The sequence below is a fragment of the Flintibacter sp. SJQ-8 genome (assembly GCF_054108085.1).
Map to the genome: position 1 here is coordinate 172176 of NZ_JBPJWR010000004.1, position 115343 is coordinate 287518.

Below are 115343 nucleotides of genomic sequence, written 5' to 3' on the forward strand. Positions count from 1 at the left end.
GCTGAACGGCAAGACGGATATCTCCCTGGCCGACTATCAGGACTTCTCCCCCTGGGCCCAAAGGCCCGCCTGGATCATGGACCAGCTGGGCGCTCTGGTGGGCGGCCTCCAGCCCCAGGACCTGGCCACCCGGGAGACTGCCGCCGGGATGCTGTATGCCATGATGGACAGCCTGCACATCCTGTGGCAGTGAGCATCTCTTTTATTTGACCCCTCCGGTCCCCCCGCTGCGGGCGCGGGCCGTGTGATTTCAGAAAGGATATGACAACTATGACCAAGATCGACATTATCTCCGGCTTCTTGGGGGCCGGCAAGACCACCCTCATCAAAAAGCTGCTGGACCAGGCCTTCCGGGGCGAGAAAGTGGTCCTCATCGAGAACGAGTTCGGCGAGATCGGCATCGACGGCGGCTTTTTGAAGGACGCCGGGGTGGAGATCACCGAGATGAACTCCGGCTGCATCTGCTGCTCCCTGGTGGGCGACTTCGGCGCGGCCCTGAAGAAGGTGCTGGACGACTATGCCCCCGACCGCATCATCATCGAGCCCTCCGGCGTGGGCAAGCTGTCTGACGTGATCGCTGCCGTGGAGGGCGTGCAGAAGACCACCCCCGCCCTGCACCTGCACAGCTTTGTCACCGTGGTGGACGCCACCAAGGCCAAGGTGTATATGAAGAACTTCGGCGAGTTCTTCAACAACCAGGTGGAGCACGCCTCCGCCATCCTCCTCTCCCGCACCCAGAACATGGACCAGGCCAAGCTGGACACCGCCGTCCGTCTCCTGCGGGAGAAGAACGCCAAGGCCGCCATTCTCACCACCCCCTGGGACCAGCTGACCGGCGCGCAGATCGTCTCCGCCATGGAGGGCGGCCACTCCCTGGCCGAGGAGCTGATGGAGGAGATCGCCCACGAGCACCACGACCACGAGCATCATCACCACCATCACGATCACGAGCATGACCATGACGAGCACGATCATGACCATGAGCACCACCACGACCACGACGAGCACGAGCATCACCACGACCACGACGAACACGATCATGACCATGACCACGAGCACGAGCATCATCACCACGACCACGGGGATGACTGCACCTGCGACTGCTGCTGCGGCCACGACCATCACCACCACGACCACGACGCCGACGAGGTGTTCACCTCCTGGGGCCGGGAGACCGCCCGCAAGTACAGCCGCGAGGAGCTGCAGGAGGCCCTGTCCGCCCTGGCCATGGGCCAGGACTATGGCTATATCCTCCGGGCCAAGGGCATGGTGCCCTGCGAGGACGGCCAGACCTGGCTGCACTTCGACCTGGTGCCCGAGGAGTTCCAGATCCGGGAGGGCGCTGCCGACTACACCGGCCGCCTGTGCGTCATTGGCTCTGACCTGAAGGAGGACCAGCTGGAGAAGCTGTTCCTGCTGGCCTGAGGTGACGCGCCATGAATAACGATCCCCGTATCCCCCTGTATCTCGATCACCGGGTTTTTGGACAGCGGCAAGACCACCCTGCTCATCGACACCCTGGAGATGGACTATTTCAACGACGGCCAGCGCACCGTGCTGCTCATGTGCGAGGACGGCGAGGTGGAGTATAACGCCCAGTATCTGGCCGAGCGCAACTGCCGCCTGATCCCCATTGAGGACCAGAGCCAGCTGAACACCGCTTTCCTGGAGGAGATCGACCGCCGCTATCAGCCCGAGCGGGTGCTGCTGGAGTATAACGGCATGTGGCCCATCCAGATCCTGCGGGACCTGAAGCTGCCCAAGAACTGGGGCCTGTACCAGGCCATCGACGTCATCGACGGCACCACCTTCGAGATGTACCGCAGCAACATGCAGTCCATGATCATCGACATGGTGACCGAGGCGGACATGGTCCTGTTCAACCGCTGTAAGGAGGACATGCCCCTGTCCGGCTGGAAGCGCTCCATCCGGGCGGTGAACCGCATGTGCCAGATGGCCTTTGAGGACGAGAACGGCGACGAGCTGGAGGTGGAGGACATCCTCCCCTATGACCTGGAAAGTCCCCACATCGACCTGGAGGACCCGGACTATGGCATCTGGTATCTGGACATTCAGGAGCACCCGGACCGCTATGTGGGCAAGACCATCACCTTCACCGCCCAGGCCATGGTGGGCGGGCGTGTGCCCAAGGGCTGCTTCGTCCCCGGGCGCAACGCCATGACCTGCTGCGCCGAGGACATCCGCTTCTTCGGCTTCCTGTGCAAGTATGACAAGGCCAAGAGCCTGAAAAAGGGCGAGTGGGTCAAGGTCACCGCCGAGGTCCGCTGGGAGCAGGCCGCCGTGTACGACGGCGAGGGCGTGGTCCTCTATGCTCAAAGCGTCGAACCCGGTGAGCGCCCCGAGGACCCCTTAGTATATTTCGTGTAACCTTTCCACATTTTTTCGAAATATGTGCAAAAATCCCGCCGGTTCGTTTGAACCGACGGGATTTTTTTGTGCTTCACTTGCGCTGAACTCAGATCAGCCCACAAACTTGTTCCAATAGCCCATCACAAAGAGGTTCTACGTCAATAGTTGGGGTAGAGAAAAAGGAAATCGTCTCAAGCGGTGCCGGGAGTACTCTCGGCACTGCTTTTATGTGTGGCAAAACAGGATACGTCTTCTGAAATTATGGAAATTACGCATGCCGAAGCATACACGTTTCAGGACTTTCGTTTTGTTGTTGCAGCCTTCGATGAAGCCGTTTGACCAGGGTACATCCATAGAGTTCAAAATCTCGCGGAACCAGTTGCGATATGCTTTGATACAATCAGAAAATTCTGGTAGGCCCATTGTCTCAGCAGACCGCAGCCAATCGATCAGTTTCGGTTTTCCTGCCGCAGATGATTTGGCGCGTATCACGTCAAGAAACTCATTTTTTAGTCGATATGCGTCCGCAAGTCTGGGCGCGATCTCAAACATAAGAGCCAGCCGCTCCATTTCTTCGTTCGAGAGTTTTGCCATTGGTTTCATCAGAAGACATCTGGATCTCTTGAAGTATTTTCGGAATCTGGCGGAGGGTTTCTTCTGCTCCTTCTTTCTGACACGTTCCATCGCCCAATAGACCTGGCGGATCACATGATACCTGTCCGCGACAATGGCAGCGCCGGGAAAACAGGTTTTGGATACCGCTCGAAAATGAGGACTCATGTCACAGACAAAGTATTTTACACCGGTTTTGGATGGGAATTGTGAGAAATATTTGATAAGATCGTTCTCAAAGCGATTTGGTAAAATATCGACCACTTTGTGCTTTTCAGCATCCACGATAATGCTGTTGTACTTTTCTCCCCCGGAGTTGCCCTTGAATTCGTCGATGGAGAGCACTTCCGGCAATTGGGTCGGCTTAAAGGCGACGTATTTGAAATATCGCGCTGCGGTCGCCCCAGAGACGTTGTAGCGTGCGCCAATTTCTGAAGCGGGTACCAATTCATGAAACGCACCGATGATCGCAGCGACCAGCCGGCTGGTGACTCGGTGGTATCTTGGGAGAAAGAAATTTTTCTCAAAGAAGCGCTTGCCGCACATGCAGCGATAACGCCGCTTACGCAGGTGCAGCAGCGTTTTTCTGCCAAAGGGAACATCCTTGACCGTCTGCATTCGGTAGTCGTGTACACGGTCAGTGAGCGCGCCGCAGGCTGGGCACGGGTGCTTTGTTCTGGGTAATTCGAGGAAAATGTGTACCTCTCCAGAAATGTTTTCAACATTTGTAATAATCGCGTCTTCCAAGTTCAGCAGTTTTGCGGTATAATCTTTGTTGAGCATAGAGATCTTTCCTTTGTTGTGATTGGTGGTACTTTTATGATAAGGGATTTTTCCTCTATGCTCAACTTTTTTCATAATTAAGGGGTCAGGTTCTTCACCTGACCCCAACATTTATTATAGAACCCACAAAGATGAACAGGACGATCAGGGGCAGGATATAGGTGACGTACAGGCGGACGGCGGTGGGGAACTTCAGGCCGCTGCCGGTGTTGGCCTCGTTTAAGAAGTTCTTCCAGCCCCAGCCCCGCTTGCTCACGCAGAACAGCAGATAGACCAGGGAACCCAGGGGCAGCAGGTTGTTGGAGATGATAAAGTCCTCCAGGTCAGAGATGTTGCTGCCCGGACCCATGGGCTGGAAGCCCGCCCACAGGTTAAAGCCCAGCACACAGGGCATAGACAGCAGGAAGATGGCGATCAGGTTGACCAAAACGGCCTTCTTCCGGCTCCAGCCCCACATATCCATGGCGAAGGAAATGATATTCTCGAACACGGCGATGACGGTGGACAGGGCCGCGAAAGAGAGGAACACAAAGAACAGGGCGCCCCACAGCTGGCCCAGGGGCATCTCGTTGAAGATGTTGGGCAGGGTGATGAAGATCAAAGACGCGCCCTGGTCCGGGGACACCCCAAAGGCGGAGCAGGCGGGGAAGATGATCAGGCCCGCCACAAAGGCCACAAAGGTGTCCAGAATGCCGATGCGCAGGGCCTCGCCCCCCAGGGCATACTGCCGGTCAATATAGCTGCCGAACACAGCGATGGCTCCGATGCCCAGGGACAGGGTGAAGAAGGCCTGGCCCATGGCGGCGAAGACGCTCTCTCCCAGCCGCCACTTGCCGTTGGCGTCGTACATCAGATTCTTGAAGTTGGGCTGAAGATAGAACTTCAGGCCCTCGGCGCCCCCCTCCAGGGTGAGGGAGCGCACGGCCAGCACGGCCATGATGGCCAGCAGGCAGAGCATCATCACCTTGGTGATGCGCTCCACGCCGTTTTGCAGACCCTGGAGGCACACGCCCATGGCGATGAGCACCACAAGGGCCATAAACAGGGTCATGATCCCCGGCTCGCCCATGAGCTGACCGAACTGTCCGGCCACCCCGTCGGCATCCAGGCCCACAAAATCGCCCTTGGCCATTTTCAGGCAGTACAGCAGCAGCCACCCGGCGATGACGGTGTAGAACATCATCAGCAGATAGTTGCCCGCGATGCCAAACCAGCAGTACCAGTGCCACTTGCTTCCATTTGGCTCCAGCACGTGGAAGGAGCGGGCGATGCTCCGCTGGCTCCCCCGGCCCACGGCCAGCTCCATGACCATCACAGGCAGCCCTAAGATCACCAGGAACAGCAGATAGATGAGCACAAAGGCCCCGCCGCCATACTGTCCCGTGATATAGGGGAACCGCCACACATTTCCCAGCCCGATGGCACAGCCTGCCAAGATCAGCAGAAAGCCCAGCCGGGAGGAAAAGGTCTCTCTCTTCTCCATAAAAGCAAAAACATCTCCTCTTCTTGTTCCTGCAGCCAGACCGCTTCTTTCAAACGCTATCCGTGCCGCGATGCCGGTATATTTTACATGAGTTTGACCATTTGGTCAATCTTTTTCTGGATTTTTGTTGGTTCTTCCCTCTATTTTGCGCAAAACAGGGCGCTGTCCCCGGGTTCAGGGGGCAGCGCCCTGTCTGTGCTCTCTCAGGTCTGATCCGGCCCGGCGAACAGGTCGCCGCAGGACTTCAGGTCCACCTCGGGCATCAGCTCCTCCCCCACCACCTGGAGCATCCGATCCAGCTGGCGGGCCTCGTCCGGGGTGAAGCGGTTCTGGATCCGCTTCATCACCTGGCGCATATATTGGCTGCTGATGTTGTAATAGTTCATATACTTCTGGGTGGGCCGCAGGTGATACTCCCGCCGGTCCTGGTCTGAACGGATCTTCTCCACATAGCCCTTTTGGATCAGGCTGTTGACTTTATATGCCGCATTGGGCGAGGAGATGTGGACAAAGGCGGCAAACTCGTTGATGGTCGGCTCCTTCAGCGCCTGAATGATCTCCATGCAAAAGGTCTCCACCGCCGTCAGGCTGGCCTCCCGGTTCTGGAACCGGGAAAATACCTCCTGGTAAAAATGCAGCTTGAATTTCGTGTACACCTCGGAAAAGCTCTCCTCCAACAAATTCCGCACACTCCCCGTATCTTCTTTATTCCGGCTTGTCCGTCAGGGCAAAGGTCAGCTCCGCCTTACAGGCCAGCTTGCCGTCCACCCGGGCCTCTGCGGTACCAAAGCCCACAGGACCCCGCCGGGCCGTCAGCTGGCAGGACAGCTCCAGCACGTCGCCGGGCCGCACCTGCTGCTTGAACCGGGCATTTTTAATGCCGCCGAATAAAGCAAGTTTACCCTGATTTCCCGCTTCCGTCAAGATGGCCACCGCGCCCACCTGGGCCAGAGCCTCGATGATGAGCACGCCGGGCATCACTTTAAAGCCGGGGAAGTGGCCCTGGAAAAAGGGCTCGTTGGCGGTGACGCACTTGCGGCCCACGGCGCTCTGGCCGGGGACACAGTCCACGATCTTGTCCACCAGCAGGAAGGGATAGCGGTGGGGCAGCAGCTTTTCGATCTGGTCGATGTTCAGTTCCATGTTCAGCCCTCCCACTTTTTCAGCACGATGCAGGCGTTGTGTCCGCCAAAACCCAGGGAGTTGGACAGGGCAGCCTTGATGTCCGCCTTCCGCCCCTGATTGGGGACGATGTCCAGATCGCAGGCGGGGTCGGGGACCTGATAGCCGATGGTGGCGGGCAGATAGCCCTCCACCAGGGCCATGGCGGTAAAGATGGCCTCCACCGCCCCGGCAGCCCCCAGCAGGTGGCCGGTCATGGACTTGGTAGAGCTGACGGCCAGACGGGCGGCGTGGTCGCCAAACGTCGTATGGATGGCCGCCGTCTCGCAGGCATCGTTCATGTGGGTGGAGGTGCCGTGGGCATTGATATAGCCCACCTCCTCCGGCTTCATTCTGGCATCGGCCAGGGCCTGGGCCATACAGGCCGCACCGCCGGCTCCCCCGGGGGCGGGGGCGGTGATGTGGTGGGCATCGCAGTTGGCGCCGTAGCCCGCCACCTCGGCATAGATCTTGGCTCCACGGGCCTTTGCGTGCTCATATTCCTCCAGCACCAGCATCCCGGCGCCCTCGCCCATGACAAAGCCGCTGCGCTCCGCGTCAAAGGGGATGGAGGCGCGGGCGGGGTCCGTGCTCTCGCACAGGGCCTTCATGGCGGTGAAGCCGCCCATGGCCAGGGGGGTGATGGCCGCCTCGGCGCCGCCGCACAGCATCACATCGCCATAGCCGTCCCGGATGTGGCGGAAGGCATCGCCCACGGCGTTGGTGCCCCCGGCGCAGGCGGTGACCACACAGGTACACATGCCCTGAAAGCCGAAGCGGATGGCGATCTGACCGGCGGCCATGTTTGAGATGATCATGGGGATCATAAAGGGGGACACGGAGTCATAGCCCCGGCTCTCCCCCCGCAGGAAGGCACCGCCCACCGTCTCAAAGCCGCCGATGCCGCTGGAGCAGATGACGCCGCAGCGGGACAGGTCCTCCCGCTCCCGGTCCAGGCCGCTGTCATCCATGGCCTGCTGGGCGGCGATGAGGGCAAACTGGGTAAAGCGGTCCATCTTCTTGGCCTCCCGCTTGCCCAAAACGCCGTCGATGTCCAGGTCCTTCACCTCTCCGGCCAGCTTTACCCGCATGTCAGAGCAGTCATACCGGGTGATGGGGCCGATGCCGCACTTGCCGTCTTTGGCCGCCTGCCAGCTCTCCGCCACGCTGTTTCCAATGGGGTTCACCGTGCCCATGCCGGTGATCACGACCCTACGTTTTTCCATAGTAACCTCCTAAAACTCACACGGCCATTCCGCCGTCTACGCACAGCACCTGTCCGGTGATATAGGCGCTCTCTGGCCGGGCGAAGAAGGCCGCGGCCCGGGCCACGTCCTCCGGCTGGCCGGGGGCGGCCATGGGGATGGTGGCTAGCATGGCCGTCTTGGCCTTTTCGGGCAGCACGGCGGTCATGTCCGTCTCGATAAAGCCGGGGGCCACGGCGTTCACCGTGATGTTCCGGCTGGCCAGCTCTTTGGCGGCGGCCTTGGTCAGGCCCAGCACGCCCGCCTTGCTGGCGGCATAGCCCGTCTGGCCCGGGTTGCCCCGCAGGCCCACCACGCTGCTCAGGTTGACGATGCGGCCATAGCGCTGGCGCATCATCACTTTGGCGGCGGCCTTCATGCAGAAATAGGCCCCCTTCAGGTTGGTGTCCAGCACCTTGTCAAAGTCCTCCGGCTTTGCGGTCATCAGCAGGCCGTCCCGGGTGACGCCCGCGTTGTTCACCAGGATGTCCAGGCGGCCAAAGCGCTCCTTCACCTGGGCGATGAGACTCTCGCAGGCGGCGGGGTCAGACACGTCGGCCTGAAAGGCCTCCGCCTGAACGCCCAGGGCCCGGCAGGCCTCCACCGTCTCCTGGGCGGCCTGTTCGTTTCCGGCGTAGTTCACGGCCACCGCCGCGCCCTGGCGGGCCAGCTCCAGGCAGATGGCCCGGCCAATGCCCCGGCTGCCGCCGGTGACAAGGGCCACAGATTCGTTCATGGTCATTGGGCTGCTCCTTTCAGCTGCTCCGCCACGGTCTCAAAGTCGGCGGCGGTGTCGATGTGATAGGTCTGGATGCCGGGGGCGGTCTTTTTCACAAAGGAGGTGAGGGTCTTGCCCGGGCCGATCTCCAGAATGGCGTCGATGCCGTCGGCCTCCATGCGCCGGACGGTGTCCTCCCAATAGACGGAGGACTGCACCTGCTTCTCCAGCAGGGCGGGGATGGAATCTCCCGCCTCCATGGGGCCGCCCTTGCAGTTGAAATAGACGGGCAGGGCCATGGGGTGGAATGTAATGGTCTTGAAATAGTCGGCCAGGGCGTCGCCCGCGGGCTTCATCAGCCGGGTGTGGAAGGGGCCGCTGACCCGCAGGGGCATACAGCGCTTGGCACCCAGTTCCTTGGCGAGTTCTCCGGCCCGGTCCACAGCGGCCTTCTCGCCGCTGATGACCAACTGGCCGGGGCAGTTATAATTGCAGATCTGCACCACGCCCAGCTCACTTGCCTGGTCGCAGGCCGCTTGCAGCTTGTCCCGCTCCAGGGAGAGGACGGCGGTCATGCCGCATGCCAGGCCTTCAGCGGCCTGCTCCATGGCACGGCCCCGGAAGGCCAGAGTCTTCAGCACGGTCTCCCGGTCCAGCACCCCGGCGGCATACAGGGCGGAGTACTCCCCCAGGGACAGGCCCGCCGCCGCGCAGGGCTTAATGCCCCTGGCATACAGCAGGTCGGTGACCCCCACGGCAAAGGCCGCCATGCAGGGCTGGGTGTAGCGGGTCTGAGACAGCGTCTCGATAGGCCCTTCAAAGGTGAGGGTCTTCAGGTCAAAGTCCAGCCCGGCGTTGTCCAGCACCGCCCGGTATTCGGGGTACTGGTCATAGAAGTCCCGGCCCATGCCGACTTTCTGGCTTCCCTGACCGGCGTATACAAAGGCTAATTTCATGTTCAAACCTCCTGGGCCAGCCGGGCCACGGTGGCCTGATACTCAGCGTACATCTCTTCAAAAATAGCACGCAGGGGGCGGATCTCGTGGAGCATCCCGGCCACCTGACCGGCCATGAGAGAGCCCGTCTTGGTGTCCCCGTCGAACACCGCCCGGCGGAGGGAGCCCAGGGTATATTTCTCCAGCTCCATCTTGTCCGCCCCGGCCCGCTCCCGGGCCAGGTACTCCCGGGCCATCTGGTTTTTCAGGATGCGCACCGGCGCGCCCACGCTGCGGCCAGTGACAGTGGTGTCGCTGTCCTTGGCCTTCAGCAGGGCCTGCTTATAATTTTCGTGGATGGGGCACTCCTGGCTCACCAGCAGACAGGTGCCGATCTGCGCGCCGCAGGCCCCCAGGGCAAAGGCGGCGGCCAGCTGCCGTCCGCTGGCGATGCCTCCGGCGGCGATGACGGGCAGGTCGGTCATGTCCCGCACCTGGGGCACCAGGGCCATGGTGGTCAGTTCGCCCACGTGGCCGCCGCTCTCGGTGCCCTCAGCGATGAAGCCGTCCACGCCGAGAGGGGCCAGGCGGCGGACCAGGGTGGTGGCGGGGACCACGGGGAAGACCTTGATGCCCGCCTCCTTCCAGGCGGGGATATACTGGCTGGGCACCCCCGCTCCGGTGGTGACCACCTGGACGCCCTCCTCCACCACCACCTTGGCCATTTCGGCGGCGGCGGGGTTCATCAGCATGATGTTCACGCCGAAGGGTTTATTGGTCAGGGCCTTGCACCGGCGGATGTGCTCCCGCAGGGTGTCGGCATTCATGCCCCCCGCGCCGATCAGGCCCAGGGCCCCGGCGTTGGACACGGCGGCGGCGAATTCGCCGGTGGCGATGTTGGCCATGCCGCCCTGGATCAGGGGAAACTCGGTCCCCAGCAGTTCATTCAATTTCATATTCGCTTCTCCTCGCCTTCCGCGCCCTCTTTGCAAGTGCGCCTGTTGCAAATGTGGAATCCCTCAGTCAGCTTCGCTGACAGCCCCCTTTCACAAGGGGGCCATATTACCAGGTAAACAGCGCTCCGGCCCAGGTCAGGCCGCCGCCAAAGCCCACGGTGAGCACCCGCATGCCGGGCTTTAACAGCCCCTTCTCCACCAGCTCGTCCAGGGCCATGGGGATGCTGGCCGCGGAGGTGTTGCCATAGTGCTCCATGTTTTTATAGAACAGGCCCTCCCGGGCCTTCAGCCGCTTGGCCACAAAGTCGATGATCCGGGCGTTGGCCTGGTGGCAGACCACCAGGTCCAGGTCGTTGACCTGGCACCCCTCCGCCGATACCAGCTGGCGGATGGACCCCTCCACCACTTCAGTGGCAAAGCGGAACACCGTCTTGCCCTCCATGTGGACGGCGGACTTCTCCGGCCCGGGGCCCTGGACCCAGATGCTCTTGCTGTCCCCCCGGGAGCCGAACACGGTGTGCCACCGGGCGCTGTCCTCCCGGGCGATCACCGCCGCCCCGGCTCCGTCGCCGAAGAGGACGCAGGTGTTCCGGTCTGTGTGGTCCAGCACCCGGCTGATGACCTCCGCCCCCACCACAATGGCATAGGGCCGGGGGGCGTCGGCCAGCAGGGCGTGAGCCGTCTTGGTCCCATACAAAAAACCGGCGCAGGCGGCGTTTAAGTCAAAGCAGATGGTGTCTTCTTTCAGCCCCAGCCGCTGCTGGAGCATACAGGCCATAGAGGGGCTGGCAAAGTCGGGGGTAAAAGTGGCGACAAGGCACACGCCGATGTCCTCCGGCTTTAAGCCCGAGCGCTCCAGGGCCTGCCGGGCCGCCCCCTCCGCCAGGTCCATGCCGCTCTCTTCCTGGCAGAAGTGCCGGGCGTGGATGCCCGTGCGGCTGAACACCCACTCGTCGTTGGTGTCCACCGTGCGGCTCAGATCGTCGTTGGTGACGACTTTGGCGGGCAGGCAGCGTCCGGTGGCTAAAAATTTCGGTGCGCTCATGGCTCCTCCTCTCTTGCCGGAGGCAGTCCCTGCCCCATGGCGCGAAACATTTCATATCGCTGGCGGGCCAGCGCGGGGCCCTTCAGCTTGTCCAGGGCGGCCAGCTCCTTGCGCAGGGCGGCGTCCATGGTGTGGAAGGTGGCCTCCCAGTCGGTGTGGGCGCCCCCCTCCGGCTCCTTCAGCACCCCCTGGACGATGCCCCCCCGGCGCAGATCCTGGGCGGTGAGCTTCATCACGGCGCAGGCCTCCCCGCTGCGGGAGGCGTCCTTCCACAGGATGGAGGCAAAGCCCTCCGGGGACAGGACGGAGTACACCGCGTGCTCCAGCATGAGCACCCGGTTGGCCACGGCCAGGGCCAAGGCTCCGCCGCTGCCACCCTCCCCGGTGATGACGGAGATGACGGGCACGGTGAGGGAGCTCATCAGGGCCAGGCACTGGGCGATGGCCTCGCCCTGGCCCCGCTCCTCGGCCTCTTTGCCGGGGTAGGCCCCCGGGGTGTCCACAAAGGTGATGATGGGGCGGCCAAATTTCTCCGCCTGGCGCATCAGCCGCTGGGCCTTGCGATAGCCCTCCGGCCCGGGCATCCCGAAGTTGCACTTTAAGTTCTCCTCCAGGTTCTTGCCCTTCCGGTGGCCGATCACCGTTACCGGGCGGCCATGAAAGCGGGCGATGCCGCCCAGAATGCTGCCGTCCTCCCGGCACTGGCGGTCTCCCCGCTGCTCAAAAAAGTCGGTGAACAGGGCGGAGATAAAGTCCGCCGTCCCCGGGCGGCCCGGGTCACGGGCGATCTTCACTTTTTCTTCCGGCGTATAGTGGCTCATGCCCGTCCACCTCCCTCGTGCAGGGCCAGCAGCTGGCCCAGAACGGCCCGCCACTGGTCCCGGGGGACGATGCGGTCCAAAAAGCCGTGGTCCAGCAGATACTCCGCCCGCTGGAAACCCTCGGGCAGCTTCTCCCCGATGGTCTGTTCAATGACCCGGGGACCGGCAAAGCCGATGAGGGCCCCCGGCTCGGCCAGCATGATGTCCCCCAAGGAGGCAAAGCTGGCCGTCACCCCGCCGGTGGTGGGGTGGGTCAGGCAGGAGATATACAGCCCGCCCTTATCTTGATGCCGCTGGATGGCGGCGGCGGTCTTGGCCATCTGCATCAGGGAGAAAATGCCCTCCTGCATCCGGGCCCCGCCGCTGGCGGCGAAGATGATGAGGGGCAGGCGCCGCCGGGTGGCATACTCCGCCGCCCGGGTGACCTTCTCCCCCACGGCGGTGCCCATGCTGCCCATGAAGAAGCGGCTGTCCAGCACCACGCACACGGCCTTGTGTCCCATGATCTTACCCACGGCGGCCACCGCCGCGTCCCGCAGGCCGGTCTCCTCCTCCCGGACGGCCAGCTTGGCCGGATAGCCGGGGAAGTTCAGGGGGTCGGCTGGCTCCAGCTTCTCCTCCAGCTCCTGAAAGGTGCCCGGGTCCAGGATGATGGACAGGCGGTAATAGGCCCCAATGGGCTTGTGAAAGCCGCACCGGGGGCACACCTGGCGGTTGCGGCTCCAGTCCAGGGCGGAGCTGTCCTCTCCGCACCGGGGGCAGGGGATCTTGCGGGCGGAGGGGATCTTGCCCTCCCGCATGGCCTGATAGGTCAGCAGCCGGTCCCGGCGCTGGCGAAAGAAATAATTCACAGCTTCTCCTTTCCCGCCGTATCCAGAAAAAGAGCCGAATGTGCTTCGGCTCTTTGTTCCAGGCCGTTATTCGGCGGTCAGCGTATCACAGGTGCGGGCCAGCTCCAGCAGCCGGGGCAGGTTCCGGTCCAAAAAGCTGGTGTCATACTGGCCCCGGACAAACTCCCCGTCGTGCATGATCAGGTGGGCCAGGGCGGAGTTGGTGGGATAGCCCTCGATGACCAGCTCCTCCAGACTGCGGCGCATCCGGCGGATGGCCTCCAGCCGGGTGGGGGCGTGGACCAGCACCTTGGCCACCAGGGAGTCGTAGAAGGGTGAGACTTCATAGCCCGGATACAGGGCGGTGTCCACCCGTACCCCGGGGCCGCCGGGAAGATGGAGAAACTCCGTCTTGCCCGGGCAGGGCCGGAAGTCGTGCTCCGGGTCCTCGGCGTTGATGCGGCACTCGATGGCGTGGCCGCTGACATGGATGTCCTCCTGGGTGAAGGACAGGGGCAGCCCCGCGGCCACCCGCAGCTGCTCCTTCACCAGGTCCACCCCGGTAACCAGCTCGGTGACAGGGTGCTCCACCTGGATGCGGGTGTTCATCTCGATGAAATAGAACTGCCCCTGGGGGGACAGGACGAACTCCACCGTCCCCGCCCCCACATAGCCCGCGGCTTTGGCGGCGGCCACGGCGGCCCGGCCCATCTCCTCCCGCAGCTGGGGGGTCAGGGCCCGGGAGGGGGACTCCTCGATCAGCTTCTGGCGGCGGCGCTGGATGGAGCAGTCCCGCTCCCCCAGGTGGACCACGTGGCCCTGGCTGTCCGCCATGATCTGAAATTCAATGTGCCGGGGGGAGAGGACCAGCTTCTCCAGATACATCTCCCCGTCGCCAAAGCAGGCGATGGCCTCGGCCTGGGCGGCGTGATAGGCGCTCTCCAGCCCCTCGGGGCCGTCCACCTGGCGCATTCCCCGTCCGCCGCCGCCGGCAGACGCCTTCAGCAGCACGGGATAGCCCACCTGTTCGGCCAGCTCCTTGGCCTGCTCCACGTCCCGCAGGGGGCCGTCGGAGCCGGGGACCACCGGCACCCCCGCCTGCTGGGCCAGGGTGCGGGCGGCGGCCTTGCTGCCCATTTTTCGGATCACGTCGCCGCTGGGGCCGATGTACTTCAGCCCCGCCTCTACGCACCGGTCGGCAAAGTCCGGGTTCTCAGACAGAAAGCCATAGCCGGGGTGGATGGCGTCGCAGCCGGTGGCCAGGGCCGCCGACAGGATGGCGTCCTGGTTCAGATAGCTGTCCGCCGCCCGGGCGGGACCCACGCACAGCGACCGGGTGGCGATCTGGGCGTGGAGGGCGCTCTCGTCGGCGGTGGAATAGACGCCCACCGTCTCGATGTCCAGCTCCCGGCAGGCCCGGATCACCCGCAGGGCGATCTCTCCCCGGTTGGCGATCAACACGCGCTTGAGCATAGCTTTAAACCCTCCGAATGCGCAGCAGCGGCTCCCCAAAGCCCACGGCCTCGCCGTCCCGGGCCAGGACCTCCTCCACCACGCAGTCGGCGGGGGCGGGGATCTCGCTCATCATCTTCATGGCCTCGATGAGACACAGGGTCTCCCCCTTCTTCACCTGCTTGCCGGGGGCGGCAAAGGCCTCCTCTCCCGGGGCGGGGGCGGCGTAGAAGGTGCCCACCAGGGGGGCGTTCACCGTCTCCCCCTGGTCCTGCCCAGCGGCAGGGACAGGGGCGGCGGCTTCCGCCTGGGCCGGGGCCGCCTGAACGGCAGGGGCGGCGGAGGGGGCGCTCACCACCACGGGGGCGGCGGAGCGGCGCAGGGCGATCTTCTCCCCCTCCCGCTCCCACTCCAGGTCGGTGAGCCCGGAGCGGGCAAAGCGCTCCATCAGCGCGTACAGCTCCTCTAATTCCATAGGTAGTCTCCTTACAACCGGAGCTTGACGCTCCAACGAAAAAAATTACTGCTTAAAAATTACTGCTTCTTGCCGGACAGATAGTTCACGATGTCGGCCACGGTCTTCACCTGGGTCATGTCCTCGTCGGCGATGCCCACGCCAAAGGCCTCCTCCAGAGCCATGGACAGCTCCACGGCCTCCAGGGAGTCGGCCTCCAGGTCCTCATACAGGTTGGTCTCGGGGGTGATCTGGTCGGCCTCGCAGCTCAGAGTGTTGACGATGATGTCGCGGACGTTCTCGAAATTGATCTCCATAGTGTTACTTCCTCTCAAACGGTTATAAATTTTTAGTTAAATTTTTTTAGGTAAAATGCTTGAGCCTTATTATAAGAAAAAATCCGCTCTTGTCAAGCGGATTTCTTGGTCGTGTCTATTACTTTGTCTGTTTTCACGAAGCCGCACCCCCTGTATGGGGGCGCTCTGTCAAAATAGCACCGCCGCATCGAGTGATGAGATAGGAGTTAGGAGTGATGAGTTAAGCTCTAACTCCTAACTCATCACTCTATGGGAACTGTGATCTCCGTCACGAACTGGCTGGGGTCGTCGGTGACGCCATAGTCAATCAGGGTGATCTCCCGGGCAAAGCCCGCCGGGCGCAGGCGCTCCCCGGTCAGAAAGTCCATCAGGCGGCGGTATTGGGCCGGGGCCTCCCCATGGCTGCCCCGAAAGCGCACCTGGGCGCATCGGCCCCCGGGCAGGTCCACTGTCTCCCCGGCAAAGCGGTCCGCCCGGTCCAGCACCAGAAAGATGCCGTCATACCGGTCAAACTCCCCCCGCTCCAGGGCCTGGACGGACAGGCCAAGGCCCACCTTGCCCAGAAAGACCACCGCCTCCTCCTCGTCCCGGAACAGGCGGCTCACGGGCAGCTCCATGTCGTGATAGTCCCGGATGGTCAGCGCCCCGCCCACCCACACGATGCGGCAGGGGGTAGCCTCCACCAGGCGGATGTAGTCCAGATCGCAGTGGCAGGCCTCCTCCAGCTGCTCCAGGCGGGCGTCGATCTTCCGCTGCACCCGCTCCAGCTCCGCCCGCTTTCTGGCCACGGTCTCCCGCTGCTGGCGCAGCTTGGCCTGGATATTGTCCAGGTCCCGGTTGTGGACAAAGTCGGATATCTCCTCCAGGGGCATATCCAGGGCCCGGAGATAACGCACAGTGTTCAGCGCCTCGAACTGCCGGGCGCTGTAATAGCGATAGCCCGTGTCCGGGTCCACCCGCTCCGGGGTCACCAGCCCTAAGCGCTCATAGTGGCGCAGGGTGCTCACGCTGAGATGGAACAGCCGGGCCACCTCCCCGATGCGAAACAGTTCTCCCCCGCTCACACCAGCACCCCGCTTTGCTTTTTGTCTCGGCCCATGAGCCAGAAAAAGCAAATCAGACACACGATATCAGACAGCAGAGATCCCCCCGCGCTGGCCAGACCCATGGGGAACAGGGTGTTGGGAAACAGGGTGGAGGCCAGATAGGCCCCGGGCACCCGCACCAGAATGATGGACAGGCAGTTGTGCAGGAAGGACAGGCCCGACTTCCCCCGGGCGCAGAAATAACCGCTGAAGCTGAACTGCACCCCGGCCAGCATACAGTCCAGCACATAGCCCCGGATGTACTGCCCGCCCCGCTGGACCACCAGGGCCCCGTCGGCCCGGGCGCTGTCAGTGAACAGGGCCACCAAAGGCTCTGCCGTCAGCTGCACCGCCGCCACAATGGCCACGCCCAGGGCGGTGGCAATGGCGATGGCATAGCCCAGGGTGGCGATGGCCCGCTTGGGCTTGCCCGCGCCGATGTTCTGGGCCCCCAGGGCGGACACGGTGGACAGCATGGAGGAGGGGACCAGGAACAAAAATCCGATGATCTTCTCCACAATGCCCACCGCCGCCGCGTCGGTCAGGCCCCGGCGGTTGGCGATGATGGTGATGATGATGAACGAGATCTGGATAAAGCCGTCCTGCAAAGTCACGGGAATGCCGATCTTCAGGATCTTTTTCATCACCGCCCCGTCGGGCCGCAGGTCACCTTTCTGGATGCGGACGCCCATGTCCCGGCGGAGGATGACGAAGAGGGACACCGCCACGCTCACCGTCTGGGCCAGGGTGGTGCCCAGGGCCGCCCCGGCGGGGCCTAAGTCCAGGGCCCCCATGAACAGATAGTCCAGAGCGATGTTGGCCGCGCAGGCCACGGCGATGAAATACATGGGACTTTTGCTGTCCCCCAGCCCACGGAAAATAGAACTGATGATGTTATAGGCCGTGATGAAGGGGATGCCCAAAAAGCAGATGGTGAGATAGGCCACCGTGCCCTCCACCGCCTCTGCCGGGGTGGACATGACGGCCACGATGGGCCGGGTGAGGCACAGCAGCACCCCGGTGAGGACCACGGACAGACCCATGAACAGGGTGACCGTGTTGCCGATGCACCGGGAGGCCCGCCTGTGGTCGCCGCCGCCCACCGCCTGGCCGATGCTCACCGTGGCCCCCATGGCCAGGCCCACCAGCATGACGGTGAGCATGTGCATCACCTGGGAGCCAACGGACACCGCCGTAGTGCTCTCCACCCCACGAAACTGGCCGATGATGAACAGGTCGGCCATGCCGTAAAGGGTCTGTAGAAAATAGGACAGCAGATAGGGCAGGGAAAACAGCACCACGTTTTTCAGCACGCTCCCCTGGGTCAGGTCTCTTCTCATGGTCTTGCAGCACTCCTAGTCGCGAACGCGAAGTTTTTTACAGCAACCGCATTATAAACTCTATCATTATTATAGAGTCAAGGTAAAATTTTAAGCCCGGGCCGAAGGGATTCGGCCCGGGCGCGTTTACGCATGCTTACTTTTTCTTTCTCAGATAGCAGAACCACATCAGCAGGGACAGGATTACGCCACCCAGGATGTTGCCGATGGTCACGGGGATCAGGTTCTTCACCACGAAGTTAGACACCGTCAGAGCGGACAGGTCCAGCCCGCTCTCCGCCGCCAGCTGGGCATAGGCGGGGACGGCCTTGGCCATCAGGCCCGCGGGGATGTAGTACATGTTGGCCACGCAGTGCTCAAAGCCGCACAGCACAAAGTAGCACACCGGCAGGAAGGCCGAGATGATGCGCCCGGCGCTGTCCTTGGCGGACATGGCCATCAGCACGCCCAGGCACACCAGGAAATTACACAGGATGCCCAGCACCACCGCGTTCTGGAAGGGCAGGTTGCACTTGCCCAGGGCCACCTTCATGGTGTAAACCGCCAGGGCCCCGCCGGAGTAATTCATCTGGCCGAACCAGGCGCAGCCGGCGGCCACCAGCAGGGAGCCGACCAGATTGGCCAGATAGACGATGACCCAGCTGCGCAGCATCTGGCCCAGGGTGCAGCGGCGGTCCAGCACAGAGATGGTGATGAGACAGTTGCCCGTGAACAGCTCTGCGCCCATGATGACCACCATGCCCAGGCCAAAGGGGAAGAGCAGGCCGCAGATGGTACGGGCGGTCCAGACAGCGTCGATGCCATAGACGGCGGTGTTGGTGGCGGCGCTGCCCAGGGCGATGAGGGCCCCGGCCAGCATGCCCAGAATCACCAAAAGCGCGGTAGACCGCTTGGCCTTTCCTTCACCGGCGGCGGCGTATTTGGCCGCGATCTCCGCGGGGGTCAAACTTTCCATATTGTGGGTCATCCTTTCCTATTTATCCTCTTTTCTCTTTTTCCTCGGGTCTTCTCGGGTCCGCCCGGGGCGGACTAATGCTTGTATTATATCGGATGGAGCCAGAAAGTCAATTCTTTCCCGCCCTCTCCCATAAAAACAACGGAAAAAAAGCAGTCGGGCGGCGGTTTTTTAAGCCGTCCGCCCAACTGCTGCGCGATTTTTGCGTTCCCGTAAAGGGAAGAAATTACATGACTTTTCCGGCCTTGATGACGGTCTTGGCCAGGTTGCTGCCCACGCGGTAGCAGATGTAGTCCAGGTCGGGGGCGTCCCAGATGACCAGGTCGCCCTTCTTCCCGGCCTCCACAGAACCCACCTGGTCGGCCATGTCGATGGCGGCGGCGCCGTTCAGGGTGACGGCGGTGAGGACCTCCTCGGGGGTCAGCTTATACTTCAGGCAGCCCAGGTTGATGACGAACTGCAGGTTCAGGCAGGGGCAGGAGCCGGGGTTGAAGTCGGTGGCCATGGCCACGGCCACACCGGCGTTCACCATGTCCCGGGCGGGGGCGAAGGTGGAGCCCAGGTTGAAGCTGGTGGCGGGCAGCAGGCAGGCGATGGTGCCGCCCTTGGCCATGCTGGCGATGCCCTCGGGGGGGCAGACGATCAGGTGCTCGGCGGAGATGGCGCCGATCTCACCGGCCAGGACGGAGCCGCCGATGGCCTCGATCTCGTCGGCGTGGATCTTGGGCCGCAGGCCATACTTCAGACCGGCCTCCAGCACCTGGCGGGACTCCTCCACGGTGAAGGTGTCGGCCTCGCAGAACACGTCGCAGAACTTGGCGATGCCCTGCTCCTTCACCTTGGGCATCATCTCCTCGCACACCAGACGGATGTACTCGGCGCGGTTGTTCTTATACTCGGCGGGGACCAGGTGGGCGCCCATAAAGGTGGCCACCACGTCCATGGGCATGGTGTCGTTCAGGTCCTTGATGACCCGCAGGGCCTTCAGCTCGTGCTCGGTGGCCAGACCGTAGCCGCTCTTGGCCTCTACGGTGGTCACGCCAAAGCCCATCATCTCCTTCAGGGCCTTGGCAGCCTTCTCGGTCAGCTCCTCCTCGGTGGCCTGGCGGGTGGCGTTGGTGGTGGACTGGATGCCGCCGCCGGCGTTCTGGATCTCCAGATAGGTCTTGCCGTGGAGCTTCATGCCCAGCTCGTTCTGCCGCCAGCCGCCGAAGATCAGGTGGGTGTGGGCGTCCACCAGACCGGGGGTGACCAGGTTGCCCTGGGCGTCAATGACCTCAGCGCCGGGGGCGGCGGGGGCCGCGCCGGTGCCCACAGAGTCGATGACCCCGTCCTTCACCAGGACCCAGGCGTCCTTCAGGATCTGGATCTGGCCCTGCTCGGCGCCCTTCTTGGCGGTCTTGCCCTGGGGGGTGGCCAGCATACCGATGTTCTTTACCAGAATGTTTCCCATCATGAAAACCTCCTAATTACGATCAGTCTCGCAGTCTTGCAGTTTTGGACTATTTTTGATAAGAAAAAGGGGCCCGAAAACGGGCCCCTTTTTGGAGTTTTGCCGTATGCGGCGACAATTACATGTTCAGGGCCTTCATAGCCTCGGCGATGTACTCGTCGTCCTTCTCGTTGATGTAAGGCAGGGTGATGTGATCCTTGCCCTCATACATCTTGTTGTACTCGGCAACGACAGGCATAGCGTTCTCGTTGCGAGCCCAGGCGCGGCGGGAAACACCGATCATGGTATCCCAAGGCATGGACATCTTCAGGATGGTGTCCACGCGCTCGGAGCCGTCCAGCACCATGCCGAAGCCGCCGTTGATGGAGTTGCCGATACCGGTGCCGCCACCATTGTGCAGGGCGATGTAGCTCATGCCGCGGGCGGCGTTGCCGGCGTAGCACTGAGTGGCCATCTCAGCCATGATGTTGGAGCCGTCCTTGATGTTGGAGGTCTCACGGAAGGGGGCGTCGGTTCCGCCGGTGTCGTGGTGGTCACGGCCCAGGATGACGGGGCCGATCTCGCCGTTGCGGACCATCTCGTTGAACTTCAGAGCCAGGTTCATACGGCCCATGGCGTCCTGATACAGGATGCGGCACTGGGTACCGACGACCAGCTTGTTCTTCTCAGCGTCGCGGACCCAGACATAGTTGTCGTAGTCCTGATAGCGGCGGTTGTGAGCCTTGATGTACTCGGCGGCAGCCACGTCGGTCTTGTGCAGATCCTCGGGCTTGCGGCTCAGGCAGCACCAACGGAAGGGACCATAGCCATAGTCGAACAGGCAGGGACCCAGGATGTCCTCGACGTAGGAGGGGAAGACAAAGCCGTCCAGGTCGTTCTCGCCGTTCTTGCAGATGCTCTTCACGCCGGTGTCGTACACGGCCTTCAGGAAGCTGTTGCCGTAATCGAAGAAGTAGGTGCCCTTCTCGTGCAGCTTGCAGATCATCTCATAGTGGTGCTGCAGGGTCTTGTTGACCAGCTTGGCGAACTGCTCGGGGTCCTTATCCAGCATCTCGGTGCGCTCCTCGAAGGTCAGGCCCTGGGGGCAGTAGCCGCCGTCGTAAGGAACGTGGCAGGAAGTCTGGTCAGACAGCAGATCAACGTGGATGTTGTTGTTGTACAGATACTCCAGCAGGTCCACGATGTTGCCGTGATAGGCGACGGCGCAGGGCTGCTTGGAATCCATGTGCTCCTTGGCGATCTTCCAGGCCTCGTCCAGGCTGTCGGTGCGGTGGCTGACCCAGCCCTGGGTGTAACGGGTCTCGATACGGGAGTCATCGACCTCGGCGATGATGGAGGCAGCACCGGCGATCTCAGCGGCCTTGCCCTGAGCGCCAGACATGCCGCCCAGACCGGCGGACACGAACAGACGGCCAGCCAGGTTGCCATCCTGAGGAATGCCCAGCTTCAGACGGCCGGCGTTCAGCAGGGTGTTGAAGGTGCCGTGGACGATGCCCTGGGGCCCGATGTACATCCAGCCGCCGGCGGTCATCTGGCCGTAGTTGGCAACGCCCAGAGCGGCAGCGCGGTTGAAGTTCTTCTGATCGTCGAAGGTGCCGACCATCAGGCCATTGGAGATGATGCAGCGGGGGGCCATCTTGTGGCTGTGGAACAGGCCCAGGGGGTGACCGGACATCACGACCAGAGTCTGCTCGTCGGTCATGACCTCCAGATACTTCTTGATCAGGCGATACTGCATCCAGTTCTGGCAGACCTGACCGGTCTCGCCGTAGGTGACCAGCTCATAGGGATACAGAGCGACGTCGAAGTCCAGGTTGTTGTCGATCATGACCTGGATGGCGCGGCCCTCGATGCAGACGCCCTTGTACTCGTCGATGGGCTTGCCGTACAGCTTGCCCTCGGGACGGAAGCGGTAGCCATAGATACGGCCGTGCTCCTCCAGCTCCTGAGCAAACTCCTTGGCCATCTGCTCGTGATGGTCGGGGTGGATGTAACGCAGAGCGTTCTTAATGGCCAGAGCCTTGTCCGCCTCGGACAGGTGGGACTCACGGCGGGGAGCACGACGGTACTGAGGGTCCATCTTAGGATACTCAGGCAGGTCGTAGTCCAGCTTAATGGTCATGGCATCATTGGCTGTCATAACTTTAAGTTCCTTCTTTCTGTTAAATTCTCGCAGGTGTTTTGCACCTGCGGGGGTCTTTATCCTATGGGCACATTTTAACAGAATTTCGCCCTTTAGAAAAGAACTTGTATTGTATATTTGCTATACCGAATAAGTATGTCAAATTTACTCCGCACAACCTAAGTTATTTTGCCGGATTTTTGACTTAAAAAAGGAAAGACGTCTAGTCCAGACGTCTTTCCTTTCGCTGTTTAAATCGGTCTCTTTCGTCGTTTTATTCAGCCTTGGGACCGGCGTTGACCACGTCCTCGGGCATGTGGGTGTACTTCTTGAAGTTCTCCACGAAGGAGTGGGCCAGCTCCTTGGCCTTCTTCTCATAACCGGCCTGGTCGTCGCCCCACTGCTTGGCGGGGATCATCTGCTCATCGGGCACGCCGGGGCAGGAGGTGGGCACCTGAACGCCGAAATAGGGGTCGGTGACGAACTGGGCCTTCTCCAGCTCGCCGTTCAGGGCGGCGGTGACCATGGCGCGGGTATACTTCAGGTTCATGCGCTTGCCGCTGTTGCCGCACCAGCCGGTGTTGACCAGATAGACGTTGGCGCCGGACTGCTGCACCTTCTTCTCCAGCATCTCCGCATAGACGGAGGGGTCCAGAGGCATGAAGGGCGCGCCGAAGCAGGTGGAGAAGGTGGGCACGGGGGAGGTGATGCCCCGCTCGGTACCGGCCAGCTTAGAGGTGAAGCCGGACACGAAGTAATACTGGGCCTGCTTGGCGTTCAGCTTGGAGATGGGGGGCACGACGCCATAGGCGTCGGCGGTGAGGAAGATCACCGTCTTGGGGGTGCCGCCGATGCCGGGGATGGCGGCGTTGGGGATATAGTCCACGGGATAGCCCACGCGGGTGTTCTCGGTGAGGGAGCCGTCGGCATAGTCGGCCTGGCGGGTCTCCTCGTCGATGATGACGTTCTCCACCAGAGAGCCGAACTTGATGGCCCGATAGATCTCAGGCTCCCGCTCCTCGGTTAGGTCGATGCACTTGGCATAGCAGCCGCCCTCGAAGTTGAAGACGGAGTCGTCGGCCCAGCCGTGCTCGTCATCGCCGATCAGCTTGCGGTCAGGGTCGGCGGACAGGGTGGTCTTGCCGGTGCCGGACAGGCCGAAGAAGATGGCGGAGTCGCCCTTCTCGCCGATGTTGGCCGAGCAGTGCATGGGGAACACACCCTGCTTGGGCATCAGATAGTTCATGACGGAGAAGACGGACTTTTTGATCTCGCCGGAATACTGGCTGCCGGCGATGAGGACCAGCTTCTTCTCATAGTCGATCATGATGGCGGCCTCGGAGTGGGTGTGGTCCCGCTCGGGCACGCACTTAAAGCCGGGGGCGGCGATGATGGTGAAGTCGGGGACATAGCTCTTCAGCTGCTCCTCAGTGGGCCGCAGCAGCAGCTGGTGGATGAACAGGTTCTGAGAGGCCAGCTCGTTGACGATGCGGAAGGCCTTGGTATACTTGGGGTCGGCGCCGGCATAGCCGTCGAAGATGAAGATCTCCCGGTTTTGCAGATAGGCGACCATCTTTTCATACAGGGCGTCGAAGACCTCCTGGGTGGTGGGCACGTTCACCTTGCCCCAGGCGATGTCGTCGTGGACGCCCTTGGAGTCAACAATAAACTTGTCGTCGGGGGAGCGGCCGGTGTACTTTCCGGTGGTCACGCACAGCGCGCCGGTGGCGCTCAGCTTACCCTCGCCGCGGCACAGGGCCTTCTCCACCAGCTTGGCGGGGGTGAGGTTGCGGTAAACAGCGCTGGGATTGATGATCCCGAGAGATTCCAAACCATAAGTTTCCATAACAGTTCCTCCTTGATTTGATATGCGTGGGGCGGCCCGGGTTTTCAGGGGGGAGAGGGCCGCTCAGTGAAGTTTTTCAGCAATTCAGTCTGCAAAAACACTTCTTACTGTGGTTCATTTTACCCTATTTAGTGGAGAAAGGCAAGATTCAGTCCTGTGGAAAAGCGCCGAAAATCAGCCCTGGGTCTGACGGATTTTTCTCGATATTCCTGCAAATTCGGCGATACCCAGCCGCTCCCCCCGCACGTCGGCGGGCAGACCGCAGTCCACAAGGATGTTTGCCAGCTGCTCCTTGGTCAGCTTGTCCCCAAAGGCGGCGTGCAGTCCGTTGACCAGGGTCTTCCGCCGCTGGGCAAAGGCGGCCCGCACCACCCGGAAGAAGTGCTCCGGGTCATCCACCTCCTCCGGCGCGGGGCGGGGGACCATGCGCAGCACAGAGGAGGTGACTTTCGGGGCGGGGATGAAGCACTCTGGGGGCACGTCGAACAGCAACTCCGGCGCGGTGTGATACTGGCAGAAGACGGAGAAGGCCCCATAGTCCCCCGTGCCCGGCTTGGCGCAGATGCGCCGGGCCACCTCCCGCTGGATCATCACCGTGATGGACTGAAAGCAGCCCGCCTCGATCAGGGCGGTGATGGCGGGGGTGGTGATGTTATAGGGCAGGTTGGCGCAGGCCACCGCCTTCAGCCCGGCGAACTTCTCCTCCACCAGGGCGGGGATGTCCGTCTTCAGAATGTCTCCGGGGACGATCTCCGCGTTGGGGCAGTCGGCCAGGGTCTCCTTTAAAATGGGCAGCAGGGACCGGTCCAGCTCCACCGACGCCACCTTGTCCGCCCGGCGGGCCAGCTGGCGGGTGAGGGGGCCGATGCCGGGACCCACCTCCAGCACCCCCGTGCCGGGACCCGCGCCGGAGGCGGCGGCGATGTCCTCGGGCACCCAGGACTGGATGAGGAAGTTCTGGCCCATGGACTTGGAAAAACGAAAGCCGTTTCGGGCCAGCAGCGCCTTGATCTCGTTGATATTGCAAAGATCCATATGAGGCTCCTTTACTTACGATAAAATAAATCAGATTTCCTCATCCATCATAACGAAAAGGCCGCCGTCCGTCAAGGGATAGCCGACGGCGGCGGTCTTCGGGCATGATACGCAATGCTCAGTTTGCCTGGGGCAGGGTGACTTCCGCTTTAAAAAGGTCCCCGTCCACAGTGAGCCGGAACTCGCCCCCCTGCAGCTCGGTGAGGCTGCGGGCGATGGACAGCCCCAGGCCGGAGCCCTCGCTGCTGCGGGACTCCTCCCCCCGGACAAAGCGCTCCATCAGCCGCTCCGCTGGGACGTTCAGCGCCTCCCGGGAGACGTTCTTCACCGACAGGGTCACCTGGCCCTTCCCCCGGGAGAGCTCTACATAGATGCGGGTGCCCTCCATGGCGTATTTGGCGCAGTTGGACAGCAGGTTGTCGATGACCCGCCACAGATGCCGCCCGTCGGCATAGACCCAGGTCTCCCCCTCGGGCACGGTGGTCACCACCGTCAGCTTCCGCTCCTCCAGTTTCTCCGTCCACTCCCCCAGGGCCTGGTCCAGCAGCTGGGACATACCGATCTTCTCCCGGCTGACGCTGAGCACGCCGGTGGATGCCTTGCTGGCCTCCACCAGGTCCTCGGTAAGCTTTTTCAGCCGCTGGGACTTGCGGTCCAGCACCTCGATATACTCCGCCGCCTTGGGGTCGGTCTGCCGGGTGGTCTTCAATAAGTTTACATAATTTATGATGGAGGTGAGGGGGGTCTTCAGGTCGTGGGAGACGTTGGTGATGAGCTCGGCCTTAAAGCGCTCGCTCTTCATCTTCTCGTCCACCGCCCCGGCAAGGCCGATGGAGATGTTGTTCAGGTCCTCGGCATAGGCCCGCAGGTCGGCGGGCATCCGGGCGGTGTCCACCCGATAGTTCAGGTCCCCGGCGGCGATGGCCCGGCTGCCCCGGCGCAGGCGGGCAAAGCTGGTCGTCCACCGGCACAGCAGCACCAGGGCCGCCCCGTTAACCAGGATGACCAGCAGCCCGCCGCCATAGCCCATGGCCGCAGACAGAACATTGGCCAGAAGATAGACGAAAAAGCCCGCGATGGTCCGCCAGGTCAGGGGCAGCTGGCGGACCAGCTCCCCCACGCCCCGATACACTGCGCTCCAGCCCCGGCAGAGCAGACTGGTCCGGCCCAGGGTGCCCGTGCGCAGGCGCACCGCCAGCGTGCGCAGCAGCAGCGCTGTACACAGCATGGCCCCGGCGAAGACGGCAGCTCCCCCTGCGATCACCAGGTCCGCCTGCCACTGCATCTCCGCCCGCTCTGACCATATCTCACCCGCAGCGGCCGCCTGACAGGCCATTCCCGCCGCCGCTGTCAGCAGAACGTCCACGGCCCCTGCCCCCAGCAGATAGACTTCCAGATAGATCTTCTCCTGCCAGGTGGGGACACAGCCCTCCCCCGCCGACAGGCACAGCAGACAGACCAGGCTGGCCAGCGCCGCCAGCAGCAGCGCCGCACCCACCCCCACCCGAAAGGCAAACTGCCCTTGGGCCCGGGTGATCTCCTGCCGCAGCTGATAGAAGCTGTCGTCGATCTGCGGCTCAGCCGCCACGCCATACTCCAGGATATACTGGCCGTCGGCGTCCTCACCGTTTCTCGCCACGTCCTCCAGGGCGGAGACCGTCTCGTCGGTTTTCTCCGTCCAGCCGTAGTACTGGGCGTAATAGACATAGCTGTCCAGCCCCTCGGCGGTGTAGGCCCCGGGGACAAAGCTGGCATAGCCGATGTGATCCACGGCGGTCAGCAGGCTCTCCCCATCCCCCAGGTTGGAGGACAGCTCCTCCCCGCTCCGGTCCAGCAGGCGGAAGCGATAGTTGGTCTCGCTGGCGTCCGCATCCGCCTCAAACTCCGCCATGGTGCCCTCCAGCTGCTGGCGCTCCACATAGCTGATGGTGTCGCTCTTCAGGGCGATGGAGTCGGCCACGGAGGTGGCCACCCGGTCGTTCCAGCTCTGGCACAGCGTTTGAAACTGGCGGCTGTCCTGCCAATAGACCCCCTGCCACTCCAGAGTGGACAGGGCGCTCAGTCCTAAATAGGCCGCCAGCAGGGCGCACACCGCCAGGGCCGCTGCGGCTGCCCATACTCCGCTGTGGCCGACGTGTCTCGTCTCCTTCACCGCACGCCCTCCTCCAGCTTATAGCCCAGGCCCCACACCACCTTTAAATACCGGGGGTCGGCGGGGTCGATCTCGATCTTCTCCCGCAGGTGGCGGATGTGGACGGCCACCGTGTTCTCCGAGCCATAGGCCGGGTCGTTCCACACCTGCTCATAGATCTGGGCGGAGGAGAACACCTGTCCCGGGTGGGACAGCAGCAGCTTGAGCACGTTATACTCGATGGGGGTGAGAGCCACCGGCTCCCCGTCCACCGTCACCCGCTTGGCCCCGTCATCCATGGTGATGGGCCCCACGGTGAGCAGACCGGGTCCCTTGTCCGCGCCCCCCAGGCTGGTATACCGCCGCAGCTGGGACTTCACCCGGGCCATCACCTCCAGGGGGTTGAAGGGCTTGGTGATATAGTCGTCCGCCCCGATGTTCAGGCCCAGGATCTTGTCCGCGTCCTCGCTCTTGGCGGTGAGGAGGATAATGGGCACGTTGCTCCCCTCCCGCAGCTTGGCGGTGGCCCGGATGCCGTCCAGCTCGGGCATCATCACGTCCATCAGGATCAGATGGACCTCGTTCTGCTCCACGGCCTGGATGGCCTCCCGCCCGTTATAGGCCTTCAGGGTGCGATAGCCCTCGCTGGTGAGATAGATATCCAGGGCGGAGACGATGTCCTTGTCGTCGTCACAGATCAAAATGGTATACATACGCCGCTCTCCCTTGCGTCATCAGATTTCTTGTCTTGTGTCTAGCATAACACACCGCCATTAAGTTGCAAGGGCGAATTTTCTTAAGAAATATTAAAGACCGCCGCCAAAGCCCCATTTCAGGACTTCGGCGGCGGCCAATTTCGATCTCTTATATTTCTTCTTATGTCTCCACCGGGACGGCCTCCGGCACAGCTTGGATGTCCTCCGTGGCATAGGTGCTGTTCCACAGCTCCCGCGCGCCGGTGCGCCGGTCCACCCGATAGACGTCCGTCCGGGTCACCTGGGCGGACACGTCCACCCACACCTTATAATAGTTCTCGTCAGCTGGGACGAACACCGGCGTTCCGTTCATGCCGCCCAACTCCCCCAGGGAGATCGACACCGGGACGGCCTTGTCGGGGAACTCCGCCGTCAGCTCCAGCTCGGGGCCGCCCTGGTCCAGCCAGAACAGCAGGCCGCCCCCGGCCCCCATGGCCATGCCGCCGGGATACTGCCGCCCGGCAAATCCGCCGCCCTGGACCTGCACGCAGCCGCCGGGCTGGGTCTCATAGGTATAGCGGCTCTCCCGCACGCCGCTGATGGCCAGCAGCAGGACGGCCGTCACTGCCGCCGCCGGGATCACGATGTTTCGTTTCATGGATCAGGCCCCCTTCCTCCGGTTTTGTAAGCAAATTATATAATATTTGTTTCAGCAGTCAAGATATTATTTGTGAACTTTTGTGTCAAACGCAAAAATTCCGCCGGACCGTGGCTGCGGTCCGGCGGCGGGAGGATACACATGAGTCGGAATTTTCAGCGGCTGCTGGGGGTCTGCCGGCTGTCCTGGGTCTGGGGCTGCTTCTGCGGCTCCTGGGGCTGCCGGGCATCCTGGGTCTGGGTGCGCTGGGTGCGGTCCTTGTGCTTTGCCTGCATGGTCCAAGCCTCCTTTGCATTGGGTCTGGGGATAGTCTGGACCGATTGCTGGAGAACTATACCGAAAGAAGAAATTTTTTATCCCCGGAACCGCCAGAGGCACCAGCCCGCCCCGGCCAGCTGGAGGAGCAGCAGCAGGGGGAAGCCATATTTGAAGTACCAGTGGCGGGTCTTGTGGCGGAACAGGCGCATCCCCGCCACGCCCCCCAGCGCCCCGCCGAAAATCGCCGGGAGGAACAATGTCTTCTCCGGGATGCGCCAGGCGTTCTGCTTGGCCCGGCGCTTGTCGATACCCATCAGGACAAAGGCCAGGACGTTCACGGCGATGAGATAATAGAAGAGGATCTGCCGGAAGAGCTTTGGCATGATAATACACCTCGTTTGATTTGATATTCACTCTTTTTTATTCGGTCAAATTTTTCTCAGTGTACCCCATCCCGGGCAAAAAGGCAAGCCCCGGACTGTTTTCGTATACATAGTAATGTATAAAATCCAGTGATTTTTTGCATAATATTCATTTTTGGTGAAAATATACGGATGGGCCGGGAAAAAATATGGATAACTATGCGAATAGGGGGTTGCAATTCCGCCCTAAGAGTGATAGACTGACAGCACTGAAACAACCGAAAGGCTTTTCTTTCCGCAAAAAGCGCGGAAAATCCCTTTCAAACTGTCTTTATGGAGGAAATACATCATGGCTGAAGTGAAAAAAGTGGTGCTCGCCTATTCCGGCGGTCTGGATACTTCCATCATCATCCCCTGGCTGAAGGAGAACTATAATAACCCCGAGATCATCGCCGTCTCCGCCGACGTGGGCCAGGGCAGCGAGCTGGACGGCCTGGAGGAGAAGGCCATCAAGACCGGTGCCTCCAAGCTGTACATTGAGGACCTGACCGACGAGATGGTGGACGACGTCATCATCCCCTCTATGATGATGGGTGCCAAGTACGAGGACTATCTGCTGGGCACCGCCTTTGCCCGTCCCGTCATCGCCAAGCGTCTGGTGGAGATCGCCAAGAAGGAGGGCGCCGACGCCGTCTGCCACGGCTGCACCGGCAAGGGCAACGACCAGGTCCGGTTCGAGCTGGCCATCAAGCGCTTCGCCCCCGAGATGACCATCATCGCCCCCTGGCGTGAGTGGTCCATCAAGGGCCGTGACGAGGAGATCGACTATGCCGAGGCCCACAACGTGCCCCTGAAGATCTCCCGTGAGACCAACTATTCCAAGGACAAGAACCTGTGGCACCTGAGCCACGAGGGTCTGGACCTGGAGGACCCCGCCAACGAGCCTAAGTATGACGAGCCCGGCTTCCTGGAGATGGGCGTGTCCCCCGCCGTGGCCCCCGACAAGGCCACCTATGTCACCCTGGACTTTGAGAAGGGCTGGCCCGTGGCTGTCGACGGCGAGAAGATGAAGGCCAGCGACATCATCCGCAAGCTGAACAAGCTGGGCGGCGACAACGGCATCGGCCTGCTGGACATCGTAGAGAACCGTCTGGTGGGCATGAAGGACCGCGGCGTATACGAGACCCCCGGCGGCACCATCCTCTACCGCGCCCACGAGGTGCTGGAGATGATCACCATCGACAAGGACACCAAGCACATGAAGCAGAAGCTGGCCGTGGACTTTGCCGACCTGGTCTATAACGGCAAGTGGTTCACTCCCCTGCGGGAGGCCCTGCAGGCCTTCGCCGTGGACACCCAGAAGCACGTCACCGGCACTGTGAAGCTCAAGCTCTATAAGGGCAACATCATCACCGCCTCTGTCACCTCCCCCGAGACCCTGTACTCCGAGGACTTGGTCACCTTTGAGGAGAGCGACTATGACCAGAAGGACTCCCAGGGCTTTATCAACCTGTGGGGCCTGCCCGACACCGTTCAGGCGCTGCGGGACCAGGGCAAGCTGAAGTAAGACGCGAATAGACGCTTTTTGAGAGTGGAGACCCGCGCGTCTCCACTCTCAATTTAATATTGCGTCCCACATACCAGATGTTTGTGGGGACGCCGGAAAGGTAGAAAATACTATGAAGCTTTGGGCTGGACGGTTTCAGAAGGAGACCGACACACTGGTAAACGACTTTAATTCCTCCATCGGCTTTGACGCCCGGCTGTATCAGCAGGACATCCGGGGCTCCATCGCCCACGCCACCATGCTGGGCAAGCAGGGCATCATCGAGGAGCACGAGGCCAAGAAGATCATCGAGGGCCTGAAGGCCATCCTGGCCGACATCGAGGACGGCAAGGTGGAGTTCTCTCTGGACAACGAGGACATCCACATGAACATCGAGGCCATGCTGACCCAGCGCATCGGCGACGCTGGCAAGCGGCTGCACACCGCCCGCTCCCGGAACGACCAGGTGGCCGTGGACACCCGCCTTTATGTGAAAGAAGAGATCCCCGCCATCATCAAGCAGGTCCTGGACCTGGAGCAGGTGCTGGTGAAAAAGGCCAAGGCCAACCTGGACACGGTGATGCCCGGCTATACCCACCTCCAGCGGGCCCAGCCCACCACCTTCGCCCACTATATGATGGCCTATGCCAACATGTTCAAGCGGGACGTGACCCGACTGGAGGACTGCCTGGAGCGGCTGGACGAGTGCCCCCTGGGCGCCGGCGCCCTGGCCACCTCCACCTATCCCGTGGACCGGTTCCAGACCGCCCACGCCCTAGGCTTCAGCAAGCCCACGGACAACTCCATGGACTCGGTCTCTGACCGTGACTATGCCATCGAGCTGATGGCCGACCTGTCCATCCTGATGATGCACCTGTCCCGCTTCTCCGAGGAGATCGTGCTGTGGTGCTCCTGGGAGTTCAAGTATGTGGACCTGGACGACGCCTATTCCACCGGCTCCTCCATCATGCCCCAGAAGAAGAACCCCGACGTGGCCGAGCTGGTCCGGGGCAAGACGGGCCGGGTCTACGGCGCACTGGTCACCCTGCTCACCGTGATGAAGTCCCTGCCCCTGGCCTATAACAAGGACATGCAGGAGGACAAGGAGGCCATCTTCGACGCCATCGACACCGTGGAGCTGTGCCTGCCCGTGTTCGCCGCCATGGTGGACACCCTCACCGTCCGGCCCAAGAACATGGCCAAGGCTGCCGCAGGCGGCTTTATCAACGCCACCGACTGCGCCGACTATCTGACCAAGAAGGGCCTGCCCTTCCGTGAGGCCTATATGATCGTGGGCCGTCTGGTGAACATGTGCATCAAGTCCGGCGACACCCTGGACACCCTGACCCTGAAGGACTTCCGGGCCATCTCCTCCCTGTTCGACGAGGACGTGTACGACGCCCTGGCCCTGAAGACCTGCGTCAACGAGCGCAAGGTCTATGGCGGCCCCGCCAAGGAGAGCGTGCAGAAGCAAATCGACCTCATCGAGCAGTTCGTGGGCGAGCACACCAAGTAAGGCGGCCTTAAAAACGCCTGGTAAACCCGAAAATAATCCACAAAAATGCAGGACATTGTGGAAAACAGTTGCAAAAGGACCACAGACCGGGTATGATTGTGGCGAAAAGCCTTTAGCGGCGGGGGCTTGCCCCCGCCCGCGCATTTTATCCGGGAAGGAAGAGAACCGATGTATCACATAAAAAAGCGGGCCCTGGCCCTGGCGGCGGCGGTGTTGCTGCTGGCCGGATGCGGCAGCCGGGGGGAGAGCCCGCTGGACCAGTCTCAGCCGCCCCAGAGCGCCGTGAGCACCTCGGCGTCAGCCCGAGAGGAACGCCCCGCAGGCACTGACAAGAGCACCCAGTCCCCGGCAGACGGCAGCGGCGACAGCTCCGGCGATCAAGCGCCGGAGGACGACCCCCAGCAGGCTCAGGACCCAGACCTGTCCCAGCAGCCCGACCCGGGCCAGCCCCAGGCGCAGACCCAGCAGCCCCAGGAGGACCTGTTCGCCCAGCTGCCCCAGACCTTTGTCTTCTCCAGCGGCGCGGGGGCCTGGTCCACCCAAATCTCCATCAAGGCGGACGGGACCTTTACCGGCCATTATGAGGACGCCGACGCCGGGGACGCTGGGGACGGCTATGACTCCACCGTGTATCAGTGCGATTTCAGCGGCCGCTTCACCCCGCCGGTGGAGCAGAAGCCCCACATCTACTCCATGGAGCTGGAGTTCATCCATCTGTATGACACCCCGGGCAACGAGGTCATCCGGGACCAGGTGCGCTATGTCAGCGCCGACCCCTATGGCCTGGACAACGCCCAGGAGGTCATGCTCTATTGCCCCGGGGCTAAATTAGCCGACCTGCCGGAATATTTCCTTCTGTGGACCAACCAAGGTCCCAAGGAGGAGGTCGGGCCCGAGGACACCCTGTCCTTCTATGGACTTTATAACGTAAACGAGAGCGAGGGCTTTGCCGGTCACAACGGCTGAGACCCGTTTCAGCGCAAAGCGCATAAGGGAGGATCAAAACATGAATCGACCCAAGGTATACATTGACGGGAAAGAGGGCACCACCGGCCTTCAGATCTATGAGCGCCTGGGCAGCCGGGACGATATCGAACTGCTGCTCATCGACGAGGACAAGCGCAAGGACACGGAGGAGCGCCGAAAGTTTTTAAACGAGGCCGACCTGGTCTTCCTCTGCCTGCCTGACACCGCCGCCAAAGAGGCGGTCACGCTGATCGACAACCCCAAGACCCGGGTCATCGACGCCTCCACCGCCCACCGCACCGCCGAGGGCTGGGTGTACGGCTTTGCCGAACTGCTGCCCGGCCAGCGCCAGCGCATCAAGTTCGCCAGCCGGGTGGCCAACCCCGGCTGCCACGCCACCGGCTTTTTGTCCACCGCCGCCCCCCTGGCCCAGCTGGGGGTACTGCCCCGGGACTATCCCGTCACCTGCTTCTCTCTCACCGGCTACTCCGGCGGGGGCAAGAAGATGATCGCCGAGTACGAGGCCCCTGACCGCAGCCCTCTGCTGGACGCCCCCAGCCTCTATTCCATCGGTCTTGCCCACAAGCACCTGCCCGAGATGCAGAAGCTGGCCGGGCTGGACAGCGCCCCCGTGTTCGTCCCCATCCTGGGGGACATCCGCCAGGGGATGATGACCTCCGTCATGCTGCAAAACAAGCTGCTCAGCGGCACCCCCACCGCCCAGGACATCTGCGAGATGCTCTCCTCCTATTACGAGGGGCAGGAGATGGTGCGGGTGCTGCCCTTCGGCGGCGAGACCCCCCGTCTGGCCACCAGCGCCCTGGCGGGTAAAGATTACCTGACCATCACCGTGTCCGGCCACACCGACCAGACCCTGCTCACCGCCCAGTTCGACAACCTGGGCAAGGGGGCCTCCGGCGCGGCGGTGCAGAACATGAACATCATGCTGGGCTTCCCGGAGAGCACCGGGCTGAACATCGACTGACCGTTCTGTTCAAACAGTCAAAACATCTTCCAGGGGCGCGGCCCCTGTCATCTAAGGAAAGCGAGGAAGATCACTATGCTGAATCAGATTTCCGGCGGCGTGTGTGCCGCCAAGGGATTTACCGCCGCCGGTGTCCACTGCGGCGTGAAGGCGGGCAGCAGCCCGGATAAGAACGACCTGGCCCTGATCCTGTCGGAGAAGGAGTGCGCCGCCGCCGCCACCTATACCATGAACCGGGTGAAGGCCGCCCCCCTGTATGTGACCATGGACCACCTGGAAAACGGTGTGGCCTGGGGCGTGGTGGCCAACAGCGGCAACGCCAACGCCTGCTGCCCCCAGAGCCATGAGAACGCCGAGGCCATGAGCGCTTCCGCCGCCGCCGCCACCGGCCGGGAGCCCGGCGACTTTGTGGTGGCCAGCACCGGCGTCATCGGCCAGACCATCAACATCTCCGCCATCCAGGCCGGACTGCCCCAGGCCGCCGCCGCCCTGTCCGCCGACGGCTCTGACGCCGCCGCCCACGCCATCATGACCACCGACACGGTGAAGAAGGAGATCGCCGTCTCCCTGACCATCGGGGGCAAGGAGGTCCGCCTGGGCGCCATCGCCAAGGGTTCCGGCATGATCCATCCCAACATGGGCACCATGCTGGCCTTCATCACCACCGACTGCGCCATCACCCACGAGATGCTCAGCGACGCCCTCCACGAGGTGGTCGCCCGCACCTTCAACCGGGTCACCGTGGACGGGGACACCTCCACCAACGACATGTGCGTGGTGCTGGCCAACGGCATGGCGGGCAACAGCCTGATTGAATGGAAGGACCAGGACTATGAGACCTTCCTGGCCGCCCTGGAGGAGGTCTGCCGTTATCTGTCCCGGGCCATCGCCGGGGACGGCGAGGGCGCCAGCAAGCTGGTCACCTGCAAGATGCACGGGGCCCGCAGCGAGGAGAGCGCCGAGCGCCTGGCCAAGGCCGTGGTGGGCTCCTCCCTGGTGAAGGCCGCCATGTTCGGCGCCGACGCCAACTGGGGCCGTGTGCTGTGCGCCATGGGCTATTCCAAGGCCCCCTTCCGTCCCGAGCATGTGGATGTGTCCTTCTGCTCCCAGGCCGGGTCTATCCTGGTGTGCAAGCAGGGCGACGGCGTGGACTTTGACGAGGATAAGGCCAAGACCATCCTCACCGAGAAGGAGGTCATCATCGACGTGGACCTGCACGAGGGGGACGAGAGCGCCGAGTGCTGGGGCTGCGACCTGACCTATGACTACGTGAAGATCAACGGCGACTACCGCACCTGATCTATGCCCCGTGGGGCAATGACAAGATATTTTACAAACATACTGAAAAGGGGGCCTTTCCCATGGCTTTTAACGAGGTGGACCGCGCTCAGGTGCTGGCCGAGGCGCTGCCCTATATCCAAAAATATTCCGGAAAGACCATCGTGGTCAAATATGGCGGCAACGCCATGATCTCCGAGGACCTGCGCCGGGCCGTGATCTCTGACATCGTGCTGCTGAACCTGGTGGGTATCCGGGTGGTGGTGGTCCATGGCGGCGGCCCCGAGATCAACGAGATGCTGACCAAAATCGGCAAGGAGTCCAAGTTTGTGGACGGCCTGCGCTATACTGACGAAGAGACCATGGACATCGTGCAGCAGGTGCTGTGCGGCCGGGTGAACAAGAACCTGGTGGCCACTCTGAACCGCATGGGCGGCCGGGCCGTGGGCCTGTGCGGCATGGACGGCGGCATGTTCCAGGCCAAGCAGCTCAGCGAGAAGCTGGGCCTGGTGGGCGAGATCCATCATGTGGACCCCAGCCCCGTCACCGATGCCCTGGACGACGGCTATATCCCCGTGGTGTCCACCGTGGCCCAGGGGACGGATGCCGACTGCGCCTATAACATCAATGCCGACACCGCCGCCGCCAAGCTGGCCGTGGCCCTGAAGGCGGAAAAGCTCATCCTCCTCACCGACGTGCGCGGCCTGCTTCGGGACCCCAAGGACGACTCCACCCTCATCTCCGAACTTCAGCTCTCCTCCGTCCCCGCCCTGGTGCGGGAGGGCGTCATCTCCGGCGGCATGATCCCCAAGGTGGACTGCTGCGTGGAGGCGGTGCGCTCCGGCGTGGACTCCGCCATCATCCTGGATGGCCGGGTGGCCCACTCCATCCTCATCGAGCTGCTGTCCGACGCGGGCATCGGCACCATGCTGGTACACTGAAAGCGGGGGAATTTCTATGACGTTTGAAGAGATCAAAGCCCTGGACGAGCAGTATGTGATGCCCGCCTACAGCCGCTTCCCCGTGGCCGTGGACCACGGCAAGGGGGCCACCGTGTGGGACGTGGCCGGGAAGGAGTACATCGACTTCACCGCCGGCATCGGCGTGTGCTCCCTGGGCTATGACTATCAGCCCTGGGTGGACGCGGTGTCCGCCCAGGCCGCCAAGCTGGCCCACATCTCCAACCTGTACTACGCCGAGCCTTACGCCAAGCTGGCCCAGAAGCTGTGCACCCGTGCGGGTATGTCCAACGTGATGTTCGCCAACTCCGGGGCCGAGGGCAACGAGGCCATGATCAAGCTGGCCCGGAAATACTCCTTTGACAAGTATGGCAAGGGCCGTGGCACCATCATCACCCTGCACAACTCCTTCCATGGCCGCACCCTGGCGACTTTGACCGCCACCGGCCAGGACAAGTTCCACAACTACTTCTTCCCCTTCCCCGATGGCTTCCGCTATGCCGACGCCAACGACCTGGACAGCGTGGAGGCGGTGGCCGGGCACGACGTGTGCGCCGTGATGTTCGAGCTGATCCAGGGCGAGGGCGGCGTGCTGCCCCTGGACCGGGCCTTTGTCTCCGCCGTGGCCGACCTGTGTGAAAAGCGGGACTGGCTGCTGCTCATTGACGAGGTGCAGACCGGCGTGGGCCGCACCGGCTCTCTGTTCGCCTTCCAGCAGTATGGCATTTCCCCCGACGCGGTGTCCTTCGCCAAGGGCATCGCCGGCGGCCTACCCTTCGGCGGCGTGATGGCCAACGAGAAGTGCCGCAATGTGTTCACCGCCGGGACCCACGGCACCACCTTCGGGGGCAACCCCGTGGGGGCCGCCGCCGCCTGCTGCGTGCTGGACACCATCGACCAGTCCTTCCTGGACAAGGTGAAGGAGAAGGGCGACTATCTCCGCGCCCAGATCGAGGCCATGGATCTGCCCTGCCTGGGCAAGACCCGGGGCATGGGCCTGATGATCGGCATCGAGGTCAAGGGCGACCAGACCAACCGGGAGCTGGCCGCCGCGCTGGCGGAGCATGGCCTGCTGTGTCTCACCGCCGGGCCCGGCCTGCGACTGCTGCCCCCTCTGGTCATCTCTCAGGAGGAGATGGACAAGGGGCTGGCCATCCTCAAGAACACCCTGTCCTAAGCTGAAAAAAATCACCGGGAGGCGCTTACAATGCAGAAAGACCTGTTAAAACTGCTGGACCTGACCACCGAGGACATTCTGAACATCCTGAACACGGCGGACCAGCTGAAATATAACCAGAAGCACGGCATCGTCCACGACTATCTCCATGGCAAGACCCTGGCCATGATCTTTGAGAAGAACTCCACCCGCACCCGCGTCTCCTTTGAGACGGGCATGTTCCAGCTGGGCGGCCACGCTCTGTTCCTGTCCGGCAAGGAGAGCCAGATCGGCCGGGGCGAGCCTGTGGAGGACACCGCCCGGGTGCTGGACCGCTACTGCGATGGCATTATGATCCGCACCTTCGCCCAGGAGGAGGTGGAGGAGCTGGCCCGCTTCACCACCATCCCCATCATCAACGGCCTGACCGACTTCTGCCACCCCTGCCAGGTGCTGGCCGACCTGATGACCGTGCGGGAGCACAAGGCCGTTCTGGAGGGCTTAAAAATATGCTACATCGGCGATGGCAACAACATGGCCAACTCCCTCATCGTGGGCGGCCTGAAGTGCGGCATGGAGGTGGCTGTGGCCTGCCCCGAGGGCTATGACCCCGACCAGCAGGTGCTGGACTTTGCCCACAGCGACCCCAGCTTCAAGTTCTCCCTCCACCGCGCCCCCAAGGACGCCGCCGTGGACGCCGACGTGGTGTTCACCGACGTGTGGGCCTCCATGGGCCAGGAGGAGGAGCGTGCCGTCCGGGCCAAGGCCTTTGCGGGCTATCAGATCAACCAGGAACTGATGGCCCTGACCCACCCCGACTGCATGGTGCAGCACTGCCTGCCCGCCCACCGGGGCGAGGAGATCACCGCCGACGTCTTCGAGGCCCACGCCCAGGAGATCTTCGACGAGGCCGAAAACCGCCTCCACGCCCAAAAGGCCGTTATGTACCTGCTGATGAAAAACAAAGAGGACTAACCCCCCATCGTAGCCCCCGTCATTGCGAGGAGGGCAACGCCCGACGTGGCAATCCGTTTCTCCGTCCCCAAAACAACCAACACCCCCTGGCAGCCAACCAGCCGCCAGGGGGTGTTCATGTTATTGCTTGTCCTTACTTCTCCATCAGCCCCACAAACTGCTGGAGCATCACGGCCATTTCGGCACGAGTGGCGCCAGCTGTGGGAGCCAGGGTGTTATTGCCCCGGCCAGACAGAATGCCAGCGTTCACGGCCCAGGTCATGGACTGCCCGGCCCAATCGGAAATGCTGTCGTAGTCGCTGAACTCACGGACAGCCATGCCGCCCTGCGTCGTATCGATACCCTTGAGCTTAGCGTAGCTATAGAGCATGGTCGCCAGCTGCTCCCGGGTGATATTCACCTCGGGCATCGTCCCGTCGGACACGCCGGTCTGCTTGGCCCAATTCATAGCCTTCTCATACCAGGTTGCGCCGCCAGTCACGTCCTGGCCGTCCATGCGGGCCAGGATGGTCATCAGCATGGCGCGGGTCGTGTTCTGGCCTCCGCCGAACAGGTTCTCGCCCACGCCGGACATCAGGCCCCGCTGGGCCACAAAGTCGGCGGCATCGGCATACCAGCTGTTTTCAGGCACGTCCACGAAGGCAGTCTTGCTGGGCTGGTCGGGCTTGACCTCGGATTTCACGAAGGTCGCCTTCACGTCAACCTTGCTGTCGGGCATCACGAAGCTGAACTTGCCGTCGCCCTTGTCGGTCACGGTGATGCTGTTGCCCTTGCTGTCGGTCACAGTCACCTTGTCGATCTCATAACCCTCGTCGGGCTTCACGGTGATGGTCACGGTGTCGCCCTTCTTGGCGGTGCTGCCGTTGTTCACGGTGACGCTGCCGTTATCCGCCTTAGGGGTAGACACGGCGTAGCTGTTGTTGCGGCTACCGCCGCCGCCGGAAGAGCCGCCGGAGCTGTTGGCCGTCCACAGGGCTTTGATGGTCATGTCCCCGGCGGGCATGGTCTCGGGGATTTCCGCATCCCAGCCCGCAAAGGTATAGCCCGTCCTGGTCGGGTCCTCCGGCGCGGTGATGGCCGTGCCATAGTCCTGGGTGATGGGCGCGATCTCACTGCCGCCGTCGGCGTCGAAGGTGATGGTGTATTGGTTGATCGTCCACTGGGCCTTGATGGTCATGTCCCCGGCGGGCATGGTCTCGGGGATTTCCGCATCCCAGCCCGCAAAGGTATAGCCCGTCCTGGTCGGGTCCTCCGGCGCGGTGATGGCCGTGCCATAGTCCTGGGTGATGGCTTCCATTTCACTGCCGCCGTCGGTGTCGAAGGTGATGGTGTACCGGTTGGCCATCCACTTGGCATAGAGGGTCACATCCGCTGTCACGGGGGTATCGAAATCATACGTTTGGGTGCAGTCCTCGTCCGCACACCATGCGAGCGTATACCCCTCCTTGGCAACGTCATTGGGCTCAGCGACCTTCTGTCCCTTTACCACCTTCTGCGCTGCCGCGTCACTGCCGTCCTTTAAATCAAAGGTCACGGTGACGTAAGCGCTGTCGGCGATGGTTCCGTGATTCGTCAGCTCCCCGTTAAATGTACCGCCGCTGATGGTACCATCGTAGACATTCGTCACCGCGCCATCGAAGGTGCCATTCCTGATCGTACCGCGATTTATCACTTCGTCATAAAATGCACCGCCCTCGATGGTGCCGTAATTTGTCACCATGTCGTGGAACTCGCCGCCGCTGACGGTGCCGTCACTTGTCACCGTCCCGTGGAACTCGCCGCCGCTGATGCTGATGGTGGAGTTGACCCGATCTCCAAGATACAGTGCCTCTGATCTCGAATCATCAGCCGTACAATCGACGATGCTGCCGCCATTTATGATAAAAGTACCGTCCTCTGCACACACACCGCCGCCGCTGCTGCCCAAGTGGGCGTCGCCAGTCGCTACGCAGCCCACGATGCTGCCGCCGGTCATGGTGAAGCTATTGTTAGACAAATACAGATTCCCCCTCGATTTCAGCTAACAGTGGACAAACGAGTAAAATATGGTATAATGTTATTTGTCTTTTTGCTGCTGTTTTGGTCAGCTGGGACAAAAGCACCCTGGAAAGTTTCGTTCTTTCCGTTCAATATGACCGTCGAGGGCGGCTTGCCGCACCCGACTGGAGGTAACAACGTGTCAGATCAGTATCATTCCGACCGCTCGCTTTATGAAAACAGCGACTATCCCCCCCGCCGCCATCCCAGCCGGGAGGCGGAGCACACCCACGAAGACCGCCGGGCCGCGCCGCGGCGGAGCCGCTCCCGCCGGCCGCGCCGGGAACACGGACGGCTGTCCTTTATCCTGGGCACTCTGCTGCTGGTATTCCTGTGCACAGGGGCCATTCTGTGCTGCTTTGCCGCCGTATATGTCAAAACGGTGATCTTCCCCATGGCCGACCTGAGCCTGGACGACTTCACCCTGGGGCAGAACAGCGTGATGTATTACACCGACCCGGACACCGGGGAGGACAAGGAGCTGGTCACCCTCCTCAGCGACACCAGCTCCATCTGGGTGGACTATGACGACATCCCCCAGGATCTCATCAACGCCGCCGTGGCCATCGAGGACAAGCGGTTCTGGTCCCACTCCGGCGTGGACTGGAAGCGCACGTCCAAGGCCGTGCTGGACATGTTCACCGGCGGGGACATCTCCGGCGGCTCCACCATCACCCAGCAGCTCATCAAAAACCTCACCGGCTATAACGAGACCACCGTCAAGCGCAAGATCACCGAGATCGTCCGTGCCCTGCGCTTCACCCAGAACAACTCGAAAGAGGACACCATCACCTGGTACCTCAACGTCATTCCCCTGGGCAGCCGGTGCGAGGGGGTGGGTTCCGCCGCCTACACCTATTTCGGCAAGTCCGTGTCCGAGCTGGACCTGGCCGAGTGCGCCAGCCTCATTTCCATCACCAACAACCCCTCCCGCTACGGCCCCTATTCCCTGGCCCGGGTGAAGAACAAGGAGGGCGAAGTGTGGACCGCCAAGCAGTGGAACAAGTGGCGGCAGGAGAACGTGCTGGACCAGATGCTCGCCCAGGGCATGATCACCCAGGAGGAACACGACCAGGCCGTGGCCGAGGAGCTGGTCTTCGTCCGGGGCGGCAACGCCGCCTCCAGCGAGCAGGAGGTCTATTCCTGGTATGAGGAGACCGTCCTGTCCGACGTGAAGCAGGACCTGAAGGAGAAATACGACCTGTCCGACAAGCGGGTGGCCCAGCTGCTCAGCCGGGGCGGTCTGCGCATCTACACCTGCATCGACCCCAAGATCCAGGCCATCGCCGAGGAGGTCTATTCCAACCGGGCCAACCTGAACTATACCTCCGCCCGGGGCAACGACATGCAGTCCTCCATCACCATCATCGACAACTCCACCGGCGACGTGGTGGCCATCGTTGGCCAGTTCGGGGAGAAGACCCAGAACCTGCTGAACAACTACGCCAACACCGCCCAGCGGCAGCCGGGCTCGTCCTTAAAGCCCCTGTCCGTCTACTCCCCGGCCCTGGAGCTGGGCAAGGTCTCCCCCATCACGGTGGTGGACGACTACCCCTATAACGACAGCAACGGCACCGGCTGGCCCATCAACTCCGGCGCGGCCCGGTATAAGGGCTTGACTACCGTCCGCAGCGGCCTGACCCACTCGGTGAACACCATCGCCGTGCGTCTGCTGGCCGACATGGTCACCCCCCAGGAGAGCTTCAACTTCGTCCAGAACCAGTATCACATCGACCTGGTGGACTCCATGATCTCCAAAAACGGCAAGGTGAGCAGCGACATCGACGTGGCCCCCCTGGCCATGGGCGGTCTGACCAAGGGCGTGTGTACCCGTGACATGGCCGAGGCCTATGCCACCTTCCCCAACAAGGGCGTTTACACCTATTCCCGCACCTATACCCGGGTGGAGGACAGCACGGGCAAGGTCCTGCTGGACAACAGCAGCGTGCAGGAGCCCGTCATTAAAGAATCCACCGCCTATTATATGAACTCCATGCTCCGGGACGTGGTCACCAGCGGAACGGGCTATGAGGCCGCCCTGTCCAACATGACCGCCGCCGGTAAGACGGGTACCACCAGCCAGAACTATGACCGCTGGTTCGTGGGCTACACCCCCTATTACACCGCCGCCGTGTGGACCGGCTATGACCAGAACGAGAAGATGCGCACCTCGGGCAACCCCGCCGCCCAGCTGTGGAAAAAGGTGATGAGCCAGGTCCACCAGGGGCTGGACAACAAGTCCTTCTTCTCTGCCAACGGCCTGAAGAGCGTTCAGTACTGTCTGGACAGCGGTATGCTGGCCACTGAATACTGCGCCATGGACCCCCGGGGCAGCCGGGCCGCCAGCGACTCCGTCTTCCAGAGCGACGTGCCTACCGGAGCCTGCACCGTCCACACCGCCAACAGCGTGGTGCGCATGTGCAAGGACTCCCCCATCCTGGACTCCAACGGCAACCCCACCGGGCTCTATCACCTGGCCGGGGAGCACTGCCCGGAGGACAGCATCGTCACCATGTGCCTGCCCGACTATGACCGCAAGCAGATCGGCACCGCCACCGCAAACGACAACATGTACCGCAAGAGCGTGGTGGAAGCCCACGGCAGCTGCGAGGTCCACACCTCCAGCTCTGTGGTCCCCGACCCCGAGCCCGCCGACCCGAGTGACCCGGACAGCTCCGTCACCGATCCCTCCGGCTCCAGCACGGAACCCGTCACGCCCACCGAGCCCGGCGGGAACCACTCCGGCGGAACCACCGGTGGACAGACCCAGCCCACCACGCCGGAACAGCCCCCCTCTCAGGACATTGGGTGAGGCAGACACGTTTTATCATCCACAAAAGGCCCTCCGTTTGGGGAAAACCAGACGGAGGGCTTTAGTTTTGCCCTGCGGGGGTGACCTCTCAGTCACGGCTGCGCCGTGCCAGCTCCCCTTTCAGGGGAGCCAAGCGGCCCAGACGCCGCTCTGCCGCTTGTCGCTTCCACAAAAACAAGTGTTTTCGTGTGGCGTTGTACAATTCGACGGAAGGGGACCAAATTCGGCTGAATTTTTTTACACTCGTTGGGGAAAGTAACCGTTGCGCCCATCCCAGACCTGTGTTACAATAGTCCACATCGGAAAACAAATGCCCGCGCAACACGGACACGCAGGGCGAGTAGACTGGAGGAGAGGCCATGAACACGCCGGCAAAGTATTTCATCGTAGAGGCCGACGCCATGCCCGAAATTTTCCGCAAGGTGGCCGAGGCCAAGCGCCTGCTGGAGACCGGGGAGGAGACCACCGTGAACGGGGCCACCCGGGCCGTGGGCATCAGCCGCAGCGCCTTTTATAAGTATAAGGACTCTGTCCGCCCCTTCAACGACATGCTCCACGGGCGCATCGTCACGTTCCAGATCCTGCTGAAGGATGAGCCGGGTATCTTATCCGGCGTGCTGAACGTGTTCGCCGGGACGGGCGTGAATATCCTCACCATCAACCAGAACATCCCCGCCAACGGCTGCGCCGTGGTCACCATGACGGCGGAAACCTCCACCCTCCGCCGCTCTCTGGAGGAGGTCCTGGGGGACGCCAAGGCCAGCCCCGGGGTGCTCAAGTGCGAGATACTGGCCGGATAACCCCCGGCTTTCCGCGGCAGGCCGGACGGCCTGACCGCAAGACAGAAACTATGAGGTGAATGCAATGGTAAACGTAGCGATTTTGGGTTTTGGCACCGTGGGCTCCGGCGTGGCCGAGGTGCTGACGAAAAACGGCGGTCTCATTGACCAGCGGGTGGACGATCTGCTCCGCCTGAAATACATCCTGGACGTGCGGGACTTCCCTGACAGCCCCTATAAAGACTGCTTTGTGAAGGACTTCTCCGTCATCGAGAACGACCCCGAGGTGGACATCGTGGTGGAGACCATCGGCGGCGCCAAGATCGCCCTGGACTTTACCACCCGGGCCCTGAAGGCGGGCAAGAGCGTGGTCACCTCCAACAAGGAGCTGGTGGCCACCCACGGCTATGAGCTGCTTCAGCTGGCCAAGGAGCACGGCGTGAGCTATCTCTTCGAGGCCAGCGTGGGTGGCGGCATCCCCATCCTGCGGCCGCTCACCTCCTGCCTGGCCGCCAACGAGCTGACCCAGGTCACCGGCATCCTCAACGGCACCACCAACTATATCCTCACCCGGATGATCCGCGCTGGCCTGACCTTTGAGCAGGCCCTGAAGGAGGCCCAGGACAACGGCTATGCCGAGAAGGACCCCACCGCCGACGTGGACGGCCACGACGCCTGCCGCAAGATCTGCATCCTGGCCGCCCTGTCCTTCGGCCAGCACGTCTATCCCGACCAGGTGCCCACCGAGGGCATCCGCAACGTCACCCTGGAGGACGTGGCCTATGCCGACTCCTGCGGCTATAAGATCAAGCTGCTGGGCCGCTGCATCCGCCAGCCCGAGGGCAAGGTGTGCGCCTTTGTGGCCCCCCACCTGGTGCCCGCCAGCAATCCGCTCTCCGGGGTGGAGGACGTGTTCAACGCCATCGCCGTCACCGGCAACGCCATCGGCGACGTGATGTTCTATGGCCGCGGCGCGGGCAAGCTGCCCACCGCCTCCGCCGTGGTGGCCGACGTCATCGACATCGCCAAGGATCTGAAGCGGGATCACCGCAACGAGTGGGGCCCCGGCGCTCCCGACCTGGTGGTCTCCTCTGACATCGTCACCTCCCGGTGGTATGTCCGGGCCCAGGCCCCCGTGGACCAGGTCCGCCTGGCCTGCGGCGACATCCAGCTGCTGGCCCGGGCCGGTGCGCCCGCCGGAGAGGTCGCCTTCCTCACCGCGGCCATGACCGAGCCCCAGATCAAGGATAAGCTCCAGGGTCTGGACGTCCGCTCCCGCTTCCGCGTGCTGGACTAACGCCATAAGATGGAGAGCGGACCGTCCGCTTTTCACTCTCTCACATGATTTGACCTTTAGGGGGAACGACACATATGTCACTTATCGTACAAAAATTCGGCGGCAGCTCCGTCGCCGATGCCGACCGCATCCGCAATGTGGCCCGCATCATCACCGAGACCTATCGCAAGGGCCACAGCGTTGTGGCCGTCCTCTCCGCCCAGGGCGACACCACCGACGACCTGATCGAGAAGGCCAAGGAGATCAACCCCAGCGCATCCAAGCGGGAAATGGATATGCTGCTGGCCACCGGCGAGCAGATCTCCATCTCCCTGTGCGCCATGGCCATCGAGCGCATGGGCTATCAGGCCGTGTCTCTCACCGGCTGGCAGGCCGGGATGCTCACCGACTCCTCTTACAGCAGCGCCCGGATCAAGCGCATCCGCACCGAGCGTATCCAGAAGGAGCTGGACAAGAAGAAGATCGTGCTGGTGGCCGGGTTCCAGGGCATCAACAAGTATGACGACATCACCACCCTGGGCCGCGGCGGCTCCGACACCTCCGCCGTCGCCCTGGCCGCCGCCCTGCACGCGGACCTGTGCCAGATCTACACCGATGTAGACGGTGTGTACACCGCCGATCCCCGCCATGTCACCGGGGCCCGCAAGCTGGAGGAGATCACTTTCGACGAGATGCTGGAGCTGGCCAGCCTGGGCGCCCAGGTGCTGCACAACCGCTCGGTGGAGATGGCAAAGCGGTATAACGTCAATATGGAGGTCCTTTCCAGCTTCAGCGGAAAGCCCGGCACGAAAGTCAAGGAGGTTGTAAAAACCATGGAAAAAATTCACGTCAGTGGCGTTGCCAAAGATAAGAACGTAGCCCGTCTGGCCCTGATCGGTCTGGCCGATCAGCCCGGCATTGCCTTTAAAATTTTCTCCCTGCTGGCCAAGAAGGACATCAATGTGGACATCATCCTGCAGTCCATCGGCCGGGACGAGAGCAAGGACATCAGCTTCACCGTGGCCCGGGACGACGCCGAGACCGCCAAGGCCATCCTGGAGGAGCTGAAGGAGTCCATCGGCTTTAAGTCCATCGAGGTGGACGACCACGTGGCCAAGGTGTCCATCGTGGGTGCCGGCATGGCCCACAACGCCGGCGTGGCCTCCAAGATGTTCGAGGCCCTGTACTCCGCCGGTATCAACATCCAGATGATCTCCACCAGCGAGATCAAGGTGTCCGTCCTGGTGGACGAGCGGGACGCGGACCGCGCCGTCCAGGCCATCCACGACCGCTTCTTCAGCGAGTTCGGCATCTAACACGATTCATTCAAAAACGTTCAAAACCCCGGCGGCCCGCAGGCCGCCGGGGTTTTGCTGTCTTAGTGCTGTTTTTACTGCTCCATCAGCCCCACAAACTGCTGGAGCATCACGGCCATTTCGGCCCGGGTAGCGCCCGCCTGGGGGTCCACGGTGCCGTTGCTGCGGCCAGAGATAATGCCGGAGTAAGCGGCCCAGGACACAGCCTCGCTGGCCCAGGTGGAGATGCTGTCGGCGTCACTGAACTTGGACAGAGCCATGCCGTTGGGGATCGTATTCATGCCCTTCAGCTTGGCGTAGCTATAGAGCATCGTCGCCAGCTGCTCCCGGGTGATGTTCACCTCGGGCATGGTGCCGTCGGACACGCCGTTGGCCTTGGCCCAATTCATGGCTTTCTCGTACCAGGTGGAACCGCCAGTCACGTCCTGGCCGTCCATACGGGCCAGGATGGTCATGAGCATGGCCCGGGTGGTGTTCTGATTCCCGCCGAACAGGTTCTCGCCCACGCCGGACATCAGACCCCGCTGGGCCACAAAGTCAGCAGCGTCAGCGTACCAGCTGTTTTCGGGCACGTCCACGAAGGTGTTCTTCGTGGGCTGGTCGGGCTGGACTTCGCTCTTCACGAAGGTCGCCTTCACGTCCACCTTGCTGTCAGGCATCACAAAGCTGAACTTGCCGTCGCCCTTGTCGGTGACAGTGATCGTGTTGCCCTTGCTGTCGGTGACCGTCACCTTGTCGATCTCATAGCCCTCGTTGGGCTTGACGGTGATGGTCACAGTTTCGCCCTTCTTGGCAGAGGCTCCGTTGTTCACGGACACAGAGCCGTTGTCCGCCTTGGGGGTGGACACGGCGTAGCTGCTGCCGCGGCTGGAACCGCCGCCGCCACCGGAGGAGGTGGAAGCGGTCACCTTGCCGCACACCTCACAGGTGGTGCCGGGGTTGTGGGGCTGGTCACAGGCGGTCTGACAGGTCTTGCAGATGCCGTCCTTATTGCTCCAGTCGTGACCGGTGGCGGGCACGACCAGAGCTTCCTGGGTGGTCTCGGTCTGCCCGTTCGCGTCGGTGAACAGCTTGTGGCATACGTCGCATTCCCAGTAAGCCTTGGTGCCGTCCTCGGTGCAAGTTGCGGTCTTGGCTTCATGGTAGGCAAGCTGGTGGTCCACCATCTGGATTTTCCCGTCGCCCTGCTTCCAGGCATCCAAATCAATGATCTCGTTCACACCGGCGTCGTCAGCGAAATACTTGCCGCATCCGTCAAAGGTACACTGATAGTAGTTTGTCCAACCGGCTTCAGTACAGGTAGCCGCCTGACCGTCTACTAACTCCAGCGTATGGCTGTGTTCCGTCATCCAAACGGGATACAGCGTAAGCGTGGGAATCGTGTTTACAAGTACACTGGCCTCAGGGCTCGGGTTTTCGTTCAGAACCCCTCCATCTGTCGCCACAATAGCGTTGCTGTCTGCCGCAACGGACCAACCGGCAAACATTTTTCCTTCCGGCACAGTCAGGCCAAGCGCCGATACAGTCTGCAACTTTGCCCAGGAATCCAGCAGCTCCATGGTTCTGGAATTATAGATGAATCTTGTGGTCTTATTCTCTACGCCGTCATATTTTACATCAAAGAAGTAGATCGGCATATAGGTAAAGGTCTGCTCTGTGTTCGGATTATTGTCAAATACCGTTTTGACCTGGACCTGAGTTCCGTCCTGATACCAACGGGTCCCGATACAATATCCATCCCGGGCGACTTTTTTGTGTCCGATCTTGCTGGAATGATCCTGGCTCATGGTCACCTGTTCCAGTGCCGTGCTGTCAATAAACGCGTTGCCACCAATCGTGGTTACCGTCGCGGGAATAGTAAGGTCTACGACTGCCGTTCCTCTGAATGCATTTGCCCCAATCTCAGTCACATTGCCCAGGTCAATGGAAGTCAGCGCTTCGCAGTTCATAAAGGCATTGGCCCCAACGCTGCCGCTGCCAAGGGAAACAGAAGTTAAACCAGTTTCCTGGAAAGCGCCTTCAGCAATGCTCGTTACCTTGCCCAGGTCGATCTCAGCCAGAGCGCTGCAAGGATGCGGCGCGTTGTCAAGCTCCGCAGCCGCAATTTTCGAAAATGCCTGCGCCCCAATGGTTTCAACATTATTCAAAGTCACAGAAGCCAAGCTGCTGCATCCGCTAAAGGTCCACTTTTCAAGTTCCGTGACCTTCGGAGGAACTACAAAGGACTCCAGAGAATAGCACTTCATAAAAGAACTATACTCGATTTTTTCCACAGAGTCAGGCAGATGAACGCTCTTCAGATTCCGGCAGCCGCCGAAAGTAGTTCTGCCCACCAGGGTCAGATCAGCGACGCCGCTGAGATCGACCTCCGTCGTGTCGCCGCCGCCCAGGTTATCCGGGCAGACAATAGTCATCAAATCAGAACTATCTTTGACCTTACCGATCAAAACCCCATCTACGACCTGATAGGGGGACCCATCTCCCACCTGAATGGACTCCAGGTTAAACGTGCCATCCAAGAAGTTATAATAGTCCCCGTTCTCGTCTACATGTAAGTTTGTCACGGACGCCGGGATGCTAATAGTTTTCAGCCCCAGGTCCCACAGAAATGCACCGCTACCAATGGAAGTCACGGAATCGGCGATTTGTGCCTCTGTCACCGTGGTAAAAGCAAAGGCATTCTTGCCAATACGAGTGACCCCGCCCTCCACAATGACCTTATCGATCTTCGCAAAGTCCTTATCTTTTTCATTTTCAATGGCACCATTCGTCTTTGCATACTGGTACCAGGGTGTATTGGCATAGCTATTATAATCCGCCATCGCACCTTCACCGGAAATGGTCAGCGTATAAGCGGACGAATCATCCTCATCCGGGGACAATTCCCACTTTACGCTCTCTCCGTTCTCCTCTGCATCGCAGAAACCGCTCGCGTTTTCCGCCTGTGTGTCCGCCGCCCACGCCGCCGTCGGCAATAAGCCGACCAGCAAGTATAGCGACATGCACAGCGCCAATAATCGTTTCTTCATACTCGCTTCCTCCTATAAAAAGTTCTGAAAAAATATAAAAAGACCCATTCCCGGCACGAAACTACTCCGTGTCGGAAATGGGTCTTTTCATCCAGATATTTAGATTCAGACAGCAAAAAGCGGCAGAGAAGCTGTCTACTGCTCTGCTCTGCTCTGCTCTGCTCTGCTCTGCTCTGCTCTGCTCTGCTCTGCTGTCAGTGTACGGGTGCGGCGCAGCCATGTCAAGGTTTTTTTCATGTGCTCCACTCCCTTTCTCACGATACGCCCCGATTATAGCACAATTTTTCTAAAAGTACAGAGGTTTACATGAAATGTAGGTTTTTTGTCATGAAATGCAGAGGCATTACCGTTTTGTGGAAAATTCACAATCATCGGCGGGCGGACACAGAGGTCCGCCCCTACAAAATCAGGGAGACGGTCCCCGCCTCCCTGATCACGGATATTCTAATTTAATACCGGTGTACCCACCCGGACAGGAACCACACGGGGGCCAGCCAGGTGAGGAGGAAAATGAGCAGGTTCAGTGGGGACAGGGAGCCGTAAGCCTGGGCGGAGACCAGGTAGGCGGCCAGGAGCAGGCCCAGGGTGGAGCCCACGCAGCACAGCACCGCCCCCACCACCGTGGCCCACCGCAGACGGCGTGCGCCGGTGACGGACTCGGCCAGGGGATAGATGCCCTCCCGGCACAGCAGGGCCACCAGCTGGTCGCTGTGGCTCTGGTCGGGGTCAGACAGTTCCCGCCGCCGCTCCACGGGGGGGAAGTCCATCTTGTCCGCCGCCAGCTTGAAGCGCTGCTTGAGCATGGCGGGGATCAGATTGAAGTCCCGGGTGGCCAGCACGGGGCCGACCTTCTCCCGCATCAGCTCCTCGATGGAGGGGAATACCGTGTCGGGCAGGGTGTAGCTCAGGGCGAAGATGCCCGCCAGCTCCCCGTCGATGGCGCAGAACACGGCGTTTTTCACGTTCAGCCCCACGGGGAGGGAGACCTCCATCAGGTTCATAAAGGCCGCCGAGCCCACCAACACCTGGTCGCCCCGGATGTTGGCGGACAGGCCGCCCCCCTCGTAGCAGTGGAGGTGGTCGGCGTTGCGCATCAGGCCGCCCAGGGCTCTTAAATGGTCGTGGAAGAGCTTGGTCAGGCCGCTGCCCGAGTCCCGGATGAGGGTAGCCGTGTAGGCCACCACCCGCTCCATGGGGAAGTCCCCCAGGACCTTATAGCCGTTGAGCTCCACATACCCCGGTGGGAACAGGTCCCCGTCGGTGATGAGCACCCGGTCACCCCGCCGGGCGCAGGCCGCACCGGGCCATCCGGCCAGGGCGCCGCCGCTCTGGATGAGCCGCCGGGCGATCTTGTGGAAAGAGCGGCCATAGGCCAGTGCCCCGCCAAAGGCGGCGGTGGCGCAGAACAGGGCGGACATGCCCCACAAAAGCTCCAGGCTCCGGCCCCGGCCCACCGTGGCCAGCACGGAGAGCAGGATGTCCCCCAGCAGCAGCAGGGGGCAGTAGCGCCGGAAAATGAGCTGGGCCCCGTCATCCATCTGGACCCGGCTGCCAAAGTCCCGGCAGTCCCCGGACCACTTGGCATAGGTGTCCCGGCCATTCCACTTCCCCTCGTCCAGGGTGACCCGGTAGGGGTGGGAGGAGGCCGCCGCTGTGCGGCAGGACAGGCGCAGGGCGCATTTCTTATGATAGCTGCCGTGGAGCTGGCACCACAGGCCCGCCAGGGCCACCGCCGTGTAGGGCAGCCGGGCGGCCCCGTCCCCGGTGAGGGCCAGGACGACCCCGTCTCCCAATGTGGTGAGGCAGGCCAGGGCAGTCAGACTGTCCATGCCCACCTTTCCGTGGAAGGCCCGGCTCAGTCCCACGACCAGCACATCCAGCCCCAGCAGAAGCCCTAGCGCCATCAGGCCCGCCGCCCCCCAGCACTGGATGGCCATGCTGTCTAATGGGGGCAGCCACACCAGGCCCACGGCGGGCACGATGAGCTGGGCCAGGGCGGCCAGAAACAGAAGGGCCACCACCAGCGCCCGCAGGCGCAGGGCTTTTAAGCCCCGGCCATAGGTCTTGGCCAGGTCGTGGGGGTCGGTGTCCGGGGGCGGCGGCTCCGGGGGACGGGGCTTGCGCAGGCGGCGCAGATCAAAGTCCCGGTGCTCCTCCCGGTCTGTGCCGGGGATCAGTTTTTCCAGGCGGCGGACCTCGTTTAAGTCGGTGTTCTCGTCCTCGGCATACATCTGGTCGGCGTAGTCGTCGGCCTTGCGGCCCAGGCCCTTGAAAAAGGCGGACAGGATGCTCTCCGGCTGGGGGAACTCCACGATGCGGTCATCGCCGCCGTTTTGGTCCGGCTCCTCCTCGTCAGATTCCTCGTCTTCTGAGTCGTCCTGGTCAGACTCGCCCGGTTCGTCCTCCGGCTCGTTCTCGTCCTCGTGGGTATCTTCGGACGCTTCGTCGGCGTCCTCCTCCGGCTGGTTGTCCGTCTCCGGCTCGTCCTCGGGGGTATCGTCCGGTCCGTCTGGCTCTTCCAGCTCTTCTTCCGGCTCCGGGCGCTTCGTCCCACCGGGGAAGGCGACCACATTATCCCGTTTGTCCCGGCTGGGCCGGACGGGGATGCCGCCGGGCCGGGCGGAGGGGTTCCCGCCGAACTCGGCCAGGATGTCGTCCAGGGAAAAGCCGCCGCTGTCCGCGTCGCCGATCAGCGATTTGATCTCCCGCAGGTCGCCGTTATTCAGTTTTTCGTCCTTGCGGTCACTCATGGGTGTTCCTCGCTGGCCCCACGGGGGCGGTTAGTTTCCGGTGCGCTGGCGCACCGCCTCATACAGCAGCACGGCGGCGGCGGCAGAGGCGTTCAGGGAGTTGATCTTGCCGAACATGGGGATGGACACGGTGAAGTCGCAGTTCTCCGCCACCAGACGGCTCATGCCGTCCCCCTCGCTGCCGATGACGATGGCGGCGGGGCCCTTCAGGTCGGCCTTGTACAGGCTGGTGTTGCCCTGGGCGGCGGTGCCGAAGACCCACACACCCTCGTCCTTGAGCTGCTTGAGCAGGGCGGTGATGTTGGGCACCCGGGCCACGGGCACATGGGCCACGGCTCCGGCGGAGGTCTTGGCCACCACGGCGGTGAGTCCGGCGGAGCGGCGCTTGGGGATGATGACCCCGTGGGCCCCCGCCGCGTCGGCGGTACGGATGACCGCGCCCAAATTGTGGGGGTCGCTGAGCTCGTCGCACACCACGATCAGGGGGGCCTCCCCCTTCTCCCGGGCGATGTTCAGGATGTCGTCCACGCTGGCATACTCCCGAGCGGCGGCCACGGCGATCACGCCCTGGTGGGAGTGGGTGCGGCTCATGCCGTCCAGCTTCCGCCGGTCCGCGTCCACCACCACCACGCCCTTCTCCCGGGCGGTGGAGGCGATGTGGCCCAGGGTGGCGTCGGTCTCACCCTTTAAAATATAGATCTTGTCGATGGTCACGCCGGCCCGCAGGGCCTCGACCACGGCGTTGCGGCCCTCGATGATACCGTCGTTCTCCGTCTCCACCGGAGCGGAGCGGCGCAGAGGCTTTCTTGTATCCATAGGGGGTTCCTCCCAATTCTCATTCAGTTTTGCATACATGGGCCAGTATAGCACATTTGTCCGCCGGGGAAAAGAAAAATTTTCAAAAACAAAGGGGAAACCGCACCAGCCGGCGGCCGTTTTCCCGGCGGATCACTTTCACAGAAAGTTTACACCGCCGTTTCTTGTTTTTACCGGCGGGATGTGGTATGATATAGGATAAATTGCGCAGTCTCTGCATGATTTAAAATTCAGTGTCAGGAGGTATACTCCTTTGAAGCCAGACAAAGGGAACAACAAAAGAAATACGTTCGGTCTCATCACGCTTATTCTGTGGGCGCTGGTGCTGACCTTCCTGTTCCGCAGCTGCTCTTCGTCCTATGCCAGCGCCAACGAGGTGCAGGTGGACTACTCCACCTTTAAAGAGTGGGTGCAGCAGGACAAGGTGGACCGGGTGCTGATGCAGTCGGGCAAGTACACCATCACCCTGAAAGAGGGCGTAACGGTGGAGGTGCCCGAGCAGAACAGCTCCACCAGCTCCATCTTCTATAACTGGATGGGCAATCAGGACCGGGAGACCGTCTATGTCACCACCCCCACCCCGGTGGCCGATCTGGAGCTGTACTCCCTGATGGAGAGCCACGGCGTGGACTACTATGACAAGCCGGTAGACAGCTCCACCCAGATCATGTATCTGCTGCTGTCCTATCTGCTACCTGTGGTCATTATGGTGGGCGCCATGATGTTCCTCTTCCGCGGCGTGGGCGGAAAGGGCGGCATGGGCGGTCTTGGCGGCGTGGGCAAGGCCAATGCCAAGGTCTATGTGGAGAAAAAGACGGGCGTCACCTTCCGGGACGTGGCCGGACAGGACGAGGCGAAAGAGTCTCTGCAAGAGATCATCGACATCCTCCACAACCCCCAGAAGTACACCGACATCGGCGCCAAGCTGCCCAAGGGCGTGCTGCTGGTGGGCCCTCCGGGCACCGGTAAGACGCTGCTGGCTAAGGCCGTGGCCGGAGAGGCGGGGGTGCCCTTCTTCTCCATCAGCGGCTCTGACTTTGTGGAGATGTTCGTGGGCGTGGGCGCGTCCCGTGTCCGCGACCTGTTCAAAGAGGCCAGCAAAATGGCCCCCTGCATCATCTTCATCGACGAGATCGACACCATCGGCAAGTCCCGGGACAACCGCATGGGCGGCAACGACGAGCGGGAGCAGACCCTGAACCAGCTGCTGGCCGAGCTGGACGGCTTTGACCCCGGCAAGGGCGTGATCGTCCTGGGCGCTACCAACCGGCCCGAGGTGCTGGACAAGGCCCTGCTGCGGCCCGGCCGCTTTGACCGGCGCATCACCATTGACCGGCCCAACCTGGCCGGGCGCATGGCCACCCTCCAGGTCCACACCCGGAAGATCAAGCTGGCCGAGGACGTGAACCTGAAGAAGATCGCCCTGGCCACCGCCGGGTGCGTGGGCGCGGACCTGGCCAACCTGGTGAACGAGGCCGCCCTGCGGGCGGTGCGCAATGGCCGCCGCCTGGTCACCCAGGAGGACCTGCTGGCCTCCTTCGAGTTCGTCATCGCCGGCAGCGAGAAGAAGAACTCCGTCCTCACCGAGTTTGAGAAGAAGCTGGTGGCCTATCACGAGGTGGGCCACGCCATGGTGGCCTATAAGCAGAAGAATGCCGAGCCGGTGCAGAAGATCACCATCGTCCCCCACACCGAGGGCAGCCTGGGCTATACCCTGCTGATGCCCGAGGAGGACAAGACCAACCTGCGCACCCGGGAAGAGCTGATGGCCAAGATCACCGTGTCCATGGGCGGTCGGGCCGCCGAGGAAGTGGTGCTGCACACCATGACCAACGGGGCCTCTCAGGACATTCAGGAGGCCACCAGCATCGCCCGGAACATGGTGGCCATGTACGGCATGAGCGACGAGTTCGGCATGATGGCCCTGGGCTCCGTCCGCAACCAGTATCTGGACGGGGGCTATGGCCTGGACTGCGCCCAGGACACCGCCGCCGCCATGGATAAGCAGGTGAAGCTGATCCTGGAGCAGTGCTATCACGACGCGGTGGAGCTGCTGAAAGAGAATATGGACGACATGCACAAGGTGGTGGCCTATCTGCTGGAGAAGGAGACCATCACCGGCGGCGAGATGGTGGCCATCATCCAGGGCCGCGACCCCGCCCTGGTGGAGGACGCCTATGCCTCCACCCACGCCCGCCAGCGGCCCCTGCCCGGGGACATCGAGCCCCCCGCCCGGAACATCCATATGGTCAGCGAGAGCATCCCCGCTCCCGCGCCCCAGGAGGAGGACCAGAATGGCCAGAGCGGCCAGCAGGACGGCCAGAATGACCAGTCCAGCGAGACCCCGGCGGACCAGCCCCAGACCCAGCCTGAGACTCCCGCCCAGCCCCAGAGCGCCCCGGAGGAGAAACCCGAGGACAACGGCCGGCAGGACGGCTGACAACAGAACAGACACACCAAAGCGATCCCGGCTGCCTGGGTACGGACAGCCGGGATCTTTCTGTATTACCCGCCGTTTTTTGCGGTTTTTATACTTGTGAAAAACTGCGGCCCCGTGGTATGATTGTGGGGCAATTTACACTGGAGGAAAGCCACCATGACGGACAGCAAGAAAAACAAAAAGTCCACCGGCTGGGTCCAAACGGGCATCGGCATTCTGGCTGCCATTCTGGCCCTTCTCATCGTCGTGATGATGTATCTGGTCTCCGGCATCCAGGGCACGGCCCGGGTGGTCAACTATGCCGGTCTGGTGCGGGGCAAGACCCAGCGCCTGGTGAAGATAGAGATTGCCGGTCAGCCCCAGGACGGGATGCTGAGCGACGTGGAGTCCTTTATTCACGGTCTGCGCTATGGCGACGACCAGCTGGACATCGTCCGCCTGGACGACGCCGCCTTTCAGGACAAGATGGAGGAGCTGGATGACTACTTCGGCTCGCTGAAAGACGAGCTGATGCTGGTGCGCCGGGAGGGCTATCAGGCCACCGACATCATCCCCAAGAGCGAGGAATTTTTCAACATCTGCGACCAGGCCACCGGCCTGGCGGAGGTCTACTCCCAAAAGCGGGCCACCGCCCTGGAGGGACTGGAGAAATACATCACGGCGGACATCGTCTGCCTGATGGCCCTTATCGTCTATGCCCTGGTCCAGGCCCTGCGCTATGCGGCCATGAACCGGGCCTTGCAGCACAAGGTCTATGTGGATGGGGCCACCGGCCTGCCCAACAAAAATAAGTGCGAGGAGCTTCTGTCCGACCCGGAGATACCGTGGGAGGACGTGGGCGTGTGCAGCTTTGACTTAAACGACCTGCGGCGGATCAACAACAGCATGGGTCACGAGGCGGGGGACGCCTATATCCGCTCCTTTGCCCAGCAGCTGCGCCTGGCCATGCCCCAGCAGCACTTTGTGGGCCGGGCCGGGGGCGACGAGTTCCTGGCCGTGACCCACGGGCTGGACCGGGCCGCCCTGGACCAGTGCCTGGACGGGGTGCGCCGGCACATGGCCGACTATAATCAAAACCACCCGGACATGCCCATCAGCTATGCCGTGGGCGCGGCCCTGGCCCGGGAGGAGGGCCCCTGCACCATGCGGGAGCTGTTCAACGCCGCAGACAAGAACATGTACATCAACAAAAACCACGTCAAGCGGGAAGAGGCCGCGGCAGAGCGGCGGATGAACTATCAGCTGCTCCGCCGGGTGCGGGAGCTGGGCTACTCCTTCTCCGACTGCCTGTACTGCGACGCTCGGCAGGACACCTATCGGGTCATTCGGGGCAGCGAGTCCTTCTTCCTGGCCGCCGACGGCAGCTACTCCGGGGCGGTGGAGCAGATCGTGGCCGAGCAGGTGGCCCCAGAGGACCGCCGCCGGGTACGGGAACAGCTCCAGCCCGGCGCTCTGGGCGGTCAGCTGGGGCCGGACGCCCCCGCCCTTCAGGTGCAGTATCAGCCCAGCGGCGGCGGCCAGGCAGCCTACAGCCGTCTGATCCCCGTGTTTGTGGACCGGGACGGTTCAGGACAGCTGCACCACTTCCTGCTGGCCTTTCAGACCATCCGGGATGACCGCCCCTCCTCCGGGGACGCAAAAGAGCAGCTGGCCCAGTATTACGAGCAGCTGAAGCAGTCCATCCTGGAAAACGACAGCTATGTAGACGCCCTGCTGTCCACGGCGGACGCCATCTACTCCGTCAACCTGACCCAGGACATTCTGGAGCGCCGCTTTTTGAAGGAGGAGGAGGGCCCGGTCTCCCTGGTCATCGACTATCCCCTCCCCGGCTCCTATCAGGACTACTGCCGGGAATACGCCCAGGGCATCACGCCGGACACCCTGGAGAGCTATCGCCTCACCGACTCCCCGGCCAAGCTGCTCAAGCGCTTCTCCGCCGGGGACAAGCAGTTCACGGTGGAGTACCGCCTGACGGGCCCGGATGGAGGGCGCTGGGTGCAGAAGACCACCCTCATGTCCGACGGGCTGGTCTATGACCCCGTCACCGGCCAGGAGAGCGCCGTGGTCCACGGTCTGATCCTGCTGAAGGACACCACCCAGTTCCACCAGCGGGAGCAGGAGGAGAACGCCCGGCTCCAGGCCGCCTATGACCAGGCCACCTCCGCCAACCAGGCCAAAACGGAGTTTTTAAGCCGCATGTCCCACGACATCCGCACCCCCATCAACGGTATCATGGGCATGCTGTCCATCATCCAGAAAAACCGGGAGGACCGGGCCACGGTGGACCGGTGTCTGGAAAAGGTCCAGGCCTCCTCCCAGCATCTGCTGTCCCTTATCAATGACGTGCTGGACATGAGCAAGCTGGAGAGCGGCCACATCCAGCTAGAGCACATCCCCTTCGACCTGACCGATCTGCTGAGCCAGGTGCGCGCCCTGGACGAGTCCCTGGTGGAGGGCACCGGCCTGACCTATCGCTGCCACCCCCTGGCCCAGGAGCCTGTCTGGGTGCTGGGCAGCCCCCTCCACCTGCGGCAGATCCTGCTGAACCTGTTCAGCAACTCCGTGCGCTATAACAAGCAGGGCGGGACCATCGACACCTGGGTCACCCGGCGCTCCGTCCAGGATGACGCCGCCGTTTTTGAATTCAAGATCCAGGACACCGGCGTGGGCATGAGCCCGGAGTTTGCGAAAAACAGCCTGTTCCAGCCCTTCAGCCAGGAGCACCCCGGCGCCCGCACCCTGTATCAGGGCACGGGCCTGGGCATGTCCATCGTGAAGGAGCTGGTCACCCGCATGAACGGCTCCATCCAGGTGGACAGCGCCCCCGGCGTGGGCACCACCTTCACCGTGGAGCTGCCCCTCCCCCTGGCCCAGCCGCCCCAGCAGGCCGCCCCCGCCGCTGCGGCAGAGCCAACCCGGTCTCTGGACGGCGTCACCGTGCTGCTCACCGAGGACAACGCCCTGAACATGGAGATCGCCCAGTTCTTCCTTCAGGACGCGGGGGCCAGCATCATCCAGGCCTGGAACGGCCAGCAGGCCTTGGACATCTTCCAGTCCTCCCGGCCCGGTGAGATTGACGTGATCCTGATGGACGTGATGATGCCCGTGATGAACGGCCTGGAGGCCACCCGCCGCATCCGCGCCCTGCCCCGGCCCGACGCCAAGACTGTGCCCATCCTGGCCATGACGGCCAACGTCTTCGCCGACGACGTGGCCCAATGCCGCCAGGCCGGCATGACCGACCACCTGTCCAAGCCCCTGGGCGAAGAAAAGCTCCGCCGGGGCATTTTAAAGTGTCTGCCCCAGTGAACCAAAGAAACAGCGCCCCCGTGCGACGGTTTTCGTGCCGTCGCACGGGGGCGTTTTTCTGTCTTATCTTCGATTTTTCTTGTCGTTAATCCCAGCGCTCCGCCAGGAGAAAATCCCGGATATTCCGGTGCTTGATGCCGCTGCGGCTCAGGTCCAGCTCGTCCATGGAGACCACATATTTGGGGAAATTATCCCGGATACCGTCATATGCGCCGAACTCCCGGGCGACGGTCTCCTCCGAGGCCAGCAGATAGGTCACCTGAACATAGAGCGTCTCCCCTCGCCTGTCACAGACGAAGTCCACCTCCCGCTCCCCGGCCTTACCCACCGTGACGGTATAGCCCCGGCGGAGCAGCTCCAGAAACACGATGTTCTCCAGCACCAGGTTGATGTCCCGCATGTTGCCGCCGAACACCGCCTCCCGGATGCCGTGGTCGGCGATGTAATATTTCTCGCTGGTGGCCAAGATCTGCTTGCCCTGCAAGTCCTGGCGCTTTACCTGATAGAACAGATAGGCGTCGCAGCAATAGCGGATATAGTTCAGCACCGTCTCCGGCGACACGCTGCGCTGCTCACTCTTGAAAAACTTGGCCAGAGAGCCCGCCGAAAAAGTCGTCCCCACGTTGGCCATCACATAGGCCAGGATGCGCTCCAGCAGGTCCACGTCCCGGACCTTGTTGCGCTTGATGATATCCTTCAGCTGCACCGAGTCGTACAGGTCGCTGAGATACTGCCGGACCGGCTCCTCCTGATAGTTCAGCCGGGACAGATAGGGCATCCCGCCGAAGAGCAGATACTGCTGAAAGCACTGCCCCGCCGTGGCCTGGGGATCGGTGGGCCGGTACAGCTCCAGAAATTCCGCAAAGGAGAAGGGATAGATCACAAACTCCACATAGCGCCCGCCCAGATAGGTCGCCAGCTCCCCGGAGAGCAGCTTGGCGTTGGAGCCGGTGATGTAGATGTCGCAGTCCAGGGCCACCCGCAGGGAGTTGACGCACTTCTCCCAGTCCTTTACCTCCTGTATCTCGTCGAAAAACAGATAGACCTTGCCCCTTATGCCCTCGGCCCGGGTCAATATCTCCTGGTGCAGAGCCTGGGCCGTACACAGGTGCAGATAGCGCATGTCCTCGAAGTTGATGGAGATAAACTGCGCCTTCTCCACCCCCATCTCCAGCAGCTCCTGCTTCACCAGCTCCAGCATCACCGATTTCCCGCTGCGCCGGATGCCCGTCATCACCTTGACCAGCTCGCCGTTGATAAATGGCCGGATGCGCCGCATATAAGATTCCCGCTTTATCATGGGCCTTCACCTCGTTTCAAGCCCATCTTATCAAAGTTACAGTGAAAATTCAATCGGATTTTCCTGTTTTATTCGATATAACCGATAAATTCCGATTTTAACCTGCTTTATCGGTTATACCTGAAACGTTTCAAATCTCCAGCTCCAAGCAAAACGCTTTCCAACTCTGCTGCAATATGGTATGATATTGCCAGAAAACACGAATTCAGGAGGGCTTACACCATGACGGACGTGCAGCAGCGGGCGGCGGCAAGACAATTTGCGGCGGACTGGGAGGACCGCGGGGACGAGAAGCAGGAGACCCAGGCGTTCTGGCTGGCGCTGCTGCAAAAGGTCTTCGGCGTGGACGAGCCGGAGAAGTACATCAGCTTCGAGCGCCGTGTGGAGGTGGATGACCCCCGCACGGGGAAGCGCACCACCAAATTCATCGACGGCTACATCCCCCAGACCCGGGTGCTGGTGGAGCAGAAGGGCAAGGACATCGTGCTGACCCGGGGCTATAAGCAGTCCGACGGCTCCCTCCTGTCCCCCTATCAGCAGGCCCGGCGGTATGGGGCCTATCTGCCCCAGTCGGAGCAGCCCCGGTGGATCGTGGTGTGCAACTTCCAGACCTTTGAGGTCCACGACATGAACTTCCCCAACGGGGAGCCGGAGGTGCTGACCCTGGCCGACCTGGCCGCAGACTGCTCCAAGCTGAATTTCCTGGTGAACACCGGCAGCGATGCCATCAAGCATGAAGAAAAGGTCTCTCTCCAGGCCGGCGAGCTGGTGGGCGTGCTGTACGATGCCCTCTTGCAGCAGTACAAGGACCCCACCGACCCAAAGACGCTGAAAAGCCTGAACGCCCTGTGCGTCCGGCTGGTGTTCTGCCTGTACGCCGAGGATGCGGGCATTTTCAACCACCGCCGGGATATGTTCCACGACTATCTGAGGGACATCCCCGCCCACGGCATCCGAAAGGCCCTGGTAGAGCTGTTCCGCACCCTGGACCAAAAGCCCCAGGACCGGGACAAATACCTCTTTGACGACAACCCCACCCTGGCCGCCTTCCCCTATGTCAACGGCGGCCTGTTCGCCGATGAGGACATTGAGATCCCGCCCTTTACCGAGGAGCTGAAAAGCCTGCTGCTCTCCAAGGCCAGCCAGGACTTTGACTGGTCCGCCATCAGCCCCACCATCTTCGGCGCCGTGTTCGAGAGCACCCTGAACCCGGACACCCGCCGCTCCGGCGGGATGCACTACACCAGCATCGAGAACATCCACAAGGTCATCGACCCCCTGTTCTTAAACGGCCTGAAAGCCGAGCTGGAGGAGATCAAACGCATTCCGGTGGAACGGACCCGAGAGGCAAGGCTGGCCGCCTATCAAAGCAAGCTGGCAAGCCTGACCTTCTTAGACCCCGCCTGCGGCTCCGGCAACTTCCTCACCGAGAGCTATATCTCCCTGCGGCGGCTGGAAAACCAGGTCATTGAAGAGCGGATCATTCTGGACAAAGGCCGGCACGGATACCAGGTCGCCGGTCAGGTGGCCTGGGGCGAAGGGGCCCTGAACCCGGTCCAGGTCTCCATCCACCAGTTCTACGGCATCGAGATCAACGACTTCGCCGCCACCGTGGCCAAAACCGCCCTGTGGATCGCAGAGAGCCAGATGCTGAAAGAGACCGAGGACATTATTGCCCACCAGATCGACTTCCTCCCCCTGAAATCCTACGCCAACATCACCGAGGCCAACGCACTGCGGCTGGATTGGCAGACCGTTATCCCCAAAGGGAAACTAAACTATATCATGGGAAACCCGCCGTTTGTGGGCTACTCTTTGCAGAGCAAAGAACAAAAAGAGGATATTCTGTCCATTTATGTGGATGAAAAAGGAAAGCCCTATAAGACCGCCGGAAAAATTGACTACGTCTCTGGCTGGTATTTCAAAGCGTCCCAATATATGCAGGACACCCACATCAGGACCGCCTTTGTGTCCACCAACTCCATCACCCAGGGGGAGCAGGTGGCCGGTGTCTGGAAACCCCTCTATGACCGCTTCGGCATCCACATCGACTTCGCCCACCGCACCTTCCGCTGGGACAGCGAGGCCAGCCTGAAAGCCCATGTGCATTGTGTGATCGTGGGATTCAGCGTGGCACCCTTCACCGAAAAAAAGTGGCTTTTTACCAGTGAGCGAGTTCAGGAAGCAGAAAATATCAACGCTTATTTGATGGATGCACCAAATGTATTCATCGGTAGTCGAAATAAACCGCTTTGCAATGTTCCACTAATGACAACTGGAAATCGTCCGGCCGATGGTGGGCACTTAATCATTGAAGATGCCGACTATGCTGACTTTATTAAAGAAGAACCCTCTGCAAAGCCGTATATCAAACAACTGATTGGTGCTGCTGAATTTATTAACAATAAAAAACGCTGGTGCTTGTGGCTAGTCGGCGTTAGCCCCGCTGAATTACGGAAAATGCCATTGGTCATGAAGCGAGTAGCAGCATGTAAAGCAGACCGCGAAAATGCACCAGATGCAGGCCGCCGCAAACTGGCTGATTGTCCGACACAATTCAGAGAAATCAATAATCCAGACACTTTTATCGTTGTTCCCGCAGTCTCTTCTGAACGTCGAAAGTATGTTCCCATTGGATTTTTGGACAAAGAAACTATTGCCACAAACCTTGTCATTACAATTCCAGATGCAACGCTGTACCACTTCGGCATTCTGACCTCTAATGTCCACATGGCATGGATGCGGGCCGTGTGTGGTCGGCTGAAAAGCGACTATCGCTATTCCAAAGATGTGGTTTACAACAACTTCCCCTGGCCCACGCCCACGGACGAGCAGAAGGCTAGAATCGAGCAGACCGCCCAGGCGATTTTGGATGCCCGGGAGCTCTACCCGGATTGCAGTCTTGCTGACCTGTATGACGAGGCCACCATGCCCCCGGAGCTGCGCAAGGCCCACCAGCAGAACGACAAGGCCGTGATGCAGGCATATGGCTTTTGGGGCAAGCTGAACAGCGAAAGCGCCTGCGTGGCGGAGTTGATGCGGATGTATAAATTATTGACAATGGATACTCTCAAGTAACATAAGGAAGATGCTTATGGATATAAAATCTATACAACTTTTGAATAATATCCACAACAAAATCGTAAATCGCTCTTTTGATGAAATCGATATTTTGGCCCTACTCATATTAATCAGAGAAAATACCCTCGTTAACCATGATTATAAGAAGGTAGATTGGACATACGGATTTCTTCGAGAAATTTGCAATTTTGTTGCACACAGAGATCGAAATAAAGGCTTCGTCGTAGAAGAGGCACGTCTTACATACAAACATTGTACTGATAACGGAATCTTCCATACAGGCGTAGAATGCAAACGAACGGTAATCTCTGGAATTCTCGAAAACATTGTTATAAGCGAGTTAAATAATGTTTTTTCAAAATTAGGGTTATCCAAAATCCCAGCAGAGTGTGAATCCGAAGTCATTTTATGCATCATTTCCTTACTTCAATTTGCCAAACTAGAAAGTGATGACGGACAAATTCATGGCTACTTGTGTGCCGAAATTTGTAATGACGGAATATACCTTTTAAGTTACGTTTCTGGATCTGGTTTATCGGCAATCATCTTAGAAGTAGAAGATTCACGATACCACAATTTAGTTATACGCTCAAAAACACTAGACAAGGCTCCGTTCTTTCTTAAACGAGTCGATTCAAAATTAAAGATAATTTTGCCTGAATAAACACATATATAAACTTTTATTATCCATCGGACTTGTGCAACCCCGCGTCCCATGGTAAAATGTATCGTTGCACAGTGCGGTCCTGTTTGGCCGTTTGTTGTGTCTATATTTGAAAAACACAGGAATTTTCCGTAAATTTTGAATCGGAACAGACTGAAGGGCCTTGTCATTGCGAGGAGGCCCTATGGGCCGACGTGGCAATCCGTTATTTTCGTCCACAAGACGCAGAGAACGGATTCCCACGTCGCTGCGCTCCTCGGAATGACAGTATCCGACTGATCTCATAATATTTCCGAAGATTCTTTTGTTTTTCGGTAAAAATAAAGGAGAAATGTGTCACATGAAGCTGGGTATTGTGGGTCTTCCTAATGTGGGCAAATCGACCCTGTTCAACGCCATCACCAACGCCGGCGCGGAGAGCGCCAACTATCCCTTCTGCACCATCGACCCCAACGTGGGCATGGTGGCCGTGCCCGACCACCGGCTGGACAAGCTGGCGGAGATGTATCACCCCAAAAAGACCACCCCCGCCGTCATCGAGTTCGTGGACATCGCCGGACTGGTGAAGGGCGCCTCCCGGGGCGAGGGCCTGGGCAACAAGTTCCTGGGCAACATCCGCATGACCGACGCCATCGTCCACGTGGTCCGCTGCTTTGATGACGAGAATGTCATCCACGTGGAGGGCTCCACTGACCCCATCCGGGACATGGACACCATCGACCTGGAGCTGGTCATGGCCGACCTGGAGATGGTGGAGCGCCGCATCGACAAGGCCAAAAAGGCCGCCAAGGGCGACAAAAAGTTCTTGCAGGAGGCCGCCGACTTCGAGGGTCTGCGGGACTGGCTCAACGACGGCAAGTCCGCCCGGACCTATGAGGAAGTGAACATCGCCGAGGAGTATCCCGACTGCGAGCTGCTGTCCCTCAAGCCTGTGATCTATGCCGCCAACCTGGACGAGGACGGCTTTGCCGACCCCCACGGCGTGGAATATTACCGCCAGGTGGAGGAGCGGGCCCAGGCTCAGGGGGCCCAGGTCATCCCCGTGTGCGCCAAGCTGGAGGCGGAGATCGCCGAGCTTGACCCCGAGGAGAAGAAGATGTTCCTGGACGACCTGGGCATCGCCGAGTCCGGCCTGGACCGGCTGGTGAAGGCCAGCTACTCTCTGCTGGGCCTCATCTCCTACCTCACCTCCGGCGAGGACGAGTGCCGCGCCTGGACCATCAAGCGGGGCACCAAGGCCCCCCAGGCCGCAGGCAAGATCCACTCTGACTTCGAGCGGGGCTTCATCCGGGCGGAGGTGGTCTCCTATGACGACCTGATGGCCTGCGGGACCATGGCCGCCGCCCGGGAGAAGGGCCTCATCCGCTCTGAGGGCAAGGAGTACGTGGTCCAGGACGGGGATATCATCCTGTTCCGCTTCAACGTGTAAGCGGGAGAACGCCATGAAACTGCTGTGGGACCTATATTTTACCTTCGCCAAGATCGGCGCGTGCACCTTTGGCGGCGGCTATGCCATGCTGCCCATTCTCCAGCGGGAGATCGTGGAGAAAAAGCACTGGGCCACCGACGCGGACCTGACCGATTACTACGCCATCGGCCAGTGTACTCCCGGCGTCATCGCCGTGAACACCGCCACCTTCATCGGCTATCGGTATAAGGGTCTGGCCGGGGGCATTCTGGCCACCCTGGGGGTCATCTCCCCCTCCATCATCATCATCTCGGTCATCGCCGCGTGCCTGTCCAACTTCGCGGACATCCCCGTGGTGCAGCACGCCCTGCGGGGGGTGAACGCCTGCGTGGTGGCCCTCATCGCCTCCAGCGTCATCAAGCTGGGCAAGTCCACCATCATTGACGCCCTCACCGTGGGCATCTTCCTGGTGGTGCTGGCCCTGGCCTTCTTCGTGGGGCTGTCCCCCGCCATCCTCATCGTGTGCGCCGGGGTGCTGGGCTATGCCTGGCGGCGCATCCGGGGCTTTGAGCACAACGAGAAGGGGGGCGAGGGCAAATGATCCTGCTGCGCCTGTTTTTTGAGTTTGCCAAGACCGGCCTGTTCGCCGTGGGCGGGGGCCTTGCCACCATCCCATTTCTTCAGGATCTGGGGGCCCGCACCGGCTGGTTCTCCGCCGCCGACCTGAGCACCATGATCGCCGTGTCCGAGTCCACCCCCGGCGCCATGGGGGTGAACATGGCCACCTATGTGGGCTTTACCATCGCCCGGCTCCACGGCATCCCCGGCGTCATCGGGGCCATCGTGGCCACCCTGGGCCTCACCTTCCCCTCCATCGTGGTCATCATCATCATCGCCGGCTTCCTGGAAAAATTCCGCCAGTCCAAAACGGTGGATGCCGTGTTCTATGGCCTGCGCCCCGCCTCCACCGCCCTCATCGCCTCCGCCGGACTGACGGTGGCCATGACCGTGCTGGTCACGTTGGGCGAGACCATCTCCATCCACTGGCCCGCCCTGATCCTGGCCGTGGTGGTCTTTATCGCCATGCGCTACACCCCCCTGAAAAAGCTCCACCCCATTTTGTTCATCGCCTTCTCCGCTGTCGTGGGCGTGATCTTGCAGTTCTGATGGAGTGGCTGGTATTGGGGGCGTTCTGCGCCGCGCTGCTGCTGTGCGTGGCCCTGGGACAGTCCATTTTATATGCCTTGGCGGCGGGGTTTGTCCTGTTCCTGCTCTATGGCCGCCGGAAGGGCTTTGCCTGGTCCCGGCTGTTTCGCCTGGCTTTAGATGGCGTTCTGACGGTGAAGAATATCCTTATTACCTTCCTGCTCATCGGGATGCTCACCGCCCTGTGGCGGCAGGCGGGGACCATCCCCGTCATCGTCTGCTTCTCCGCCCGGCTCATCCGGCCCGCTCTGTTTGTGGTGATGGCCTTTCTGCTCAACTGCCTGGTGTCTTTTCTTACGGGCACCTCCTTCGGCACGGCGGCCACCATGGGGGTCATCTGCGCCGCCATCGGCTCCAGCCTGGGGCTGAACCAGCTGCTGGTGGGCGGTGCGGTGCTGTCCGGGGTCTATTTCGGGGACCGGTGCTCCCCCGTGTCCACCAGCGCCCTGCTGGTGTCAGAGCTGACCCGGACGGACGTCTTTCACAACATCCGGTCTATGGTCCGCTCGGCCCTGGTCCCCTTTCTGCTCTCCTGCGGCGTCTATGGCCTGCTGGGGGTGCTGTCCCGCCCCGCCGGGGAGGTCATGGATCTGGAGGCCCTGTTCGCCCCCGCCTTTTCTCTCAGTTGGCTGGCCCTGATCCCCGCCCTGGTGATCCTGGCCCTGTCCCTGATGCAGGTGAACGTGAAAATCGCCATGTCCGCCAGCATCCTCTCCGCCCTGCCTGTCTGCCTGCTGGTGCAGCACGCCCCGATTGCTGACCTGCCACGGCTGCTGTTCTTTGGCTATCGGGCGGCGGACAGCCAGCTTGGAGCCATGCTCAACGGCGGCGGCATCTGGTCCATGGCCCGGGTCACCGCCATCGTGTGCCTGTCCTCCTCCTACTCGGGCATCTTTCAGCAGACGGGCCTGCTGGACCACGTGAAGGCCGCCATTGGCCGCCTGGCCCGCCGTGCGGGTCCCTACGCCGCCATCCTGGCCGCCTCCATCCCCGCGTCTATGGTGGCCTGCAACCAGACCCTGTCCATTCTCCTCACCCACCAGCTGTGCGACCAGACCCAGGAGGACCGGGAGCAGCTGGCCCTGGACCTGGAGGATGCGGTGGTCGTCGTGGCCCCCCTGGTCCCCTGGTCCATCGCCGGGGGCGTCCCCCTGGCCTCCATCGCCGCCCCCACTGCCTCCATCTTCTTCGCCTGCTATCTCTATCTGTTGCCCCTGTGGCGGCTGTCAGGGTCGCTGCTCCGGCGAAGCGCACACAAGTGAACCGTTTCCCCTCTCCCGACTGCCAAGAGCAGCCGGGAGATTTTTTTCGGAAATTTTAAAATTTCCCTTGACTTTTGCGGTTCTCTGCGTTAAACTTCAACGCAGCAAAGTAACAAACTGTGTGTGAGAGGAATGATCCCAATGGTTATCAAGATCACCCTGCTGTTGGTGTTCTTCGCCGTGATGGTGGGCATCGGCCTTTACTGCCGGAGACACGCCACCAACGTCAGCGGCTTTGTGCTGGGCGGGCGCTCGGTTGGCCCGTGGCTCACCGCCTTCGCCTACGGCACGTCTTATTTTTCCGCCGTGGTCTTTGTGGGCTATGCCGGACAGTTCGGCTGGAAATATGGCATCGCCGCCACCTGGGCGGGCATCGGCAACGCCCTGCTGGGCTCCCTGCTGGCCTGGGCCGTGCTGGGCCGCCGCACCCGCATCATGTCCCAGCATCTGGACAGCGCCACCATGCCCGAATTCTTCGGCAAGCGCTTTGGCAGCAAGTCGCTGAAGATCGCCGCCTCGGTCATCATCTTCATCTTCCTGATCCCCTACACCGCCAGCCTGTACAACGGCCTGAGCCGCCTGTTCGGCATGGCCTTTAACATCGACTACTCCGTGTGCGTCATCGTCATGGCGGTGCTCACCGGCGTGTATGTCATCGCCGGGGGCTATATGGCCACCGCCATCAACGACTTTATCCAGGGCATCATCATGATCTTCGGCATCTGCGCCGTCATCGCCGCCGTGCTCCACAGCCAGGGCGGGTTCATGGCCGCCTTAGAGGGCCTGGCCCAGATCCAAGACCCGGAGGTGTCCCAGGCCCCCGGCGTGTTCGCCTCCTTCTTCGGCCCCGACCCCCTGAACCTGCTGGGCGTGGTGCTGCTCACCTCCCTGGGCACCTGGGGCCTGCCCCAGATGGTCCAGAAGTTCTATGCCATCAAGGACGAGAAGGCCATCGACACCGGCATGGTGATTTCCACCGTGTTTGCCGTGTTCGTCTCCGGCGGGTGCTATTTCCTGGGCGGCTTTGGCCGGCTGTTCTCTGACAAGGTGAACCTGGCCGCCGGCGGCTATGACTCCATCATCCCAACCATGCTCTCCGGTCTGCCCGATCTGCTCATCGCCGTGGTGGTGATCCTGGTGCTGTCCGCCTCTATGTCCACCCTGTCCTCCCTGGTGCTGGCCTCCAGCTCCACCCTGACCCTGGACTTTTTGAAGGACAACATCATCAAGGACATGAGCGAGAAGCGCCAGGTGTTCATCATGCGCTGCCTCATCGTGGTGTTCATCGCCATCTCCGTGGTCATCGCCCTGGTGCAGTACCACTCCAACGTCACCTTCATCGCCCAGCTCATGGGCGTCAGCTGGGGCGCGCTGGCGGGCGCTTTCCTGGCCCCCTTCCTGTTCGGTCTGTACTGGAAGCGGGCGTCTAAGGCCGCCTGCTGGGTCAGCTTCATTTTCTCCACCGTGGTGATGATCGCCAACATCTTCGTGCGCTCCTCCTTCCCCGCCCTGCTCCGCTCCCCCATCAACGCGGGCGCGTTCTGCATGATCGCCGGGCTGATTTTGGTCCCTGTGGTCTCTCTGCTCACCCCCGCCCCGGACAAAAAGCTGGTGGACGACGCCTTCTCCTGCTACGACGAAAAGGTGCTGGTCCGGCAGACCCAGGCCCTGGGGGACCGGCTGTAACGCTTCTCTTTTCTCTTCTCTCTTTTCAAAGGCAAAGACCTGTGGTATGCTTCAACCAGCACCCACAGGTCTTGCGCCTTTTTCCTGAACCATCCGGGGCGGATCGCCCCATACAGAAAGGACCCTTTTCATGATCGTCGACATCCACACCCACACCTTCCCCCAGGCCATCGCCGCCGCCACCATTGAAAAGCTGGCGGCCATGAGCCACCTGACCCCCTTCACCCACGGCTCCAATGCCGAGCTGGCCGCCTCTATGGCCCAGGCGGGGGTGGACCAGTCCATCGTCCTGCCGGTGGCCACCAATCCCGCCAAGGTCAGCCACATCAACGACGCCGCCGCCAAAGTAAACGAGGACTACGCCCAGACAGGCATCTTCTCCTTCGGCGGGATGCACCCCGACGCCCCCAACTGGAAGGAGGAGCTCTCCCGGGTGGAGCGCCTGGGGCTGAAGGGCATCAAGCTCCACCCCATCTATCAGGGGGTGGATTTAGACGACCCCCGGTTCCTGCGCATCCTGGACCGGTGCGGCGAGCTGGGGCTGGTGGTGCTGGTCCACGCGGGGCTGGACGTGGGCATCCCCGGCAAGGTCCACGCCTCCCCGGAGATGAGCCTGAACGCCCTGCGCCAGGTGGGGCCGGTAAAGCTGATCCTGGCCCACATGGGGGGCTGGCGGAACTGGGACCAGGTGGAGCAGCTGCTGCCCCACACCTCCGTCTGCCTGGACACCTCCTTCTCCCTGGGGGACATGAACCCGGCCCCCGACGGCTTCTATCGCCCGGAGGAGCTGCACATGATGGGCCGGGAGCAGTTCACCCGCATGGTTGGCCTGTTCGGCCCGGAGCGCATCTTCTTCGGCACCGACTGCCCCTGGGGCAGCCAGAAGGAGAGCCTGGACCGCATCCGCGCCCTGCCCCTGTCCCAGGATTCCCTGGACGCGATCTTAGGCGGCAACGCCCAGCGGCTGCTGACGCTGGACTGATCTGCATCCACTATTCCAAATTCACATATTTTCACTCAACAGAGTGAATGAAAGTGAATTTTCACTCTGCCAGGTGAAAAAAGTGAAAATTGGGTATAAAGGATTGGAGCCTGTGGCTGTTTCAGCGACAGGCTCCGATTTTTCTTACTTATTTCCCCCGCTCATTCGGAAAGCTGACCCGGATGGTCGTGCCCTTGCCCAGGGTGCTGTCCAGGTCGATGCGGGCGTCGTGGAGGGCGGCGGCGTGTTTGACGATGGACAGCCCCAGGCCGGTGCCGCCGATCTGGCGGGAGTGGCTCTTGTCCACCCGATAGAACCGCTCGAACACCCGGTCCCGGTCCTGGTCGGGGATGCCGATGCCCGTGTCCTGTACGGTCAGGACGGTCTCGTGCTCCCCTGGCTCCACCGAGATGGTCACCGAGCCCCCGGCGCGGTTATACTTCACCGCGTTGTCGCACAGGTTGAAGACCATCTCGTCCAGCACGGCGGGGACGCCGGTGATTTGGGCCGGGCTGCCCTTTACCTCCATGGCCACCTCCGCCCGCCGGGCCACCGGCTCCAGGCGGCGGGCCGTCTGGCGGGCCAGCTCCAGCAGGTCCACCGGCTCCATCTTCAGCCCGTCGCCCCCCTCGTCCAGGCGGGACAGGTGGATGATGTCCTCCACCAGGGCGATGAGCCGCTGGCTCTCCCGGTAGATGTCGCTGGCAAAGCCGTTGACGTCCTCGGGCTTGACGATGCCGTCTTTGATGATCTCCGCCATGCCGGAGATGGCTGTGAGGGGGGTTTTCAGTTCGTGGGAGACATTGGCGGTAAACTCCCGCCGCAGCCGCTCCCCCTGCTCCTGGGCGGTGATGTCCACCAGCACCAGCACTGCGCCCTCCACCTGGGTCTCGTGGAACACCGGGTCGGCCAGCAGCTGGACACACCGCTCTCCCCGCTCCAGCCGGCCCTGGGCCCGCTGACCGGCCAAGGCCCGCTCCACCACCGTGCGGAAGGCATCGCTGCGGTCCAGGGTGAGGACGCTGGCCTGCTCGGCGGGGCTGACCGCCCCAAGCAGGCGCAGGGCCCCGGAGTTATAGGACAGGATGCGCCCCTTGGTATTCAGCAGCACCACCCCCTCGGACATGTTCTCCGCCAGGGTGGCAAACTCCCGCTGCTGCTGGCGCATGGTGTCCATCTGACAGCGGATGGTGTCGTTCTGACGGCGGATCTTGGTGATAAGGGGGGCCAGCTCGTCATAACCCCGGCACTGCTCCGGCTCTTCCAGGTCCAGGTCCAGAATGGGGCGGATGATGCCCTTGGCCAGCCGGGAGGCCAGCACCGCCGCCAAAATCATGGACAGCACCAGAATAATGAGCAGCGGCTGGATCATAGAGGCCAGCAATACCACCACCGTAGACTGAGCGCTGGCCAGGCGGATCACCGTGCCGTCGCTCAACCGGCGGGCGGCATAATAGGTCCGGCGGGACAGGGTGGACGACTCCCGCTGGGCCGTACCCTGGCTGGCCAGCATGGCCTGGCGGATCTCCGCCCGGTCAGCGTGGTTCTCCATCTGGGCGGGGTCTGCCCGGTTGTCATACAGCACGGTGCCGTCCTTGTCCACCCAGGTCACCCGGCTGGACACATTCAGCGTGTCTAAGTAGTCCCGGCCCGTGGTCTCCACGCCCTGGGCCACCATGGCCGCCTCGGTGGCCAGTTCCCGGGTGAGCTGGTCGCCGAAATACTGGTACAGCATCCCCATGAACAGGGCCACCGACAGCAGAAACACGGCAAGGCCCACCGTCATGGCGTTTTTAAAAATCTTCGCGGCCATTTTCTCGCTCCATTCTGCCCAGGGCCGCTTTTACGCTCAGCCCTCGGCGATCTTATAGCCCACGCCCCGCACCGTTTCGATGCAGCCGCCGGACTCCCCCAGCTTCTGGCGCAGGGTGCGGATATGGACGTCCACGGTGCGGCTTGCCCCGTCGAACTCATAGCCCCAGATGGTGTTCAGCAGCTGGTCCCGGGTGAACACGGTCCCCCGGTGCTCCAGCAGCAGGCACAGAAGCTGGAACTCTTTCAGCGTCAGGGCCACGTCCCGCTCCCCGTCCCGGACGATGTGGCGGGCCGGGTCTACATACAGCCCGCCCAGGCGATACACCGGCTCCTGCTCCTCCCGCCCCCCGGCGTGGCGCAGGGCGGTGCGGATGCGGGCCATCAGCTCCATCATGCCAAAGGGCTTGGCGATGTAGTCGTCCGCCCCCTGGTCCAGCCCCAGCACCTTGTCATACTCGGTACTCTTGGCGGTGAGCATCAGCACCGGGGTCCGGCGGGTGGCCGGGTCGGCCCGCAGCTTTTTCAGCACCTGCAGGCCGTCCTCCTCGGGCAGCATGATGTCCAGCAGCACCAGCTCCGGCTTTTCCAGGGCCAGGGCGCTCCAGAACTGAGAGGGGCGGTCAAAGCCCCGGGCCTCCATGCCCTGGCTGTTCAGCGTGTACACCACCAGCTTTTGAATGCTGGCGTCATCCTCCAGAACGTAGATCATATCCGTTCAAAACTCCTGTCAAAAAGCGCTTTCAGTCATCCTCATACTGACCGGTGAGGGCATACTCCACCCACTGGGCGATGTTGCAGGCGTGGTCCCCGATGCGCTCGTAATACTTGGCGATCATCAGCATGTCCAGACAGGCGGCGGCGTCCTCCCCCCGGCCGATCATGGCCACCAGCTGCTCCCGCATGTTCAGGAACAGGCTGTCCACCTTGTCATCCCGGGCGATGACCTGATGGGCCAGGTCCAGATCCTGCCGGACGAAGGCGTCCACGCTGTCCGTCACCATGCTGATGGCGGTGCGGGCCATGTCCCCCATGGGGGTCTCGTCCGCCAGCTTGCCGGCCTGGACGTCCCGGGCGATTTCTGCGATGTCTGCGGCCTGGTCGCCGATGCGCTCCATGTCCGAGATCATGCGCATGGCCGCCGAGATGGTCCGCAGGTCACGGGCCACCGGCTGCTGCCGCAGCAGAAGCTGCATACAAAGGCTCTCGATGTCCCGCTGCTGCTGGTCGATCTGCTGCTCCAGCTGTCCGGCCCGCTCCCCCAGCCGCCGGTCCCCGGTGAAATAGGACTTGGCCGCGTCGGAGATGGCCTCCTCGCACAGGGCGCCCATGGTGATCAGCGCCTCGCTGAGCTGCTGCAATTGTTCGTGAAAACGGTCTCTCATGGTTATCCGAACCTCCCCGTGATGTAATCCTCGGTGCGCTTGTCCCGGGGCATGGAGAATACCTGTTCCGTCTTGCCGAACTCCACCAGCTCGCCCAGCAGGAAAAACGCCGTGTTGTCAGAGATACGGGCCGCCTGCTGCATGTTGTGGGTCACCATGACGATAGTATAATCTTTTTTCAGCTCGGCGGCAAGGTCCTCGATCTTAGACGTGGAGATGGGGTCCAGGGCGGAGGTGGACTCGTCCATCAGCAGCACGTCGGGCTTGACGGCCAGGGCACGGGCGATGCACAGCCGCTGCTGCTGGCCGCCGGACAGACCCAGGGCGGACTTTTTCAGCCGGTCCTTCACCTCGTCCCAGATGGCCGCCCCCCGCAGGGACTCCTCCACGATCTCGTCCAGCTTTACCTTGCTGCGGACGCCGTGGGTCCGGGGGCCGTAGGCCACGTTGTCATAGATGGACATGGGGAAGGGGTTGGCCTTTTGGAACACCATGCCGATGTGCTTGCGCAGGTCGGTCACGTCCTGGTCCGGGGCATAGACCTCCTGGCCTCGATAGGTCAGGGAGCCGTCGATCTTCACGATGGGGATCAGGTCGTTCATCCGGTTCAGGGTGCGCAGAAAGGTGGACTTGCCGCAGCCGGAGGGGCCGATCAGGGCGGTGATCTCGTTGGCGGAAATGTCGATGTTGATATTCTTCAGCGCGTGATTTTCCCCGTAGTACAGGTTCAGGTCACGGGCGGAGAGGATGGCGTTTTCCATACATTAAAACTCCTCGTTCAATTTTTCTGTCTCAGCTTTTTGCCCGCAGCCTTGGCCGCCAGATTGATGGCGAAGGTGAGCACCAGCAGCACCACCGCCACGGCAAAGGCGGGGTCCATCATGGCCCGCTCCTTGGCAAAGACGTACAGCTGCACCGTCAGGGTGGCACCGGAGCTGTGGAGGAACTTGTCAGGGCTGGCGAAGAAGTCGTTCATGGCGTTGCCCATGCCGCCCACATACAGCAGCACGGCGGACTCACCCACGATGCGGCCCACGGCCAGGATGCAGCCGGTGACGATGCCGTCGATGGAGCTGGGCAGCACCACCGTGCGGATCATGTGCCACTTGCCGCTGCCCAGGCCCAGGGCCCCCTCCCGATAGGACTGGGGCACCGTCTTCAGTGATTCTTGCGTGGTGCGGATGATGGTGGGCAGGTTCATCATGGCCAGGGCCAGGCTGGCCGCCAGCAGGGAATAGCCCAGGCCCAGCGTCTTGCAGAAGGCCAGATAGCCCACCAGGGCATACAGGATGGAGGGGATGCCGGACAGGGTCTCAGCGGCAAACTCGATGGCGGAGACCAGCTTGTGGTTGGTGGCGTATTCGGTGAGGTACACCGCCGCCCCCACGCCCAGGGGAAGGGCGATGCACAATGTCACGCACACCACATACAGGGTGTTGCAGATGGCGGGCAGGATGCCCAGGGTGCCCTTGAGCACCGACTCTGCCGAGGTGAGGAACTGCCAGCTCAGCTGGGGGATGCCCCGCCACAGGATATAGCCCATGAGAAACACCAGCAGGGCACAGGTGATCCCGGCGCTGAGCCACAGCAGACCCCGCATCCCCCGGTCATACACCCGGCGGCGCAGGCAGACGGCCCGGGCCGTCTGCTCCCGCTCCAACACGGCGGACTTGTTTGCCGCCACATAGTTGACGCTTTCCATGCTCCTCACTCCTTCTCCCGCTTCAATACCAGATTCAAAAACACGTTGATCATCATAATGAACAGAAACAGCACCAGTCCGATGGAGAACAGGGCCATCTTCTGCAGGGACCCGTCGGCGGCATAGGACATCTCGCTGGCCACGGCGGTGGTCAGGAACTTCACGCTCTTGAACAGGCCGGGCATATTGGCCGCGTTGCCCGCCACCATCATGATGGCCATGGCCTCGCCGATGGCCCGGCCTACGCCCAGCACCACCGCCGCGGCGATGCCGCTTTTGGCCGCCGGGGCGCTCACCCGGAAATAGGTCTCCATCTCCGTGGCGCCCAGGGCCAGGCTGGCCTCCTCATACTCCCGGGGCACCGCCCGCAGAGCGGTCTCGCTCACCGAGATGATGGAGGGCAGGATCATCACCGCCAGCACCAGAATGGCGGCCAGCAGGGTGTCGCCCGCTTTCAGGTGGAACAGGCCCCGGATGCCGGGCAGCAGCACCACCATGCCCACCATGCCATAGACCACCGAGGGGATGCCCGCCAGCAGGTCCACCGCCGGACGGACCACCGCCGCCAGCTTGGGGGGCGCGGCCTTGGCCAGGAACATGGCCGTCATAAATCCCACGGGCACGCCGATGAGGATGGCCCCGGCGGTGCCGTAGATGGAGGTGAGGATAAAGGGCAGGATGCCATATTGGGGGTCGGTCTTGTTGGCGGAGTCCCAAGTGGTGCCCAGCAGGAAGTTGCCCAGGCCCACCTTTTGGATGGCGGGCAGGCCGGAGACCACCAGATACACGGTGATGACCAACACAAAGGCCACCGCCACCGCCCCGCACAGGAAGAACAGCAGCTGCATGGCGTTCTCCAGGGGGTCTAATTTTCGGGTTCGCTTCACGGCGAAGTCCACCTTTCTCTCATTCATTTCTTTCGCTCAGACACAGGGGAACACGCGGGACGTTCCCGCCCTGCGTGTTCCTCCTGAAAATTTCGTTTACTGCTTACTTGGCGGGGGGCACGGCACCGGCCTGGGCGATCAGGCTGGCGGCGTCAGCGCTCATGGCAAAGTCCAGGAAAGCCTGGGCCGCGTCGCTCAGCTGGGTGCCGTCCTTGGTGATCATCACGAAGGGGCGCTGGATCTCATAAGTACCGTCCTGCACGGTGGCCTCGCTGCATTCCACACCATTGACCTTCACGGCCTTCACGTTGTCGCCCACAGCGGACAGGGAGGCATAGCCGATGGCGCTGGGGTTGCTGGCCACGTTGCCGATGACGTCGCCGGTGGAGGAGTACTCGTTCAGGTACTTGCAGGCGTCTTCCACGCCCACCAGCTCCTCAAAGGCACCCCGGGTGCCGGAACCGGCCTCACGGCCATAGACGGCGATCTCTTCGTCAGCGCCGCCCAGGTCCTTCCAGTTGGTGATCTCGCCCTTGAAGATCTGGGCGATCTGGTCCACGGTCAGGTCGTCCACGGCATTGTCGGGGTTGACCACGATGGCCACGCCGTCCAGAGCCACGATGTTGGCCTGAGCGCCCTTCTCCTCCTCCTCGCTCTTCAGGGCGCGGGAGGCAAGGCCTAAATCGGCGGTGCCGTCGATGGCGGAGGTCACGCCCGCGCCGGAACCGGAACCGGTGTAGTTCACGGTGACGTTGGGCTGCTGCTCCTTAAAGGCCTCGATGAGCACCTGCATCACCTTCTCCATGGAGGTGGAGCCGTTGGTGTTCACCACACCGCTGAGCTGCTGGGTCTGGCTGGTCTGGCTGCCCTGGGTGTCGGCGCTGTTGGCGTCATTATTGGTATTGGTGTTGTTGCTGTTGCCGCAGCCGGTGAGCGTGGACAGGGCCATGGCGGCGGCCAGCGCAAGACTGAATAACTTTTTCATGGTGATTCTCCTTACTGTGGGGCGGCTTCAGCGCCGCCCGCGTTTTTCATTTGGCTTTCACCTTACAGCGCACAGTATACCGGCCCATTGTAAAATGCAAAACAACCACTATGTTAAGCCTTTGTAAAATGTAAAAAAGGCAAGAAAACTGCCGCCCTGTGACAGGACGGCAGAGAAAAAGAGCGTATTTTCGTAATACAGTTTGAGATATTTCATTTTAATTGTACGTTTTGCAGCGAAAAGCCTTCCCCTGGGGGAAGGTGGCACGGCAAAGCCGTGACGGATGAGGGGAAGGGCAGCGACATTTGAGCGCTTCTCGCAAAACGGTTCTAGCCTTCGCCCCGCAGGGGAGAAGGTGGCATGACGAAGTCATGACGGATGAGGGGTACCACGGGGGTGCATCCGTTTTCGGCGGGCGGACACAGAGGTCCGCCCCTACCCGTGTTTTGTTATCTTCCCAGATCCTCCCGCCCAAACTCCCGGCGGAAATACTGGACAAATATCCCCGCCGAGATGGCGAAGGAGACCACATCGGCCAGGGTCTGGGTCCACTCCAGGCCGGTGAGACCGAAGCGCCAGCAGAGAATATAGACCAGGGGAATCATCACCCCGTTGCGGCACACAGCCAGAATGGTCGCCCGGAAGGCCTTGCCCACCGACTGAAAATACATGTTAGCAAAGACGCACACCGCCAGCAGGGGTAGGCTGAAGCACTGGGCGCGAAAGGCCCGGGTGCCGATGGCGATGACCTGGGGGTCGCTGCGGCGGAACTCGGTGACGATGGCCGGGGCGAAGATATAGCCCGCCACCGCCGCCACGATCAAAAAGGCGGTACACACCTGGATGGAGAAAACCAGGGCCCGCTTCACCCGGTCCAGCCTGCCCGCCCCAAAGTTAAAGCCCAGCACCGGCTGAAAGCCCTGGCCAAAGCCGATGACCACCGACTGCACCGTGACAAACACCTTGGTGACGATGGACATGGCGGCCACCGCCGCGTCGCCATACAGCCGGGCATTGAAGTTCAGGGCCATGGTGGACACCCCCACCACCCCCTGGCGGAAGAAGGAGGGCATCCCCTGCTTGAAGATGGTGGCGTACACCTCCGGCTTTCGGGAGATATCCCGGACCCGTACCCGCAGGGAGCCCATGCCCCGGAAAAAGAAGGAGGCCAGAATGGCCAGACTGACGCACTGGCTGAGCAGGGTGGCCGCTCCCGCTCCGCCGATGCCCATGTTCAGGCCGAAGATGAACAGGGGGTCCAGCAGGATGTTCAGCACCCCGCCGGTGGCCAGACCGATCACCGCCAGATTGGCCAGCCCCTGCCACCGCAGCAGATTGTTCAGGGTAAAGGCCAGCACCATCACAGGCGCTCCCACCAGGATGTATCCGGCGTACTCCCGGGCATAGGGGTAGATGGTCTGGGTGCTGCCCAATGCCCAGATCAGCCCGTCCAGACGGCACAGGCCCAGCAGGGACAGCAGCAGCCCCAATACCAGCGCCAGAAAGACGGCGGTGGAGGCAAAGGTGTTGGCCTCCTCTCCCCGCTCCTTCCCCAGCAGCCGGGAGGCGGTGGACCCGGCCCCCATGCCCACCGTAAAGCCCACCGCCTGGATGATGGCCATGATGGAGAACACGATGCCCACCGCGCCGGAGGCGCTGGTGTTGATCTGAGAGACAAAATAGGTGTCCGCCATGTTATAGATGGACGTGACCAGCATACTGACGATGGTGGGCAGGGCCAGGGAGCAGACCAGGGGCGGGATGGGCGCTTCCAGCATCCTGCGCCGCTGGGCGGCGGGGTCCTTCTTTCGGGCATGAACGGCGTGGGCCACGGGGGTTCCTTCTTTCTTTATGCCTGCTCAGGGGCTTTCTCTTTTGCCGCCTCCTTCGCCTTCATGGGCGGGTCCAGGCGCATGACGTCTACGTTCTCGGTGATGCTCTCGATGATGCCGGAGGAGACATACTGCCGGGCCTGGCGGATGGCATTTTTGATGGCATAGGCGTCGGAGGAGCCGTGGGCCTTGATGACGGGCTTGGAGATGCCCACCAGGGCGGTGCCCCCCACCTCGCTGGAGCTGAGCAGCTTTTTCATCTTCTTCAGCCCACCGGACACCAGCACGGCGGCCAGCTTAGTCAGCAGGTTCTGGGTGAACATGCCCTTCAGCTCCCGCACCAGGTACAGACCGGTGCCCTCCATGGTCTTCAGGAAGATGTTGCCGGAGTAGCCGTCGGACACGATGACGTCCACCGCGCCCTCCACGGCCTCACGGGCTTCCACGTTGCCCACAAAGTTGATGCGGCCCGCCTTGCCCGCCTCCACCAGCATGGGATAGACGGCGGTCTGGAGACTGGTGCCCTTAGAGGGCTCCACCCCGATGTTCAGCAGACCCACCCGGGGCTCCGGGCGGCCCAGCACGTGCTCGGCGTAGTAAGAGCCCATATAGGCAAATTGCAGCAGATACTCCGGGGGGCACTCGGCGTTGGCTCCGCAGTCGATGAGCACCGCGCCGCCGTTGCCCGTGGGCACCACGGGGGCCAGGGCGGCCCGGCGGATGCCCCGGATGCGCTTGACCACCAGGGTGGCCCCGGACAGCAGCGCTCCGGTGGACCCGGCGGAGACGAAGGCATCCCCCTCCCCGCTCTTCAGCAGGTTCAGGCCCACGGTGAGGGAGGAGTCCTTCTTCTCCCGAAAGGCGGTGGCCGGGTTGTCGCACATCTCCACCACCTCGCTGGCGTGGGCGATCTCCACCCCGGCGGGCAGCTCCTTGATGCCGTTGTCCTCCAGGACCTTCAGGATGGTCTCCCCCCGGCCCACCAGAATAACGCCAACGCCATATTCCCGGTTGGCCTCCACAGCGCCCATCACAGGGGCCTGAGGGGCGTTATCTCCGCCCATGGCGTCTACAATGATCTTCATATCCATCCCGTCCTTTCACTCAGCCCAGGTCCAGCTCGGCCAACTTCTCCAGCGCCCGCTTGGAGATCTCGGCGTTTTTGTTCCGCTTGCCCTTCACCCGATAGCCCAGCTGGGGGATCAGGCCGAAATTCACGTTCATGGGCTGGAAGTTCACCACGCTGGGGTCGCTGACATACAGGGCCATGGCCCCCATGGCCGTCTCCCGGGGGAAGTTGATGGGGGGCTTGCCCTCCAGGCGGCGGGCCAGCTCCATGGCCGTCAGGCAGCCGGAGGCGGTGGACTCCACATAGCCCTCCACGCCGGTGATCTGGCCGGAGAACATCAGCCGCTCCTGGCCGCGCACCCGGTAATACCGGTCCAGCAGCCGGGGGGAGTCCAAAAACGTGTTCCGGTGCATCACGCCATAGCGGATGTACTCGGCATTTTTCAGGGCGGGGATCATGGAGAACACCCGCTTCTGCTCCGGCCAGCGCAGGTGGGTCTGAAAGCCCACGATGTTATAGATGGAACCCTGAGCGTTGTCCTTGCGCAGCTGCACCACGGCATAGGGCTCCTCCCCCGTCTTGGGGTCCTTCAGGCCCACGGGCTTCAGGGGGCCATAGCGCAGGGTGTCCAGGCCCCGGCGGGCCATGACCTCCACGGGCATGCAGCCCTCGAACACGCCAGAGTCCTCAAAGCCGTGGACCTCCGCCTCCTGGGCGTGGGTCAGCTCCTGCCAGAAGGCCTCGTACTCCTCCTTCGTCATGGGGCAGTTGATATAGTCCGGCGTGCCCCGGTCATAGCGGGAGGCAAACCAGGCGCTGTCCATGTCCACGCTCTCGAAGGTGACCAGAGGGGCGGCGGCGTCGAAGAAGTTGAGATATTTGCTGTCGGGGAACAGTCCGGCAATGGCCTGGGACAGGTCCTCCGAGGTCAGGGGGCCGGTGGCGAAGATCACGTTGCCCTCGGCGGGGATCTCCGTCACCTCCCCCTCCACCACAGTGATGTTGGGGTGATTGCGGATCTTCTCTGTGATGGCGGCGGCAAAGGCGTTTCGGTCCACGGCCAGGGCGCCGCCGGCCTCCACCCGGTGCTCGTCGGCGCAGGCCATGATGAGGGAGTTGCAGCGGCGCAGCTCCTCCTTCAGCAGCCCCACCGCGTTCTCCAGCTGGTCCGAGCGCAGGGAGTTGGAGCACACCAGCTCCCCGAAATATTCCGTGTGATGGGCGGGGGACATCTTCTGGGGCTTCATCTCCCGCAGCTGGACGGGGATGCCCCGCTGGGCCAGCTGCCAGGCGGCCTCGCTGCCCGCCAGTCCCGCGCCGATGACAATAACAGGTTCCATAGCGTTCTCCTTCCGGGGTCTCCCCCTGTGTCAGGTCATTCTTCTGTCTTCTTCGCCGCCGTGGTCTTTTTGGCGGCGGTGGTTTTCTTTGTGGTCGCGGTCTTCTTAGTCGTTGTAGCCTTCTTGGCCGTGGTCGTCTTCTTGGTGGCAGTGGTCTTTTTGACCGCAGTCGCCTTTTTCGTCGTGGCCGTCTTCTTGGCTGCCGCCGTCTTTTTCGCGGCGGGCTTTTTGGCGGTCTTGGTCTCTTCCGCGCTCTCAGCGGCGGACTCCTCCGTCTTGGCTGCGGCGGGCTTGCGCTGCCAGCCGCCCCGCTTGTCCTCCGGGGTGAAGTTGGAGCAGTTCTCGTTGATGCAGAAGGGCTTCTTGGCCCCCCGGCCCGCCTTTTTGAACATGGTCTGGCCGCACACGGGGCAGTTATCCTTTACGGGCACGTCCCAGGTGCGGAAGTCGCACTTGTTGGCCTCGTCCCGGCTGTTGCACCGCTCGCAGCAGTAGAAGGTATACTGCTTGCCGGTGGTGCGGCTCTTGCCCGTGCGCTTGAGCAGCCGCCCGCCGCACTTGGGGCACTTGCCTGGCATCTCCACCACCATGGGCATGGTGAAGTCACACTCCGGCCAGCCGGGGCAGGCCAGGAACTGGCCGAACCGGCCCATCTTCACCACCAGGTTCCGTCCGCACTGGGGACAGACCTCCTCCGACACCTCGTCGGGGACCTTGATGCGCTCGCCGTCCAGTTCTTTCTCCGCCCGGGTCAGCTCGCTCTCAAAGTCCTGGTAGAAGTCGGACAGGACCTTCTTCCAGTCGGTCTTGCCCTCCTCCACCTCGTCCAGCTTCTCCTCCATCTGGGCGGTAAAGGTGGGGTCCACGATGTCTTCAAACTTATCTTTCATCAGGCCGGTGACCACCTCACCCAGGGGGGTGGGGCGCAGGGCCTTGCCCTCCTTCACCACGTAATAGCGGTTCAGGATGGTGGAGATGGTGGGAGCGTAGGTAGAGGGCCGCCCGATGCCCTTCTCCTCCAGGGCCCGGATGAGGCTGGCCTCAGAGTAGCGGGCGGGGGGCTGGGTGAAGTGCTGGCTCTGGGTCAAACCCTGGCTGTCCAGGGCCTCCCCCTCCTTCAGGTCGGGCAAGGGGGAGGAGCGCTCCTCCTCTTCCTCGTCCTTGCCCTCCTCATACACGGCGGTAAAGCCGGAGAATTTCAGGCTGGAGTGGCTGGCCCGGAAGGTATAGCCGCTGTTCTCCACCTCGATGGACAGGCTGTCGTACACGGCGTTGGCCATCTGACAGGCCAGAAAACGGCTCCAGATCAGCTTATACAGGCGATACTGCTCCCCGGTCAGGTCCTTTTTGATGTCCTCCGGGGTCAGGGTCACATCGGAGGGGCGGATGGCCTCGTGGGCGTCCTGGGCGCTGCCCTTGGTCTTGAAGTGCCGGGTGGCGGGGGGGTAATACTCCGGGCCATACCGGTGGTGGATAAAGTCTTTCGCGGCGGCCAGGGCCTCCTCGGACAGTCGGAGCGAGTCGGTACGCATATAGGTGATGAGACCCACCGCGCCCTCGCCGGAGATGTCAATGCCCTCATACAGCTGCTGGGCGATGGACATGGTGCGGGCGGGGGTCATGTTCAGCTTGCGGGAGGCCTCCTGCTGTAAAGTGGAGGTGGTAAACGGAGGGGCGGGCTGGCGGTTCTTCTCCTGCCGCTTCACGCGAGAGACGGAGAACTGTCCCTTCTCCACCGCGTCCACCACGGCCTGGGCCTCGTCGGCGGAATGCAGCTCCATCTTCTTCTCCCGGCCATAGAACTGGGCCTTAAAGCTGCCCAGGTTGGGGGCCACGCGGGCCAGGGCGGCCTCTACCGTCCAATACTCCTGGGGCTGAAAGGCGCGGATCTCCTCCTCCCGCTCCACCACCAGGCGGGTGGCCACCGACTGCACCCGTCCGGCGGACAGGCCCCGGCGGATCTTCCGCCACAGCAGGGGGGAGAGCTGATAGCCCACGATGCGGTCCAGAATGCGCCGGGCCTGCTGGGCGTTGACCAGGTCCTGGTCGATAGCCCGGGGGGCGGCGATGGAGTCGTTGACCACCTTTTTGGTGATCTCGTTAAAGGTCACCCGATAGGTCTTGTCGTCCGGGATGCCCAGCAGCTCCTTCAAGTGCCAGGAGATGGCCTCCCCCTCCCGGTCCGGGTCGGTGGCCAGATAGACGCGGCCGCTCTTTTTGGCCGCCTTCTTCAGGTCGCTGATGACGTCCTCTTTGCCCTTGATGGGCTGATAGTTGGGTTCAAAGTCGCCCTTCTCCAGGTCCACGCCCAGCTTGCTCTTGGGCAGGTCCCGCACGTGGCCCATAGAGGCCTTTACCTCATAGCCCGGTCCCAGGTACTTTCCAATGGTCTTGGCCTTGGACGGGGACTCTACGATCACCAGATCTGTTTTATTCGCCAATTCCCTTCACCTTCCTGTCCGGCGCAAAACTGCCGGAGCTATCTTAAAAAGTCTAAAAAGTCTGTTGTTATCTTGTCTGCGGGGCGTTACTCCTCCAGCTCCACCAGAGCTGAGAAGCGGCGGCCCGGATTTTCGGCCACGGCGGCCTGGATCTGCAGCATGGTCAGGGCCGACAGCACCCGCTTGGCGGGGATCTGGGTCAGCTCCACCAGTTGGTCTGCGGTGCGCTCCCCCTGGCTCAGGGCTGCCAGCAGGGCCAGCTCGTCGTCGGTAAAGCGGCGCTTCTGCTCGCTGCGGGGGACGATCTCCCGCCCGTCTTTGGCCGGGGCAGGCTCCGGCTGGTCGGCGGGAGGATCAGCCTTCTGGGCAGCCTGTTCCCGCGTCTGGGCCTGGACGCTGTCCGCCATCCGTGCCCGGGCGGCCTCCGGGGTCAGGGGGGCGGCCCGACCCAGCTTGTCCGGGAAGCGGCTCCAGTATTCCTCCAGAATGTCCCGGGCGCAGGTGACCAGCTTGGCCCCCTGCTGGATGAGGCGGTTGGTCCCCTCGCTCATGGGGGCGTCTAAGGCTCCGGGCACGGCAAACACGTCCCGGTCCTGCTCCACGGCGTGGTTCACCGTGCTCATGGTCCCGCCGAAGGGGCGGCACTCCACCGCCAGCACCCCCAGGCACAGGCCGCTCAAGATCCGGTTGCGCCGGGGGAAGTTCCGCCAGTCGTGGGGCGACCCCGGGGGATATTCCGACACCAGCACCCCCGCCGCGGCCACGTCGTCATAGAGAAAGCGGTTCTGCACGGGATAGGGCACGTTCACGCCCCCGGCCAGCACACAGGCCACCGGGCCGCCGCCCTTCAGCGCGCCCCGCACGGCGCAGGCGTCCAAGCCTTGGGCAATGCCGGACACCACCAGCGCCCCGCCGGAGGCCAGTTCCATGCCGAACTGCTCGGCCCAGCGGCGGCCATAAGCCGTGGGCTCCCGGGCCCCCACCACGGCGATGGCTGCCTCTTCGTCAAAGTGGAGCCGCCTGCCCTTCAGATAGAGCACCGCCGGCGGGTCGGCGATCTGCCGCAGGCGCATGGGATAGTCCGCGTCCTGGATGGTCATCACCCGCACGTCCAGCCGGTCACACTCCCCCAGAATGACCTCCGGGGCATCCATGCTCTTGTCCGCCAGGCTCCGTTCCAGATTAGGGGAGAGCCCCAATTCGGCGATGTCCCCCTGGTCGGCGTAATACACCTGCTCCGGGGTGACGAACCGCTCCAGCAGCTTCAGGGCCCGGACCGAGTCCATTCCCCTGCGGCTGGTGAGCCAAAGCCAATATTTCAGCTCCGCCATAAAAACGCCCCCTTACTAGACCGGATTTTTCTTTACAAATTCATTGCGCTACGGTATGGTTGTATCAAAGCAACTTGTCACAAAAATATCCGAAAAGGAGGGCCGCCTATGAACCGTCCTCACCGCGCCTGGCTGGTCTGCCTGGGCGGGGCGCTGACCCTGCTGTCCACCATTGGGCTGGGGGTCAACGTGTTCGCCGTGTATCAGCCGGAGATCCTCGCCCTGCGGCACTTTACCAACGCCCAGGGCTCCCTCATCACCACCGTCCGCAGTCTGTTCATCCTCGTCGCCCTGCTCACGGTGAACCGGGTGTGCGCCCGGCTGGGGCTGCGGCGGACCATGACGCTGGGGGTGCTCCTCATCGCCCTGTCCTGCTTCTGCTTCGGCGCAGCACGGGATTTCTGGCAATACTGCGCGGCCGCCGCCTTCACCGGTCTGGGCTATTGCTACGGGGGGATGGTCCCCCTGTCATTGCTCATTGGCCGGTGGTTCCGGCTCCGCCGGAATCTGGCATTGGGCCTGTCCTCGGCGGGCAGCGGGGTGGCCAGCATCGTGGCCTCCCCCTTGGTGGCCCGGGTCATCACGGGCCAGGGGCTGCGCGCCGCCTTCTGGCTGGAGGGGGCCGCCCTGCTTATTCTGGCCCTGGCCGTGTGGCTGCTGGTGCGGGGGGACCCGGCGGAGGTGGGGCTGGAGCCCCTGGGCGGGGCCGCGCCTGAGACCGACGCTCCCCGCTCCAGCAGTTCTTCCGGTCCCCCGGCCTATCTGGCCGCCATGGCCGCCTGCTTTCTCATCGGCGGCATCGGCGGGCCGGGCTACTCCCACCTGACGGTCCACTATGCCACCCTGGGCTACGCCCCCCTGTTTTTGGCGGGACTGGTGTCCGCCTCCGGGGTGTGCATCTGCCTGGGCAAGGTGCTGTGCGGCCAGATCTATGACCGCTGGGGGTCCCTGGCCGGAGACGGCTATTGCTATCTCACCGTGACGGCGGGGACGCTGCTGTGCTGTCTCCCGGTGCGGGAAAGCCCCCTGGTGCCGGTGCTGGCGGTGGGGCTGTTCTCCCTGGGGCTGCCCATCTCCACCGTATCCCCGTCTGTGTGGGCCGCCGAACTGACGGGACCGGGGGACTTCCCCCGGGCGGTGCAGGCCATCAACCTGGCCTATACCGTGGGAGTCATTCTGTTTGGCCCGGTGCCCGGGCTCCTGGCCGACCGGACGGGCAGCTATGCCCCAGCCTATCTCCTCTTCGCCGCCCTGCTCACCCTGGCCATCGTTCTGGTGCGCATGGCCTATGTCCGGGCAAACCGGCAGAAGGTCTAGCGGCCCATCTCCCACAAAACCACGGTGGCGGCGGCGGCGGCATTTAACGACTCGCACCTGGCCCGCATGGGGATCTTCAGGGTCTTCTCACACTGGGAGAGCAGCCCGTCGGATATCCCCCGGCCCTCGCTGCCGATGACCACGGCGCAGCGGGACAGGTCGGCCTGGCGCAGGTCCACCGTGTCCTCCCGCAGGGCGGTGGCGTAAAGGGGAAGGCCTTGCTCCCCCAGCCACGGGGCCAGGCCGTCCGCTGCCGTCTCATACACGGGCAGGCGGAAGCAAGCCCCCATGGTGGCCCGCACCGTTTTGGGGTTCCAGGGGTCGGCACAGCCGTTGACCAGGATCAGTCCATCCGCCCCCAGGGCGTCGGCGGTGCGCCAGATGGTGCCCACGTTCCCCGGGTCCTGCACCCCGTCCAGCACCAGATAGCGCTCGCCGGGCAGACGCTCCGGCGGGGCGGTCTCCCCCGTCCGGCACAGGAACAGCGCCCCCTGGGGGCTGTCCATGGGGGAGATGGAGGCCATCACATCCCTGGGCACCTGCACCAGGCGCACCCCATCCGGCAGGTCTGGGATGTCCACGCCCTCGGTCAGCATCACGGTATCCAGCGGGGCGTGCCACTTCAGGGCCTCCTCCAGCAGCTTGACCCCGTCCCCCAGGAACAGACCCTGCTCCCGGCGGTGGGACCGGCTGGCCGTCAGGCGGCGGATCTGGGTCATCAGCGGATTTTTCCGGCTGGTAATATACTCGGCGTTCACGGCCCGACCATCTCCCTACAGTCTCTCTGTTTTCTTGCTTGCCGAAGAAACCGCCCTTGCGGTTTGTTCAGTACGCATTATAATAAAGGTATCCTCCGGCGTTGTCAAGCCGTCCCTTTTCCACTCTCTGCCTGTTTTCCCCCTGAGCATACCACGACCTGGGGCCGAAACGCGGGGAAATTTGTCCTTTTTTCGCCCGCAGAACGGGGTAAAACGGACCTGCTCCCTTGAAAATCGGGGCTGAATATGCTATTTTGGTATTCAAAGACCGCCGTTTTCCGGCAGGTTCTATTTCAATTTGTATTTTTATCTTGAAAAATCTCTATTTGTTATCGAATTTTGGGGCGTCCGCGCCCCCACACAGGAAGGATGGAAGAAACTATGGCAATTCTTGTTCTGGGCGGAGCCGGATACATCGGCTCCCACACCGTACACGAGCTCATCGAGGCCGGACGGGACGTGGTGGTGGCCGACAACCTGCTCACCGGCTTCCGGGCCGCCGTCCACCCCAAGGCCCGCTTCTATCAGGCGGACATCCGGGACCGGGCGGCCATGGACAAGCTGTTCGAGACCGAGCACATCGACGGCGTCATCCACTTCGCCGCCTCCTCTCAGGTGGGCGAGTCTATGAAAGACCCCCTGAAGTATTACGACAACAACCTGTGCGGCACCACCACTCTGCTGCGGTCTATGGTGGCCCACGGGGTGGACAAGATCGTCTTCTCCTCCACCGCCGCCACCTATGGCGAGCCGGAGCGGGTGCCCATTCTGGAGACGGACCGCACCCAGCCCACCAACTGCTATGGCGAGACCAAGCTGGCCATGGAGCGCATGATGCGCTGGACCAGCCAGGCCCACGGCCTGCGCTATGTGGCCCTGCGGTATTTCAACGCCTGCGGCGCCCACCCCTCCGGGGCCATCGGCGAAGCCCACGACCCGGAGACCCACCTGATCCCCCTGATCCTCCAGGTCCCCGGGGGCAAGCGGGAGAAAATTTCTATCTTCGGCGACGACTACCCCACCCCCGACGGCACCTGTATCCGGGATTACATCCACGTCACCGACCTGGCCCAGGCCCACATTCTGGCCCTGGACTATCTCCTCTCCGGCGGCGAGAACAACGTGTTCAACCTGGGCAACGGCGTGGGCTTCTCGGTGAAAGAGGTCATCGATGTGGCCCGGGCCGTCACCGGCCACCCCATCCCGGCGGAGATCTGTCCCCGGCGGGCAGGGGACCCGGCCCAGCTGGTGGCCTCCTCGGACAAGGCCAAGTCCGTTCTGGGCTGGAAGCCCCAGTTTGCCGACCTGAACACCATCGTGGCCACGGCCTGGGCCTGGCACAAGAGCCACCCCAATGGGTATAACCAGTAAGCAAAGCGAGCCGTCCCAAATCGGGGCGGCTCGCTTATTTTTATATTCAGTTGGATAGCTGGAGGTAATCGGCGGAGACATAGCCCCGGGCGGCCTGGCCTGCGGCGTTGCGATACAGGACTTTACACCAGCCGTTTTCCACGCTCTCCACAATGAGCACGTCCCCGTTGCTCCGCCGGTCCACCACCGGGTTGGTGGTGCCCGGGCCGGAGCGCACGTTCAGGCCCACGTCCGCGTCGAAGACGGTGCCGGTGCGCTGGGCGGGCTGGCAGTCCACGGTGCAGGAGGCGCTCTTCCCGCTCCAGGTGGCGGTGATGGTGGCCTGGACCGTCCCGGCGGCGGTGTTCAGGTTGGTCACCGTGCCGTCGGCGGCCACGGCGGCGGCAGCGGAGTCACAGCTCCAGACGATGACCGCCCCGGCCTGCTCCGGGGACAGAGTGGCGATCAGCGTTCTGCTCTCCCCGGCGTTCAGGGCCAGCTGGCTCACGTCCAGGGTGAGGGAGACCTCCTGGGCGGGGGTATCCGGCGTGTCCGGCTGGTCAGGAGTCACGGGAGTATCCGGGGTGTCGGGCGTCTCCGGCGTATCCGGCTGGCTGGGCTGGTCGGGCGTCATCGGGTCGGTGGGCACGTCGGTGATGGGGGTATAGGTCATCAGCTTGTACAGCAGGGCGGCCATCTCCGCCCGGGTCAGGTTGCCCTTGGGATCGATGCCCGTGCCCTTGCCGCTGACCACCCCCTGGGCCACCAGGGTGGCGGTGTGGCCCTTGGCATAGTCGGCGATCTGCTCCTTGTCCGAGAAGGCGTCCAGCACCGACAGGCCGGCATCCGGGCAGGTCTTGCCCAGCAGGGGCATGGCCTTGCGCAGGATGGTAAAGGCCTGCTCCCGGGTGACGGAGCTGGTGGGGGAATAGCTCCCGTCCCCGGTGCCCGAGGCCAGACCGGCGCTCTGGGCCCAGGACAGGGCCTTGTAGTAATAGTCGCTCTGGCTCACGTCGGTAAAGGTACAGCCGGCGGACACGGCGGGGCGGCCCACGGCGTTATACAGCATGAGCATAAAGTCCCCCCGGCGAATCTGATAATCCCGGCCGAACTCGTTGGCGGACACGCCGCCCACGATGCCCTTTTCATAGCAGTATTCCACCGCCTCATAGGCCCAGTGGCCCTGGGGCACGTCGGCGTGGGTGTCCTTCACCGTCACCTTCACGGTTTTGGTCTGTCCCCCGGCAGCGACGGTGATGGTCCCGCTGCCGCCGCTCTGTCCGGCGGTGAACAGGCCGTTTTCGTCCACCGTGCCGACGTCACCGGAGACGGAGACAGACACGCCCTTCCAGCTGCGCAGGGCGGTGCGGCCCCAATAGCTGCCGGCGATGGCCAGCTGCACGCTGTCCCCCGGCTTGACGGTCATAGAGGTCAGGGCGTTGGAGCTGCCCTTTTTGGACACGGTGAGCACCGTGAGACTGGAGACGATGTTCAGCTGAGACGTCCCCGTCACGCCCAGGCTGGGCGAGGAGAGCTGGAGCCGCTCCACGCCGCTCTGGCCCCCGGCGGTGTAGACGCCGCCGGAAATGGTCCCCAGGCCGCTGCCCGAGGTGATGGCGACGTCGGTCACATTGGAATTGGTCACGTACAGCCCCTTGTCCAGGGCCACCGCCCCGGGGAGGGTGAACTCCGAACCGGTGAGGACGGTCTGTCCCTCCTCCTTCAGGGCCAGGCGGGTGGGGACGCCGTCCCCCTTCTCGTCGGCCACCAGCAGCAGATAGGTGGCACAGCTGCGGGGCCGCCCGTCAGAGGGGATGTTCTTGATGGAGATGGCGCTCTGGCCCGGATACCACACGGAGATGGCGGTGGAGCCGCCGCCATCCAGGTTCACCACCCACTGGCAGCCCCGGTCCCGCATCTCCTCGGCCAGGTCCTTCTGACTCAGACCGATGGAATAGCCGCTCTGGCGGCCGTCCACGGCGTACACCAGCAGGGTGCCGTCCGCCTTCACGCCCAAAGCGGTGCGGGGGGCCCGGCCGTCGTTCACATAGTTCCACTTGCTGCTGTCGGTGAGGGAGCCGTTTTTCACCATGATATCCCCCACGCCCCCGGCCCACTGGGCATTGGACAGGGTCTCGTCGTCACAGCTGGCCCGCAGGGTGATCTTGTCCCCCACGGCAAAGGTCTGATAGTTGAACAGATAGCCGGAGGCGTCATCGGCGGTGAGGACATACTCGTCCTCCCCGATGTCCAGGGGATAGCTGGACTGGAGCATCTCCGTCACCTGAAGGGTCAGGTCGGTGTTCAGGGCCAGCTTGGCCCCCTCGCTGCCGTCCACCAGCTTCATGCGCACATACCAGCCGGAGGTAGAGGTGCGGGTGGACACGGTGGAGAAGTGCCGGTTCATTAAGTACATGCCCCCGGTGGCCGCCCGGACCTTGTTCAGGTGCTGGGGGTGGATCTGGGTGCCGTTGGTCTGGTTGGTCAGGGTCAGCTGGATCTTGGGGCTCTCCACCAGCTGGACCTTGCCGTCGGTGACCGTCATGGCCGCCTCGTTCTCCGGGCTGGACTGATAGTCCCCGTCCTCGATGACGATGCCCATGGGCACGCCGGTGGAGGTGGCGAAGAAGTCGGTGTTGATGGCCCCCAGCACGTGATAGCCCAGGCTCTCCGCCCGGCTGACCGCCTTGTTGATGGTGGCCGCGCCATACACCGTCCCCGCCGATTGCAGCAGGATGGGCTGGGCCGCCGCCCCGGGCTCCAGCTCCAACGAGAAGCTCTCCACCCGGCTGCCGTTGTTGGCCGTCACCGTGTTCTGATAGCTCAGTCCGCTGACCAGCTGGGTGCTGGTCTGTATCTTTTTGTCCCCCGCGGCGGCAAAGGCGCTGGGGATGGACAGCACCACCGCCAGGGCCAGGGCCGTGGCCCGCCGCAGCAGACCGGTCTTTGCGCTTGTTTTCATGCTCGCTCCTTTTTGTATCCGGGCGGCGCTCCCGCCCCTTGTGGCTCCCGGACGCGGTCTGTTCCCGTTCAAAGCCCCCGTGTCCGGGCCGGGAGCCCTGTATTCCCGCACATTATAGCAGGGTTTTCCCGGCTTTTCAACCAAAAGCGTGGGAAATTCTCCTGGTATCCTGTGCCTTTCCCCGCAAGTGTAAACAAGCTGTGAATGCTCCGCCCCAACGGTTGAAAATGTGCCCGTATTGGTGTACAATAAGTCGATTGCGGCCACTGCCGCCGTCTTTTCAAAACCTCTCCCGAAATCTGAAGGAGGTCGACCCTTGGAGCAACAGTCAAATAACGCGGCCAAAACCATCAGCGTGGTCATGCTGGTCACCCTGCTGGGCAAGGTCATGGGCCTTTACCGGGACCGGCTGCTGGCCGTCCACTACAGCGTGGGCGTTCAGGCCAACGCCTTTTTCACCGCCAGCCGCATCCCCCGGGTGTTTTTCGACGCGGTGTTCGCCTCGGCCATCGCCGCATGCTTCATCCCCGTGTTCAGCGAGTTCTTAGAGAAAAAGGGCCGGAAGGAGGCCTTTCGCTTTGCCGGGAACTTTATCACCGTTATGGCCCTGCTCACCGGGGCCCTCACCCTGATCGGGATGCTGTTCCCCCAGGCCCTGGTGGCCCTGTTTGCCGACTATGCCGACCCGGCCACCACCGCCCTGGCCGCCTCCCTCACCCGGGTCATGTTCCCCACGGTGCTCTTCTCCGGGGTGGCCTTCTCCCTGGTGGGCGTTCTACAGGCCCAGGACCGGTTCACCGCCCCGGCCCTCATGTCGGCGGCGTCCAACCTGGTCATCATCGTCTATTTTCTCTTCTTCGACCACACCTTCGGCATCTACGGTCTGGCCGGGGCCTATCTGCTGGGCTGGCTGCTTCAGGGGCTTATTCAGCTGCCCTCTCTCAAGGCCACGGGCTATCGGTTCCAGCCCATGTGCGCCATAGGCAGCGAGGGGATGCGCAAGGTCTTTGCCCTGATGGGCCCGGTGATGGTGTCCACCTGGGTGCAGCCCATCAACCTGGTCATCAACTCCCGCTTCGGCTCACGGCTGTATGACGGGGCCGGCGTGTCCGCCATGGAGTATTCCAACAACCTGTATCTGGTCATTGCGGGCACCTTCATCCTGTCCATCACCAACGTCATTTTCCCCCGCCTGTCCCGGCTCACCGCCGGGGGCAACGAGAGCGCCTTTCGGGACACCATCCGCCAGACGGTCCACAGCAGTCTCTACTTCGTGCTGCCCATGTCCGCCGGGCTGATGGCGGTTTCCCGGCCCCTCATCTCCTTCTTGTACGGGGGCGGGGAGTTTGACGGCTTCGCCGTGGACATCACCTCCGCCGCCCTGGTCTTTCTGTCCCTGGGCATGGCGGGCTACGCCGTGCAGAACATCCTCAGCCGGGCCTATTTCGCCCGGCAGGACGGGAAAACGCCTCTGGTCGCCGGGGCGGTGTCCATCCTGGTGAACATCGCCCTGTGCATGGTGCTCACCGGGCCCTTCCAGGTGGCGGGGCTGGCCTTCTCCTCGGCGGTGTCCTCCACGGTATACGCCCTGCTCCTGCTGCTGCCCATGCAGCGCCGGGGAGAGGGGGTGCTGGACCGGACCATGGGCCTGGACCTGGTGAAGATGCTCCTGGCCGCCGCCGTCACCGGCCTGGCCGCCGCCGGAGTCCTGTCTCTGCTGACTGTGGTCCTGCCCGGGGGCAAGATCGGCGAGCTGCTCAGTCTGGGCGGCTGCGCTCTGGTCGGCCTGATCGTCTATTTTGTGCTGACCCTGGCCCTGGCCGTGCCCGAGGCCAAGCTGGTGGTCTCCCTGGCCCGCGGCAAACACGAGTAAACAAATCCTATCCTGGCGGCCCTTATGCCGCTATCAAAGTGAGGTCGAGTCATGGAACAAGTGAAACAAATCCTGGACGGCAGCTATCTCTGGCGTCTGCTGTCCGTTCTGTGCCTGTGGTGTGGCCGCCAGTGGCAGAATAGCCGGGTGGTGCAGTGGTTCCTCCACCCCGCGGGCTGGGTGGCCGGGGCGTCGGAGAACAGCGTGTTCTTCCGCCTGTGGTCCTTGGTGCGGGGCGGTCTGTGCCGGCTGTACAAAGCCCTGCATCTGGACAGGCTGTTCTCCGGCAGCGTCTTTCTCCAGACCTGGTTCTGGTGCGCCCTGCCGGTGGTGCTGGCCCCGGTGCTGTGCAAGTTCAGCCCCTCGGTGCTGGTGCTGGGCCTGGCCCTCATCGGCTATGCCAGTCTGCTGCTGGTGCTGGTGCGGGACAAAAACCACGCCCTGGCCTGGGCCCCCACCAACCGGTATATCGTGCTGTACGCCGCCGTCTATCTGGCGGGCACCCTGTTCTCCGTCAATCTGAAGACCAGTCTGCTGCCCGGCGTGCTGTCGGTGGCCTTTATCCTGTTCGCCCTGGTGCTGTATAACGCCATCACCACCCGCCGCCAGCTAGATACTCTGCTGGCCCTGGTGGTCACGGTGGGGGCGCTGGTGTCCTTCTATGGCATCTTGCAGTATCTCTTCGGCTGGGGCTATCAGTCGGCGGCCTGGGTGGACAGCGACATGTTCTCCTCCATCCGCTTCCGGGTCCCCGCCACCATGGGCAACCCCAACATGATGGGCCAGTATCTGCTGCTGGTCATCCCCATCGCCGGGGCCAAGCTGCTCTCGGCCAAGGACTGGCTGCGGCGGCTTTATTACCTGGCCTGCTGCGGGGTGATGTGCGTGTGCATGATCCTCACCTTCTCTCGCGGCGCCTGGCTGGGCCTGCTGTTTGCCGGGGCGGTGTTCGCCGTGCTGTGGCACCCCCAGCTAATCCTGCTGGCCCCCTTCGCTCTGGTGGGACTGTACTTCGTCCTGCCGGAGACGGTGATCTCCCGCTTCACCAGCATCGGCAACCTGACGGACAACTCCACCTCTTACCGGGTGTACATCTGGATAGGCACCCTGGCCATGCTGAAGGACTATTGGCTGTGCGGCATCGGGCCGGGGGACGGAGCCTTTAACATGGTCTATCCCGCCTACAGCTATAACGGCATCGTGGCCCCCCACGCCCACAACCTGTTTTTGCAGATCGTGTGCGACGCGGGCATCGCCGCCCTGGGGGTGTTCCTGCTGCTGCTGTTCGTCTATTTCCGCATGCTCTGCTCCGCCATGAGCCGGGAGAAGGACCCGGCCAGCCGACTGCTCCAGATCGCGTTCACCGCCGGAGTGTGCGGCTTTTTGGTCCAGGCCATGACGGACTACTCCTTCTATAACTATCGGGTCATGTTCCTGTTCTGGGCCGTGCTGGCCCTGGGCGCCGCCAGCGCCCGGCGCACGTCCCTGCCGGAAGGGAGGCTTTTCGTATGATCCGCGTGCTGAATATCATCAGCGACACCAACATCGGCGGCGCGGGCCGGGTGATCCTGAATTACCTGCGCTACGCTGACCGGGACAAGTTCGAAACTCTGGTGGCCATCCCCCGGGGCAGTTTGCTCAAGCCCCTGCTGGAGGAGGCCCACGTCACCGTGTACGAGGTGGACGGCATGGCCGACTGCTCCTATGCCAGCGAGGACGTGAAGGCCCTTCAGGCCCTCATCCGCCAGGTGAAGCCCGACCTGGTCCACACCCACGGGGCCCTGTCTGGCCGCATCGCCGCCAAGCGCTGCCGCGTGCCCGTGGTCTACAGTCGGCACTCCGCCTTCCCCGTCCCCGCCAAGCTGAAATATCCCCCGGGCCGGTGGGTGAACAAACTGCTCAACGAGCACTATGCCGACCACATCATCGCCGTCAGCCCCGCCACCCGGGACAACCTGACCGAAGGGGGCATCTCCCCCAAGAAGATCACCGTGGTCATGAACGGCGTGGCCCCTGTGGCCCCCATCTCTGACGGTGAGAAGGCCGCCCTGCGCCAGTCTCTCGGCCTGGGGAAAGACGTGTTCACCTTCGGCATCCTGGCCCGCATCGAGGACTATAAGGGCCACCTGTATCTGGTGTACGCCGCCAAGCTGCTGAAGGACCGGGGCTATTCCAACTTCCGCATTCTGGTGGCCGGCACCGGTGCCTTTGAGGAGGAGGTCACCCGGGCCGTCACCGAGATGGGGGTGGAGGACGTGGTGCAGATGCTGGGCTTCCGCTCTGACGCCGCCGCCCTGCTGAACATCCTGGACGTGCAGCTCAACGCCTCCTATGGCACCGAGGCCACCAGCATGGCCCTGCTGGAGGGCATGAGCCTTGGCCTGCCCACCATCGCCAGCGACTATGGCGGCAACCCCTTCGTCATCACCTCCGGTCAGAACGGCCTGCTGTTCCCCAGCAAGGACAGCGCCGCCCTGGCCGACGCCATGGCCGAGCTGATGGATCACCCGGAAGAGGTGGCCATCATGCGGGAAAAGGCCCTGGAGACCTATCAGTCCCGGTTCACCGGCGAGGTATTCGCCCGGAACACCGAACAAATTTATGAGAATGTCCTGAAAGGAGCATCCAAATGAAGGAGCACAACCAATTCCGTCTGCGGCTGAACCTGTTCGACGGCATCGTCCTGGTGCTGGCCCTGGCCGCCGCCGTCTTTCTGATGTGGCGCTTCACCCGGCCCGCCGCCGCCTCCGGCGACGGGGTGAGCAGCGCCTCGGTGCAGTACACCGTCTGCTTCCAGCGCTGGCCCGCCGGGTCCGCCCAGGCCATCCACCAGGGGGACCAGCTGGCCGACAACATCAAAAATTACGACGTGGGCACCGTGGTCAGTGCCCAGGCCGTCCCCTGCCAGAGCCTGATCCTGGATCAGGTGAACGGGGAATATGTCCTGGCCGACGTGGACGGCTATGAGGACGTGCTGGTCACGGTGGAGTCCCCCTGCACCGTGACTGACGAGGCCGTCACCCTGGGCGGCGGCTACGCCCTGCGGGTAGGGGCCACCATGTACCTCCGGGGCGAGGGCTATATGGCCAGCGGCCCCGTTATCGCCATGGAACGGGAGGGTGTGCGCAAATGAAACTGATGGATAAAAACGGCCGCCTGTTCGGCAAGATCAGCGTCATCGACGTGGTGGTGGTTCTGGTGGTTCTGGTGATGGCCGCCGCCCTGTATGTGAAGAACACCAGCCTGTCCCACACCAGCACCCGGGTGACCAACACCCCCATCACCTATCAGGTGACGGCGTACAACGTCCGGCAGTATGTGGCCGACGCCATTCAGCAGGGGGACCTGGTCTATGACCAGGACTACAGCACCGGCGGCACCCTGGGTGCCATCCAGAGCATTGAGGTCCAGCCCTCCGGCAAGCTCACCGAGCTGTATGACGGCACGGTGGTCAGCGCCCCCGCCCAGGACAGCGTGAACCTGGTCCTGACCATTCAGGGCGAGGGTCTCATCAGCGAGGGCCGCTATCAGCTCAACCGCATCTATGACCTGGGCATCAACGCCTCCCGGAATTTCTACACCCCCTATGCCCAGTTCACCGGCACCGTGACTTCCATCGGCTAAAGCCGGAAAGAGAGGTTTCCTATGAAGATTCTCATGGCCACCATGGGCCTGGACATCGGCGGCGCAGAGACCCACATCGTGGAGCTGTCCAAGGAACTGAAAAGCCGGGGCCACCAGGTGGCGGTGGTGTCCAACGGGGGCGTGTACGTCCCGGAGATCGAGGCCGCAGGCATCCGGCACTACGCCGCCCCCCTGAACCGCCGGTCTGTGGGCAGTATGCTCCAGGCCCAGCGCATCCTGCGCCAGGTCATCGCCCGGGAGAAGCCCGACATCGTCCACGCCCACGCCCGCATCCCCGCCTTTCTGTGCGGGCGGCTGCAAAAGTCCATGGGCTTCGCCTTTGTCACCTCCTGCCACGGGGTGTATCAGGTCAGCGGGGCCCTGCGCCTGCTGTCTAACTGGGGGGAGCGCACCCTGGCCGTGTCCGAGGACATCCGGGACTATCTGGTCCGTCAGTATAACGTCCCCCAGGAGCACATCACCCTGACCATCAACGGCATCGACACGGACAAATTCTCCCCCGCCCTCACCGGGGAGGCCGTCCGCCGGGAGTTCGACTTGGGAGACGGCCCCGTCATCGCCCACGTCAGCCGCCTGGACCCGGAGACGGTGTACACCGCCCGGCAGCTGGTGGAGCTGGCCCCCGCCCTGTGCCGGGACTATCCCGGGCTGCACATCCTCATCGTGGGGGGCGGCGGAGCTTTCGAGCCCCTGAAAGCCCAGGCGGAGGAGGTCAACCGCAAATTGGGCCGGCCCTGCGTCATCCTCACCGGCCCCCGCACCGACGTCAACCAGCTGGTGGCCGCCTGTCAGCTGTTCGTGGGCGTGTCCCGGGCGGCGCTGGAGGCCATGGCCGCCTGCAAGCCAGTGGTCCTCTCCGGGGCCCAGGGGCACACCGGCCTGTTTTGCCCAGAGCTTTTAGACAAGGCAGTGGACACCAACTTCTGCTGCCGCACCGACCCTGTGGCCACCCCGGAGCAGCTCCAGGCCGACCTGCTGCGGGCCCTGGCCCTCTCCCCCGACCAGGCAAAAGACCTGGGGGACTATGGCCGCCGGGTGGTGCAGGAGCGCTACTCCGTCCACCGTATGGCCGACGACTGCCTGGCGGTCTACGACCAGGTACGCCGCCCCTTCCACGTGGTGATGAGCGGCTACTATGGCTTTTCCAACGCCGGGGACGACGCCATTCTGGAGGCCATTCAGCAGGCCATCCACGAGGCCAGCGACCATATCTCCGTCACTGCCCTGTCCAACGACCCGGAGCTCACCCGGCGGCAGTATGGTCTGGAGGCCATCCCCCGGTTCCGGGTGTTAAAGGTCTTCTCCGCCCTGCGCCGGTGCGACGCCCTGCTCTCCGGCGGAGGCAGCCTGCTCCAGGACACCACCTCCACCCGCTCTCTGCTCTATTACCTCACTGTCATCCGCTGCGCCCACTGGCTGGGCAAGCCGGTGATGCTGTATGCCAACGGCATCGGCCCGGTGCGCCGCCCGGCCAACCGCCGCCGGGTAAAGCGGGTGGTGGACCAGGCCACCCTGATCACCCTGCGGGACCACAGCTCCGCCCGGGAGCTTCAGGACATGGGCGTCACCCGCACCGACCTCCACGTCACCGCCGACCCGGTGTTCCACCTGTCCCCCGCCTCAGAAGCCCGGGGTGAGGAGCTGCTGGCCGGGGCAGGCGTGGCCCCCGGCACGCCCTTTGTGGCCGTGTCCGTGCGGGACTGGCCGGACACCGGGGACTTCTGCCGCCAACTTGCTCAGCTGTGCGACCACCTCCACCGGGAATATGGCCTGGCCGTCCTCTTCCTGCTTATGCAGCCCAGCCGGGACCGGGCCACCGCCCAGCAGGTGCAGTCCTTTATGGCAGAGCCCTCCTGTCTGCTGGACACCCCCTGTACCCCCCGGGAGCTGATGGCCGTGCTGGGAAAAGCCAAGCTGTGTCTGGCCATGCGGCTGCACACCCTCATCTTCGCCGCCCGGATGGCCGTACCCTCCATGGGTCTGGTGTACGACCCCAAGGTGGACAGCTATCTGAAGGAGCTGGACCTGCCCGCTGCCGGGCGTGTGGACTCCTTCGACGCACAGGAGGCCATCCGCCGGGCCGACGCCCTCATGGCCGACTACCCCGCCGTGCTCTCCCGCCTGAAGGAGAAATCCGCCGCCATGACCCGCGCCGCAGGTGAAAACGAGCGCCTGCTGCTGGAGATGCTGGAGGAGCATCGGAAGCACTGAGTATCAAAGCGTTCCACGACTTATCCGTGGAACGCTTTTGCTTTTTCTGGCACCTGTTCTCTTTTACAAAACCGAAACACCCTCCCGTTTTTTCTTAACACCCGTTTTATCAAATGTTTTCTATAATAGGGTGCGTGGAAAACAAACCCACCTGTGTGTTGTTCGGGAGGTAATTTGACATGGAAAGCAAAGAATATCTGGCTGCAAAACACGAATTTTGGAACTGCATCCGCATGGCCCCCTTCTCCCTGTTCTTCTCGCTGATCTTCGCCTTTAAGGAGTGGTATCCCGAGATGAAGCGCCTGAAGTCCCACGCCTGAGCGCCCTTTTATCTGCGTCCAGAGGCCCCGGGTCTCTCTCCCCCGGGGCCGTTTTCAGCCGCCGCCCTCCTACCGGGGCGGCGGCTTTTTCTGCTCTTTCTTCGCTATTTTCCAAAACGCCCTTGACATTTCCGGGAAGATGGGCTATCATACTTCAATGGTTTAAAGTTTAAAACCAATGAAGTTTCAGGAGCGCTCCCGCTCCTTATAAGAAAGGATCGACGTAAGATGCCTATCACCGATCTGTTAGAGCGCAACAGCAAGCTATATGGCGACGAGATCGCCCTGGTGGAGATCAACCCCGAGGTACAGGAGGAGCAGCGGGTGACCTGGAAGGAGTATGCCCTGATCCAGCCCACCTCCACCGCCCCCTACCGCCGGGAGATCACCTGGTCCGTCTTTGACGAAAAGGCCAACCGGGTGGCCAACATGCTCCTCAGCCGGGGCATCCGCAAGGGCCAGAAGGTGGCCATCCTGCTGATGAACTGCCTGGAGTGGCTGCCCATCTATTTCGGCATTTTAAAGGCCGGGGCCATCGCCGTGCCCCTGAACTTCCGCTATACCTCCGACGAGATCGACTACTGCCTGAAGCTGGCCGACGTGGACGTGCTGTTCTTCGGGCCGGAGTTTATCGGCCGCATGGAGACCATCGCCCCCAAGCTGTCCAAGCAGATGCTGCTTCTGTTCGTGGGCGAGACCTGCCCCTCCTTTGCCGAGGACTATCACCGGGCCACCGCCAACTGCTCCAGCGTGGCCCCTAAAATTCTCATCGACGACGAGGACGAGGCCGCCATCTACTACTCCTCCGGCACCACCGGCTTCCCCAAGGCCATCCTGCTCAAGCACCGGGCCCTGCTCCAGTCCGCCCGCATGGAGGCCATCCACCACGACACCACCCACGACGACGTGTTCCTGTGCATCCCGCCCCTGTATCACACGGGGGCCAAGATGCACTGGTTCGGCTCGCTGTTCACCGGCAGCAAGGCCGTGCTGCTCAAGGGCAACAGCCCCAAGGCCATCTTCCAGGCCGTGTCCCAGGAGCACTGCACCATCGTGTGGCTTCTGGTGCCCTGGTGTCAGGATATTCTGGCCGCCCTGGACCGGGGCGAGCTGAAGCTGGAGGACTATCAGCTGTCCCAGTGGCGGCTGATGCACATCGGCGCCCAGCCCGTGCCCCCCTCCCTCATCAAGCACTGGATGCGCTATTTCCCCCACCACAAGTACGACACCAACTATGGTCTGTCCGAGTCCACCGGCCCGGGCTGCGTCCACCTGGGCACCGACAACATCCACAAGGTGGGCGCCATCGGCGTCCCCGGCTACGGCTGGAAGGTGAAGATCGTGGACGAGCAGAACCAGCCCGTGAAGCAGGGCGACGTGGGTGAGCTGTGCGTAAAGGGCCCCGGCGTGATGGAGTGCTATTACCACGACCCCAAGGCCACCGCCGAGGTGCTCATCGACGGCTGGCTCCACACCGGCGACATGGCCCGCCAGGACGAGGACGGCTTCTATTTCCTGGTGGACCGGAAGAAGGACGTCATCATCTCCGGCGGCGAGAACCTGTACCCCGTGCAGATCGAAGACTTCCTGGCCGCCTGCCCCAAGGTCCACGACGTGGCCGTCATCGGTCTGCCCGACCCCCGTCTGGGCGAGATCGCCGCCGCCATCATCCAGGTGAAGGAGGGCGAGACCTGCACTGAGGAGGAGATCAACCAGTTCTGCATGGACCTGCCCCGGTATAAGCGCCCCCGGAAGATCATCTTTGCCGACGTCCCCCGCAACCCCACCGGCAAGATCGAAAAGCCCAAGCTGCGCCAGAAATACTGCGGCGTCCGCCTGGTGGAGGCCCAGAACAAGGCATAACCGACAACCACAACAGCATATATCCCATGGTCCGCCGAGGTACTTGTGCCTCGGCGGATTTTCTGTTTTCTATTGTGAAACGCCAAAAATATGATATGATGGTGAAAAGAGACTCCAAAGAAAGCGGGGTGAGGGGCCATGCTCCCCCTGATGCTATCCGCCCTGGTCTGCGAGGCGGACCGGGCGCAGTTTTTGGCTCTGTATGAGGAAAATCACGCTGCCATGGAGCGCGCCGCCATGTCCATTCTCCGGGACCAGCAGGACGCGGAGGACGCCATGCAGAACGCCCTATGCCAGATGGCCAAGCATTTTGAAAAAATTTATGAGATCCCCTGTGACAGACTGCCCTTCTGGTGCGTCTGTATAGTAAAGAACGAGGCCATTTCCATCCTGCGGCGGCGGCACAAGGTCCTGCCCCTGGAGGACTGGGCCCAGATAGAAAACCAGCCCGGCCCGGAGGGGGCGGTCAGCTATCGCGCCCTGGTGGACCTGTTCGCCCGGCTGCCCCAGACCTATCGGGCGGCCCTGGAGATGCGCTTTCTGCTGGGCTATAGCAACAAGGAGATCGCCCAGCGGCTCTCTCTGACCCAGACGGCGGTGAACACCCGCATCGCCCGGGGCCGGGAGCTGCTGAAAAAATTAGCCGAGGAGGAGGGGATACACCCATGACAGATCAGGAACTGGACCGGCTCATGCGCCACGTGCTCATGGACGGCGTGGAGCAGAAATCGGAGCAGCCCTCCGAAGCCGACAACGGGGAGGCCCCCGCCTTTCAGCCCTCCCCCCGGTATCAGCGGCAGATAACCGCCATGAAGCGGGACCCCTGGGCCTGGGCCAAGAAAAAGCAGCGCCCCGCCTGGAAGAAGTATGCCCAAACCGCCGCCGCCCTCCTGTTGGTCGCCGGACTGGGCCTGGCCGCCAGCCCCACCGCCCGGGCAGACATCGTCCGGCTGGCGGTGGAGTGGAACCAGAACCGCGCCAGCTTTGTCTACAGCGGGCCGGATGTGGGGGACGAGCTGCCCTGCTACGTGCTGGGCGACCTGCCCGAGGGCTATGTCCAGACCGACTGGCAGCGCCTGGGTCCCGCCTTGGTGGCGGCGGACTATGAGAGCGCCGACGGCGATTATCTCTATCTGGACTACAGCTATATGCAGCAGGGCGGCGGCACCTTCATCGACATGGAGGAGGGGGAGGTCATCAAGACCCGGGTAAACGGCATGGAGGGCTACTTCTTCCAGGACGCCGACCCGGAGGCCTTTGACATCCTCACCTGGATCGACACCCGGCAGAACATCCAGTTCACCCTGGGCGGCTGCATGGACTTGGACCAGGCTCTGGCCCTGGCTGACGGACTGGAGCGGCTGGATACAGACCCCTAAAAATTTTTTTCAAAACCCTGCAACAAAAACCGCCCGTTTTTCGTCTACTATAGTAAAGAGGCCCTTTCGGGGCGTTAGAAAAATTTTGAGAGGTGGTTTCAAGTGACGCGCAAGCATATTGTAACCCTGCTGGCCTGGGCCCTGTGCCTGTTTGCCTTTGTCTCCGCCGTGGCGGCGGCCCCGCCCAGTGAGCCGCGTACCTCCCTGCGGATGCTCCCCATTGCCGACGGGGCTGGGGATGTGTCCTGCGCCCGCCTGGAAGTCACCGCCGGCCCCTGCGACCTGCCCCTTGTCCCCGCCGGAAACGGTTGACATAAATTTATATAGAGACGCTGAAAAGGAGGTCCCCATGAAGAAGTCGCCGTTGTTCCCCCTGATGGGCTTTCTCCCCCTGGTGATGGGATTTTTCTACATCCGCACCGCCGCCTTCCCCCTGCTGGGGACGCTGTTTTTCACCGCCCTGCCCTGGCTGATGGTCGCCCTGTGGCTCCGGGCGGGGTGGCGCTGCGGGGCGGCAGGCCGCGGGTGGCTGCGCTCTGCCATCGTGGCCCACTGGTCGGTGCTGCTGGTGGCCGCCTGCGCCGTGTGGCAGTTTGCCCTGATCCCCGACGAGCGCCGCAGTCTGGCCCTGTCCGTCTTCGCCCAATATCTCTTCGGCCTGGTCCCCGGGGTCGTCCGGTTGGTCGTGCCTTTGATCGAGCGGAACAACACCATCTCCTCCGGCCCCCTCATCGCCCTGGGCACGCCTATGAGCGCCCTGGCCCTGCTGCTGCTCTTCTCCCTGGGCTATAGCCTGGGCTGGCGGAGCCGCCAGCTCCCCGCCGCCCCCGCCTCCGGCGAGACAGCGTGACACACACCCATATCCTCCATAGTTTCACCAGTGGGACCCGGCCTCGGGTCCCGCTTTTTTGCTTTGCTTTTTCCCCTGATTGTGGTAAACTGTCTCTGCGAGGAAAACAATTTCAGTTTTCTTGATCTTCATCGGAAAGGACTGTCACCCCCGGTGCATCTCTTTTTTGATCCGTCTATCCCCGCCCCTCTGCGGCGGTTTTACGTGCTATGCCTGGGCAGCTGCGCGGGCAACCTGGCGGGCGTGCTCGCCAACGCAGCCATCCATGGCCTGTCCCTGCCCACTCTGTTCTGCTTCTGCTGTATGCTGGCCGTGTTCGCCCTCAGCGCCTTCGGCTGCGTGACCCGGCGGTGCCAGCCGGCCTGTTATGCCCTGCTGTTCGTGCTGGTGTTTGTGGAGTTCCCCGCCCTGTACTATATCTATGGCGCGCCCACCACGCCCTATCTGATCCTGGGCATCGTGGGGCTGGCCATCTTCATCCCCCACCAGCAGGCCGCACTGCTGGCTACCCTGGCCTTTGCCTGGGACCTGTTCGTCATGTCCATGGCCCATCTCTTCCCCGCCCAGCTGGAGCCGGTGACGGCGGACGCCGCCTTCAGCTCCGCCCTGTGTACCTTCACCATCGTGGCCTTCTGCCTGTTTGCCATCACCGTGCTGCTGAACGTGCAGCAGGAGCGCCAGGCCGCCCGGCTCACCCAGCTCAGCGCCCAGTTAGAGCACGCCGCCGACCACGACCCCCTGACCCAGCTGTATAACCGCCGCTATCTGGGCCGCTATCTGGAGGGCCTGCTGAAAGAGAAAGCGCCCTTCTATCTGGCCCTGCTGGACCTGGACTGGTTCAAGCAGATCAACGACAAATACGGCCACGCCTTTGGGGACCAGGTGCTGGTGGAGTTCGCCCGCATCCTGTCCCGCTGTGTGGCGGGCCACGGCATCGCCGTGCGCTTTGGCGGGGAGGAGTTCATGCTGGTCCTCTCCGACTGTTCCCAGCAGCGGGCCATGGAACTGCTGGAGCAGGTCCGGCAGGACTTTCTGTCCTTCTCCCAGCGGGAGAAGCAGACCAATTTCACCTTCAGCTGCGGTCTGGAGTACCGGGGCCAGGCGGCGGACCTGTCCGACCTGTACCGGGCGGCGGACCACAAGCTGTATCAGGCCAAGCGCTCTGGCCGGGACACGGTGGTGTTTTTCGAGACCGCGCCCGCCCTGTAAGTTACGTTTTATTGATCCTGATTTTCTGTTAGGAGGTCTTTTTTATGGCTCACACTTCTCCCGTCCCCGGCAGCAACGGCGACCACTACATCCCCCTTGACCAGCGCACGGGGGACAAGTCCGTGGTCTATTTCACCCGGGATCTGTCCGCCCAGGGCTTAGTTTCCATCTTCCGCCGTGTCAGCGGCGCCCTCACCGGAAAAGTGGCCGTAAAGGTCCACACCGGCGAGCAGCACGGCCCCAACATCATCCCCCGCTCCTGGGTGAAGGCCCTGATGGAGCAGGAGCTGCCCGGCGGAACCATCGTAGAGACCAACACCTATTACGACGGGGACCGCTACACCACCGAAAAGCACCGCAAGACGCTGGAAGTCAACGGCTGGACCTTCTGCCCCGTGGACATTCTGGATGAGGAGGGCACCGCCATGTTCCCCATCCAGGGGGGCAAGTGGTTTGACGAGATGTCCGTGGGCAGCCACCTGGCCGACTACGACTCTTTCCTGGCCCTGACCCACTTCAAGGGCCACACCATGGGCGGCTTCGGCGGCTCCAACAAAAACATCGGCATCGGCTGCGCCGACGGCCGGGTGGGCAAGGGCATGATCCACTCCGTCCCCGGCGACCCCAACATGTGGAGCATCGCCGAAGAGGAGCTGATGGAGCGGATCAGCGAGTCCACCAAGTCCGTGTTCGACCACTTCGGCCAGCACATCTGCTATATCAACGTGCTGCGGAACATGTCCGTCTCCTGCGACTGTGAGGGCACGGCGGCCATGCCCGTGGTCACCCCCAACATCGGCATCGTGGCCTCCCTGGACATCCTGGCCGCCGACCAGGCGTCGGTGGACCTGATCTATGCCCTCAAGCCGGAGGACGGCCACGACCTGGTGGAGCGGATGGAGACCCGCCACGGACTGCGCCAGCTGAGCTATATGAAGGAGCTTGGCATGGGCCACGACCGCTATACCCTTGTCGACATCGACCACGATGACGCCCCCATCCTCCCCGCCCAGGCGGTGCAGGACGTAACGCCCTTTGCGCCGGACGGCCAGGAGTGACCCCGACCGCAAAAAACAGCCCCGTGCCGCGGCACAGGGCTGTTTTTTCGCACTTACTTGACCTCTGCGATGGCCTCCACCTCGCACAGGACGTTCTTTGGCAGGGTCTTCACGGCCACGCAGGAGCGGGCGGGCTTTTCGGTGAAATACTTGCCGTACACCTCGTTAAAGCGGGGGAAGTCGGCCATGTCCGCCAGAAAGCAGGTGGTCTTTACCACGTCGGTGAGCTTGCAGCCCGCCGCCTCCAGAATGGCGGCCACGTTCTTGCAGGACTGCTCGGCCTGAGCGGCGATGTCCCCCTGGGCCAGCTCCCCCGTCTCGGGGATCAGCGGGATCTGCCCGGAGGTGAACAGCAGTCCGCCCGCCTTCACGGCCTGGGAATAGGGGCCGATGGCCTCCGGCGCATTTTTGGTGTATACTTTTTCCATGTTACGTTCCTCCTATTTGTCATCGCCTCCGCCAAAGGGGAGACGGCTATCTGCCACGCTTAGTATAATGAGATAGTTAATTTTAGTCAATAGTTTTTTCTTTATCCGTTGTATTTTCTGTTCCAACTAATCTTCATCACTTTTTAACAAGGGGCTCCCTTGTTTTTTTCGGGATATTCTGTTATAATAATTACAAATCTATTCATTTTCTTTTTTCATCCTGTTTCTGATCCAAACATCAGAAAGAACCGGAAGCAATTTTACTTTAGAAAATGAACTAGACCATATTTATTTCACTTAAAAGGGGTCATGCTTTGTGGCAGATCATCTTACGTTCAGCTCCAGTGAACGAAAAATTTTGGAATCCTGCGCCGCGGCCATGGACGGTCTGGCGCTGTACCTGGGGGAGGGCTATGAATTCGTCCTCCACAGTCTGGAGGACCTGAGCCACTCCGTGGTGAAGATCATCAACGGGCACTACTCCAACCGCAAGCCCGGCGCCCCCATCACCGACTTTGGGCTGAACCTGCTGCGGGACCTGGAGCAAAAGCAGAAGCCCGAGCCCCAGGTGTACTTCAACTATCAAAACGGCACCCTGCTCAAGTCCACCACTATTCCCATTCTGGGGGACAACGGACGAATGATCGCCATGCTGTGCATCAACTTCCACACGGACATCCCCATGGCCACCTTCCTGTCCGGCTTCTTCCCCGCCGGGTCCCCCTCCCCCCTGCCCCAGCGCAGCGAGACCTTCAGCGACAACGTGGACCACTTCATCCACGCCGCCCTGGACCAGGCCAAGGCCACCGTGTTCGCCGACCCCCGCATCTCCTCTGTGAACCGGAACAAGGAGATCATCCGCCTGGTCCACGAACAGGGCATCTTCAAGATGAAAAACGCCGTGCCCAAGGTCGCCCAGGAGCTGGGCGTGTCCAAAAACACCGTCTATCTCCACCTGCGCAGCCTGAAAAACGCCGACCAGGGTGAGGAGCCATAAACAAGTTCAAAACCCTCGGCGGCTTTTGGGCCGCCGAGGGTTTTTGCTGTTCTCTTACTTCTCCATCAGCCCCACAAACTGCCGAAGCATCACGGCCATTTCGGCACGGGTGGCGCCCGCGGTGGGAGCCAGAGTGTTGTTCCCGCGACCAGACAGGATGCCAGCGTTCACGGCCCAGGTCATGGACTGGCCCGCCCAGCTGGAAATGCTGTCGTAGTCGTTGAACTCCCGCACGGCCATGCCGCCCTGGGTAGTATCCAGGCCCTTCAGCTTGGCGTAGCTATAGAGCATCGTCGCCAGCTGCTCCCGGGTGATGTTGACCTCGGGCATGGTGCCGTCGGACACGCCGGTCTGCTTGGCCCAATTCATGGCCTTCTCGTACCAGGTCGCGCCGCCGGTCACGTTCTGGCCGTCCATGCGGGCCAGGATGGTCATGAGCATGGCACGGGTGGTGTTCTGATTTCCGCCAAACAGGTTCTCGCCCACGCCGGACATCAGGCCCCGCTGGGCCACAAAGTCCGCCGCATCGGCGTACCAACTGTTTTCGGGCACATCCACAAAACCGGTCTTGCTGGGCTGGTCAGGCTTGACTTCGCTCTTCACAAAGGTCGCCTTCACGTCAACCTTGCTGTCGGGCATCACAAAGCTGAACTTGCCGTCGCCCTTGTCGGTCACGTTGATCGTGTTACCCTTGCTGTCGGTCACAGTCACCTTGTCGATCTCGTAACCGGCGTCAGGCTTCACGGTGATGGTCACGGTGTCGCCCTTCTTGGCGGTGCTGCCGTTGTTGATAGTCACAGTGCCGTTGTCAACCTTGGGGGTGGACACGGCGTAGCTGTTGTTCCGGCTGGACCCGCCGCCGCCATGGCTGGTGCTGGGGGTGGGCGTAGGTTCCGGGGTCGGCTCCGGCTTTGTGTAGGAGAACGACTCCGACTTCTCATTCGCCAGGGTCTTATCCTCGCCGTTGAACGTGACCGTCACTTCCCTGCCGGTCTGGTTGATGATCTCGATCGCCTTGGTGGCGGAAAATTGCAGCGCGTGCTGCCCGCCGCTGTGGAGGACGATCTTGTCGCCGCTCTTGGCCGCGTCCGCCGCAGCCTGAAGGCTGTCATAGCCGGTGGTCACGCCGTCCTGGCCGGTGATGGTCGCCACAGGAAGCTCCGTGGTGACCGCAAAGGGGGAGAACCCGTGTTGGGTGGTAAACTCCAGATAGTATTGGTAGTTGTACGCAGACCCGTTTCCAGCTTCGGAACCATCCGAATTTTTATCCGCCGCGTCATACAGCGCCGTGGGAGTCGGCTCGCTATTGAGCTCGATCAGCTTGCAGTCATAGATATACTTCTGTTCGCCCTTCAGATGCTCGATATAAACTTTTCCCGAATCAAGCAGAGCGTTTACAAAGTTGTCCGGCAAAGTTCTGAGTTGGACTGTTACCGGCTTATCGATCTGCAATTCCTGGGCGGCCTGGACCTTGTAGCAGTCAGATCTGTAAGGGTCGCCATTCTCGTCCTCGTCGAAATCATAGCACCCATAGTCAGACTCCGTAGATGCCCAGATGCTGTATACCGGGGTCAGTTCCATGGAGAGATGGTCTTTCTCCAGGTCACCCGGCACAAAGTGCATATCTGCGACCACATACAGGTAAATATACCCCGGCAGTACGTCAAACTTTGTGCCGCCAGACTCCGATGCCCGCATTTTCAGTTCATAAATAGTTTCCTCGTCCAGCTCCTGCGCAGCCTCTCTCACCGCCGCTTCCAGCACATCCACCTGGCAAGTCGTCGGAGCGTAATACATCGGATGGTCCTTCGGGACATCGGGCAAGCTGTCCGGGTAGGCGCAGGCGTACACATCGTTGGTCTTCTTCACCACCTGATAGGGATAGCCGGGTACGTCGCTGAGGATCACCGTGTATCCATGGGGGGCATCATCAGAGACCGACCTAGACGGATAGGGCTCGATCTCATAACAGCCGCCGTAAATATTCAGGCGGCCAACGCCGCTGGAAGAAATTACCCCCCGAAGTGTCCATCGTTCACCGTCGTCTCCGCGGTGCTGAGGTAATCATTCAAAAAGCCGTTTTCAGCGGTAAACGTGCCGCCGTTGACGGTCAGCTTGGACCAGTTGTAAAGCAGCCACCCGTTCTCCTTTGTAAAGATCCCGTCGTTGATGGTGGTGGTGCTTATCGTGACCCGGTTGTCCGTATTCTGCTCCAGACCGTTCCACAGGGTCCTTGCGTCAGAGCCGCTGGCGAAAAACTTGCCGCCGTTGATGGTCAGCGTGCCGCCATTGTTGTGTACGGCGGACGCGGCGTAGCCGGTGGCGGTATAGCTGCCGCCGGTGATGGTGGCAGAGCACCCGCCATTGATCTGGACCGCCGCCGCATCATTACGCTCCGGCGTCGTCACCGTCAGATCATTCAGCTGAACGTCCGTCCCGTGCTGGATCAGAACGCCCTTGTTCAGCGTGACGCCATCGATGGTAAAATGATCTGCATAGGGCCCGTTGACGGCCAGTGCCCAGGTGTCGTTGCTGTTGTCGTCTATGGTCATCGCGCCGTTTTTGATCGTGCCGTTGCTGCCGGTAAAGTGACAGGCATACCCGAAGTGATAGGTAAAGCCGTTTAAGTCCAGCGTTTTGTCGGTCAGATCAAGGAGGACCGCATCCTCGTCGCCCTGCTGCCGATAGTCCCGCAGCAGGGTGATGGTGCCGCCCTCTCCTGCGGCGGTGATCGCGGCCTTTAGGCTGGAATAGGTCTGGCCGCCCACCTGCGCCGCCGGGCCCTCTGCCTCTTCGCCCGCCGCAAGGGCAGTCGCCGGGAAGAGGCTGGTCAGCATGACAAGGCAGAGCAAAACGCTCAGTATCCGTTTTCTCATAACGTCATCCCTCTCTCTGTTTTGAATCCACACAAGAATTCAACTTTTTTCTATTGTACTATTCAAAACTGGAAAATTCAACTCTTTCCACCAGAATTCAGGTAACAGCTTCTGTGATTTTCTTTGAGAAAGCGCAAAAAAATTCCCGGTCAGAAACCTGACCGGGAATTTTGGATGCATTCTTACTTGTGGTCGACGGAGTACATGTGCTTGATGAGCTCCAGGACCTTGTTGGAATAGCCGATCTCGTTGTCGTACCAGGACACGACCTTGACGAAGGTGTCGGTCAGGGCGATGCCGGCGTCGGCGTCGAAGATGGAGGTGCGGGTGTCGCCCAGGAAGTCGCTGGAGACAACGGCCTCGTCGGTATAGCCCAGGATGCCCTTCAGCTCGCCCTCAGAGGCCTTCTTCATGGCGGCGCAGATCTCCTCGTACTTGGCAGGCTTCTCCAGGTTGACGGTCAGGTCGACCACGGACACGTCCAGGGTGGGGACACGCATGGACATACCGGTCAGCTTGCCGTTCAGGGAAGGAATGACCTTGCCCACGGCCTTGGCGGCGCCGGTGGAGGAGGGGATGATGTTGCCGGTGGCAGCGCGGCCGCCGCGCCAATCCTTCAGAGAGGGACCGTCAACGGTCTTCTGGGTGGCGGTGACGGAGTGAACGGTGGTCATCAGGCCGTCCTTGATGCCCCAGTTGTCGTTCAGGACCTTGGCGATGGGGGCCAGGCAGTTGGTGGTGCAGGAGGCGTTGGACACGAAGTTCATGTCGGTGGTGTACTTGTCCAGGTTCACGCCGCAGACGAACATGGGGGTGTCGTCCTTGGAGGGGGCGGACATGACGACCTTCTTGGCGCCGGCAGCCAGGTGGCCCTGAGCCTTCTCCTTGGTCAGGAACAGGCCGGTGGACTCCACCACATACTCAGCACCCAGCTTAGCCCAGGGCAGGTCGGCGGGGTTGCGCTCGGCGGAGACAGGGATCTCCTTGCCGTTGACGATGATGGCGTTCTCGGTGTGGCCGATCTCCGCCTCGCACTTGCCATGCATGGTATCATACTTCAGCATGTAAGCCAGGTAGTCGGCGGGGCACAGATCGTTGATGCCCACGATCTCGATCTCGGGGTGGTTCAGGCTGGCGCGGAACACCATGCGGCCGATGCGGCCAAAGCCATTGATGCCAACTTTAATGCTCATGTTGAATGACTCCTTTTTGATTCATATTCACGCTTTGGAATTTTGAATGCTTGTTGCTTGGAACTGTCCCTATTATACCCCCGTTGCAAGAATTTTGGTAGTGGTTTTTTTCCTATAAATCCAAAAGATTTTTTATTAAAATTAGCCATACCGTGGGTAAGCCCGGCCTTATACTAAAAAGGCGGCAGCTCCGGGGGCTTAAAAGCGGAGTAAACCGGCTGTTCGACAAAATTTACGGTTTTTCACTTTTGTTCTCGCCGGGTGTGGTAAACTTTGGTATAATCACTGTGAACGTAAACTGCACAAAGACGGCCCACCGACACAGGCAGCCAGAGAGAAATGAGCCGATCACAGGTTTGGAGGAGTCACCATGTCCGACGTGCAAGAGCTGCGCGAGAGCTTTTTGAACGCATTCCCGGCGGCGGCGCTGCTGCTGTGGCAGGACCGGATCGTGGCCGTCAACGGGGCGGTCCGGCGGCGGCTGCCTCAGCTGGAGCCGGGGGAGCCGATACCCCCGGAGCTGCTGGCCCTCTCCGGGGAGGGCGGCGGTCTGGTCACCCTGGGCGGCGCGGCCTGGCGGGTCCAGCTGACCGAGACGAAGTGGGGGCGGCTGGCCGTGCTGATCCCCGCGCCCCAACCGGCGCTGACCGACCCCCAGCTGGACGGGGCCCTGCGCCAGATGCGCACCTATCTGGCCCAGATGCAGCTGGCGGCGGCGGATATCCCCCCGGCCTCTCAGGGGATGTTCTGGAAGAGCTATTATCAGCTCTTCCGCCTGACGGACAACCTGGACCTGCTCCGCCAGCTGGGCCAGCCCGGGACGCGGGACTTTCACCCCGCGGCCATGGACCTGGCCGCCCTGTGCCGCAAGGTGGTGGACGGCTGCGCCGGTCTTTTGGGGGCGGAGGGCGTCGTCCTGACCTATCACAGCGCCCTGTCCTCCCTGCTCATCCCCGGGGACTCAGGGCTGCTGGAGCACGTGCTGCTGGAGCTGATCGCCAACGGAGCCCGGTGGACAGGCCGGGGGCCATTGACCCTGTCCCTGCGGCGGCTGGGCACCCGAGCCGTGGTCACCGTGGCCCCGGGGTCGGCCCCACCCCCCCAGCAGCTGGACGCTCTGCTGGGGCGTGAGAGCGACTATGGCGTCCCCCGCCCCGGCTCGGGGGCCGGATTGGGGATGCCCCTGGCCGGGATCATTGCCCGGCTCCACGGGGGCAGCCTGATGGTAAATTCCTCCGAAGCTGGCGTCCCGGCGGCGATTTTAGCCCTGCCCACCGGGCCTATGCCCACCCGGGTGACGGTGCGCACCCCGCGCTTGCAGCGGGACGGCGGCCTGTCCGTTCCCCTGGTGGCCCTGGCCGACGTGCTGCCCGCCCGGCACTTCGTCCCCGGCACAAAGCCTTAAAAAAACGATCAGATAAAACTGCGGCGCAGCCCTTTTACAGATGGGCTGCGCCGCAGTTTTCTTATAATGATCTTGTCTTACTGCTCCAGGGCCGCGCCCATGGTCTTCAAAGCGCCGGTGCGCTTCAGGGCGGCCACTAAGATACCGGCCAGAATAGAACCGGCCACAGTGGAGATGAGGAAGGGGATGATATAGGCATAGAAGGCCACAGCGGCGGCGCTGACGTTCATAAACAGCACAGCCACGGGATAGGCGGCCAGACCGCCGATGATGCCGGTGCCGAACACCTCGCCCACCAGCGTGGCGGCCAGGTTCTTGGTCTTCCAGAAGACCAGACCGCACAGCAGGGCCCCGCACATGCTGCCCGGGAAGGCCATCAGGCTGCCCACGCCCAGCAGGTTGCGGATGAGGCTGGCCCCAAAGGCCACACCCACCCCGTACCAAGGGCCCAGGAACACGGCGCACAGGATGTTGACCATGTGCTGCACCGGGGCGCACTTGCTGCCAAAGACGGGGAAGACGATGAACATGCTGCCCACCACGGCCAGGGCGCACAGCAGCCCGGCCACCGCCAGCTTTTTCACATTGGACTGATTCATGGTGTAAAACTCCTTTTTCAAACGGGGAAAAACCGCGCAAAAGGCCCGCAGCGTTTCCCTCTCTCTCGGCTTTTCGCCGGTGAACAGGGCCGAAAAAGCACGTGGCTTTTTCGGTTCGGTCGAGACTTGCTGGTCTCCTCTCACGCCGGAACACGGCTTCCCATCGCTGCGATCTGGCCCGGACCCAGGGCGCTCCCCCTCGGTCCGCTCCCGGCCCTGGGCCGGGACGCCTGGTTTTTTTCCACATCCCCCCTGAAAAAAGTGGATACACCGAAAACGGGGGCGGCCCCAAAGGACCGCCCCCGTCAAAGCTCTCTATGACCGGCAAACGTCCCTCCGGCGGCATGACCCGCATCAGGTGAAAGGGTCGGAGCGCACTTGCTCCCTCTCAGCCCGACAGCCCGGGCTCCCCTGCTTGCAGTGTTTATCATACGCCCCCGGTGGGGCTTTGTCAAGACGGGCCGATCACACTTTTCCGTCGGTACGGAGCATGTCCATGAACTCCTCCCCGGTGATGGTCTCCTTCTCATACAGGAAGTTGGCCAGCTTGTCCAGGCTGTCCCGGTTGTCCCGGAGGATGGTCATGGCCTTGTCATACTCCTTCTGGATGGTCTCGGTAACCAGGCGGTCCATGCGGGCCTGGGTCTCCGGGGAGCAGGCCAGAGAGGCGTCCCCGCCCAGGTATTGGTTGCTCATGGTCTCGAAGGCGGCAAAACCGAATTCCCGGCTCATGCCGAAGCGGGCGATCATGGAGCGCACCAATTTTGTCGCCTGTTCAATGTCGTTGGAGGCCCCGGTGGTGATGGAGCCGAAAACCAGCTCCTCCGCCGCCCGTCCGCCGGTGTAGGTGCAGACCTTGTTCAGCAGCTCCTCCTTGGACATGAGGAAGTGGTCCCCGTTGTCCACCTGGAGGGTATAGCCCAGGGCCCCGGAGGTGCGGGGGATGATGGTGATCTTCTGCACGGGGGCGGAGTGGGTCTGCATGGCGGCGACTAAGGCGTGGCCCGTCTCGTGATAGGCCACGATCTTCTTCTCCTGGTCAGACAGCACCCGGCTCTTCTTTTGGTACCCGGCGATGACCACCTCCACGCTCTCCTGAAGGTCCTCCTGGGTGGCAAAGCCACGCCCGTCCCGCACGGCCCGCAGGGCGGCCTCGTTGACGATGTTGGCCAGCTCCGCGCCGGACGCGCCGGAGGCCATTCTGGCGATAGGGGCAAAGTCCACCCCGTCGGCCAGACGGATCTTCTTGGCGTGGACCTTTAAGATGTCGATGCGGCCCTGTAAATCGGGCAGTTCAACAGGGATGCGCCGGTCAAAGCGGCCCGGGCGCAGCAGGGCGGGGTCCAGGGAGTCGGGCCGGTTGGTGGCCGCCAGGACCACCACGCCCTTGCTGCCGTCAAATCCGTCCATCTCGGTGAGCAGCTGGTTCAGGGTCTGCTCCCGCTCGTCGTTGCCGCCGGAGAACTGGCCGTCACGCTTTTTGCCGATGGTATCGATCTCGTCGATGAAAATGATGCAGGGGGCCTTCTCGTTGGCCTGCTTGAACAGGTCCCGGACCTTGGCCGCCCCCCGGCCCACGAACATCTCTACAAATTCCGACCCGGCGATGGA

At 62.3% G+C, this 115343-nt stretch carries 93 protein-coding genes and 1 riboswitch (2 of these 94 cut by a window edge); of the genes, 43 read left to right on the forward strand and 50 right to left on the reverse strand.

Features of this window, described 5'->3' with window-relative positions:
• From ACSAMP_RS01850 to ACSAMP_RS01860, 3 genes are all read left to right on the forward strand, one after another.
• Positions 1-193: the 3' portion of a S41 family peptidase gene (locus tag ACSAMP_RS01850; protein WP_457799311.1), read on the forward strand. The gene continues 1670 nt to the left of window position 1, outside the view; the window shows 193 of its 1863 coding nt (coding positions 1671-1863); its start codon lies beyond the left edge, outside the window; it ends in the stop codon at positions 191-193.
• A 77-nt stretch (positions 194-270) separates the two neighbouring features.
• Positions 271-1425, forward strand: a complete 1155-nt coding sequence (locus tag ACSAMP_RS01855) for a CobW family GTP-binding protein (protein ID WP_457799312.1) — start codon at positions 271-273, stop codon at positions 1423-1425.
• A gap of 45 nt (positions 1426-1470) precedes the next feature.
• The gene (locus tag ACSAMP_RS01860) at positions 1471-2388 is read left to right on the forward strand and encodes a TIGR03943 family putative permease subunit (protein ID WP_457799597.1); all 918 of its coding nucleotides are present in this window, start codon (positions 1471-1473) and stop codon (positions 2386-2388) included.
• A 207-nt stretch (positions 2389-2595) separates the two neighbouring features.
• Here the strand turns inward: ACSAMP_RS01860 and ACSAMP_RS01865 are convergent, their stop codons facing one another.
• The 25 genes from ACSAMP_RS01865 to ACSAMP_RS01985 form a co-directional block, all read right to left on the reverse strand.
• A complete protein-coding gene (locus ACSAMP_RS01865; RefSeq protein WP_457799313.1) occupies positions 2596-3765 on the reverse strand; it encodes an ISL3 family transposase in 1170 nt (389 codons plus the stop codon).
• 94 nt (positions 3766-3859) lie between these two features.
• Positions 3860-5248: a sodium-dependent transporter gene (locus tag ACSAMP_RS01870; RefSeq protein ID WP_457799314.1), complete on the reverse strand. Its 1389-nt coding sequence runs from the start codon at positions 5246-5248 to the stop codon at positions 3860-3862.
• A gap of 203 nt (positions 5249-5451) precedes the next feature.
• Complete coding sequence (locus ACSAMP_RS01875) at positions 5452-5928, reverse strand: MarR family winged helix-turn-helix transcriptional regulator (protein WP_227144654.1); 477 nt, start codon at positions 5926-5928, stop codon at positions 5452-5454.
• 25 nt (positions 5929-5953) lie between these two features.
• Positions 5954-6391 (reverse strand): 3-hydroxyacyl-ACP dehydratase FabZ, encoded by a 438-nt coding sequence (fabZ, locus tag ACSAMP_RS01880; RefSeq protein WP_457799315.1) that lies wholly within the window; start codon positions 6389-6391, stop codon positions 5954-5956.
• A gap of 2 nt (positions 6392-6393) precedes the next feature.
• The gene (gene fabF, locus ACSAMP_RS01885; RefSeq protein ID WP_457799316.1) at positions 6394-7635 is read right to left on the reverse strand and encodes a beta-ketoacyl-ACP synthase II; all 1242 of its coding nucleotides are present in this window, start codon (positions 7633-7635) and stop codon (positions 6394-6396) included.
• A gap of 16 nt (positions 7636-7651) precedes the next feature.
• The gene (gene fabG, locus ACSAMP_RS01890) at positions 7652-8395 is read right to left on the reverse strand and encodes a 3-oxoacyl-[acyl-carrier-protein] reductase (protein WP_147560524.1); all 744 of its coding nucleotides are present in this window, start codon (positions 8393-8395) and stop codon (positions 7652-7654) included.
• Positions 8392-9327, reverse strand: coding sequence for an ACP S-malonyltransferase (fabD, locus tag ACSAMP_RS01895; RefSeq protein ID WP_457799317.1), 936 nt, complete (start codon positions 9325-9327; stop codon positions 8392-8394). Before fabD ends, fabG begins: the two co-directional genes overlap by 4 nt.
• 2 nt (positions 9328-9329) lie before the next feature.
• Positions 9330-10262, reverse strand: coding sequence for a nitronate monooxygenase (locus ACSAMP_RS01900; protein ID WP_457799318.1), 933 nt, complete (start codon positions 10260-10262; stop codon positions 9330-9332).
• A 106-nt stretch (positions 10263-10368) separates the two neighbouring features.
• On the reverse strand, positions 10369-11307 hold the full coding sequence (locus ACSAMP_RS01905) for a beta-ketoacyl-ACP synthase III (protein ID WP_457799319.1): 939 nt from the start codon (positions 11305-11307) through the stop codon (positions 10369-10371).
• Entirely contained in the window at positions 11304-12128 is an 825-nt protein-coding gene (locus ACSAMP_RS01910) for an acetyl-CoA carboxylase carboxyltransferase subunit alpha (RefSeq protein ID WP_457799320.1), read from the reverse strand. The genes ACSAMP_RS01905 and ACSAMP_RS01910 overlap by 4 nt, the downstream gene beginning before the upstream one ends.
• On the reverse strand, positions 12125-12979 hold the full coding sequence (gene accD, locus ACSAMP_RS01915) for an acetyl-CoA carboxylase, carboxyltransferase subunit beta (RefSeq protein WP_457799321.1): 855 nt from the start codon (positions 12977-12979) through the stop codon (positions 12125-12127). Before accD ends, ACSAMP_RS01910 begins: the two co-directional genes overlap by 4 nt.
• A gap of 66 nt (positions 12980-13045) precedes the next feature.
• Positions 13046-14431, reverse strand: a complete 1386-nt coding sequence (gene accC / locus ACSAMP_RS01920) for an acetyl-CoA carboxylase biotin carboxylase subunit (RefSeq protein ID WP_457799322.1) — start codon at positions 14429-14431, stop codon at positions 13046-13048.
• Positions 14432-14435: 4 nt separating this feature from the next.
• Complete coding sequence (accB, locus tag ACSAMP_RS01925) at positions 14436-14885, reverse strand: acetyl-CoA carboxylase biotin carboxyl carrier protein (RefSeq protein WP_457799323.1); 450 nt, start codon at positions 14883-14885, stop codon at positions 14436-14438.
• A gap of 59 nt (positions 14886-14944) precedes the next feature.
• The gene (gene acpP, locus ACSAMP_RS01930) at positions 14945-15175 is read right to left on the reverse strand and encodes an acyl carrier protein (RefSeq protein WP_147560853.1); all 231 of its coding nucleotides are present in this window, start codon (positions 15173-15175) and stop codon (positions 14945-14947) included.
• 248 nt (positions 15176-15423) lie between these two features.
• Positions 15424-16245, reverse strand: coding sequence for a MerR family transcriptional regulator (locus ACSAMP_RS01935; protein WP_457799324.1), 822 nt, complete (start codon positions 16243-16245; stop codon positions 15424-15426).
• Entirely contained in the window at positions 16242-17606 is a 1365-nt protein-coding gene (locus tag ACSAMP_RS01940; RefSeq protein WP_457799325.1) for an MATE family efflux transporter, read from the reverse strand. Before ACSAMP_RS01940 ends, ACSAMP_RS01935 begins: the two co-directional genes overlap by 4 nt.
• A gap of 136 nt (positions 17607-17742) precedes the next feature.
• A complete protein-coding gene (locus tag ACSAMP_RS01945) occupies positions 17743-18561 on the reverse strand; it encodes a formate/nitrite transporter family protein (protein ID WP_457799326.1) in 819 nt (272 codons plus the stop codon).
• A gap of 226 nt (positions 18562-18787) precedes the next feature.
• A complete protein-coding gene (gene hutI, locus ACSAMP_RS01950; protein WP_441796272.1) occupies positions 18788-20017 on the reverse strand; it encodes an imidazolonepropionase in 1230 nt (409 codons plus the stop codon).
• Between the two features lie 115 nt (positions 20018-20132).
• Complete coding sequence (locus ACSAMP_RS01955; RefSeq protein WP_457799327.1) at positions 20133-22154, reverse strand: urocanate hydratase; 2022 nt, start codon at positions 22152-22154, stop codon at positions 20133-20135.
• A gap of 256 nt (positions 22155-22410) precedes the next feature.
• A complete protein-coding gene (pckA, locus tag ACSAMP_RS01960; RefSeq protein ID WP_457799328.1) occupies positions 22411-23982 on the reverse strand; it encodes a phosphoenolpyruvate carboxykinase (ATP) in 1572 nt (523 codons plus the stop codon).
• Between the two features lie 174 nt (positions 23983-24156).
• Positions 24157-25017 carry a 16S rRNA (adenine(1518)-N(6)/adenine(1519)-N(6))-dimethyltransferase RsmA gene (gene rsmA, locus ACSAMP_RS01965; protein WP_457799329.1) on the reverse strand — a complete coding sequence of 287 codons (861 nt, stop codon included), beginning with the start codon at positions 25015-25017 and terminating at the stop codon, positions 24157-24159.
• A gap of 118 nt (positions 25018-25135) precedes the next feature.
• Complete coding sequence (locus ACSAMP_RS01970; protein ID WP_457799330.1) at positions 25136-27169, reverse strand: sensor histidine kinase; 2034 nt, start codon at positions 27167-27169, stop codon at positions 25136-25138.
• Positions 27166-27861, reverse strand: coding sequence for a response regulator transcription factor (locus ACSAMP_RS01975; protein WP_457799331.1), 696 nt, complete (start codon positions 27859-27861; stop codon positions 27166-27168). The genes ACSAMP_RS01970 and ACSAMP_RS01975 overlap by 4 nt, the downstream gene beginning before the upstream one ends.
• Positions 27862-28024: 163 nt before the next feature.
• A complete protein-coding gene (locus ACSAMP_RS01980) occupies positions 28025-28501 on the reverse strand; it encodes a hypothetical protein (RefSeq protein ID WP_457799332.1) in 477 nt (158 codons plus the stop codon).
• Between the two features lie 353 nt (positions 28502-28854).
• Positions 28855-29142, reverse strand: coding sequence for a DUF1294 domain-containing protein (locus ACSAMP_RS01985; protein ID WP_457799333.1), 288 nt, complete (start codon positions 29140-29142; stop codon positions 28855-28857).
• 328 nt (positions 29143-29470) lie between these two features.
• Here ACSAMP_RS01985 and ACSAMP_RS01990 point away from each other — a divergent pair, with 328 nt between their 5' ends.
• The 8 genes from ACSAMP_RS01990 to argF all read left to right on the forward strand — a co-directional run bounded on the left by ACSAMP_RS01990 (position 29471) and on the right by argF (position 38502).
• Entirely contained in the window at positions 29471-30688 is a 1218-nt protein-coding gene (locus tag ACSAMP_RS01990) for an argininosuccinate synthase (protein WP_457799334.1), read from the forward strand.
• 112 nt (positions 30689-30800) lie between these two features.
• A complete protein-coding gene (gene argH / locus ACSAMP_RS01995; RefSeq protein WP_457799335.1) occupies positions 30801-32183 on the forward strand; it encodes an argininosuccinate lyase in 1383 nt (460 codons plus the stop codon).
• Between the two features lie 168 nt (positions 32184-32351).
• Entirely contained in the window at positions 32352-33149 is a 798-nt protein-coding gene (locus ACSAMP_RS02000) for a hypothetical protein (protein ID WP_457799336.1), read from the forward strand.
• Positions 33150-33189: 40 nt separating this feature from the next.
• Positions 33190-34134, forward strand: coding sequence for an N-acetyl-gamma-glutamyl-phosphate reductase (gene argC / locus ACSAMP_RS02005; RefSeq protein WP_457799337.1), 945 nt, complete (start codon positions 33190-33192; stop codon positions 34132-34134).
• A gap of 78 nt (positions 34135-34212) precedes the next feature.
• Complete coding sequence (gene argJ, locus ACSAMP_RS02010) at positions 34213-35433, forward strand: bifunctional glutamate N-acetyltransferase/amino-acid acetyltransferase ArgJ (protein WP_457799598.1); 1221 nt, start codon at positions 34213-34215, stop codon at positions 35431-35433.
• A gap of 62 nt (positions 35434-35495) precedes the next feature.
• A complete protein-coding gene (gene argB / locus ACSAMP_RS02015) occupies positions 35496-36353 on the forward strand; it encodes an acetylglutamate kinase (protein WP_227144400.1) in 858 nt (285 codons plus the stop codon).
• Positions 36354-36369: 16 nt separating this feature from the next.
• Positions 36370-37548 carry an aspartate aminotransferase family protein gene (locus ACSAMP_RS02020; RefSeq protein ID WP_457799338.1) on the forward strand — a complete coding sequence of 393 codons (1179 nt, stop codon included), beginning with the start codon at positions 36370-36372 and terminating at the stop codon, positions 37546-37548.
• 30 nt (positions 37549-37578) lie between these two features.
• Positions 37579-38502 (forward strand): ornithine carbamoyltransferase, encoded by a 924-nt coding sequence (gene argF, locus ACSAMP_RS02025; RefSeq protein ID WP_457799339.1) that lies wholly within the window; start codon positions 37579-37581, stop codon positions 38500-38502.
• A 133-nt stretch (positions 38503-38635) separates the two neighbouring features.
• On the opposite strand, the gene ACSAMP_RS02030 is transcribed toward argF, so the two are convergent.
• Positions 38636-40498, reverse strand: a complete 1863-nt coding sequence (locus tag ACSAMP_RS02030) for an InlB B-repeat-containing protein (protein ID WP_457799340.1) — start codon at positions 40496-40498, stop codon at positions 38636-38638.
• A 180-nt stretch (positions 40499-40678) separates the two neighbouring features.
• Here ACSAMP_RS02030 and ACSAMP_RS02035 point away from each other — a divergent pair, with 180 nt between their 5' ends.
• From ACSAMP_RS02035 to ACSAMP_RS02050, 4 genes are all read left to right on the forward strand, one after another.
• Positions 40679-43351, forward strand: a complete 2673-nt coding sequence (locus ACSAMP_RS02035) for a transglycosylase domain-containing protein (protein ID WP_457799341.1) — start codon at positions 40679-40681, stop codon at positions 43349-43351.
• Positions 43352-43710: 359 nt separating this feature from the next.
• Entirely contained in the window at positions 43711-44151 is a 441-nt protein-coding gene (locus ACSAMP_RS02040; protein ID WP_441796289.1) for an ACT domain-containing protein, read from the forward strand.
• 64 nt (positions 44152-44215) lie between these two features.
• Positions 44216-45427, forward strand: coding sequence for a homoserine dehydrogenase (locus ACSAMP_RS02045; protein ID WP_441796290.1), 1212 nt, complete (start codon positions 44216-44218; stop codon positions 45425-45427).
• A 74-nt stretch (positions 45428-45501) separates the two neighbouring features.
• A complete protein-coding gene (locus tag ACSAMP_RS02050) occupies positions 45502-46722 on the forward strand; it encodes an aspartate kinase (RefSeq protein WP_441796291.1) in 1221 nt (406 codons plus the stop codon).
• Positions 46723-46796: 74 nt separating this feature from the next.
• Here ACSAMP_RS02050 and ACSAMP_RS02055 read toward each other — a convergent pair whose 3' ends face one another.
• From ACSAMP_RS02055 to rlmB, 3 genes are all read right to left on the reverse strand, one after another.
• The gene (locus tag ACSAMP_RS02055; protein WP_457799342.1) at positions 46797-49751 is read right to left on the reverse strand and encodes a leucine-rich repeat protein; all 2955 of its coding nucleotides are present in this window, start codon (positions 49749-49751) and stop codon (positions 46797-46799) included.
• Between the two features lie 449 nt (positions 49752-50200).
• A complete protein-coding gene (locus tag ACSAMP_RS02060) occupies positions 50201-52501 on the reverse strand; it encodes an HAD family hydrolase (RefSeq protein ID WP_441796295.1) in 2301 nt (766 codons plus the stop codon).
• Positions 52502-52531: 30 nt separating this feature from the next.
• Positions 52532-53317, reverse strand: coding sequence for a 23S rRNA (guanosine(2251)-2'-O)-methyltransferase RlmB (gene rlmB / locus ACSAMP_RS02065; RefSeq protein WP_147560619.1), 786 nt, complete (start codon positions 53315-53317; stop codon positions 52532-52534).
• Positions 53318-53570: 253 nt separating this feature from the next.
• Between rlmB and ftsH (ACSAMP_RS02070) the strand changes: the two genes are divergently transcribed.
• On the forward strand, positions 53571-55757 hold the full coding sequence (gene ftsH, locus ACSAMP_RS02070) for an ATP-dependent zinc metalloprotease FtsH (protein WP_457799343.1): 2187 nt from the start codon (positions 53571-53573) through the stop codon (positions 55755-55757).
• Between the two features lie 156 nt (positions 55758-55913).
• Positions 55914-59066 (forward strand): ATP-binding protein, encoded by a 3153-nt coding sequence (locus ACSAMP_RS02075; RefSeq protein WP_457799344.1) that lies wholly within the window; start codon positions 55914-55916, stop codon positions 59064-59066.
• 85 nt (positions 59067-59151) lie between these two features.
• On the opposite strand, the gene ACSAMP_RS02080 is transcribed toward ACSAMP_RS02075, so the two are convergent.
• Positions 59152-60366 carry an ATP-binding protein gene (locus ACSAMP_RS02080; protein ID WP_457799345.1) on the reverse strand — a complete coding sequence of 405 codons (1215 nt, stop codon included), beginning with the start codon at positions 60364-60366 and terminating at the stop codon, positions 59152-59154.
• Positions 60367-60588: 222 nt separating this feature from the next.
• On the opposite strand from ACSAMP_RS02080, the gene ACSAMP_RS02085 reads away from it, so the two are divergent.
• From ACSAMP_RS02085 to ACSAMP_RS02120, 8 genes are all read left to right on the forward strand, one after another.
• Positions 60589-63444, forward strand: coding sequence for a DNA methyltransferase (locus ACSAMP_RS02085; protein WP_457799346.1), 2856 nt, complete (start codon positions 60589-60591; stop codon positions 63442-63444).
• Between the two features lie 16 nt (positions 63445-63460).
• Positions 63461-64111 (forward strand): hypothetical protein, encoded by a 651-nt coding sequence (locus tag ACSAMP_RS02090; RefSeq protein ID WP_457799347.1) that lies wholly within the window; start codon positions 63461-63463, stop codon positions 64109-64111.
• Positions 64112-64451: 340 nt separating this feature from the next.
• Entirely contained in the window at positions 64452-65540 is a 1089-nt protein-coding gene (gene ychF / locus ACSAMP_RS02095) for a redox-regulated ATPase YchF (protein ID WP_457799348.1), read from the forward strand.
• 13 nt (positions 65541-65553) lie between these two features.
• Positions 65554-66120 carry a chromate transporter gene (locus tag ACSAMP_RS02100; RefSeq protein ID WP_457799349.1) on the forward strand — a complete coding sequence of 189 codons (567 nt, stop codon included), beginning with the start codon at positions 65554-65556 and terminating at the stop codon, positions 66118-66120.
• Entirely contained in the window at positions 66117-66686 is a 570-nt protein-coding gene (locus ACSAMP_RS02105; protein ID WP_457799350.1) for a chromate transporter, read from the forward strand. The genes ACSAMP_RS02100 and ACSAMP_RS02105 overlap by 4 nt, the downstream gene beginning before the upstream one ends.
• A complete protein-coding gene (locus ACSAMP_RS02110; RefSeq protein WP_441796324.1) occupies positions 66686-67987 on the forward strand; it encodes a Na+/H+ antiporter NhaC family protein in 1302 nt (433 codons plus the stop codon). Before ACSAMP_RS02105 ends, ACSAMP_RS02110 begins: the two co-directional genes overlap by 1 nt.
• A 141-nt stretch (positions 67988-68128) precedes the next feature.
• Complete coding sequence (locus tag ACSAMP_RS02115; RefSeq protein WP_457799351.1) at positions 68129-69673, forward strand: sodium:solute symporter family protein; 1545 nt, start codon at positions 68129-68131, stop codon at positions 69671-69673.
• Between the two features lie 130 nt (positions 69674-69803).
• Complete coding sequence (locus ACSAMP_RS02120) at positions 69804-70655, forward strand: amidohydrolase family protein (protein ID WP_457799352.1); 852 nt, start codon at positions 69804-69806, stop codon at positions 70653-70655.
• Positions 70656-70803: 148 nt separating this feature from the next.
• On the opposite strand, the gene ACSAMP_RS02125 is transcribed toward ACSAMP_RS02120, so the two are convergent.
• The 12 genes from ACSAMP_RS02125 to dprA all read right to left on the reverse strand — a co-directional run bounded on the left by ACSAMP_RS02125 (position 70804) and on the right by dprA (position 85439).
• Entirely contained in the window at positions 70804-72468 is a 1665-nt protein-coding gene (locus ACSAMP_RS02125) for a sensor histidine kinase (protein WP_457799353.1), read from the reverse strand.
• Between the two features lie 36 nt (positions 72469-72504).
• The gene (locus ACSAMP_RS02130) at positions 72505-73179 is read right to left on the reverse strand and encodes a response regulator transcription factor (protein ID WP_441796329.1); all 675 of its coding nucleotides are present in this window, start codon (positions 73177-73179) and stop codon (positions 72505-72507) included.
• Positions 73180-73210: 31 nt separating this feature from the next.
• On the reverse strand, positions 73211-73852 hold the full coding sequence (gene phoU / locus ACSAMP_RS02135) for a phosphate signaling complex protein PhoU (RefSeq protein WP_457799354.1): 642 nt from the start codon (positions 73850-73852) through the stop codon (positions 73211-73213).
• A gap of 2 nt (positions 73853-73854) precedes the next feature.
• Positions 73855-74613 (reverse strand): phosphate ABC transporter ATP-binding protein PstB, encoded by a 759-nt coding sequence (gene pstB / locus ACSAMP_RS02140; protein ID WP_457799355.1) that lies wholly within the window; start codon positions 74611-74613, stop codon positions 73855-73857.
• Positions 74614-74630: 17 nt separating this feature from the next.
• Positions 74631-75452 (reverse strand): phosphate ABC transporter permease PstA, encoded by an 822-nt coding sequence (gene pstA / locus ACSAMP_RS02145; protein WP_457799599.1) that lies wholly within the window; start codon positions 75450-75452, stop codon positions 74631-74633.
• Positions 75453-75559: 107 nt separating this feature from the next.
• A complete protein-coding gene (gene pstC, locus ACSAMP_RS02150) occupies positions 75560-76468 on the reverse strand; it encodes a phosphate ABC transporter permease subunit PstC (protein ID WP_441796332.1) in 909 nt (302 codons plus the stop codon).
• Between the two features lie 76 nt (positions 76469-76544).
• Positions 76545-77426 (reverse strand): phosphate ABC transporter substrate-binding protein, encoded by an 882-nt coding sequence (locus tag ACSAMP_RS02155; RefSeq protein ID WP_457799356.1) that lies wholly within the window; start codon positions 77424-77426, stop codon positions 76545-76547.
• A 449-nt stretch (positions 77427-77875) separates the two neighbouring features.
• Positions 77876-79258, reverse strand: coding sequence for an MATE family efflux transporter (locus ACSAMP_RS02160; RefSeq protein WP_457799357.1), 1383 nt, complete (start codon positions 79256-79258; stop codon positions 77876-77878).
• Positions 79259-79275: 17 nt separating this feature from the next.
• Positions 79276-80343 (reverse strand): phosphate acyltransferase PlsX, encoded by a 1068-nt coding sequence (gene plsX / locus ACSAMP_RS02165; protein ID WP_457799358.1) that lies wholly within the window; start codon positions 80341-80343, stop codon positions 79276-79278.
• Positions 80344-80362: 19 nt separating this feature from the next.
• Positions 80363-81667: a methylenetetrahydrofolate--tRNA-(uracil(54)-C(5))-methyltransferase (FADH(2)-oxidizing) TrmFO gene (gene trmFO / locus ACSAMP_RS02170; RefSeq protein WP_457799359.1), complete on the reverse strand. Its 1305-nt coding sequence runs from the start codon at positions 81665-81667 to the stop codon at positions 80363-80365.
• A 35-nt stretch (positions 81668-81702) separates the two neighbouring features.
• Complete coding sequence (gene topA / locus ACSAMP_RS02175; RefSeq protein WP_457799360.1) at positions 81703-84108, reverse strand: type I DNA topoisomerase; 2406 nt, start codon at positions 84106-84108, stop codon at positions 81703-81705.
• Between the two features lie 86 nt (positions 84109-84194).
• Entirely contained in the window at positions 84195-85439 is a 1245-nt protein-coding gene (gene dprA / locus ACSAMP_RS02180) for a DNA-processing protein DprA (protein WP_457799361.1), read from the reverse strand.
• Positions 85440-85547: 108 nt separating this feature from the next.
• Here dprA and ACSAMP_RS02185 point away from each other — a divergent pair, with 108 nt between their 5' ends.
• The gene (locus ACSAMP_RS02185) at positions 85548-86756 is read left to right on the forward strand and encodes an MFS transporter (protein WP_457799362.1); all 1209 of its coding nucleotides are present in this window, start codon (positions 85548-85550) and stop codon (positions 86754-86756) included.
• Here ACSAMP_RS02185 and ACSAMP_RS02190 read toward each other — a convergent pair.
• The gene (locus ACSAMP_RS02190; RefSeq protein ID WP_441795100.1) at positions 86753-87514 is read right to left on the reverse strand and encodes a TrmH family RNA methyltransferase; all 762 of its coding nucleotides are present in this window, start codon (positions 87512-87514) and stop codon (positions 86753-86755) included. The two genes, ACSAMP_RS02185 and ACSAMP_RS02190, sit on opposite strands and share 4 nt — an antisense overlap.
• A gap of 381 nt (positions 87515-87895) precedes the next feature.
• On the opposite strand from ACSAMP_RS02190, the gene galE reads away from it, so the two are divergent.
• On the forward strand, positions 87896-88885 hold the full coding sequence (gene galE, locus ACSAMP_RS02195; RefSeq protein WP_457799363.1) for a UDP-glucose 4-epimerase GalE: 990 nt from the start codon (positions 87896-87898) through the stop codon (positions 88883-88885).
• A 46-nt stretch (positions 88886-88931) separates the two neighbouring features.
• On the opposite strand, the gene ACSAMP_RS02200 is transcribed toward galE, so the two are convergent.
• Positions 88932-91826: an S-layer homology domain-containing protein gene (locus ACSAMP_RS02200; RefSeq protein ID WP_457799364.1), complete on the reverse strand. Its 2895-nt coding sequence runs from the start codon at positions 91824-91826 to the stop codon at positions 88932-88934.
• A gap of 316 nt (positions 91827-92142) precedes the next feature.
• Here ACSAMP_RS02200 and murJ point away from each other — a divergent pair, with 316 nt between their 5' ends.
• The 14 genes from murJ (at position 92143) to ACSAMP_RS02270 (ending at position 106234) form a co-directional block, all read left to right on the forward strand.
• Positions 92143-93699 (forward strand): murein biosynthesis integral membrane protein MurJ, encoded by a 1557-nt coding sequence (murJ, locus tag ACSAMP_RS02205; protein ID WP_457799365.1) that lies wholly within the window; start codon positions 92143-92145, stop codon positions 93697-93699.
• 51 nt (positions 93700-93750) lie between these two features.
• Positions 93751-95211: an O-antigen ligase family protein gene (locus ACSAMP_RS02210; protein WP_457799366.1), complete on the forward strand. Its 1461-nt coding sequence runs from the start codon at positions 93751-93753 to the stop codon at positions 95209-95211.
• Positions 95208-96332 carry a glycosyltransferase family 4 protein gene (locus tag ACSAMP_RS02215; RefSeq protein ID WP_457799367.1) on the forward strand — a complete coding sequence of 375 codons (1125 nt, stop codon included), beginning with the start codon at positions 95208-95210 and terminating at the stop codon, positions 96330-96332. Before ACSAMP_RS02210 ends, ACSAMP_RS02215 begins: the two co-directional genes overlap by 4 nt.
• Positions 96329-96832, forward strand: coding sequence for a DUF4330 domain-containing protein (locus ACSAMP_RS02220; RefSeq protein ID WP_457799368.1), 504 nt, complete (start codon positions 96329-96331; stop codon positions 96830-96832). The genes ACSAMP_RS02215 and ACSAMP_RS02220 overlap by 4 nt, the downstream gene beginning before the upstream one ends.
• Entirely contained in the window at positions 96829-97323 is a 495-nt protein-coding gene (locus ACSAMP_RS02225) for a DUF4330 domain-containing protein (RefSeq protein WP_457799369.1), read from the forward strand. The genes ACSAMP_RS02220 and ACSAMP_RS02225 overlap by 4 nt, the downstream gene beginning before the upstream one ends.
• Positions 97324-97344: 21 nt before the next feature.
• Positions 97345-99555 carry a polysaccharide pyruvyl transferase CsaB gene (gene csaB, locus ACSAMP_RS02230; protein WP_457799370.1) on the forward strand — a complete coding sequence of 737 codons (2211 nt, stop codon included), beginning with the start codon at positions 97345-97347 and terminating at the stop codon, positions 99553-99555.
• 179 nt (positions 99556-99734) lie between these two features.
• The gene (locus tag ACSAMP_RS02235; RefSeq protein ID WP_441795091.1) at positions 99735-99875 is read left to right on the forward strand and encodes a hypothetical protein; all 141 of its coding nucleotides are present in this window, start codon (positions 99735-99737) and stop codon (positions 99873-99875) included.
• Between the two features lie 228 nt (positions 99876-100103).
• Positions 100104-101738, forward strand: a complete 1635-nt coding sequence (locus ACSAMP_RS02240) for a class I adenylate-forming enzyme family protein (protein ID WP_457799371.1) — start codon at positions 100104-100106, stop codon at positions 101736-101738.
• Between the two features lie 138 nt (positions 101739-101876).
• On the forward strand, positions 101877-102407 hold the full coding sequence (locus ACSAMP_RS02245) for an RNA polymerase sigma factor (protein ID WP_457799372.1): 531 nt from the start codon (positions 101877-101879) through the stop codon (positions 102405-102407).
• Entirely contained in the window at positions 102404-103117 is a 714-nt protein-coding gene (locus ACSAMP_RS02250) for a DUF4367 domain-containing protein (RefSeq protein ID WP_457799373.1), read from the forward strand. Before ACSAMP_RS02245 ends, ACSAMP_RS02250 begins: the two co-directional genes overlap by 4 nt.
• Positions 103118-103219: 102 nt before the next feature.
• Complete coding sequence (locus ACSAMP_RS02255) at positions 103220-103429, forward strand: hypothetical protein (RefSeq protein WP_457799374.1); 210 nt, start codon at positions 103220-103222, stop codon at positions 103427-103429.
• 37 nt (positions 103430-103466) lie between these two features.
• Entirely contained in the window at positions 103467-103967 is a 501-nt protein-coding gene (locus ACSAMP_RS02260; protein WP_457799375.1) for a hypothetical protein, read from the forward strand.
• A 204-nt stretch (positions 103968-104171) separates the two neighbouring features.
• Complete coding sequence (locus tag ACSAMP_RS02265; RefSeq protein WP_457799376.1) at positions 104172-105176, forward strand: GGDEF domain-containing protein; 1005 nt, start codon at positions 104172-104174, stop codon at positions 105174-105176.
• A 44-nt stretch (positions 105177-105220) separates the two neighbouring features.
• Positions 105221-106234 (forward strand): DUF362 domain-containing protein, encoded by a 1014-nt coding sequence (locus ACSAMP_RS02270; protein ID WP_457799377.1) that lies wholly within the window; start codon positions 105221-105223, stop codon positions 106232-106234.
• 53 nt (positions 106235-106287) lie between these two features.
• Here the strand turns inward: ACSAMP_RS02270 and ACSAMP_RS02275 are convergent, their stop codons facing one another.
• Positions 106288-106662 carry a RidA family protein gene (locus ACSAMP_RS02275; protein ID WP_238044980.1) on the reverse strand — a complete coding sequence of 125 codons (375 nt, stop codon included), beginning with the start codon at positions 106660-106662 and terminating at the stop codon, positions 106288-106290.
• Positions 106663-106978: 316 nt separating this feature from the next.
• Between ACSAMP_RS02275 and ACSAMP_RS02280 the strand changes: the two genes are divergently transcribed.
• Positions 106979-107659: a helix-turn-helix transcriptional regulator gene (locus ACSAMP_RS02280; RefSeq protein ID WP_457799378.1), complete on the forward strand. Its 681-nt coding sequence runs from the start codon at positions 106979-106981 to the stop codon at positions 107657-107659.
• Between the two features lie 54 nt (positions 107660-107713).
• Here the strand turns inward: ACSAMP_RS02280 and ACSAMP_RS02285 are convergent, their stop codons facing one another.
• The 3 genes from ACSAMP_RS02285 to gap all read right to left on the reverse strand — a co-directional run bounded on the left by ACSAMP_RS02285 (position 107714) and on the right by gap (position 111728).
• Positions 107714-109567, reverse strand: coding sequence for an S-layer homology domain-containing protein (locus ACSAMP_RS02285; protein ID WP_457799379.1), 1854 nt, complete (start codon positions 109565-109567; stop codon positions 107714-107716).
• A gap of 104 nt (positions 109568-109671) precedes the next feature.
• Complete coding sequence (locus ACSAMP_RS02290; protein WP_457799380.1) at positions 109672-110535, reverse strand: hypothetical protein; 864 nt, start codon at positions 110533-110535, stop codon at positions 109672-109674.
• A gap of 182 nt (positions 110536-110717) precedes the next feature.
• Positions 110718-111728: a type I glyceraldehyde-3-phosphate dehydrogenase gene (gene gap / locus ACSAMP_RS02295; protein ID WP_441795079.1), complete on the reverse strand. Its 1011-nt coding sequence runs from the start codon at positions 111726-111728 to the stop codon at positions 110718-110720.
• A 370-nt stretch (positions 111729-112098) separates the two neighbouring features.
• Here gap and ACSAMP_RS02300 point away from each other — a divergent pair, with 370 nt between their 5' ends.
• The gene (locus tag ACSAMP_RS02300) at positions 112099-113133 is read left to right on the forward strand and encodes a sensor histidine kinase (RefSeq protein ID WP_457799381.1); all 1035 of its coding nucleotides are present in this window, start codon (positions 112099-112101) and stop codon (positions 113131-113133) included.
• A gap of 77 nt (positions 113134-113210) precedes the next feature.
• On the opposite strand, the gene thiW is transcribed toward ACSAMP_RS02300, so the two are convergent.
• Positions 113211-113732: an energy coupling factor transporter S component ThiW gene (thiW, locus tag ACSAMP_RS02305; protein WP_441795077.1), complete on the reverse strand. Its 522-nt coding sequence runs from the start codon at positions 113730-113732 to the stop codon at positions 113211-113213.
• A gap of 313 nt (positions 113733-114045) precedes the next feature.
• Positions 114046-114155: riboswitch (TPP riboswitch) on the reverse strand.
• Between the two features lie 42 nt (positions 114156-114197).
• Positions 114198-115343 carry the 3' portion of an ATP-dependent zinc metalloprotease FtsH gene (ftsH, locus tag ACSAMP_RS02310; protein WP_457799382.1) on the reverse strand. 681 nt of this gene lie beyond the right edge of the window, so the window shows 1146 of its 1827 coding nt (coding positions 682-1827); the start codon falls outside the window, past its right edge — the gene reads right to left on this strand; it ends in the stop codon at positions 114198-114200.

Coding starts and splice junctions, on each gene's coding strand:
- ACSAMP_RS02020 (WP_457799338.1), top strand. CDS start 36,370: ATGACGTTTGAAGAGATCAAAGCCCTGGACGAGCAGTATGTGATGCCC.
- ACSAMP_RS02120 (WP_457799352.1), top strand. CDS start 69,804: ATGATCGTCGACATCCACACCCACACCTTCCCCCAGGCCATCGCCGCC.
- plsX (WP_457799358.1), bottom strand. CDS start 80,343: ATGAAGATCATTGTAGACGCCATGGGCGGAGATAACGCCCCTCAGGCC.
- pckA (WP_457799328.1), bottom strand. CDS start 23,982: ATGGAAACTTATGGTTTGGAATCTCTCGGGATCATCAATCCCAGCGCT.
- ACSAMP_RS02045 (WP_441796290.1), top strand. CDS start 44,216: ATGGTAAACGTAGCGATTTTGGGTTTTGGCACCGTGGGCTCCGGCGTG.
- phoU (WP_457799354.1), bottom strand. CDS start 73,852: ATGAGAGACCGTTTTCACGAACAATTGCAGCAGCTCAGCGAGGCGCTG.
- ACSAMP_RS02240 (WP_457799371.1), top strand. CDS start 100,104: ATGCCTATCACCGATCTGTTAGAGCGCAACAGCAAGCTATATGGCGAC.
- ACSAMP_RS02075 (WP_457799344.1), top strand. CDS start 55,914: ATGACGGACAGCAAGAAAAACAAAAAGTCCACCGGCTGGGTCCAAACG.
- ACSAMP_RS02215 (WP_457799367.1), top strand. CDS start 95,208: ATGATCCGCGTGCTGAATATCATCAGCGACACCAACATCGGCGGCGCG.
- ACSAMP_RS02220 (WP_457799368.1), top strand. CDS start 96,329: ATGAAGGAGCACAACCAATTCCGTCTGCGGCTGAACCTGTTCGACGGC.
- argF (WP_457799339.1), top strand. CDS start 37,579: ATGCAGAAAGACCTGTTAAAACTGCTGGACCTGACCACCGAGGACATT.
- ACSAMP_RS02055 (WP_457799342.1), bottom strand. CDS start 49,751: ATGAAGAAACGATTATTGGCGCTGTGCATGTCGCTATACTTGCTGGTC.
- rlmB (WP_147560619.1), bottom strand. CDS start 53,317: ATGGATACAAGAAAGCCTCTGCGCCGCTCCGCTCCGGTGGAGACGGAG.
- ACSAMP_RS02155 (WP_457799356.1), bottom strand. CDS start 77,426: ATGAAAAAGTTATTCAGTCTTGCGCTGGCCGCCGCCATGGCCCTGTCC.
- ACSAMP_RS02125 (WP_457799353.1), bottom strand. CDS start 72,468: ATGGCCGCGAAGATTTTTAAAAACGCCATGACGGTGGGCCTTGCCGTG.
- argC (WP_457799337.1), top strand. CDS start 33,190: ATGAATCGACCCAAGGTATACATTGACGGGAAAGAGGGCACCACCGGC.
- ACSAMP_RS01905 (WP_457799319.1), bottom strand. CDS start 11,307: ATGAGCGCACCGAAATTTTTAGCCACCGGACGCTGCCTGCCCGCCAAA.
- rsmA (WP_457799329.1), bottom strand. CDS start 25,017: ATGGATCTTTGCAATATCAACGAGATCAAGGCGCTGCTGGCCCGAAAC.
- ACSAMP_RS02100 (WP_457799349.1), top strand. CDS start 65,554: ATGAAACTGCTGTGGGACCTATATTTTACCTTCGCCAAGATCGGCGCG.
- ACSAMP_RS02040 (WP_441796289.1), top strand. CDS start 43,711: ATGAACACGCCGGCAAAGTATTTCATCGTAGAGGCCGACGCCATGCCC.
- ACSAMP_RS02185 (WP_457799362.1), top strand. CDS start 85,548: ATGAACCGTCCTCACCGCGCCTGGCTGGTCTGCCTGGGCGGGGCGCTG.
- trmFO (WP_457799359.1), bottom strand. CDS start 81,667: ATGGAACCTGTTATTGTCATCGGCGCGGGACTGGCGGGCAGCGAGGCC.
- thiW (WP_441795077.1), bottom strand. CDS start 113,732: ATGAATCAGTCCAATGTGAAAAAGCTGGCGGTGGCCGGGCTGCTGTGC.
- ACSAMP_RS01955 (WP_457799327.1), bottom strand. CDS start 22,154: ATGACAGCCAATGATGCCATGACCATTAAGCTGGACTACGACCTGCCT.
- accC (WP_457799322.1), bottom strand. CDS start 14,431: ATGCTCAAGCGCGTGTTGATCGCCAACCGGGGAGAGATCGCCCTGCGG.
- ACSAMP_RS01985 (WP_457799333.1), bottom strand. CDS start 29,142: ATGCCAAAGCTCTTCCGGCAGATCCTCTTCTATTATCTCATCGCCGTG.
- ACSAMP_RS02275 (WP_238044980.1), bottom strand. CDS start 106,662: ATGGAAAAAGTATACACCAAAAATGCGCCGGAGGCCATCGGCCCCTAT.
- galE (WP_457799363.1), top strand. CDS start 87,896: ATGGCAATTCTTGTTCTGGGCGGAGCCGGATACATCGGCTCCCACACC.
- ychF (WP_457799348.1), top strand. CDS start 64,452: ATGAAGCTGGGTATTGTGGGTCTTCCTAATGTGGGCAAATCGACCCTG.
- ACSAMP_RS02245 (WP_457799372.1), top strand. CDS start 101,877: ATGCTCCCCCTGATGCTATCCGCCCTGGTCTGCGAGGCGGACCGGGCG.
- ACSAMP_RS02060 (WP_441796295.1), bottom strand. CDS start 52,501: ATGAGTGACCGCAAGGACGAAAAACTGAATAACGGCGACCTGCGGGAG.
- ACSAMP_RS02270 (WP_457799377.1), top strand. CDS start 105,221: ATGGCTCACACTTCTCCCGTCCCCGGCAGCAACGGCGACCACTACATC.
- ACSAMP_RS01855 (WP_457799312.1), top strand. CDS start 271: ATGACCAAGATCGACATTATCTCCGGCTTCTTGGGGGCCGGCAAGACC.
- fabF (WP_457799316.1), bottom strand. CDS start 7,635: ATGGAAAAACGTAGGGTCGTGATCACCGGCATGGGCACGGTGAACCCC.
- ACSAMP_RS02130 (WP_441796329.1), bottom strand. CDS start 73,179: ATGATCTACGTTCTGGAGGATGACGCCAGCATTCAAAAGCTGGTGGTG.
- pstC (WP_441796332.1), bottom strand. CDS start 76,468: ATGAATGAGAGAAAGGTGGACTTCGCCGTGAAGCGAACCCGAAAATTA.
- ACSAMP_RS02250 (WP_457799373.1), top strand. CDS start 102,404: ATGACAGATCAGGAACTGGACCGGCTCATGCGCCACGTGCTCATGGAC.
- ACSAMP_RS01900 (WP_457799318.1), bottom strand. CDS start 10,262: ATGAAATTGAATGAACTGCTGGGGACCGAGTTTCCCCTGATCCAGGGC.
- ACSAMP_RS01945 (WP_457799326.1), bottom strand. CDS start 18,561: ATGGAAAGTTTGACCCCCGCGGAGATCGCGGCCAAATACGCCGCCGCC.
- ACSAMP_RS02090 (WP_457799347.1), top strand. CDS start 63,461: ATGGATATAAAATCTATACAACTTTTGAATAATATCCACAACAAAATC.
- fabD (WP_457799317.1), bottom strand. CDS start 9,327: ATGAAATTAGCCTTTGTATACGCCGGTCAGGGAAGCCAGAAAGTCGGC.
- gap (WP_441795079.1), bottom strand. CDS start 111,728: ATGAGCATTAAAGTTGGCATCAATGGCTTTGGCCGCATCGGCCGCATG.
- ACSAMP_RS02260 (WP_457799375.1), top strand. CDS start 103,467: ATGAAGAAGTCGCCGTTGTTCCCCCTGATGGGCTTTCTCCCCCTGGTG.
- ACSAMP_RS02290 (WP_457799380.1), bottom strand. CDS start 110,535: ATGAGAAAACGGATACTGAGCGTTTTGCTCTGCCTTGTCATGCTGACC.
- pstA (WP_457799599.1), bottom strand. CDS start 75,452: ATGCGGGGTCTGCTGTGGCTCAGCGCCGGGATCACCTGTGCCCTGCTG.
- argB (WP_227144400.1), top strand. CDS start 35,496: ATGGCTTTTAACGAGGTGGACCGCGCTCAGGTGCTGGCCGAGGCGCTG.
- ACSAMP_RS02105 (WP_457799350.1), top strand. CDS start 66,117: ATGATCCTGCTGCGCCTGTTTTTTGAGTTTGCCAAGACCGGCCTGTTC.
- fabG (WP_147560524.1), bottom strand. CDS start 8,395: ATGACCATGAACGAATCTGTGGCCCTTGTCACCGGCGGCAGCCGGGGC.
- dprA (WP_457799361.1), bottom strand. CDS start 85,439: ATGGCGGAGCTGAAATATTGGCTTTGGCTCACCAGCCGCAGGGGAATG.
- ACSAMP_RS01975 (WP_457799331.1), bottom strand. CDS start 27,861: ATGTATACCATTTTGATCTGTGACGACGACAAGGACATCGTCTCCGCC.
- ACSAMP_RS01980 (WP_457799332.1), bottom strand. CDS start 28,501: ATGAAACGAAACATCGTGATCCCGGCGGCGGCAGTGACGGCCGTCCTG.
- csaB (WP_457799370.1), top strand. CDS start 97,345: ATGAAGATTCTCATGGCCACCATGGGCCTGGACATCGGCGGCGCAGAG.
- ACSAMP_RS01865 (WP_457799313.1), bottom strand. CDS start 3,765: ATGCTCAACAAAGATTATACCGCAAAACTGCTGAACTTGGAAGACGCG.
- ACSAMP_RS02115 (WP_457799351.1), top strand. CDS start 68,129: ATGGTTATCAAGATCACCCTGCTGTTGGTGTTCTTCGCCGTGATGGTG.
- ACSAMP_RS02000 (WP_457799336.1), top strand. CDS start 32,352: ATGTATCACATAAAAAAGCGGGCCCTGGCCCTGGCGGCGGCGGTGTTG.
- ACSAMP_RS02085 (WP_457799346.1), top strand. CDS start 60,589: ATGACGGACGTGCAGCAGCGGGCGGCGGCAAGACAATTTGCGGCGGAC.
- ACSAMP_RS01870 (WP_457799314.1), bottom strand. CDS start 5,248: ATGGAGAAGAGAGAGACCTTTTCCTCCCGGCTGGGCTTTCTGCTGATC.
- fabZ (WP_457799315.1), bottom strand. CDS start 6,391: ATGGAACTGAACATCGACCAGATCGAAAAGCTGCTGCCCCACCGCTAT.
- ACSAMP_RS02110 (WP_441796324.1), top strand. CDS start 66,686: ATGGAGTGGCTGGTATTGGGGGCGTTCTGCGCCGCGCTGCTGCTGTGC.
- ACSAMP_RS02300 (WP_457799381.1), top strand. CDS start 112,099: ATGTCCGACGTGCAAGAGCTGCGCGAGAGCTTTTTGAACGCATTCCCG.
- hutI (WP_441796272.1), bottom strand. CDS start 20,017: ATGATGGGAAACATTCTGGTAAAGAACATCGGTATGCTGGCCACCCCC.
- ACSAMP_RS01910 (WP_457799320.1), bottom strand. CDS start 12,128: ATGAGCCACTATACGCCGGAAGAAAAAGTGAAGATCGCCCGTGACCCG.
- argH (WP_457799335.1), top strand. CDS start 30,801: ATGAAGCTTTGGGCTGGACGGTTTCAGAAGGAGACCGACACACTGGTA.
- ACSAMP_RS02080 (WP_457799345.1), bottom strand. CDS start 60,366: ATGATAAAGCGGGAATCTTATATGCGGCGCATCCGGCCATTTATCAAC.
- accB (WP_457799323.1), bottom strand. CDS start 14,885: ATGGAATTAGAGGAGCTGTACGCGCTGATGGAGCGCTTTGCCCGCTCC.
- pstB (WP_457799355.1), bottom strand. CDS start 74,613: ATGGAAAACGCCATCCTCTCCGCCCGTGACCTGAACCTGTACTACGGG.
- ACSAMP_RS02050 (WP_441796291.1), top strand. CDS start 45,502: ATGTCACTTATCGTACAAAAATTCGGCGGCAGCTCCGTCGCCGATGCC.
- ACSAMP_RS02200 (WP_457799364.1), bottom strand. CDS start 91,826: ATGAAAACAAGCGCAAAGACCGGTCTGCTGCGGCGGGCCACGGCCCTG.
- ACSAMP_RS02235 (WP_441795091.1), top strand. CDS start 99,735: ATGGAAAGCAAAGAATATCTGGCTGCAAAACACGAATTTTGGAACTGC.
- ACSAMP_RS01990 (WP_457799334.1), top strand. CDS start 29,471: ATGGCTGAAGTGAAAAAAGTGGTGCTCGCCTATTCCGGCGGTCTGGAT.
- ACSAMP_RS01940 (WP_457799325.1), bottom strand. CDS start 17,606: ATGAGAAGAGACCTGACCCAGGGGAGCGTGCTGAAAAACGTGGTGCTG.
- ACSAMP_RS02225 (WP_457799369.1), top strand. CDS start 96,829: ATGAAACTGATGGATAAAAACGGCCGCCTGTTCGGCAAGATCAGCGTC.
- ACSAMP_RS02210 (WP_457799366.1), top strand. CDS start 93,751: ATGGAACAAGTGAAACAAATCCTGGACGGCAGCTATCTCTGGCGTCTG.